Origin of the sequence: Providencia sp. PROV130, from assembly GCF_028482225.1 — a bacterium.
Taxonomy (GTDB): Bacteria; Pseudomonadota; Gammaproteobacteria; order Enterobacterales; family Enterobacteriaceae; genus Providencia; species Providencia rettgeri.
Genome location: NZ_JAMPQC010000003.1, coordinates 288,356 through 403,698 on the forward strand (window position 1 = coordinate 288,356; position 115,343 = coordinate 403,698).

The 115,343-nt window shown below is 38.9% G+C and carries 103 protein-coding genes, 4 tRNA genes and 1 riboswitch (2 of these 108 running past the window's edge); of the genes, 65 read left to right on the plus strand and 42 right to left on the minus strand.

What is annotated here, in order from left to right; genetic code table 11:
• On the plus strand, nt 1-474 hold the final stretch of the coding sequence (gene betA, locus PSF28_RS02500; RefSeq protein WP_272684582.1) for a choline dehydrogenase. It extends 1,206 nt beyond the left edge of the window; the window shows 474 of its 1,680 coding nt (coding positions 1,207-1,680); the start codon falls outside the window, past its left edge; the stop codon is at nt 472-474.
• Nucleotides 475-843: 369 nt separating this feature from the next.
• The gene (locus PSF28_RS02505) at nt 844-3,099 is read left to right on the plus strand and encodes a TonB-dependent receptor domain-containing protein (RefSeq protein ID WP_210837380.1); all 2,256 of its coding nucleotides are present in this window, start codon (nt 844-846) and stop codon (nt 3,097-3,099) included.
• 351 nt (nt 3,100-3,450) lie between these two features.
• Here the strand turns inward: PSF28_RS02505 and cutA are convergent, their stop codons facing one another.
• The gene (cutA, locus tag PSF28_RS02510; RefSeq protein WP_210837381.1) at nt 3,451-3,798 is read right to left on the minus strand and encodes a divalent-cation tolerance protein CutA; all 348 of its coding nucleotides are present in this window, start codon (nt 3,796-3,798) and stop codon (nt 3,451-3,453) included.
• A 639-nt stretch (nt 3,799-4,437) separates the two neighbouring features.
• On the opposite strand from cutA, the gene PSF28_RS02515 reads away from it, so the two are divergent.
• Nucleotides 4,438-5,910 carry an anion permease gene (locus PSF28_RS02515; protein ID WP_004910038.1) on the plus strand — a complete coding sequence of 491 codons (1,473 nt, stop codon included), beginning with the start codon at nt 4,438-4,440 and terminating at the stop codon, nt 5,908-5,910.
• 76 nt (nt 5,911-5,986) lie between these two features.
• Here the strand turns inward: PSF28_RS02515 and PSF28_RS02520 are convergent, their stop codons facing one another.
• Nucleotides 5,987-6,193, minus strand: a complete 207-nt coding sequence (locus PSF28_RS02520) for a 3-oxoacyl-ACP synthase (protein ID WP_272684583.1) — start codon at nt 6,191-6,193, stop codon at nt 5,987-5,989.
• 357 nt (nt 6,194-6,550) lie between these two features.
• On the opposite strand from PSF28_RS02520, the gene PSF28_RS02525 reads away from it, so the two are divergent.
• On the plus strand, nt 6,551-7,423 hold the full coding sequence (locus tag PSF28_RS02525) for a DMT family transporter (RefSeq protein ID WP_210837384.1): 873 nt from the start codon (nt 6,551-6,553) through the stop codon (nt 7,421-7,423).
• A gap of 231 nt (nt 7,424-7,654) precedes the next feature.
• Complete coding sequence (locus PSF28_RS02530; RefSeq protein ID WP_004910043.1) at nt 7,655-7,975, plus strand: hypothetical protein; 321 nt, start codon at nt 7,655-7,657, stop codon at nt 7,973-7,975.
• Nucleotides 7,976-8,033: 58 nt separating this feature from the next.
• Here the strand turns inward: PSF28_RS02530 and PSF28_RS02535 are convergent, their stop codons facing one another.
• Entirely contained in the window at nt 8,034-9,125 is a 1,092-nt protein-coding gene (locus PSF28_RS02535) for an NADH:flavin oxidoreductase/NADH oxidase (RefSeq protein WP_210837385.1), read from the minus strand.
• Between the two features lie 541 nt (nt 9,126-9,666).
• On the opposite strand from PSF28_RS02535, the gene PSF28_RS02540 reads away from it, so the two are divergent.
• The 4 genes from PSF28_RS02540 (at nt 9,667) to PSF28_RS02555 (ending at nt 14,190) form a co-directional block, all read left to right on the plus strand.
• The gene (locus PSF28_RS02540; RefSeq protein WP_210839156.1) at nt 9,667-10,983 is read left to right on the plus strand and encodes a CitMHS family transporter; all 1,317 of its coding nucleotides are present in this window, start codon (nt 9,667-9,669) and stop codon (nt 10,981-10,983) included.
• Between the two features lie 314 nt (nt 10,984-11,297).
• Nucleotides 11,298-12,116, plus strand: a complete 819-nt coding sequence (locus PSF28_RS02545; RefSeq protein WP_210839159.1) for a VanW family protein — start codon at nt 11,298-11,300, stop codon at nt 12,114-12,116.
• Between the two features lie 227 nt (nt 12,117-12,343).
• Nucleotides 12,344-13,054, plus strand: coding sequence for an RNA ligase family protein (locus tag PSF28_RS02550; protein WP_272683416.1), 711 nt, complete (start codon nt 12,344-12,346; stop codon nt 13,052-13,054).
• Nucleotides 13,051-14,190 carry an AAA family ATPase gene (locus PSF28_RS02555; RefSeq protein WP_272684584.1) on the plus strand — a complete coding sequence of 380 codons (1,140 nt, stop codon included), beginning with the start codon at nt 13,051-13,053 and terminating at the stop codon, nt 14,188-14,190. Before PSF28_RS02550 ends, PSF28_RS02555 begins: the two co-directional genes overlap by 4 nt.
• Before the next feature lie 46 nt (nt 14,191-14,236).
• On the opposite strand, the gene PSF28_RS02560 is transcribed toward PSF28_RS02555, so the two are convergent.
• From PSF28_RS02560 to citC, 8 genes are all read right to left on the minus strand, one after another.
• Nucleotides 14,237-15,289 carry a 4-oxalomesaconate tautomerase gene (locus tag PSF28_RS02560; RefSeq protein ID WP_210839163.1) on the minus strand — a complete coding sequence of 351 codons (1,053 nt, stop codon included), beginning with the start codon at nt 15,287-15,289 and terminating at the stop codon, nt 14,237-14,239.
• A gap of 334 nt (nt 15,290-15,623) precedes the next feature.
• Nucleotides 15,624-17,057 carry an anion permease gene (locus tag PSF28_RS02565; protein WP_210839165.1) on the minus strand — a complete coding sequence of 478 codons (1,434 nt, stop codon included), beginning with the start codon at nt 17,055-17,057 and terminating at the stop codon, nt 15,624-15,626.
• 254 nt (nt 17,058-17,311) lie between these two features.
• On the minus strand, nt 17,312-18,193 hold the full coding sequence (gene citG, locus PSF28_RS02570) for a triphosphoribosyl-dephospho-CoA synthase CitG (RefSeq protein WP_272684585.1): 882 nt from the start codon (nt 18,191-18,193) through the stop codon (nt 17,312-17,314).
• Nucleotides 18,180-18,719: a citrate lyase holo-[acyl-carrier protein] synthase gene (gene citX / locus PSF28_RS02575; protein ID WP_210839169.1), complete on the minus strand. Its 540-nt coding sequence runs from the start codon at nt 18,717-18,719 to the stop codon at nt 18,180-18,182. Before citX ends, citG begins: the two co-directional genes overlap by 14 nt.
• 2 nt (nt 18,720-18,721) lie before the next feature.
• Nucleotides 18,722-20,248, minus strand: coding sequence for a citrate lyase subunit alpha (gene citF, locus PSF28_RS02580; protein ID WP_198641247.1), 1,527 nt, complete (start codon nt 20,246-20,248; stop codon nt 18,722-18,724).
• A gap of 10 nt (nt 20,249-20,258) precedes the next feature.
• Nucleotides 20,259-21,155 (minus strand): citrate (pro-3S)-lyase subunit beta, encoded by an 897-nt coding sequence (gene citE, locus PSF28_RS02585; protein ID WP_004910068.1) that lies wholly within the window; start codon nt 21,153-21,155, stop codon nt 20,259-20,261.
• Nucleotides 21,155-21,451 carry a citrate lyase acyl carrier protein gene (gene citD / locus PSF28_RS02590; protein ID WP_272665155.1) on the minus strand — a complete coding sequence of 99 codons (297 nt, stop codon included), beginning with the start codon at nt 21,449-21,451 and terminating at the stop codon, nt 21,155-21,157. Before citD ends, citE begins: the two co-directional genes overlap by 1 nt.
• Nucleotides 21,448-22,524 carry a [citrate (pro-3S)-lyase] ligase gene (gene citC, locus PSF28_RS02595; RefSeq protein WP_247605424.1) on the minus strand — a complete coding sequence of 359 codons (1,077 nt, stop codon included), beginning with the start codon at nt 22,522-22,524 and terminating at the stop codon, nt 21,448-21,450. Before citC ends, citD begins: the two co-directional genes overlap by 4 nt.
• Before the next feature lie 367 nt (nt 22,525-22,891).
• Here citC and dpiB point away from each other — a divergent pair, with 367 nt between their 5' ends.
• The gene (dpiB, locus tag PSF28_RS02600) at nt 22,892-24,520 is read left to right on the plus strand and encodes a sensor histidine kinase DpiB (RefSeq protein WP_109911200.1); all 1,629 of its coding nucleotides are present in this window, start codon (nt 22,892-22,894) and stop codon (nt 24,518-24,520) included.
• Between the two features lies 1 nt (nt 24,521).
• Nucleotides 24,522-25,202, plus strand: a complete 681-nt coding sequence (gene dpiA, locus PSF28_RS02605) for a two-component response regulator DpiA (RefSeq protein ID WP_210839175.1) — start codon at nt 24,522-24,524, stop codon at nt 25,200-25,202.
• Nucleotides 25,203-25,315: 113 nt separating this feature from the next.
• Here dpiA and PSF28_RS02610 read toward each other — a convergent pair whose 3' ends face one another.
• Entirely contained in the window at nt 25,316-26,344 is a 1,029-nt protein-coding gene (locus PSF28_RS02610) for an SEL1-like repeat protein (protein ID WP_272684586.1), read from the minus strand.
• A gap of 946 nt (nt 26,345-27,290) precedes the next feature.
• Here PSF28_RS02610 and dtpA point away from each other — a divergent pair.
• Entirely contained in the window at nt 27,291-28,757 is a 1,467-nt protein-coding gene (gene dtpA / locus PSF28_RS02615; protein WP_109911202.1) for a dipeptide/tripeptide permease DtpA, read from the plus strand.
• 74 nt (nt 28,758-28,831) lie between these two features.
• On the opposite strand, the gene glpX is transcribed toward dtpA, so the two are convergent.
• Nucleotides 28,832-29,809 (minus strand): class II fructose-bisphosphatase, encoded by a 978-nt coding sequence (gene glpX, locus PSF28_RS02620; RefSeq protein ID WP_210840409.1) that lies wholly within the window; start codon nt 29,807-29,809, stop codon nt 28,832-28,834.
• A 162-nt stretch (nt 29,810-29,971) separates the two neighbouring features.
• Entirely contained in the window at nt 29,972-30,895 is a 924-nt protein-coding gene (locus tag PSF28_RS02625) for an AEC family transporter (RefSeq protein WP_210840408.1), read from the minus strand.
• 585 nt (nt 30,896-31,480) lie between these two features.
• Between PSF28_RS02625 and PSF28_RS02630 the strand changes: the two genes are divergently transcribed.
• The 18 genes from PSF28_RS02630 (at nt 31,481) to fabV (ending at nt 47,525) form a co-directional block, all read left to right on the plus strand.
• Entirely contained in the window at nt 31,481-34,345 is a 2,865-nt protein-coding gene (locus PSF28_RS02630) for a DUF2339 domain-containing protein (protein WP_272684587.1), read from the plus strand.
• Nucleotides 34,342-35,829 carry a DUF3999 family protein gene (locus PSF28_RS02635; protein WP_272684588.1) on the plus strand — a complete coding sequence of 496 codons (1,488 nt, stop codon included), beginning with the start codon at nt 34,342-34,344 and terminating at the stop codon, nt 35,827-35,829. The genes PSF28_RS02630 and PSF28_RS02635 overlap by 4 nt, the downstream gene beginning before the upstream one ends.
• 165 nt (nt 35,830-35,994) lie before the next feature.
• On the plus strand, nt 35,995-36,264 hold the full coding sequence (locus PSF28_RS02640) for a hypothetical protein (RefSeq protein ID WP_210840122.1): 270 nt from the start codon (nt 35,995-35,997) through the stop codon (nt 36,262-36,264).
• Between the two features lie 74 nt (nt 36,265-36,338).
• Entirely contained in the window at nt 36,339-36,752 is a 414-nt protein-coding gene (locus PSF28_RS02645; protein WP_210840123.1) for a GFA family protein, read from the plus strand.
• Between the two features lie 183 nt (nt 36,753-36,935).
• Nucleotides 36,936-37,343, plus strand: coding sequence for a phosphate-starvation-inducible protein PsiE (gene psiE, locus PSF28_RS02650; protein WP_371021253.1), 408 nt, complete (start codon nt 36,936-36,938; stop codon nt 37,341-37,343).
• Nucleotides 37,344-37,637: 294 nt separating this feature from the next.
• Nucleotides 37,638-39,191 (plus strand): AbgT family transporter, encoded by a 1,554-nt coding sequence (locus tag PSF28_RS02655; RefSeq protein ID WP_210840125.1) that lies wholly within the window; start codon nt 37,638-37,640, stop codon nt 39,189-39,191.
• Nucleotides 39,192-39,258: 67 nt separating this feature from the next.
• The gene (gene pepT, locus PSF28_RS02660) at nt 39,259-40,491 is read left to right on the plus strand and encodes a peptidase T (RefSeq protein WP_210840126.1); all 1,233 of its coding nucleotides are present in this window, start codon (nt 39,259-39,261) and stop codon (nt 40,489-40,491) included.
• Nucleotides 40,492-40,687: 196 nt separating this feature from the next.
• Nucleotides 40,688-41,374, plus strand: coding sequence for a LuxR C-terminal-related transcriptional regulator (locus PSF28_RS02665; protein ID WP_272684589.1), 687 nt, complete (start codon nt 40,688-40,690; stop codon nt 41,372-41,374).
• Nucleotides 41,341-43,173 carry an excinuclease ABC subunit UvrC gene (uvrC, locus tag PSF28_RS02670; RefSeq protein WP_109911211.1) on the plus strand — a complete coding sequence of 611 codons (1,833 nt, stop codon included), beginning with the start codon at nt 41,341-41,343 and terminating at the stop codon, nt 43,171-43,173. Before PSF28_RS02665 ends, uvrC begins: the two co-directional genes overlap by 34 nt.
• Before the next feature lie 57 nt (nt 43,174-43,230).
• Nucleotides 43,231-43,779, plus strand: a complete 549-nt coding sequence (gene pgsA, locus PSF28_RS02675) for a CDP-diacylglycerol--glycerol-3-phosphate 3-phosphatidyltransferase (protein ID WP_004263394.1) — start codon at nt 43,231-43,233, stop codon at nt 43,777-43,779.
• 166 nt (nt 43,780-43,945) lie between these two features.
• Nucleotides 43,946-44,021, plus strand: a tRNA-Gly gene (locus PSF28_RS02680).
• Nucleotides 44,022-44,044: 23 nt separating this feature from the next.
• A tRNA-Cys gene (locus tag PSF28_RS02685) sits at nt 44,045-44,118 on the plus strand.
• Between the two features lie 7 nt (nt 44,119-44,125).
• A tRNA-Leu gene (locus PSF28_RS02690) sits at nt 44,126-44,212 on the plus strand.
• 127 nt (nt 44,213-44,339) lie between these two features.
• Nucleotides 44,340-44,426 (plus strand) — tRNA-Leu (locus PSF28_RS02695).
• Nucleotides 44,427-44,698: 272 nt separating this feature from the next.
• Nucleotides 44,699-44,851, plus strand: coding sequence for an MbeCy (locus tag PSF28_RS02700; RefSeq protein WP_210839618.1), 153 nt, complete (start codon nt 44,699-44,701; stop codon nt 44,849-44,851).
• A 121-nt stretch (nt 44,852-44,972) separates the two neighbouring features.
• Nucleotides 44,973-45,536 (plus strand): hypothetical protein, encoded by a 564-nt coding sequence (locus PSF28_RS02705; RefSeq protein ID WP_210839616.1) that lies wholly within the window; start codon nt 44,973-44,975, stop codon nt 45,534-45,536.
• 349 nt (nt 45,537-45,885) lie between these two features.
• Nucleotides 45,886-46,197: a DUF1090 family protein gene (locus PSF28_RS02710; RefSeq protein WP_272684590.1), complete on the plus strand. Its 312-nt coding sequence runs from the start codon at nt 45,886-45,888 to the stop codon at nt 46,195-46,197.
• Nucleotides 46,198-46,325: 128 nt separating this feature from the next.
• A complete protein-coding gene (fabV, locus tag PSF28_RS02715; protein WP_272684591.1) occupies nt 46,326-47,525 on the plus strand; it encodes an enoyl-ACP reductase FabV in 1,200 nt (399 codons plus the stop codon).
• Between the two features lie 106 nt (nt 47,526-47,631).
• Here the strand turns inward: fabV and PSF28_RS02720 are convergent, their stop codons facing one another.
• Entirely contained in the window at nt 47,632-48,189 is a 558-nt protein-coding gene (locus PSF28_RS02720) for a toxin-antitoxin system YwqK family antitoxin (protein ID WP_210839613.1), read from the minus strand.
• A gap of 222 nt (nt 48,190-48,411) precedes the next feature.
• On the opposite strand from PSF28_RS02720, the gene PSF28_RS02725 reads away from it, so the two are divergent.
• Together PSF28_RS02725 and PSF28_RS02730 are read left to right on the plus strand one after the other, a co-directional pair.
• Entirely contained in the window at nt 48,412-49,617 is a 1,206-nt protein-coding gene (locus PSF28_RS02725; RefSeq protein WP_272665140.1) for a nicotinamide mononucleotide deamidase-related protein YfaY, read from the plus strand.
• A gap of 6 nt (nt 49,618-49,623) precedes the next feature.
• Nucleotides 49,624-50,397, plus strand: a complete 774-nt coding sequence (locus PSF28_RS02730; RefSeq protein WP_210839609.1) for a nucleotidyltransferase domain-containing protein — start codon at nt 49,624-49,626, stop codon at nt 50,395-50,397.
• Nucleotides 50,398-50,402: 5 nt separating this feature from the next.
• Here PSF28_RS02730 and PSF28_RS02735 read toward each other — a convergent pair whose 3' ends face one another.
• On the minus strand, nt 50,403-50,834 hold the full coding sequence (locus PSF28_RS02735) for a DUF5339 family protein (RefSeq protein ID WP_210839602.1): 432 nt from the start codon (nt 50,832-50,834) through the stop codon (nt 50,403-50,405).
• A gap of 132 nt (nt 50,835-50,966) precedes the next feature.
• The gene (locus PSF28_RS02740; RefSeq protein WP_210839600.1) at nt 50,967-51,392 is read right to left on the minus strand and encodes a universal stress protein; all 426 of its coding nucleotides are present in this window, start codon (nt 51,390-51,392) and stop codon (nt 50,967-50,969) included.
• Nucleotides 51,393-51,717: 325 nt separating this feature from the next.
• Here PSF28_RS02740 and PSF28_RS02745 point away from each other — a divergent pair, with 325 nt between their 5' ends.
• Nucleotides 51,718-51,924, plus strand: a complete 207-nt coding sequence (locus PSF28_RS02745; RefSeq protein ID WP_004910200.1) for a ParD-like family protein — start codon at nt 51,718-51,720, stop codon at nt 51,922-51,924.
• Nucleotides 51,917-52,687, plus strand: coding sequence for a type I methionyl aminopeptidase (gene map / locus PSF28_RS02750; protein WP_004263445.1), 771 nt, complete (start codon nt 51,917-51,919; stop codon nt 52,685-52,687). The genes PSF28_RS02745 and map overlap by 8 nt, the downstream gene beginning before the upstream one ends.
• A 66-nt stretch (nt 52,688-52,753) precedes the next feature.
• Here map and PSF28_RS02755 read toward each other — a convergent pair whose 3' ends face one another.
• Nucleotides 52,754-53,185, minus strand: a complete 432-nt coding sequence (locus PSF28_RS02755) for a carboxymuconolactone decarboxylase family protein (RefSeq protein WP_210839598.1) — start codon at nt 53,183-53,185, stop codon at nt 52,754-52,756.
• A 163-nt stretch (nt 53,186-53,348) separates the two neighbouring features.
• Between PSF28_RS02755 and pdxR the strand changes: the two genes are divergently transcribed.
• Both pdxR and PSF28_RS02765 read left to right on the plus strand, forming a co-directional pair.
• Nucleotides 53,349-54,836, plus strand: coding sequence for a MocR-like pyridoxine biosynthesis transcription factor PdxR (pdxR, locus tag PSF28_RS02760; RefSeq protein WP_272684592.1), 1,488 nt, complete (start codon nt 53,349-53,351; stop codon nt 54,834-54,836).
• Nucleotides 54,837-55,160: 324 nt separating this feature from the next.
• The gene (locus PSF28_RS02765; protein ID WP_210840455.1) at nt 55,161-56,447 is read left to right on the plus strand and encodes a dicarboxylate/amino acid:cation symporter; all 1,287 of its coding nucleotides are present in this window, start codon (nt 55,161-55,163) and stop codon (nt 56,445-56,447) included.
• Between the two features lie 77 nt (nt 56,448-56,524).
• Here PSF28_RS02765 and PSF28_RS02770 read toward each other — a convergent pair whose 3' ends face one another.
• Nucleotides 56,525-57,409, minus strand: coding sequence for a LysR family transcriptional regulator (locus tag PSF28_RS02770; protein ID WP_210840454.1), 885 nt, complete (start codon nt 57,407-57,409; stop codon nt 56,525-56,527).
• 120 nt (nt 57,410-57,529) lie between these two features.
• Here PSF28_RS02770 and PSF28_RS02775 point away from each other — a divergent pair, with 120 nt between their 5' ends.
• Nucleotides 57,530-58,258, plus strand: coding sequence for an aspartate/glutamate racemase family protein (locus PSF28_RS02775; protein WP_272684593.1), 729 nt, complete (start codon nt 57,530-57,532; stop codon nt 58,256-58,258).
• 254 nt (nt 58,259-58,512) lie between these two features.
• Nucleotides 58,513-59,457: an SPFH domain-containing protein gene (locus tag PSF28_RS02780; RefSeq protein ID WP_004910213.1), complete on the plus strand. Its 945-nt coding sequence runs from the start codon at nt 58,513-58,515 to the stop codon at nt 59,455-59,457.
• 234 nt (nt 59,458-59,691) lie between these two features.
• Here PSF28_RS02780 and PSF28_RS02785 read toward each other — a convergent pair whose 3' ends face one another.
• The 3 genes from PSF28_RS02785 to PSF28_RS02795 form a co-directional block, all read right to left on the minus strand.
• Complete coding sequence (locus PSF28_RS02785; protein ID WP_272684594.1) at nt 59,692-60,312, minus strand: ankyrin repeat domain-containing protein; 621 nt, start codon at nt 60,310-60,312, stop codon at nt 59,692-59,694.
• 261 nt (nt 60,313-60,573) lie between these two features.
• Nucleotides 60,574-61,782, minus strand: a complete 1,209-nt coding sequence (locus PSF28_RS02790; RefSeq protein WP_272684595.1) for an NAD(P)/FAD-dependent oxidoreductase — start codon at nt 61,780-61,782, stop codon at nt 60,574-60,576.
• Nucleotides 61,783-61,914: 132 nt separating this feature from the next.
• Nucleotides 61,915-62,457 (minus strand): RrF2 family transcriptional regulator, encoded by a 543-nt coding sequence (locus PSF28_RS02795; protein ID WP_004910219.1) that lies wholly within the window; start codon nt 62,455-62,457, stop codon nt 61,915-61,917.
• A 248-nt stretch (nt 62,458-62,705) separates the two neighbouring features.
• On the opposite strand from PSF28_RS02795, the gene PSF28_RS02800 reads away from it, so the two are divergent.
• Both PSF28_RS02800 and PSF28_RS02805 read left to right on the plus strand, forming a co-directional pair.
• Complete coding sequence (locus PSF28_RS02800) at nt 62,706-63,188, plus strand: DUF523 domain-containing protein (RefSeq protein ID WP_210840033.1); 483 nt, start codon at nt 62,706-62,708, stop codon at nt 63,186-63,188.
• A gap of 213 nt (nt 63,189-63,401) precedes the next feature.
• A complete protein-coding gene (locus PSF28_RS02805) occupies nt 63,402-64,208 on the plus strand; it encodes a bestrophin-like domain (RefSeq protein ID WP_210840032.1) in 807 nt (268 codons plus the stop codon).
• A 52-nt stretch (nt 64,209-64,260) separates the two neighbouring features.
• Here PSF28_RS02805 and PSF28_RS02810 read toward each other — a convergent pair whose 3' ends face one another.
• From PSF28_RS02810 to PSF28_RS02820, 3 genes are read right to left on the minus strand one after another with little or no spacing between them, the layout of a single operon-like run.
• Nucleotides 64,261-65,517, minus strand: coding sequence for a PTS ascorbate transporter subunit IIC (locus PSF28_RS02810; protein ID WP_036958647.1), 1,257 nt, complete (start codon nt 65,515-65,517; stop codon nt 64,261-64,263).
• Nucleotides 65,518-65,528: 11 nt separating this feature from the next.
• Complete coding sequence (locus tag PSF28_RS02815) at nt 65,529-65,816, minus strand: PTS sugar transporter subunit IIB (protein ID WP_004910231.1); 288 nt, start codon at nt 65,814-65,816, stop codon at nt 65,529-65,531.
• A gap of 21 nt (nt 65,817-65,837) precedes the next feature.
• Nucleotides 65,838-66,284 (minus strand): PTS sugar transporter subunit IIA, encoded by a 447-nt coding sequence (locus tag PSF28_RS02820; RefSeq protein ID WP_210840031.1) that lies wholly within the window; start codon nt 66,282-66,284, stop codon nt 65,838-65,840.
• A gap of 370 nt (nt 66,285-66,654) precedes the next feature.
• On the opposite strand from PSF28_RS02820, the gene PSF28_RS02825 reads away from it, so the two are divergent.
• Nucleotides 66,655-67,689, plus strand: a complete 1,035-nt coding sequence (locus PSF28_RS02825; protein WP_210840030.1) for a LacI family DNA-binding transcriptional regulator — start codon at nt 66,655-66,657, stop codon at nt 67,687-67,689.
• 253 nt (nt 67,690-67,942) lie between these two features.
• A complete protein-coding gene (locus tag PSF28_RS02830; protein WP_210840029.1) occupies nt 67,943-68,836 on the plus strand; it encodes an endonuclease/exonuclease/phosphatase family protein in 894 nt (297 codons plus the stop codon).
• 71 nt (nt 68,837-68,907) lie between these two features.
• Here the strand turns inward: PSF28_RS02830 and PSF28_RS02835 are convergent, their stop codons facing one another.
• Nucleotides 68,908-69,195: a hypothetical protein gene (locus tag PSF28_RS02835; protein WP_210840028.1), complete on the minus strand. Its 288-nt coding sequence runs from the start codon at nt 69,193-69,195 to the stop codon at nt 68,908-68,910.
• A 1,056-nt stretch (nt 69,196-70,251) separates the two neighbouring features.
• On the opposite strand from PSF28_RS02835, the gene PSF28_RS02840 reads away from it, so the two are divergent.
• Nucleotides 70,252-70,641 (plus strand): hypothetical protein, encoded by a 390-nt coding sequence (locus PSF28_RS02840; protein WP_210840294.1) that lies wholly within the window; start codon nt 70,252-70,254, stop codon nt 70,639-70,641.
• 114 nt (nt 70,642-70,755) lie between these two features.
• On the opposite strand, the gene PSF28_RS02845 is transcribed toward PSF28_RS02840, so the two are convergent.
• Complete coding sequence (locus PSF28_RS02845) at nt 70,756-72,384, minus strand: FGGY-family carbohydrate kinase (protein WP_210840295.1); 1,629 nt, start codon at nt 72,382-72,384, stop codon at nt 70,756-70,758.
• A 44-nt stretch (nt 72,385-72,428) separates the two neighbouring features.
• The gene (locus PSF28_RS02850) at nt 72,429-73,157 is read right to left on the minus strand and encodes an SDR family oxidoreductase (protein WP_004910250.1); all 729 of its coding nucleotides are present in this window, start codon (nt 73,155-73,157) and stop codon (nt 72,429-72,431) included.
• Between the two features lie 234 nt (nt 73,158-73,391).
• Between PSF28_RS02850 and PSF28_RS02855 the strand changes: the two genes are divergently transcribed.
• Nucleotides 73,392-74,426 (plus strand): LacI family DNA-binding transcriptional regulator, encoded by a 1,035-nt coding sequence (locus PSF28_RS02855; RefSeq protein ID WP_272684596.1) that lies wholly within the window; start codon nt 73,392-73,394, stop codon nt 74,424-74,426.
• Between the two features lie 51 nt (nt 74,427-74,477).
• Here the strand turns inward: PSF28_RS02855 and fetB are convergent, their stop codons facing one another.
• Complete coding sequence (gene fetB, locus PSF28_RS02860) at nt 74,478-75,254, minus strand: iron efflux ABC transporter permease subunit FetB (protein ID WP_004910254.1); 777 nt, start codon at nt 75,252-75,254, stop codon at nt 74,478-74,480.
• A gap of 9 nt (nt 75,255-75,263) precedes the next feature.
• Nucleotides 75,264-75,917 (minus strand): iron efflux ABC transporter ATP-binding subunit FetA, encoded by a 654-nt coding sequence (fetA, locus tag PSF28_RS02865; protein ID WP_210840297.1) that lies wholly within the window; start codon nt 75,915-75,917, stop codon nt 75,264-75,266.
• 467 nt (nt 75,918-76,384) lie between these two features.
• Between fetA and PSF28_RS02870 the strand changes: the two genes are divergently transcribed.
• Complete coding sequence (locus tag PSF28_RS02870) at nt 76,385-77,146, plus strand: SDR family oxidoreductase (RefSeq protein WP_272665125.1); 762 nt, start codon at nt 76,385-76,387, stop codon at nt 77,144-77,146.
• A 167-nt stretch (nt 77,147-77,313) separates the two neighbouring features.
• Here PSF28_RS02870 and tkt read toward each other — a convergent pair whose 3' ends face one another.
• Together tkt and rpiB are read right to left on the minus strand one after the other, a co-directional pair.
• Nucleotides 77,314-79,323 carry a transketolase gene (gene tkt, locus PSF28_RS02875; protein ID WP_272684597.1) on the minus strand — a complete coding sequence of 670 codons (2,010 nt, stop codon included), beginning with the start codon at nt 79,321-79,323 and terminating at the stop codon, nt 77,314-77,316.
• 36 nt (nt 79,324-79,359) lie between these two features.
• Nucleotides 79,360-79,812: a ribose 5-phosphate isomerase B gene (gene rpiB, locus PSF28_RS02880; protein ID WP_109911228.1), complete on the minus strand. Its 453-nt coding sequence runs from the start codon at nt 79,810-79,812 to the stop codon at nt 79,360-79,362.
• A 323-nt stretch (nt 79,813-80,135) separates the two neighbouring features.
• Between rpiB and PSF28_RS02885 the strand changes: the two genes are divergently transcribed.
• The 6 genes from PSF28_RS02885 (at nt 80,136) to crcB (ending at nt 86,268) form a co-directional block, all read left to right on the plus strand.
• Nucleotides 80,136-81,248, plus strand: a complete 1,113-nt coding sequence (locus PSF28_RS02885) for an MDR/zinc-dependent alcohol dehydrogenase-like family protein (RefSeq protein ID WP_004910265.1) — start codon at nt 80,136-80,138, stop codon at nt 81,246-81,248.
• A 129-nt stretch (nt 81,249-81,377) separates the two neighbouring features.
• Complete coding sequence (locus tag PSF28_RS02890; RefSeq protein ID WP_210839428.1) at nt 81,378-82,649, plus strand: MFS transporter; 1,272 nt, start codon at nt 81,378-81,380, stop codon at nt 82,647-82,649.
• A gap of 11 nt (nt 82,650-82,660) precedes the next feature.
• On the plus strand, nt 82,661-83,662 hold the full coding sequence (locus tag PSF28_RS02895; RefSeq protein WP_004910269.1) for a dihydroxyacetone kinase subunit DhaK: 1,002 nt from the start codon (nt 82,661-82,663) through the stop codon (nt 83,660-83,662).
• A gap of 10 nt (nt 83,663-83,672) precedes the next feature.
• Nucleotides 83,673-84,326 (plus strand): dihydroxyacetone kinase subunit DhaL, encoded by a 654-nt coding sequence (gene dhaL / locus PSF28_RS02900; RefSeq protein ID WP_210839427.1) that lies wholly within the window; start codon nt 83,673-83,675, stop codon nt 84,324-84,326.
• A 159-nt stretch (nt 84,327-84,485) separates the two neighbouring features.
• Entirely contained in the window at nt 84,486-85,448 is a 963-nt protein-coding gene (locus tag PSF28_RS02905; RefSeq protein WP_210839424.1) for a sugar-binding transcriptional regulator, read from the plus strand.
• Between the two features lie 257 nt (nt 85,449-85,705).
• Nucleotides 85,706-85,776, plus strand: a riboswitch (Fluoride riboswitch).
• 111 nt (nt 85,777-85,887) lie between these two features.
• Nucleotides 85,888-86,268 (plus strand): fluoride efflux transporter CrcB, encoded by a 381-nt coding sequence (crcB, locus tag PSF28_RS02910; protein WP_210839422.1) that lies wholly within the window; start codon nt 85,888-85,890, stop codon nt 86,266-86,268.
• A gap of 1 nt (nt 86,269) precedes the next feature.
• On the opposite strand, the gene PSF28_RS02915 is transcribed toward crcB, so the two are convergent.
• Nucleotides 86,270-87,220 (minus strand): sugar-binding transcriptional regulator, encoded by a 951-nt coding sequence (locus PSF28_RS02915; RefSeq protein WP_272665122.1) that lies wholly within the window; start codon nt 87,218-87,220, stop codon nt 86,270-86,272.
• 177 nt (nt 87,221-87,397) lie between these two features.
• On the opposite strand from PSF28_RS02915, the gene dalD reads away from it, so the two are divergent.
• From dalD to PSF28_RS02945, 6 genes are all read left to right on the plus strand, one after another.
• Nucleotides 87,398-88,786, plus strand: coding sequence for a D-arabinitol 4-dehydrogenase (dalD, locus tag PSF28_RS02920; RefSeq protein WP_272684598.1), 1,389 nt, complete (start codon nt 87,398-87,400; stop codon nt 88,784-88,786).
• A gap of 11 nt (nt 88,787-88,797) precedes the next feature.
• Nucleotides 88,798-90,267, plus strand: a complete 1,470-nt coding sequence (gene xylB / locus PSF28_RS02925) for a xylulokinase (RefSeq protein ID WP_210839416.1) — start codon at nt 88,798-88,800, stop codon at nt 90,265-90,267.
• A 90-nt stretch (nt 90,268-90,357) separates the two neighbouring features.
• Complete coding sequence (locus PSF28_RS02930) at nt 90,358-91,647, plus strand: MFS transporter (protein ID WP_210839414.1); 1,290 nt, start codon at nt 90,358-90,360, stop codon at nt 91,645-91,647.
• Nucleotides 91,648-92,286: 639 nt separating this feature from the next.
• The gene (locus PSF28_RS02935) at nt 92,287-93,510 is read left to right on the plus strand and encodes a hypothetical protein (protein WP_210837748.1); all 1,224 of its coding nucleotides are present in this window, start codon (nt 92,287-92,289) and stop codon (nt 93,508-93,510) included.
• Nucleotides 93,511-93,515: 5 nt separating this feature from the next.
• Nucleotides 93,516-94,751, plus strand: coding sequence for a Zn-dependent hydrolase (locus tag PSF28_RS02940; RefSeq protein WP_210837746.1), 1,236 nt, complete (start codon nt 93,516-93,518; stop codon nt 94,749-94,751).
• Between the two features lie 57 nt (nt 94,752-94,808).
• Nucleotides 94,809-95,993 carry an amidohydrolase gene (locus PSF28_RS02945; RefSeq protein WP_210837744.1) on the plus strand — a complete coding sequence of 395 codons (1,185 nt, stop codon included), beginning with the start codon at nt 94,809-94,811 and terminating at the stop codon, nt 95,991-95,993.
• A 126-nt stretch (nt 95,994-96,119) separates the two neighbouring features.
• Here the strand turns inward: PSF28_RS02945 and PSF28_RS02950 are convergent, their stop codons facing one another.
• Complete coding sequence (locus PSF28_RS02950) at nt 96,120-96,296, minus strand: DUF2526 family protein (protein WP_210837742.1); 177 nt, start codon at nt 96,294-96,296, stop codon at nt 96,120-96,122.
• 67 nt (nt 96,297-96,363) lie between these two features.
• Nucleotides 96,364-96,924 carry a helix-turn-helix domain-containing protein gene (locus PSF28_RS02955; RefSeq protein WP_210837740.1) on the minus strand — a complete coding sequence of 187 codons (561 nt, stop codon included), beginning with the start codon at nt 96,922-96,924 and terminating at the stop codon, nt 96,364-96,366.
• Nucleotides 96,925-97,006: 82 nt separating this feature from the next.
• On the opposite strand from PSF28_RS02955, the gene PSF28_RS02960 reads away from it, so the two are divergent.
• Together PSF28_RS02960 and PSF28_RS02965 are read left to right on the plus strand one after the other, a co-directional pair.
• Entirely contained in the window at nt 97,007-97,672 is a 666-nt protein-coding gene (locus PSF28_RS02960) for an AzlC family ABC transporter permease (protein ID WP_210837738.1), read from the plus strand.
• A 2-nt stretch (nt 97,673-97,674) separates the two neighbouring features.
• Entirely contained in the window at nt 97,675-97,992 is a 318-nt protein-coding gene (locus PSF28_RS02965; protein ID WP_210837736.1) for an AzlD domain-containing protein, read from the plus strand.
• 113 nt (nt 97,993-98,105) lie between these two features.
• Here the strand turns inward: PSF28_RS02965 and PSF28_RS02970 are convergent, their stop codons facing one another.
• Nucleotides 98,106-98,294, minus strand: coding sequence for a YegP family protein (locus PSF28_RS02970; protein WP_004263611.1), 189 nt, complete (start codon nt 98,292-98,294; stop codon nt 98,106-98,108).
• Between the two features lie 301 nt (nt 98,295-98,595).
• Nucleotides 98,596-98,991 carry a hypothetical protein gene (locus PSF28_RS02975; RefSeq protein ID WP_272684599.1) on the minus strand — a complete coding sequence of 132 codons (396 nt, stop codon included), beginning with the start codon at nt 98,989-98,991 and terminating at the stop codon, nt 98,596-98,598.
• Nucleotides 98,992-99,170: 179 nt separating this feature from the next.
• Here PSF28_RS02975 and PSF28_RS02980 point away from each other — a divergent pair, with 179 nt between their 5' ends.
• Complete coding sequence (locus PSF28_RS02980) at nt 99,171-100,175, plus strand: luciferase-like monooxygenase (protein ID WP_210837732.1); 1,005 nt, start codon at nt 99,171-99,173, stop codon at nt 100,173-100,175.
• A gap of 95 nt (nt 100,176-100,270) precedes the next feature.
• Here the strand turns inward: PSF28_RS02980 and PSF28_RS02985 are convergent, their stop codons facing one another.
• The 4 genes from PSF28_RS02985 to hxpB all read right to left on the minus strand — a co-directional run bounded on the left by PSF28_RS02985 (nt 100,271) and on the right by hxpB (nt 104,075).
• A complete protein-coding gene (locus PSF28_RS02985; protein WP_272684600.1) occupies nt 100,271-100,660 on the minus strand; it encodes a YkgJ family cysteine cluster protein in 390 nt (129 codons plus the stop codon).
• A gap of 408 nt (nt 100,661-101,068) precedes the next feature.
• Nucleotides 101,069-102,460: an L-cystine transporter gene (locus tag PSF28_RS02990; protein ID WP_210837730.1), complete on the minus strand. Its 1,392-nt coding sequence runs from the start codon at nt 102,458-102,460 to the stop codon at nt 101,069-101,071.
• A gap of 181 nt (nt 102,461-102,641) precedes the next feature.
• Nucleotides 102,642-103,217: a metal-dependent hydrolase gene (locus PSF28_RS02995; RefSeq protein ID WP_210837729.1), complete on the minus strand. Its 576-nt coding sequence runs from the start codon at nt 103,215-103,217 to the stop codon at nt 102,642-102,644.
• Nucleotides 103,218-103,409: 192 nt separating this feature from the next.
• Entirely contained in the window at nt 103,410-104,075 is a 666-nt protein-coding gene (hxpB, locus tag PSF28_RS03000) for a hexitol phosphatase HxpB (RefSeq protein WP_109911239.1), read from the minus strand.
• Between the two features lie 295 nt (nt 104,076-104,370).
• On the opposite strand from hxpB, the gene PSF28_RS03005 reads away from it, so the two are divergent.
• Complete coding sequence (locus tag PSF28_RS03005) at nt 104,371-104,910, plus strand: YniB family protein (RefSeq protein ID WP_272665110.1); 540 nt, start codon at nt 104,371-104,373, stop codon at nt 104,908-104,910.
• 161 nt (nt 104,911-105,071) lie between these two features.
• Here the strand turns inward: PSF28_RS03005 and PSF28_RS03010 are convergent, their stop codons facing one another.
• Complete coding sequence (locus PSF28_RS03010) at nt 105,072-105,941, minus strand: fructosamine kinase family protein (protein WP_210837725.1); 870 nt, start codon at nt 105,939-105,941, stop codon at nt 105,072-105,074.
• 272 nt (nt 105,942-106,213) lie between these two features.
• On the opposite strand from PSF28_RS03010, the gene PSF28_RS03015 reads away from it, so the two are divergent.
• The 4 genes in view from PSF28_RS03015 to PSF28_RS03030 are tightly spaced (at most 16 nt apart) and all read left to right on the plus strand, a layout consistent with a single transcriptional unit that may run on beyond the window.
• Nucleotides 106,214-108,052, plus strand: coding sequence for an AAA family ATPase (locus tag PSF28_RS03015; protein ID WP_210837723.1), 1,839 nt, complete (start codon nt 106,214-106,216; stop codon nt 108,050-108,052).
• Nucleotide 108,053: 1 nt separating this feature from the next.
• The gene (locus PSF28_RS03020) at nt 108,054-108,686 is read left to right on the plus strand and encodes a 4Fe-4S single cluster domain-containing protein (RefSeq protein ID WP_210837721.1); all 633 of its coding nucleotides are present in this window, start codon (nt 108,054-108,056) and stop codon (nt 108,684-108,686) included.
• Between the two features lie 16 nt (nt 108,687-108,702).
• Nucleotides 108,703-115,011 (plus strand): protein kinase domain-containing protein, encoded by a 6,309-nt coding sequence (locus tag PSF28_RS03025; protein WP_272684601.1) that lies wholly within the window; start codon nt 108,703-108,705, stop codon nt 115,009-115,011.
• Nucleotides 115,008-115,343 carry the 5' portion of a hypothetical protein gene (locus PSF28_RS03030; protein ID WP_272684602.1) on the plus strand. The gene runs 1,017 nt beyond the window's last position, so 336 of the gene's 1,353 nt are visible here — the first part of the coding sequence; the start codon lies at nt 115,008-115,010; its stop codon lies beyond the right edge, outside the window. The genes PSF28_RS03025 and PSF28_RS03030 overlap by 4 nt, the downstream gene beginning before the upstream one ends.

The window sequence follows — 115,343 nt, forward strand, 5'->3', positions numbered from 1 at the left end:
GACCCAAGGCAACATCCGAGTATTTTGTTTAATTACATGTCATCGGAACAGGATTGGGAAGAGTTCCGTGCTGCTATTCGTATTACCCGTGAAATTATGGCTCAGCCTGCACTTGACCCATATCGCGGAGAGGAAATAAGCCCTGGAAAACAGGTTAGTACAGATGAAGAGCTAGACGCATTTGTCCGCGAAAGAGCAGAAACCGCTTTTCACCCATGCGGAACCTGTAAAATGGGTCATGATGATATGGCGGTAGTTGATGGTGCAGGACGAGTTCACGGTATTGAAAATTTACGTGTTATCGATGCATCTATTATGCCGTTGATTATTACCGGAAATTTAAATGCAACGACCATCATGATCGCGGAGAAAATTGCCGATAAAATTCGAAACCGTCCTCCATTACCGACTAGTGATGCAGACTATTATGTCGCAGGTGATAGGTCGGTGAGAACCCCGCCATTACACGATTAGCCTATTCACGCAATTTTTATGTATAAAGCGATTGATATTTATATCAGTCGCTTTTTTTTATGCGATTAAAGAATAAAGGTAAGTCAATTAACACTAATAATCTTAATGATAATGCAAATGATATTCATTATGATCTTGATCATTATTATCATTGGTGTATATTCCAAGGCTTATTAATATTCACAAGGGAAATGAGTACGTAACCATTCAATAAATAAGGTTTTTCGGACTAGTTACATCTATGGCATAGCACTTAAATTTACTTTAAATGCATAAATGGAAAAGTATAAAAAATGTATCCTCACATCTTTTATACGCTATTTCTTCACGTCTATCTAATCATCATTAATTAATGAAGGCATTACTTAAATGATATTTCAAAATAAAAACATAATTAGCTTAATTATTATATGTTCTTCAAGCACAGCATTAGCGAATCAAACCAATACCACAACTCAAAAAGATAAACTTCTCGTCACAGCCAGCAAAATAAAGTCAAATAGCAAGCAAATAGACGCCAATGATATTTCTACAGTAAGAGGAACGACCAATTCAGATATATTTGCCAATGAAACTTCATTGCAAGTTAATAATGCACGAAATGAAGCCGGTGCACTGGATATCGGTATTCGAGGATTACAAGGAAACGGGCGAGTCCCTATTATCATTGATGGCAGTTTGCAATCAACCAACACTTGGCGTGGTTACCAAGGAAGTACAGATAGAACTTATGTGGATATGGATTTAATCGATACAATTGAGATCGAAAAAGGGGCTTCGATGAGTAAATTCTCAGGAGGAGCCATCGGAGGTACGGTTAAATTAAAAACATTATCAGCAAATAGTATTATTCCTCAAGGTGACCAATTTGGTTTCTTATTTAAGGGGAATATTTACAATAATAACCGACGCCCGACCATTGCTTCAGATGAAAAAGGTGAGTCTGGGTATCGTGTTTCAAACGGTGTTAAGAATTCGCATTTTAATAATGGCTCAGTAACCGCGGGCGTTGCTTATCGTAATGACAAGTTTGATGTGTTAATTGCCCATAGCGATAGAAAGCAAGGGAATTACTTTGCTGGGAAAAATGGTTATCACAAATATTCCAATGCAGATGCCCCGATAAAACCTGGGCAAGAAGTGGTTAATACCAGCTATGAAAGTCAGTCAACATTATTAAAAACTAATATTTATCTTAACCCATACTCAAGTATTGAATTAAATTACCGCCATCATGAACAAAAAGCAGGCGAGGTTTTAGCGGCGTATTGGTACCAATTCGATGGAAAAATGCCGCAGTGGTCATTAGGTAGTGCAGATATTGATACTGCCTCTTTAAACTATTCTTATAAACCCGATTCATTATGGGTAGACATGAATTTAGGTCTTTGGTGGACAAAAGGTAAATTTAAACAACGTAATGGCACAACGGATGATGTTACCGCGCACTACGGTAATCAATATCAGCATCGCTATACCGATGAACGAATGGGTTTTAACTTAGAAAATACCTCTGAGTTTGCAGATTATCCTATCGATATCACTTATGGTTTGGAATATATGCAACAAAAATCAAAGCCATTGACTAAAACCTATCAACCGATTTGGACGCCAGAAGGAACCATACCCGGTGAGGAGTTAGATCCTGTAACGCGTAATGCTAAAGGAACGAATAAATCGGCCTTTACCAATATGGCATACAAAGGGGAATGGGTGAGTACTTTAGTTGGGTGGCGTATTCACGCTTTCGATGTTGATGACCATGTTTTAGGTAAAAGTATTAGCTATGGTCCGAAAAATGATTTAATGGGTGAGTTACGTTTTCATGTGACTAATGAATTTGATATTTATACCAAATATTCTGATAGCTATAGAGAACCGAGCTTATTCGAGACCACAGCATCAGGGCAAACCTACTCTTATTCTCCAGATGTTCCATTAAAACCAGAACATGCTAAATCATTTGAAGTTGGAATGAATGTAGAAAAAGAAAACCTTATATTTGATGAAGATAATACTAAATTACGTGTGGCTTATTTTAATAATGATATAAAGGGTTATCTCTCTCAAGGAGTGAATCCAACGGGCGTATATCACCCTTATATCGTGATGAAAAACTACGATAGTTTCAAGCTCTCAGGTTATGAAATTGAACTGAAATACGATTCTAATTATGCATTTGGTTCCTTCGATGCAACTTTTTATAACAATTCTGAGTTATGTTCACGAGACGAAATGGAGTTAGGTCGCCTTCCTACTGCATGTAATTCAGTTGGATTTGCTTGGGGGTTATCACCTTCACGTATTCCACCGAAAAAGGTTGTGACCGGAGTTGTTGGGGTGAAAATGTTTGACCAAAAATTACAAACAGGTTTGCGAGTTCGTTATAACTCAGGCAAAGACTACCCTCATGAGTGGTTAGTGGGAACCGCTGCGGCCCCAGTAACTAAGCTGTACTCAACTACGACATTTGATTTGTTAGGCAAATATCATGTTTCGAAAAATATTCATGTGAATTTTAATATTGATAACCTAACTAATCGCTATGCATTTGACCCAGGAACTGTGATTTATATGCCTATCCCTGGGAGAACGTTTAGGCTTGGTTTGGAAGCAACGTTTTAGTTAATTTCGTGATTATTACCTTAGGTTTATATTAGCCTAAGGTAATATAGAATTCTTTATATGGCTTTAATAGATTAATTTTTATGGTAATTTAAATAAAATAGAGTGCGATGTTGTTTATTAGTTGCGCTTCTTATGATTTTTTCTTCGGGGTTAAGGAATATACGCTAGTCAATTTTAGACAAAAAAAACCTCCAAATATTTAAGGAGGGAAAATAAATATAAAGCGAGCCTATTTATATAGCATTAATTTACGATAAACCATAGCCGACCAGTTGAATTAATTTATACAAAAACGACATTAACTCACAATTTATAGCGTTTTAGTTATTCAATTTAGATGAACATCTATTATTTAACAGAGTTAATCAGCCATTGTAGATAATTATCTTCAATTTGGCTTGGGTCTAAGCGAATGAGCTCTGGGGTATCATATGGGTGTATTTTTTTTATCTCATTAAACAAATTGAGTTGATTTCCTTGAGTCGTTTTGATCAATAGTAAGATCTCCTTATCTTGTGTGATATTGCCATGCCATAGATAAACGGATGTTATTTCTGGGAGTAGAGAAACACATGCAGCTAAACGATTAGCTAACAAATGTTGGGTTATTTTAATTGCACTTTCATGGCTATTGGTCGTACATAACACAATACATGGACGTTGAGCATTTGTGGTGTAAATGTTATCAGTGGGCATTTTATTTCCTTATTAGTCATATTTGGATGTGTTTTGTTACTCATATAAGATTAGAGATAAAAAGTGTATGAGAACAAAGGATAATCACTATAAGTGTTTTTTAGCATTATCAGATTAGATAATAACTAATATTAATTAAGCAGAGAGTATTGGTTCAATAGTAAAGCGTGCATTTTTTAATCAATCATTATCATTATTATGATTTTTTATATATTCAACATAATTTAGAATATTTCTTGATTTTATTTTATTAATTCGATTCAGCAATCATAAATTGAGGGTTCGCTATAAAAATAATTGAAATTTTAGTATATTAAGAAACAAATTTGATTATACGAAAAATGCGAGTGTATGTGTTGCTAGCCTAGTAACAAAGCAAATAATAAGCCCAGTTTTATTCTTACTCTTATTAATGTAAGAATAAGCTTATTTTTGTGTGCAAGATATATCAGAAGATTAATTGCTGAAATAATATATTACGTATTGTTACAAATTAGTTTGAGTTTTTATCATAAAAGAATCTACGTACTGATAAATATCAAGGTTTTTGAGCTATATATTGTTAACCTAAAGATAAAATTAGAATATATAACTGAAATTACTCTGTATTTCCATCTTTAAACGTGTATGGATAACCTTATGAATAAACTGACACCTTTAAAACCTGTTCCAACTCTAATCGCAGTTGCTATAACATTAATTATTTGGTTTTTAATTCCTGTTCCTGAAGGCGTTAATCCAAATGCGTGGCATCTTTTGGCATTATTTGTCGGCACAATCGCTGCCATTATTGGTAAAGCTTTACCGATAGGGGGTGTTTCTATTGTCGCAATTTCATTAGTTGCAGCTACAGGAGTCACTAATCCTGAATCAACCAAAGGGGCAATTGCGGATGCTTTAAGTGGTTTTTCTAATGACCTAATCTGGTTAATTGGTATTTCTATTATGGTTTCCATGAGCTTGAATAAAACAGGCTTAGGGGCAAGGATAGGTTATTATGTCATTTCTTTATTTGGTAAAAAAACATTGGGTATTGCTTATTCATTGGCAATAGCAGAAACAATTTTGGCTCCTGTGACACCAAGTAATACTGCACGAGGTGGGGGAATTATTCACCCAATCATGCGCTCGATTTCAGATAGTTTTGGGTCAAAGGCCGAAGATGGAACTGCAGGTAAAATAGGGCGCTACTTATCACTCGTTAACTACAATATTAACCCAATCACTTCTGCAATGTTTATTACGGCGACAGCTCCCAATCCATTAATTGTTAGCTTGATAATTAGCGAAACTAGCCAAGAAAATGAATTAACTTGGGGAATGTGGGCTATTGCAGCATTTGTTCCAGCCATCGTGTCATTAATATTAATGCCTTTGGTTATCTATTTTATGTATAAACCGGAAATTACCTCAACACCGGATGCACCAAATTTTGCCAAAGAACGTTTGCAGCAGTTAGGCCCAGTTTCATTGCCTGAAAAAATAACGCTCGGTGTTTTTGGGTTATTACTTTTGATGTGGGCTGGTGTACCTGCGATGATTTTTGGGCCTGCATATAGTGTTAATGCTACCACAGCCGCCTTTATTGGGTTGAGTATTCTATTAGCGACAGGGGTCATTAATTGGGATGACGTGCTAAAAAACAAAGGGGCTTGGGATACGGTTGTCTGGTTCTCCGCTTTAGTGATGATGGCGAGTTTCTTAGGAAAACTCGGTCTCATTAAATGGATGTCATTAACAGTTGGTGCAACCATTGATGGAATGGGCATTAGCTGGGTATGGGGAATGTTAATTCTTGTTTTAATTTATGTGTATTCCCATTATTTCTTCGCGAGTACAACGGCGCATATTACGGCAATGTATGCGGCATTTTTCTCCGCGGGTTTAGCACTTGGCGCTCCACCAATGTTATTGGCCTTAACGTTAGCATTCTCATCATCACTAATGATGTCATTAACACATTATGGTACAGGAACAGCCCCGATTATCTTTGGGTCAGGTTATGCCACTCTTGCTGAATGGTGGAAAACCGGTTTTGTCATGAGTGTGGTTAACTTAGCCATTTGGTTCTTCATTGGTAGCGTTTGGTGGAAATTCTTAGGTTATTGGTAATTAGCTGAATTAGTTATTAAAAACAACCAATAGAAATCGGGCTATCGGCTCGATTTCTTCTTTTTAATATCCCTTGCTACAAAGAAGTGGCTATTGTGACAACAAGGTCACTTATTATAGAAATCAACATCACTTTCCCCCAACTAAAGACTGACGATGTTTTTAATGCGTGTTGCCATAACAGACTTATTTCATCGGCATGTGCATACTTTCTTTTATTGATCGCCATCTTTATTTTTTTGATTGTATCGTTATCTATTGGTAATGTTTTTTGAATAACCATGCTATGACCTTCCATTAAGTTGAAGATGAAACTTCAATCGGTAAGATTGACACTGTTCGCCTGTATTAATTATCTCAGGTCATACAAGAAGAAAAATTGATGAGCTTTTATGCAAACTTCCTCTTTTATCCTATTTGAAATGAGACTTAATCTATTTAATAAGGAAAAAGGTAGCTTAGGAGAAAAATCCTCTTTATTAAGAGGAAATGGCTCTTGATTTAAGGTTACATTTATTATTTTTTGGCGAGATATTTTTTATTTAGAGAAGTCGGAGATAAAGGCCATAAATGTGATTGGTTTACATGCAAAAGCCAGTATGATGTAGCTGCGAGTCAGTTAATTTATTCAGAGGAACACATGTATTCACAAAGAAAGGCAGAATTTTTCTTGGTGCTTACCACGATAATTGCAGCTTGGGGATGGGTGTTTTCCCGAGAAGCTGTGCAGGGAATGCCAATATTTGCCTTTCTTGGTAGCCGTTTTTTACTCGCTGCTATCATTTTAGCCCCTTTTTGCCGAGGGAAAAAAAATAGAATAACGGTGAAGCAATTACCAAAAATATTAATGACAGGCGGTTGGATGTCACTAAATATGGCGCTCTGGATCCACGCGGTGGCAATAACAGACTCAATTGGCGAAGGGGCTTTTATCATGAGCCTCGCTATGTTATTTGTTCCGTTAGTCGCATGGGCCATTTTAAAAAATAAACCTGTCCGTTATTTCTGGGAAGCACTCCCTGTTGCGGTATTAGGACTGGCATGCTTAACCTTATTTAAGGCTCAACTTGAATTTAAAGCAAGTCAACTGTGGTTTCTTGGCGCGGCAATTGTCCAAGCTATCTATTTTTGTTATACCAGTTTATATACTCGAACAATTCCTCTTTTACCGTTAACGGCCATTCAACTTGCTTGTACAGGAATGACAGGGCTTGTCTTGTCATTCTTTTTAGAAGAGTGGCCGAGCAGCATGACAATGCCTACCATGATGTGGTTTATTGCTAGTGTGGTGATAGCAACGAGTTTACGCTTTGTGTTACAGCTTATTGGCCAAAAAAATACCACAGCAGGAAATGCGGCAATTATTATGATCCTTGAACCCGTGATGACCGTTTTTGTCGCGGCTATTTGGTACCATGAAAGAATGCCTTTTATCCAAATTGTGGGGTGTGTGCTAATTTTATCGTCATTATTCTACTATCGATGGCGCTGTTCTAATTCATTACCAAGGTAAAATACACATAATAAAAAAATGGGTTAATACAGCTTTTTTACCAGAAAACAGCTATGATTGTTATGAATAGTCAGTGATAGGGATATTAATCTTAATAAGAACGTCTTATTTTGCGTATTAAGATTAATGGTATTGAAAATATAAACGATATATCCAAAATAGCGTGAACTAGGAATAATAGCGGTTTATTATTATCACCTTAGTTAAAGCTGAATAGGAAATGGGCATAAAATGAAAAAATTAGCATTAATATTAGGTATGGCGGGAGCGATGGTTGTGTTGTCTGCATGTTCTGATGAAAAATCAGAAATTGCGGAGTACAAAGAGAATTTTGTGAATACCTGTGTTGTTGCATCAGGAAACCCGCAAGGTGAAACGGCAAATGCGGTCAGTGCAATTTGTGGTTGTGCCTACGATAAAACAATTGAAAAGTATGGTTTAGCTGAGTTTAAACGTATGGATGCGGAATTAGAAAAATCAGGTACTGCAGAACCTGAATTCCAAAAAACCATGATTGAATTTGTTCAACAGTGTTCGACTAACGCGCGTTAATTGTTTATTACTCGCAGCTATTTATTATCAATCAACAATAGCTGCGAGTTTATTATTTTTATTTAAATAAATGTTTAAATTGATGTGGAGCACTGCGCAAGTATTGTGGCGCAACATCTATCTGTTCATTCAATTCGCTCGCTGCTCTCCAAGGCCAACGTGGCTCAAATAGGATCCCTCTGCCAATAGCCACCAAATCTGCTTGATGGGTTGCAATAATGGCTTCAGCTTGTAAAGGTTCAGTGATAAGACCTACAGCAATAACAGGCATCATGGTATTTTCATGAATAGCTTGGGCTAAAGGGACTTGGTAATTTGGGCTCAATGGTATTTGTTGCGCTGGTGATAACCCACCTGACGAAACGTGAATGTAATCGCAACCCAAATCCTCTAGTAATTCAGTAAGTTCAATAGATTCAGGTGTATTCCAACCAGATTCAAGCCAATCTGTTGCAGAGATCCGCACGCCAATTGCAATATTAGGGTTAATTGTTTCTCTCATTTCATGGAAAATGTTAATAAGTAATCGAGTACGCCCCTTAAAGCATCCACCATATTCATCTTGTCGTAAGTTGGATACTGGTGATAAGAACTCATGCAGTAAATATCCATGAGCAGCATGGATCTCAATAACGTCAAAACCTGCTTTTTCAGCACGAATTGCTGCATCAATAAATTGCTGCTTTAGCTGTAAAATTTCTTCAACAGTTAATGCATGTGGTACCGTATTATCACCAAAAGCAAGCGCGGATGGTGCAACAGTTTGCCAACCATTAGGTTGTGTGGGTTGGATACTTTTCCCTCCCAACCAAGGTAAATCAGTTGATGCTTTCCTGCCTGCGTGAGCGATTTGCACCCCTATTCGAGCATCTGAAAACTGCCTGATATCGCTGAGCATTTGTTGCATTTCAGCCATTTGTTCATCATTCCATAAACCAAGATCTTTATAGGTAATACGCCCTTCAGGAACAATAGCGCTAGCTTCTACAATAACTAAAGAGGCACCAGATAACGCAAGGTTCATATAGTGGGCTTTATGCCATGCTGTTGGCATGCCATTTTCTGCAGAGTATTGGCACATAGGAGGAACAATTATTCGATTTTTCAGAGAAACTTGGCCTATTGATGCAGGTGAAAAAAGGCGGCTCATTGGAACATTCCTTATTAGCAAGCTTAAATTATTTTAATATTATACTCCGTTAGCCAAATTTTTTTTGTGAGATGGTGTGGTATTACGGGGTAAATTTTGTTTTTAAGCGGATCGTTGATAGAAAATCAAGTGAAATTTTGCATATTTGATCAAAACCATAAAAAGTATATTTCTCTAGCAACATAATGCAAAAAGAGGGGGAGAATATAAAAAAACGAGGTAAAAAATAAAATATAATAATAACTATTATTTTTTGATTGTTATAATTCTGTAACTTATAAATAAAATTAATTACCACCAACTTAGAATGGCGTTAATATCTGCTTATGGTTTTAATGGTTCTAATAGAGAATAAAGCTATTTTTTTATTTTAAATGATAATTTAAATAAGAATTAATGCATTGTTTGTGAAGCAAAAATATAAAATATTCCTTGCGGTTATATTCAATGGTTTATATAAGAAACAAGCTTGTTAAGTTAATGCAAACCAAGCTAAATGTTGTGTTTACCTGAAAAATATAATTCTAAGAAGGAAGTAGATGTGCTGACAATTATTGGTATTTTAATCATTTTATCGATAGTAACATTATTGATGATGGGGAAAGTTAGCCCAATTATCGCAATGTCTTGTATCCCCTTTATTGGTGCTTTATTTGCTGGTTACTCTGTTGCCGAAATTTCAGTATTCTTTGAAAGTGGTATTAATAAAGTGTCAAAAGTCGCAGCGATGTTTTTATTTGCGATTTTATTCTTTAGCTTAATGAAAGACCTGCACATTTTTGATCCGTTGATTCGTTTTATGGTTAAAATGACACGTGGAAATATTATTGTTGTTTGTATTATGACAACGTTAATTGCGGGGGTTGTCCATTTAGATGGGTCAGGTGCTGCGACATTCTTAATTATTATTCCTGCCTTATTACCTTTATACCGTCAACTAGGGATGAGTCCTTATTTAATGTTGCTGTTGATGTGTGCCAGTATGGGGGTCATGAATATGGTACCTTGGGGTGGGCCATTAGGCCGAGCCTCAGCTGTCACTGGAATTGATGCCTCGACCCTATGGCAACATTTGATCCCAGTACAATTAATTGGCATGGCTGGCGCAGTGGTATTTGCTATTCTGATGGGATTACGTGAGAAAAGACGTATTGCAGCGGCAAGTTTGAAAGGCACTACGCCATATGAAATGGATTCTTTACTACCTGTCAGTGACGACTCTGCAGATATAAGCGAAACGGTTCAGAAACCCAAAAAGCCACTTATTAATGGTGGGCTAATCATCGCATCCGTTATCTGTTTAGCATTTGGTTTATTATCTGCCCCTTATGTTTTTATGATCGCACTTTCCATTGCTTTAATGGTTAACTTCCCTAACCCTAGAGACCAAATGAAAATTTTGGCAGCCCATGCACCGCAAGCGTTGGGAATGGTGGCTATAATATTAGCAGCGGGAGCATTCTTAGGTATTTTATCTGAAGGTGGCATGCTTGAGTCAATAGCAACAGACTTAACGGCTATTTTACCAACAGAATGGGTTTCTAAAGTCCATATTTTTGTCGGTATTTTAGGTGTGCCGATGGATATTTTTACTAGTACAGATGCTTATTATTTTGCTTTATTACCTATAATTCAACAAATTGCAGCCACTGTTGGTGTTGACCCATCTTCCGTTGTTTACGCCATGGCGATAGGTAACAACGCAGGCACCTTCGTGAGTCCGTTTTCACCAGCAGCATGGCTAGCAATGGGATTAGCTGGAATTGATATGGGCCGTCACTTACGCTATTCGTTTGGTTGGATTTGGTTGTTTAGTTTCTTTTTGTTAGCGGTAGGGGCGCTACTCGGCCTTTATTAATTAGCTCGTCGGCTTCAAAAGTAAACCCTAGGTGCATACTTGTCTATGCTCCTAGGGATTTACTTTTTTGCCGCCTAGCTGTGACATGAAATTCTTAGAGCAAATTATCTCTTCTTAAATCCTTATATCAAACTATCTTCATCTTGCTCGCCACCGCGTTGTTGGCTTCAAAAGTAAATTCCAGTGATAGGTAACTAGGTTTGATTATTTTTTAGCTATTCAACTATCACGTATTAACTATCAGATAGTTACTATGTCGTAAAACGAATGGCTATGACATGATTTATTGGTTAATTATATCAATAAGGTTTGTTATGCGTAGGCCACTTTCTTCCTATCATCCTATTCTATATTGGCTGCGCGTAACTCAAAAGCGCTTAGCTCGAAAATTGCATTGGGCATGTTCTGCCAAGCATTATGCGAAATCAAAATCCAGTGAACGCCTTGAATATCGCTACAACAAGCATACATCTAAGCTGATCCGTAAATTAGGTGAATCAGACCTACGCTTGCAATACAACAAAGTGACGAATTTACGTATTGCTGCTGAAGCGATGAATGGAGTTATTATCTACCCGGGCGAATATTTTTCATTTTGTCGGCTCGTAGGAAAACCGACTTCGCGCAGAGGTTTTCTTGAAGGTATGGAACTTTCGTTTGGTGAAGCTCGTTCAGGGATCGGCGGGGGAATTTGCCAACTAAGTAATTTAATTCATTGGATGGTATTGCATTCTCCATTGCAAGTGGTTGAGCGTGCTAATCATAGTTTTGACCCATTTCCAGATGAAGGTCGTGTATTGCCTTTTGGTTCAGGGGCGGCAATCTTTTATAATTATATCGATTTGGTTTTCTATAATCCGACACAAAGTGCTTTTCAATTGGTATTTAATATCGCTGAGCATCAACTCGAAGGGGAGTTATTGAGTTGTACCTCACGTGAACATAAATACCATATTTATGAGAAAAACCATAAGTTTACCCGAGAAAATGGAGTTATATACCGGCATAACGAAATTTGGCAAAAAGTGACAACTAAAGGACAAGAACCTAGTACTTTGCAAGATAATTGTTTGTATCGTAATAAAGTGATAGTGAAATATTCCTTAGATGAAAGCCAGATAGCGGTTGAATAATATCGCTAGCAATGAGATTAGGAATAAATTGATAGCCTTTTTCTTGACAATTAGACTAAAATTCAACTGTTTTCCTTCAATTTCGCTAATTTTGACCCTTAGCTAAGTAAAAATGAGGCCGTTACTCGGAATAAATATGTAATACCTACACTTGATTTCTCAACAATTAAAGACGCAAATCTAGCAAAAAGATTTGTGGTTATTTCTATTTCTTTAGAGAAAGCATGATGAATATGCAATCAAGAAAGTATGGTAGAACGTATCACTATCCGTTCTCCCCTGGTACGACTAGTGATGATCGCATTAATAGCGATTGGTGGTCGCACATCCAAAATATAGACAAACTGGTTCACACAGAAAAATTGGATGGTGAAAATAATTGCTTAAACCGTTATGGGGTTTTTGCGCGCTCTCATGGGGCTCCAACTCAATCGGCATGGAGCCAGCAAATTCGCCAACGTTGGCAGTTGATTAAAGATGATTTAGGGGATATTGAACTATTCGGTGAAAACCTTTACGCAATACATTCCATTGAATATCAACATATTGAAGATTATTTCTATGTGTTTGCTGTTAGGCAAGGGGAGTATTGGCTTAGTTGGGAAGAGGTGCAATTTTATGCGGCTTTATTTGATTTTCCAACTGTCCCTCAATTAGATTTATCACTCAGTAAACATATGGACAAGCAAGAATATGCAAGTTCATTAATTACTGCGGCATCATTAGATAGCCAATTTATTGCGCGTGATACCCACACAGGGAAAGCCTGTAGCATGGAAGGGATTGTGAGCCGTGATAGTCAAGGGTTTCATGTGGATGATTTTATGGCACATGTTTTTAAATATGTGCGTAAAAACCATGTCAAAACTGATATCCACTGGAAGCGGCATTGGCAGCGAGCCAAGCTGGCCTTTGAATTGCAAGGAGAACAGCCATGAGTTGGCAATTAACCCAATATCGTGATTGGACACAGCTTGAAAAACAGTTCGATTTTGTGCGTGATATGCAATATGTACCGCAAGACCGTTTGCACCATGCGGAAGGCAATGTGGCTATTCACACTCAAATGGTGTTAGTGGCTTTGGAGGGTTTACCTGAATATCAACAGCTTCCAGAACTTAAACAACAAATCGTTTGGGCGGCAGCGTTGCTACATGACGTCGAAAAACGCAGTACAACAAAAGAAGATGAAGAAGGGCGAATTCATTCGCCTGGACATGCCAAAAAAGGCGAGTTATCTGTACGCAATATATTATTTCGGCAAATAGAAACTCCTTTTGCTATTCGTGAACAAATTGCAGCTTTAGTTCGATTTCATGGTTTACCGCTTTGGTTAATGGAAAAGCCAGATCCTGAACGCACGTTATTTGCTGCTTCGTTGCGTGTTGAAATGTCTTTATTGTGCATGCTTGCGAAAGCTGATGCGATAGGGCGTACGTGTGAAGATAAAGCGGAATTGTTGGCCAGAATCGAGCTATTTGAGTTGTTCTGCCGTGAGCAGGGTTGTTGGGATCAACCTAAATCATTTGCTTCGCAGGCTGGGCGTTTCCATTATTTTCATCATCAAAAGGGCACTACGGATTATCAACCTTTCGAAGAAACTGGTAGTGAAGTGGTTATGCTATGTGGTTTGCCGGGGATGGGAAAAGACCATTTTATCAAACAGTTTTACCCACAAACTGCGGTGGTATGTTTAGATGATATTCGCCGAGAACATAAAATCAACCCAGCAGACAAAAATGCCCAAGGTTGGGTAGCTCAGCAAGCCAAAGAGCAAGCTAAACGCTTATTACGCACTAAAACACACTTTATTTGGAATGCGACGTCATTAAGTGCCTCTTTGCGAGGAACAATGATCAGCTTATTTGAACGCTACCAAGCAAAAGTTCATTTAGTTTATTTGGAAGTGCCATTTAAACAGTGGCGACAACAAAATCAACAGCGTAAATATGCGGTTCCAGAGCAGGTTATGGAAAAAATGGCAGGGAAGTTAGAATTGCCAACGCCAGATGAAGCCCATCAAGTATCCTATTATATTGATGGTAATTTTGAATCGTTACTTGCAGAAAAATAAAATTAATCGCCTGCCTCTTAGTTAGAGGCAGGACGTGATATTAGTTTTAAGGAACGTACACATCGCCCTCGAAGAGTTTTCTTGCTGTACGAATAATTGACGCCTGAATCCCTTCCGGTGAATTGCCTTGTTGGTTTAACGACACGTCAAATTTTCCACTTAAATGTTCAATGGAAATGTTATTCATATCAACAGAGTGAATATATTGCTGAGTAATACTATTAGGAACAATAGTACTTGTCGCAATGGCGATAGCACCAGTCACGGCAAGTGCGCCATGGCATTTATGTGGCATAAAATAACGGACATTAATTGTTCCACCGTGAATGGCAGGTGAAATCAATATAGGCTTAGGGATAACTTTTTTTCTCACATCACCAAGCCCCATCACTGCGCCTGCTTGTATACGAATAGCTTCGAGCTTTTGCATAAATTCGGCATCAGTTTCGAGCTGTTCTGCGGTTTCATAACCGGTTTTATTAAGCTGAGGCGCATCAATCAACACCACAGGCATCGCCATATCAATACAACTAACATCAATACCTTCAATGGTGTCAATAGCGTGGCCAGTCGGGAGCAATTTTCCTGTTTTAGTTCCACAAGCATTTAAAAATGTCAGTGCAACAGGCGCGGCATGACCGGGTACACTTGCAATTTCAGTGTCACCATCATAATCGACATGGCCATCAGGCGTTTGTACAGTAGAGTTGACGAAGGTGTTTGTATTGACATTACGGATCCTCACAGTCGTTGTTTCACCTGTGATAGGGACCAAGCCTTTTTCGATAGCAAAAGACCCCACGGCACAAAGAATATTGCCACAATTTGGTGCGGTATCAACAATGCGCTCAGTAATAGAAACCTGAGCGAATAAATAATCAACATCAGCATCACGGTGGGTTGAAGGGCTAATAATTGCGACTTTACTGGTTTGTGGGCTGCCACCACCAATGCCATCAATTTGCAAAGCATGGCCAGAACCCATAATCGCTAGAATCAGCTCATCCCGTTGTTGTATGTCTTTAGGAAGGGAGTCCGCTAAAAGGAATACGCCTTTCGAGGTACCGCCACGCATTAAGGTACAAGGAATTTTTTTCATCTGTTTACCCGTTATATTTCACGCTGTGCCTGTGTTGGCTACGCTCAGTCACCCAAGTCACATACTTTTGTATGCTCCATGGGATGCCTTCACTTGCCGCCTTGCCACAACGTGAACTATTTAGGGTAAACCCGTTAAGTATTACGCTGTGGCGGTGTTGGCATCTTTCAGTTACCCAAGTCACATACTTGTATATGCTCCTTGGGATGTGTATCAGCAATTTTCTCTTAACAAAATTATTCAGAGGTCAGATTGCAAATAGGTAGGTAGCCTGAGGAAATCAACGAAGCCATAAATAAAGAGGGCACAAACTAAGTTGTGCCCTGAATAGTGTTTAAATTAATCCCATATTGATTAATAGTTCCCACCAACCTAAGCCGATAGTCATGTGAACGAATAAGCTAATGAAGGCCACTAACCCGCCGATGATCCACCAAGAACGGATATCGTTATAACCTGCACCGAATACGATAGGTGCTGCGGCGCCGCCATAGTGAGTCACGCTTCCGCCGTAAGCATTCGAGAACAGCAAACCTAGAGCGAGTAGCATCGGAGGAGCCCCTGCAACCATACCGACAGTGGCAAATACCGGAACCATGGCTGCAACGTATGCACCACCAGAGGCAAATAAGTAGCGAATGGCAACACTGATGAACATGATGACAAAGAAAGCTAGCATCGCTTGGTCACCGAAGGAGAGATATTGGCTCATGGTATCCGCGAGCCACTTGAAGAAGCCTGCTTTTGTGAGAACACCAGACATACTGATGATACCACCGTACCAAATCAGGGTATTCCAGCCGCCTTTATTCTTCAGTACGTCATCCCAAGTTACAACACCGAGGATCAGGGTTAATGCCATGACCGCAATCGCGACGCTAGAAGCGCTGACGCCGATAAGGTCAGAGAAAATCCAGCCACACAGCGCGATAATAAAGACAATACCCAGCAATTTTTCACGCATAGTCATTGGGCCTAAATCTTCCAGGCCTTTGGCCGCGATCTCTTTGTTATTCACCTTTTTCAACTCAGGCGGATACAATTTGTAGATCATTAACGGCGTCAAAATCAGCATGATTAAACCTGGTACAGAGGCTGCAAGTGCCCATCCACCCCAACTTAAATGGATGCCCATAATGTCACTCATCATGGCAAGGGCGAGTGCGTTTGGTGCCATTGCGGTCAAGAACATATAGCTGGTGGTTTTAGTCACCATATAAACGTTGACGAGGAGATAGTGGCCTGCTTTACGTGGACTTTTTTCTGGATCAGACCCTAAAGCAACGGCGACACTATTGATGATTGGGAAAACAATCCCTCCTGCACGTGCGGTATTAGAAGGCGTCGCTGGCGCGATAATTAAATCAAGGATTGCGGTCACATAACCGAGCCCTAATGTTGTACCACCTAACTTACCAATCAAGATATAAGAAAGACGTTTACCTAAACCAGTAATAACAAAGGCGGCACTCAGAGTAAATGCAGCAAATACAAGCCATGTCGTACCGGATGCATATCCACTTAAAACTTCACTTGCTTTGACATCTTTAGTACCCGTTACTCCAATAATTACCGCACTTGCAGCAATAGTGGCTAATAAAATAACAGGCTCTGAATATGGTTTAAGTACCAAACCGACAATAGCGGCAAGATAAAGACCGAATAACAACCACGCAATATGTGGTAGCCCCGTTGGTGTAGGTATTAACGCAATAATAATTGGAATGGCTATTAACACGAATAGCTTCCATATTTTTTCTTTTTGCATAAGCCAATTTCCTTGATTAAATCAATATTAAATTTATTTAATATTAAATTGAATGAACTTTAATATTAGGAATTTGTTAAAATGATAATTTTTAATATGGCTGTATCTTGAATGAAATATGATGATTTTAATTTTCATTAATAATTCACTCTAAGGTATATAATTTAGTTAAATAATTAATTGGTTTTTATTTAGTTAAATTGTTTTATTTTTAAATTATTCCTGTTCTATTAATGTTAAAAAAATACGTAATGTTAAATAAAGGATTGGTTGGGTAATCGAGCAAAAAACCAAGTTAGAATTAATAAATCCGCACTTCCCCCTGGGCTCACATTTAGTTGAATACATTCATTATCGAAATGTTTAACTTTAACTAAGTCATCATGGGTATTTATACCTGCAGTTAATAGCTGTTCTGCACGCTGCTTGATCCACGTTAAGCTCTTGATACCACCACGATTGACAATATTCGTATCATCATTCAGGCTCATGAGTAAAATTAAGGTATCAAGTAGAGCGATATCGGCGAGTTTGCCTTTAGCAAGTTGCTGCAAATAATAAGGAAGTGAATGTTTGATTACTAACGAATAACCGCCTTCAGCTTCACCTCTTGCACCTGTTAGCCCATGTCTCTGATATAAGTGATGGCCTGCAGTGGGGTTTTCAGTTTTTTGTTTAAGTTCATTGGTAATTCCCTTACACATACTAGCAACCAATAAGCTGACATTTTCAGGTGAGACACATTGTTGCTGTGCAATCAAACGGCCTATTGCGGTTAAGACTAAACCCAAGGAAAAAATACTGCCTTTATGGGTATTAACCCCTTTTGTTGCACGGAACATCGACTTTTCACAATCCATTCCGATAGGGCGAATATGGGGTAATAGTTGCTCTATAGGACAATTTTTGTATTGAGCGCCTGCTTGCAAAAATTGAGGAAAATGTGTCGCGATGGCATTGGCACTTAAATGAAAGTCAGTCAGTGCCATATCTTTATGGGCACCGGTGTTGTGTTTATCCACTAACCCAGGTTTAGGGGTTAAATTCACTTCAGCTAACATCGCTTTCCATGCTAATTGGCTGTAATATTGGGTTAATTTATCATTTATATGGCTGAGTTGTTTAATAGGTTGCATGCGCTAACTCCTCGATACGATTAAGTATCTCAACCAATGAATGTGTCCGCTGACGAGCACAAATTTTCGCTTCATTTTCACAAATTAAGCATTGTCTTGGTGGCAGATTTAATTGTGAGCGTGAATATTGTTGTCCATTCGCATCAAACACATCAAAATCCCATAATCGACCAACAGCAGACGATTCTTCCATGCGAATTAACGCTTTTTTAATCTCGATAGCATTTCCGTCAACGGCAGCCAAGCATTCCGGCCCCGTTTTTAATGCCCAAGATTGTTGTGATAAAAACACCCACTGCCCGCATGAAGCAATCTGTTTAAGCGCATTTAGGCCCTGATTAAACACATGTCTAACAAGAGAGTTGTCTTTGACTGCTCCAGGAAAAACGACAGTAAATGAAATCAAGGTTACCTGATGGAGACCAATCCACGCTTGTTGGCGAGCCTGACGGGCATCTCGGCTATCCAACAGTTCAGGTAAAGAAATTTCAAATTGCTCTTGAGTATCAGGCAGTGGGTAAAACATATTTACTCCTTCACTTGATGAACAACATCAATGACTGAGCCATCACGATAACGAACAACCGCAACAGCTTTATCTGTAAATTCAATTGGATTAGGAGTACCAGTTAATAATTGTGCTCGTTCTCGTAACCAGCTCATTGAAACGGTTTTAATACCTTGGCTTTCAAGTTGCTGTTTTAATTCAGGACGAGCAGGGTTAACGGTAATACCATGGTCAGTGACAAGAATATCGACACTGGAACCAGGTGTAACACACGTGAGAACTTCATCCACGAGTGTTGGAATACGGCCACGTACCAGTGGTGCAACAATGATAGATAATTTTGATGCAACGGCTGTGTCACTATGGCCACCAGATGCACCACGAATAATGCCATCAGAACCCGTTAACACATTAACATTAAAGCGAGTATCGATTTCTAATGCGCTGAGCACAACGACATCAAGCATATCAACGGAAGCACCTTTTGAATCAAAACACGCATATTGGTTAGCACTGATTTCAATATGATTCGGATTGCGAGCGAGTGATTCAGCTGCCGCTTTATCAAAACTTTGGACATCCAATAATTTACGAATTAACCCTTTTTCATGCAGGTCAACGATAGTTGAGGTAATGCCGCCAAGTGCGAAGCCTGCCTGAATATTATGGCGTCTCATTTTGTCTTCAAGAAAGCGAGTGACGGCAAGAGAAGCACCGCCCGTACCCGTTTGTAATGAAAAACCATCTTTGAAGTAACCTGATTTTTCAATAACATCAGCCGCAGTACGAGCAATCAGCAGTTCACGAGGGTTCGATGTCATACGTGTCGCATCAGCCCCAATTTTATCGGCATCACCCACGCGTTTAACTTTGACGATGTAATCGACTTCATCTTGCTTAATACTGGATGGGTTATGGGGGTAATCTAATATCTCTTCAGTGAGCATCACCACTTTTTTCGCGGTTTCAGCATCAATTTTGGCGTAACCTAAAGAACCACAACTTGCGCTTCCGGTGTAGCCATTGGCATTGCCGTATTCATCACAAGAAGGAACCCCAATGAACGCCACATCAATAACTAGCTCACCACTATGAATTAAATTAGCTCTTCCACCATGCGAATGAATTTGTACAGGTTCTTCTAATTCACCGCGTGAAATAGCTTCAGCGAGTGGGCCTCGGATACCAGAGGTATAAATTTTACGGATAACGCCATGACGAATATGTTCAACAAGTGGTGAATGGCAAGCACTTAATGAACTAGATGCAAGTGTTAAGTTGCGAAAACCCATTTCAGCAATGACTTGCATCACCATATTGACCGTAAGATCTCCACCGCGGAAGGCGTGATGGAAAGAAATAGTCATACCGTCTTTAAGGCCAGAACGGCGGATCGCGACTTGTAAGTCATCACATAATTTGCGATTTCTCGGCTTTTGTACCTGTTGTTGTACTTTGCCGATATCTTTAAATTCACGTAGAACATCGTCAGTATTTGGTTGTAAGTAGGCTGATACGCGAGCCTGGCGCTGAGTATTATTTGTCATTTTTATTGCCTCACTCTTCCCGAATTCCTGATAATGCTGCTCGTGATAACACGAGGCGAGCTCTGTCAATAACTGGGCCATCGACCATTTTTCCGTTCAATGAAACCACACCTTTACCTTCAAGGGCTGCGGCATCAGCGGCTTCAACAACACGCTGTGCATGGTCGACTTCTTTTTGAGTTGGTGCATATAAATTATGAAGTAACTCAATTTGTCTTGGGTTAATTAGTGATTTGCCATCAAAGCCGAGCTGTTTAATGTGAGCGGCTTCGCGTAGGAAACCTTCTTCATTATTTGCATCAGAATATACGGTATCAAACGCTTGAATACCGGCTGAACGAGCGGCTTGTAAAATGGCGCACCGAGCATAGAGGAGTTCTACGCCGTCTGGAGACCGCTCGGTGCGCAAATTGCGGACATAGTCCTCGGCACCTAATGCGATGCCTATAAGTCTTGGTGATGAATGAGCAATATTGACTGCTTGAGTGATGCCCATTGGTGATTCGATAGCGGCGAGCAAGCCCGTGCTACCTTCTTCGCGGCCACAACTTTTTTCTATACGTAAGATTTCACTTTCAATATCAATAACATCTTGCGCAGTATCAGTTTTAGGAAGGCGGACAATATTCGCACCACCACGAACAACGGCTTCAAGGTCAGCAACACCAAAGGCGGAATCTAACGCATTGACCCGTACAATGGTTTCAATATCTTGATAAAGCGGGTGCTGCAATGCATGGTAAACCAAGCGACGAGCCGTATCTTTTTCGCGTAAAGTCACAGAGTCCTCAAGGTCGAACATTAAAGCATCCGCTTTATAAATAAAGGAATTGCTTAACATGGCTGCATTGGAACCGGGCACAAATAACATACTTCTGCGTGTACGTGATTTTTGTTCTGGAGTCATTATTTATCCTCCCAAGGCAGATAGTCGATATCACAGGCGCGAGCCAATAAGGCTTCTAAACGCGCTTTAAGTACACATTCCAGTGCACCTTTATCATCTACAATGATTTGTGCTCCTTGAATATCATTCTGCTGAATCATTTCTTGTACGATTTTTGCGATAGCATCCCCAAACTGCTTTTCAACACTACTGGTAATTTGTATTGAGACCTCTTGAGTGTCTTCTAGCGGTTCGATACGAACCATGACATCACTTGATTCAAGTGTGCCAGCTACTGCTGCGTGTTTTATCTTCATATTTCACCTATGGCTAATTCAGAACTTTCGGTGTGGCTTTGAGCGGATGCGACTTGATTGGCGACCATCTCTTGTAAATATTGATAGGTTGCCTCAGGTACAATCGGCTTAATCGCCGCAAGATCTTTTTTAGCGAGCAATCGTCTAACTTGTGAGGCAGAAACTGCCGTTCCATTGATGATTGTTCGCGGAAATTCAACGAGTTCTATAGGTGGAAAATTCATAGCATCGGTTTTTAACCAAAAGCGCATGTCTTGGTTATATTGGTTGGTGACTTGGCAAAATGGTTCCGAGCCTACGAATCGATGGGTTATCCCCAAAGCAGGGGCGATATATTGACGAAATATCTTAATGTCTATTTCGGTATAACAGTTATTGGCAACCGTTTTGTCTTTAATAAAGTAGCAAGGAAATGTCGCTCGAGAAATAATATACTCGGAGCCTTTGTGAATAGTGAGATTTTCTATTCCTTTAGTCCCAGCTTCTATTAAATTTAATCTAACTTTATAAGGAAAACGCGATGTATCTTCTTTGACAACAAATAGGTGTAGCCAGTCACAGGCCTTCGCGGCTTGTTCTATTAAATAGCGATGGCCAAGGGTGAAGGGATTGGCATTCATGACGATTGCGCCAATTTTTTTCCCTTCCTTACGCTGTGCTTTTAAACTTTCGATATAACGTTTTAGATAACAGCAACTGTTTTCCATCAACACCATAATATTAGGTACGGTGGCAATAGTATGGAATCCACATTGTTGGAATAAGCTTTCATTTTGAAATTTGGTATAAATAAACAAATGAGTTGTATTATTTTCGTAAGCAAGATTAACCAGTTCTGTTGCTAATTTTAATGCAAGGCCTTCACCTCTAGCATCATCACTAATAGCAACACATTTAATAACATTTTTTGCTAAGCCTCCGCACGCAATTAATTTTTCATTGCGTGAGATTGTAATAAAAACGTCAATGCTTGAATCAAGCTCTAAATCGTTTTCCTTTAAAAACTGAGTTATTTCAGCAAGTTTCCTGTTCTCATGACGTTTTACTTGGTTAAACGTTATGTTTTCGAACATAATAGTATCCTGCATCTCATTTAGAGATGTTTTTAAAATGTTGCTAATGTTAAAGTTAATTAAATAAATATTTTTGGTTGTTCTTATAAAAATAAATATAAATTCTTATTTAATTATCCTTTCTGATATTTATATTAAAGGTACTGTATTTAATATATTTGACCTATTTCATGTTTCTTAAATGAGATTGTATTTGTTTAATGGTTTTAAAGTTTTTAATTATTGGATATGTTTTTTATTGCTTGGTTTTAATGTGTTTAATTATTAATATGTGTATTATACTTTTGGCTTGAATCCGATTTATCGGTTATCCTACCATTTTTGAATTAACAAAATTTTTACTTTTCAGCCAGTAACGAGATATAACATGAAAAAAGAATATGCATTCTCTTCATTGAAAAAAGTAAATTCAGTTTCATTTTCAGTACGAGTTTTTTTTCTGTTATTGATTGTTTCTGTTTTTTTGACGTTCGGGTTGGGCAAATATTTCACGGATACGGCTGAAAATCGATTGATTGCAAACATTCAATCATTAGCGATGAGCCAAGCAAAGCTGATTGCTTCTATTGATGGTGTGGTGCAATCAGTAAAGAATAGAGATATTCCGAGACTGAAGGTTATTGCTGACAAACTAAACCAAGATTCCAACTATGATTATGTGGTTATCGGTGATGAAAAATCAATTCGGTTATATCACCCAAATAGCCAAAAAATTGGTTTTGAAATGCAGTGGAACAAACCAGGTGCCTTAGAGAAAGGAGAAAGCTATTTCATTAATGGTGAAGGTTCGATGGGAAATGCTGTTAGAGCCAAGACCCCTATTTTTGATGAACAAGGTAAAGTGATTGGCGTAGTTTCTATTGGTTATTTGTCCAACAAAATTGATACGTCACGCAGTGAATTGTTTGTACAAACAGGTGCTACCTTTTTAGGAATATTGATTATTTTGCTGTTTTTATCTTGGGGTTTTTCACGTTTAATTCAAAAACAAATGTTGGGAATGGAACCTGAAGAGATTACTCAACTGGTGTTAGTACAAAAAGGAATATTTGAAGCCGTTTTTGAAGGTGTAATTGCGGTAAATACACAAGGACAAATAATCAATATCAACTCAAATGCGAGAAAAATGTTATCTCTGAGTAAGCCATTGGGCCAGTTAACAGGAACATTTGTATCAGAACATATATCGCCAGCTGATTTTTTTATTACCGATCTTGAAACAACTAAGCATGATGTGATTGGCGAGTTTAATGGTTTAAATGTGATTGCAAATCGGGTTGCGATTCGTGATGGTGAGCATCTGGTGGGGGCGGTTATTAGCTTTCGTAGTCAAAACGATATTGAATCGTTAAACTCTCAGTTGACCCAAGTTCGTCAATATATTGAAAATTTACGCACTTTACGGCACGAACACCTTAATTGGATGTCAACATTAAGTGGGTTATTGCAAATGAAAGAATACGACCAAGCGTTGGCTTTGATTAAAGGGGAATCAGAATCTCAGCAGCAATTAATTGATACACTCCGTGGGCAGTTTTTTGATAAGCAGGTTGCAGGTTTATTATTTGGTAAGCACCATCGAGCTAAAGAGTTAGGGTTACAATTAAAATTTACTGCCGGTAGTCAGTTGCATGAATTACCTGATTCGTTAAATAGTACGGAATTTTGTGCCATATTGGGAAATTTACTTGATAATGCGTTTGAAGCAAGTTTGAAAAATAATCAGGGTAATAAACAAGTGGAATTATACCTTTCTGATGAAGGGAAGGAGATTGTCATTGAAGTCGCGGATCAGGGGTGTGGTTTCCCATCAGAAATGCAAGATAAATGGTTCGAGCGCGGTGTGACAACGAAAACCGATGTGACAGATGGCCATGGTATCGGGTTATATCTTGTTGCATCTTATGTTAAACGCTGTAATGGTGCGGTTATTATTGAAGAAAATCAACCGCATGGTACAGTATTTTCAATTTTTATTCCGAAAGTGAAGATATAAAATGATTAAGATAAAAATCCTCATTGTGGAAGATGAGTTACTACTTGCTGAAATGCACAGTGAGTATATAAAAGCCTATCCTGCATGTGAGAAAGTGTGGCTTGCAGGTAATCTCGCTGAAGCGAGAAAAATGATTGAATACATGAAACCAGACCTGATTTTATTAGACAACTATTTACCTGATGGTAAAGGGATTGATCTGGTCCATGAGTTAATACAAGAAAGAAATAATGCAGATATTGTATTCACTACGGCTGCAAGCGATATGGATACGGTTTCTGAAGCTATTCGTTTAGGCGTTTTTGACTACTTAGTAAAGCCAATTGCCTATGAGCGTTTAGGTCAAACATTGGATAGGTATATTCAACGTAAATCTGTTGTACAGGACAGTAGTAAAACCAACCAAAGTAAAATTGATGATATGTTCAATACCTATGCGCGAGGTGAATCAAAGGAAGAACTTCCAACAGGCATTGATATCATTACACTTGAAAAAATACTCGCTTTGTTCACTGAACCTGATGTGCAATATACGGCAGAAAGTATTGCTGAAACCATCAAACTCAGTCGTACCACTGCAAGGCGTTATTTGGAGTATTGTTTAGCGAAGGATAAAATTGAAGCCGAAATTGAGTATGGCAAAGTTGGCCGACCGCAGCGGATTTACCGCACCAAATTGTGAGTGTCTGAATTAAGAGTATATGTTTATAGAAGCTCTGCATTGGCTATAAGCAATGCAGAGCTTCTATATCTTACTTATATTAGTGGTGCAACAGTAAGTTGGAAAAATAGAGTTTATTGTTGCTGGTTTTCTAAAATTAACACTTTCTTTTCAGCCCGCTCATGGCCTTTAGCGGCTGCGAGTTGATACCAGCGTAGAGCTTTTTTGTCATCGGCTTCAACACCCATACCATATTGGTAGCAAGCTCCTGCTGCATATTGCGCATCGACACTATTTTGCTGAGCGGCTTTTATAAACCAGTGACACGCCTTTGCTTGGTCAGCCTTGATACCATCACCGCGCGCATAGATAAGTGCGACGTTAAATTGAGCCGAAACTTCACCTTGTTCAGCGGCTTGGGTTAGCCACTTTATGGCGGATTGGATATCTTTTTTGGTACCTTGCCCTGTTAAGTACAGCATACCTAAGCTATTTTGGGCGGGGGAAAAGCCCAGTTCTGCGGCACGGGTAAAATACTGAAAGGCGAGAGGGTAGTTCACCTTATCATACATGCCTACAGCAGCCTGATAACCCAATAAATAGAGTGCTTGAGGATGGTTTTTTTCAGCAAGGGCAAGATATATTTTTTGGGCTTTTTGCGGGTCTTTTGTAACGGCTTTTCCCTCTTCATACCAATAGGCGAGGGTGAGCATAGCTGGTTGGAAATGTTGTTCAGCCGCTTTTTTTAGCCACTGCTCTGCTTTTTCTGGGTTTTTCTCTAATAAATTATCAAGGCCGTATAAGGTATATTCGGCCATATTCATTTGGCCAATAGGATCACCATTTTCGGCTGCTATTTTCATCCAGCGCAGCATTTGTTTCTCATCTAATTTAACCCCAGTGCCTTGTTGGTACATTAAACCAAGGTTAATTTGTGCTTTTGTAAAACCCTGATTAGCAGAGAGAAGATACCAATGTAAAGCTTGGTCAAATTGATGATGGGACTGATAAAACATACCTAAGTTAAACTGAGCTTCGGCTTGGCCCTGTTCCGCAAGTGCAATTAGTGTTTTTTCATTGATTAGTGGCGTCGTTTCTTCTGCAAAAGCAGGAGAGAAAAATACGTTAATAAAGATAAAAAACAGTAAAAATATTTTTTTCACATGACATCCTTTGTACTAAGCGCTCAATGACTAAGTTATCTTGTTAGGTAAGTTCCTGCAATGACTGACAGGTATTGTATATTAATACTACTAAATCAAATGGTTAATTGTTGCTATTAGCGCATTGAGCAAAAAATACATAAATATTTTAAAAAAAGATGAACTTTTTTCCTCTTTAACCAGTCTTAATAGTATCTATATACTGTTTACTTGCGTAAACATTCATATATTTACCCTCATCATTCATTTCTTTACACGAAGTAATGTAATAATGCACCTACGTAGTGATAGTTTGAATTTAGCAAAAAGATCCTTGAGTAGAATGCATTATGCCCAGTTTATAACTGGGCTTTTTTTTATCCAAAATTCCAGTTTGAATGTCTATTCAGCTGCTATTCTCTAAATCCTTTCTTATCATAAAAGAAAAAAGTGTTCATTTGTTATGGATATTTTTAGTTTCCCATAATGCTTACAGCAATAAATCATAGGGTTATAAATAGGGAGTTATAGTTTCACTATAGAATAATATTCTTAACATTTAATAAACAAATGACTAATTAGTAATCGATAAAAATTTGGCAATTTTGTAAAAAATTGAAGTAAATCACGATTAAATTCAATTCATGTAGTAATTAATACTAGCTAATTCTTTAATTTTGGTGCATAAATAACGTATATGGCTTAATTGATTATTGGGTTCTGGGCGGGTTATCTGCCAATTAATGTTGAATAAATAATCAAATGTGCTTTAACTCATTGAATTTATGTTTGAGATCCATAAACAAGTCTACACACAGTTTTGTTTGTTTTGAGGTCAGGGAATGATACTCCTCCTACCAAAAGTGAATCTTTTCAACTTTGAATTCTTGAGATCATAACAATGCGAGAGCGCATAGAGCGTTCCGTGGTTTTTTTGCATATGTACAGGTTGTACTAGAGGTAACTTGTGTCCACAACAAATAACAAAGAGGAAGTCAGTCTTAACGCGTTTAAGCAACCTCGCTCATTCTATCTTATTTTTTCTATCGAACTCTGGGAACGTTTTGGTTACTACGGTCTTCAAGGGATCCTTCCAATATACCTAAGCCAAGTGCTGGGTATGTCAGAAACAGAATCAATTACACTTTTCTCGGCGTTTGCAGCATTAGTTTATGGTTTTGTTGCGGTAGGTGGTTGGTTAGGGGATAAAGTTCTCGGAACAAAACGTGTTATTGTTCTTGGAACGATAACACTGATTGCGGGGTACGCATTTGTTGCTTTCTCAGGGCATGACGTGTCGATGGTGTATGTTGGCTTAGCAACTATTGCAGTTGGTAATGGTTTGTTTAAAGCAAACCCATCATCACTGTTATCAACCTGCTATGAAAAAGACGATCCTCGTTTGGACGGTGCATTCACCATGTACTATATGTCCGTGAATATCGGTTCATTCTTCTCAATGATTGCAACACCATGGTTAGCAAAACATTATGGCTGGGATGTTGCGTTCTCTCTTAGTGTTGTAGGCCTGATTATCACATTGATTAACTTCTATATGTGTAAAAAATGGGTTTCTCAACATGGCTCAAAGCCTGACTTCGCTCCTGTCGTGATCTCAAGATTGGTCGCAACTGTCGCTGGTGTTGTGGCACTTATTGCGATTTCAACATGGCTATTGCATAACCTCGGTATTGCTCGTACAGCACTAGCGATTATTTCTTTGGGTATTTTAGTTATCTTTATCAAAGAAACATTAGCACTGAAAGGTACAGCGCGTCGCCGCATGATTGTTGCATTGATTCTAATGCTTGAAGCGATCGTATTCTTTGTTCTTTATAGCCAAATGCCTACATCGCTAAACTTCTTTGCATTACATAACGTAGAGCATGAAGTTTTTGGTTTTTCTATTGAACCTGCACAATACCAAGCTCTGAACCCATTATGGATCATGATTGGAAGCCCAATTTTAGCTGCAATTTATAATAAAATGGGCGACAACTTACCGATGCCACATAAATTTGCCATTGGTATGTTGCTATGTTCCGCGGCATTCTTAGTTTTGCCATTAGGTGCGAAATTTGCAAATGAAGCAGGGATTGTTTCTGTTCAATGGCTAGTTATCTGCTATGGCTTCCAAAGTATTGGTGAGCTGATGATCTCAGGTCTTGGCCTTGCGATGGTAGCTCAGTTAGTTCCACAGCGTTTAATGGGCTTTATTATGGGCGCGTGGTTCCTGACTAACTCAGCAGCAGCATTTATCGCAGGGTATGTTGCCTCAATGGCAGCGGCACCAGAAGGTGAACTTACTAGTAAAGTTGAATCTTTAGCTGTGTATAGCGACGTATTCCTGAAGATTGGTTTAGTGACTGGTGTGATGGCAATTTTGATGGTTTTAACTGCTCCGATGTTAAATCGTATGACTCTTGAGCGTTAATTTTCATCTTAAATAGTTGTAATCAAAAGGGCTGAAAAGCCCTTTTGATATATACGACATACTGTATTATTGCATTAATTAAAATAGCGATTATTAATCAGTTTTAGCGAACGGTCACGGCCATTAACCAAAATGGTATTTGAAATACGGCTGTAAGCATCTATTGATACACCATCCATCAAGATTGTTGGTGTGATAGCTGTGGCGGCAAATATGACATCAGAAGTACTCACCATCTGGTCTAGAGATAACACTTCACCAATTTCTAACCCCATTTGCTGACAGCGCAAAATTTCTTGTGCCGCGAGCTGTTTGTTTTCTTCGCTATCCCCTTTGGCTTTATCTCGAGAAATTAGCCTTGCTTGCATATCACCGCCTAAAGCGCGAGCGATGGCTGCACTGATAATGCCTTCAGGAGCACCACCAGTCCCATACATCATATCAATGGGATGCTCTGGAAGGATGGTAAGTAATGAGGCGAGCACATCGCCATCAGGGATGGTAATCACATTCGCACCAAAATTACGGATAGTGTTAATAATGTGTTGATGGCGAGGTTTATCAAGCACTGCGATTGAAAGATTTGAAATTGGTTTATTCAGTGCGGAGGAGAGAAATTCTAAATTTTTTTCTAGGGGATTTGCCAGGTGAACAGCTCCTTTCGCTGCGGCACCAACAACAAGTTTTTCCATATACATATCAGGTGCTTGAAGCAGTGTTCCCGTTGGTGCAGCAGCAAGTACGGCAATGGCATTTTTTTCATTACAAGCTACCATACGAGTTCCATCGATAGGATCTACTGCAATATCTAACCCTACAGAACTCGATTGTTTGCCAACTTGTTCGCCAATATATAGCATCGGAGCATCGTCGATTTCACCTTCACCAATAACAATTTTGCCATGAAAATCAATTTCATTTAGGCGATTTCTCATTGCTTCAACAGCGGCTTTATCTGCGGCATTTTTATCTTGTTTACCTACCCAATCGAAGGCAGCTACAGCAGCGACTTCGGTAACGGAAGCGATAGCGGAAGCTAACTCATCACTAATTTTCATTTTTTGTTCGTATCCCAGGTGTATAAAAGAAAAGTACTTATCTCTATGATACGTTTTTTGTGATCTGTCTGGCAAATTATAGCTGATAAAAGCAACAGAGAATTTAGTGCCGCAATGAAATGGCAGCCTATGTTTAGGCTACCATTAATTTAAAAGCTAAAGCATTTCGACGATAGTGATACCGCCAATAATTGAAATTAAGGCAGCAAGTGTACTTAATAACACGGTTCCAGCAGAGGTTTCCGTATAGGCCTGATTGCTAATTGCTAATGCAGGAACGGCGGTCGCGGTGGGTAATACACCAATGATAAATGCGGCTTTAAGTAAATCATCTTGTAATCCTAAAGCGAGCCCAGTCCCTAAAATAAGAGCGGCTTGAACAAAGTTTTTTATAAAGACATTAAATATAATTTCCTTACTTATTGTCAGTTTGATCCCTGAAAGGAGCAATCCAAGGAAGAATAAAGCAACTCCGCCTGCTGTTTTACCTAATTCATTAACTGAGTTTTGTAATATTTCAGGTAATTTAACACCAAAAATAGCCAATAATGCCCCTAGAATAGGAAGAAAAACTAAGGGTTGGGCAATGGCTTTCCCAACAGATTTAAAGACACTATGCCCTTGTTGTGAGCCACTGATCATTAAGAGAGTAAATGGGATAATAATGACCGTATAAATAAGGTTGCCTAATACCATAGCGATTAAGCCTGATGACCCGACAGTTGCGAGCAATACAGGCGGCCCACAGTAGGCCATATCAGGAAAAGACACCGACAATGCTTGCATTGCAGCATCTTTTTTGTTGTGGAGAAAAATAAACTTACCAAAAATAAAACCAATCACGTATGTTGCAATTAGTCCTACGGCTAATGCTAATAAGTAGTCAATATTGAGCAATACCGAGGGGGGAGCCTGTGCAGCAGCAAGAAATAATGCAAATGGTAATGCTATTTTAACTACAAAGTCAGCAAAGGCTTGGGAATACTCTCTTTTGATAAACCCATATTTACCCGATAGCCAACCGACGGCTAATCCAAGAACAATGGGTCCTAAAGCAGCAAGTATAATGTGAGTTAGCATTAAAAATTCTCCCGATATTATGCGATAGGCTTTGTTGTATAAAAAGTCTGTGAAATGACAGTTAACATTTTCCCGAGTGTTAACGTTATTTAAATTAAAACATTTATGCTTTTATCAATGTGTTATAAAAAATAATTAATATAGTTTTACATGATTTTAGTCATTTAAGGATAGTAAATATTAGAGTAATACGTTGAAGATAAAGATATTATATAGATAACATAATAAAAATAATTCTACTAATAAAATTTTCATTGCTAATTTTATTGGTATCTAAAAAGGAATGCTAAAAATAGATACTTAATAAATTACTTATTCTTTATGAATAAAATTATCATTAAATGATGATTAAGGGTTTTCTTAGTTACTAAAATAACTAATGAGGGTATTAATAAATCATAAAAAAAGTGCCGTATCGCTTCTTTTTTGTTTAAGGTATACCTAAAAGCAGAATGTAACGAATTATTTTGTAACAGTTTATTACATTTGGTTGGCAAGGGGATCAATGCTATCTACACTAGCAGTAATCGTGGTCATTATTTTCCAGATTCTAAATTGTGAATTTTATTATGAGGAAACCTATTTGTGGATACTTGGATACTAGTAGGACTCGTATTAGTTTTTCTGCTAGTGCTAGCTCCGATTCTTGCTATCATTGCCATCAATCGAACAGGTCGGTTGCAGTACCAAATTTCGCTGTTAAATCAGAAGGTTTCCTCGTTAGAAACTTTACTTTCAAAAGCAAAATACACGCAAAGTACATCCGTTGATGGTGTGGCATCTCCCCAACCAGTCTTAGATGAAATACAGGATGCACCTGTAGAGCAAGAGGGAAATGAATTTTCTTCTAGTGCGGACGTTAAATTAGACAATGAAATGGGAGCAGCTCAAGAGCTTGCCTCGATGAGCCATGTTGCTTACCAGCAAGCTGAAAAAGAACGTGGTTTATCTGATAATGTGAACTCGGTTTCTATGAGGGAACAATCTACTCATGAAAATACCAACCTAAATAGGTTTGATAACACGGTAGTACAGCAAATTGACCCAAATCGATTTAATCATAATAAACCTAATACAAATCAAAATAATCAGCATTCGGTTAGTCATGATAAATCAATATTCAGCCATTTCTTTAGTTGGTTATTTAAAGGAAACCCAGTTGCGAAAATAGGTATCCTGCTGTTATTCCTAGGGGTGGCATATTTACTGAATTACAGCGTGCAAAATGAAATTATTTCACCACAAATGCGGTTGATTTTCAGTGCGGTAGGGTGCTTAGCCTTACTAGGGGTTGGTTGGTGGTTACGAAACAAAAAGGCATTATTTGGGTTGATTTTACAAGGAGGGGCGATAGGCTGCTTGTATATCACTATTTTTGCTGCCTTCAAATTATATACGATGGTGCCATATGGAATGGCATTTGCGTTTATGTTACTTATTTGTGCCGCAAGTATTGCTTTGGCATTATTGCAGCGAACTATTAGTTTAGCCGTTTTAGCATCAATAGGTGGGTATTTAGCACCTGTATTGCTTTCTACTGGCGGTGGAAGCCATGTTGTCTTGTTTTCTTATTACCTGATGCTGTCTATTGGTATTTTGGTTATTAGTGTGTGGCAAGCTTGGCGTCCTTTAAATTTAGTTGGTATGGTGATGACTTATGGTGTTGCCATTTTATGGGGATTAGAAAATTACCAGCCAGACTATTATTTATCCTGCCAACTCTTTATCATCGCTAATTTAGTTGTATTTAATGCCTTAACTCAACTGTTTTCACTGCGTTTTGAACATAGCAAGCAACTGATTGTTGATAATACACTGCTGTTTGTTCCACCTTTTATTAGTATTGCCCTTCAATTCTTTATTTCACAAGGGGAAGGTTTACTGCCAGCCTTTATTTCACTGGTGGTAGGTTTGTTATATCTGATAACTGGATTACAAGTACATAAGCGCTATAAATCTGCTGGCAAAAATATGGCATTAGCGAATATTATTATTGGCGCTGGTTTTATTACTTTAGCTATTCCACTAGCGTTAACATTTGAGTGGACCTCCATTATTTGGTCATTAGAAGGGTTGCTAATTCTTTGGTTTGGCTTACAGCAAAACCAGAAAAAAATGGCGGCTATTGGTTCTTTATTGATTGTTATTAGCGCAATAACCTTATTAAGTGATTATCCTTATTTATATTGGAGTCGCAGTAGTACTTATATGGTGCCAGTGCTATTAATCGCATGTTTTATGGCTGGTGGGCTTTTCCATACTCGTCGTCATGAAGACAGCAACTTTACTTTATTTAGCTACGGTTTCTTAATTATTGGCTTGGTGACTTGGTTTTGCTGGCTCCCCTTATTTACCGATATCTTATCATGGAGTCGTGAATCTGAAGGCTTTATTATTTTAGTATTGGTCGTTATTTCTGTTTGGTTTTGGCGTTTATATGCTATCCATATAAATTGGGTGCCATTACTACTTTGCCAATCCATCCTATGGATTGCGGGTTATTATTATCTTGGTTTAGATTTCTTAAATGACCAAAACCCGATGGGGCGTGGCGAGGGTTCTCTTATATGGCCAGTTGTATTGGGTAGCTCTGTTTTATTTGTTATTCATGCGTATAAACTTCGTGATCGCTGGATGCAAAGAGTACTTCATAGCGCTAATTTATGGCTAATTCTTGCATTTATTGCTACTCAAGTGAATTGGTTCGTCTCCATTTTACCGTGGGGAATGCATGAAGTGGGGTATTTTATTTATGTCATGGCGATAACACTAACCGTGATTGTTCTTTATTGGCTGCAACAAAATAGAACGCCACCAATGAAACGTAATGGGTTAATTTATTGGTATGCAATGCTCCCTGTGACAGTGGGGTTAATTGTATTATCTTGCTATGCGAATTTAGAAGATGGCAAATTGACCTTTTGGAGTTATGTGCCGTTAATCAACCCATTAGATGAAGCTGGGTTATTTAGTATTGCGACTCTAATTTTAATACGTAAAGGCTTCACTCAAAAAATACGTAACGTGACAGCGGCTAATTTTTGGGTTCTACGTAGTTTATTAGTGGCTATAATTGCACTTTCTGCTTATTGGTTTAACGGTATTTTAATTCGTGCAATAGCAGATTTCGCTGAGCTAAATTGGAACTATGATACTCTTTATGATTCACGCTTAGTGCAAACTGTGCTTTCTATCAGTTGGGCATTGGCTGCACTAGCCTGTATCACTATTGCCGCTATTAAGAAAAATCGTATTTGGTGGTTTATGGGAGCCGGTATTTTTGCTTGTGTTATTGCCAAGTTATTCTTAATTGATATTTATGGGCAGGGTGGTATTTCTCGCGCAATTTCCTTTATTGGCGTTGCATTATTAATTTTAATTGTTGGGTATTTTTCACCATTACCACCAAAAGAAACAAAAGGGAAAGTCGAACAGGAGAAACAATCATGAGTTTAATAAAAAATACCGGGCTAAGAAGGTTTTTTGCAGTCTTCTCTTTGTCATTATTGTTTTCAAGTTACTTAAATGCGCAGACAGTAGAAGAGGCTACACCTTATAGCTTTTATCAAGGCTCAGAAATAAATGTACTCGATACATCGACTCCTTTTTATTGGTTAGAGCTCCCTGTAAATGCATACATTAATTCAGCGTACCCCAAGACCTTGCAAGATGTTCGCGTCTTTAACGGTACGGGTAATGAAATTCCTTCAGTCTTATTTTCTGATACGGAAAAGTCCATTTCTAATGAGAAAGTGATTTTTACGCCACAACGTTTAGTGACGCAGGTTGATAGTGTTAATTCTCATGATGATGTGCGCAGAGAAAGGCAACATCTATTAGTTGAATCTATTCCAGGCAAGGTAAATAGAATTGAGTTGCCTAGTATGCAGGTAAAAGACAATGTTGCTTATCAGGCTTATTTATTAACGAGAAATCAAAGTCAAACTAAAGATACGCCAATTAAAAACCTGACATTAGACTGGGCCAAAAGTGAGAATGAATGGCAGGCAAAGGTATTTGTTTTTTCCAGTGATGACAAAGAAAACTGGCTAAATATCGCAACAAACCAGCCAATTATGAATTTGAAGTTAAATTCTGAAACTATTGCAAGTAATAATATTGAATTATTAAATGGTAATTCAGAGGCATTGAATGCACCTTATCTTATGGCTGTGATTGTAAGTGGCCCTGATATTGTTATCCCTGACTTATTAAAAGTAAATGCTACTTCTAGTATACTTAATTCAACTTATCGTCAGGAATTATTCCATTTTGAAATGACCAATGATGGAGTTTCAAAAGACCATGTTATATATCAATTGCCAAGAGCTCAGCCATTAAGTGAGTTACAAATACAATTGCAGCAATCAAATCGCGTGATCCCACTAAAAATTGAGTATTCATCTGATAGAGGTGAAAGTTGGAAATTACTCACTAATATTGTTGCATATAATCAAATAATAGAGGGTGAATTAGTTAGTAATCCGAGCACTACACTTTATGGCGAAATGGTAGGTAAAGTAAGAATTTCTGCACTCAAAGGCAGTTGGGAGGACCAACCACCAAGGCTAACGGGGAAACGAGATGCTTATAACCTTATTTTTAATTTACAAGGTCCCGCTCCGTATTTGCTTGTTTGGGGAAATAAACAAGCAAGCTTCGATAAATTGACCACAAGCCAGCTGATAGGGAAACCAGATAGCATTGATGAACTAATGATGAATTACCCTCAGCTCTTTCTTGATAATACAGTCATTGAATTGGGGGGTGTAGATAGGTTAACTGCAACAGAAGAAGTTGATGATAATTTTAGCTGGCTGATAATTACCTTATGGGTATTATTATTTATTGGAATATTAGTATTAGGGTATTTTTGCTGGTATTTATTAAGAGAAGTTAATTCTTCAGATAAAACGAACAATGAAGAGCTATAACTAGATTTTTATTAACCAAATAGGGGATCGCACCCTATTTGGTCTTAATTTACGTCGTTGACGGTTTTGACATCTCTTTACTTAATCATGATAACTCTTACTTGTAGCCTGTTTTTTCTGACAGAGATTTGCGCTAAAACAGTTCTAGTGGAATAGGAGATAATGATGAAAAAAATATTACTGGCTCGTATATTTATTATGGTTGTTATTTTGACTGGTTTTTCAATAGCTGCCCAAGCTACGAGTAATACGGTATTAACAGAGATTGCTGTACATAACAAAGTGACGTATGAATATGTGCTACAAAATACAGACGGAAATGACGCAGATATTGAGTTTGAACGGGAAACGAAAGAACTTGATAGTTCACAACTGCGCAGTATTGTTAACGATAAACGTTTTAGTGGGCGACAATTCAGAATAGATGAAAGGTAAATCATCACTTAAATTTTACTGCGGACACGCTCATATTAAGATTACAAATCTACGATCTAAATAAAGGGGATTCTATGCATCAAGGCCAATGTTTGTGCGGTTCTGTAAAAATCACAACGCCAAAAGATATTAGTCATGTCAGTGTATGCCATTGCGGAATGTGCCAAAAGTGGAATGGTGGTCCAGGTTTTAGTGTTGATTGTGGTAACGATTTAATCATTGAGGGGCAAGAAGCTGTGACAATTTTCGCGTCATCTCAATGGGGAGAACGTGCATTTTGTAAAAATTGTGGTTCACACCTTTTTTATCATTTACTTTCGCCTTCAACATATTATGCATCAGCAGCTTTATTTAAAGAGAGCCAAGATGCGCAAATGAGTATGCAAATTTACATCGATAGCAAGCCTAAGTATTATAACTTTGTGGAAAGGACACCTATGTTGACAGAGAAAGATATTATGGAAATGATGTCCCCATCATCTGACTAAAGTTTCTAGTTATAGTATTAATAGCAAGAAATAGGCAATTCGGTAGTAGCTATTCAGACTGTATTTTTTGATTTTATTGGTTAAATTAAGTTCTTATTTGTCATGCGAACGACTTAAATTTGTTTTACAATTAAGGTAATAACTAGACTTAGAAGTTGTTCTGAGGGATAACAAATGAACGGTATGAAAGGAATGCGTCATGCGAGTAATATCGCGTGGGTACTGCAATGGATATTAAATATAGGCTTGATAGCACTCGCTGCTGTACTTGTATTCTTCTTAGCTAAAGAAACAGTGACAATGGCGTCATTAATGTTTGGTAGCTCAAAAGGAGCAACGGCCTATGAGTTACTAGAAGGTATTGTCATTTATTTTTTGTATTTTGAATTTATTGCTTTGATAATAAAGTATTTTATGTCGGGCTATCACTTCCCACTAAGGTATTTTATCTATATAGGTATTACGGCAATTATTCGCTTAATTATTGTTGACCATAGTGACCCAATGACAACGCTGTTACATGCAGGGGCGATTTTGGTACTTGTTGTAGCACTTTATATTGCAAATACTGAAAAATTAAAGCGTGAATAACATACATTAGTGTAATTTACGTGCATACAAAAAAAGTGTAATTATTATTCCTTTTTTTGTATGCGTAACCACGAAGCCAAACACTTAAGTAATATATTCTACATCTAAATCTATAAGTTAATAAAATTTAAGATATAGTATATTTGAAATATAAAATTAATATAAATAATTCTAATGTTTTAATTTGCAACTGGTTTATCCTGTTAGAACTAATCACAAAAGTATTTTACTTTTATATATAGGTTATTTACTGTTATAAAGTTTCTATTCTAATAACATAAGTAGCTTGTAAATATGACAACTAAAACACTTCCCAAGAAAAAAGGGTTCTTAAACCGTGTTGAGCGCATTGGTAATGTTATGCCTGATGTGACTATGCTGTTTGTTTATGCCCTGATTATATGTTGGTTTTTATCTTATCTGCTTTCTTTCGTAGATTTTAGTTATTACCATCCTCTTTCAAAAGAAAAAATCGCTATAGTTAATATGTTCCAGTATGAGGAAATAATATTATTTATTACTGCGGCAGTTAAAAATTTCATTAATTTTCCTCCTCTCGGTATAACGATAGTGGCAACGTTAGGTATTGGTATCGCTGAAAGCAGCGGTTTTATTAATACTGCATTGAAAAAAATGTTGTCGTTTATTTCACCTCGAATGTTAACGCCTACTGTGGTGTTTGTCGGGATCGTTTCTCATATTGCTTCAGACTCTGCCTATGTTATTTTAATGCCAGTTGCAGCAATGATGTTTTATGCGAGTGGCCGTCATCCATTAGCTGGGATTGCTGCAGCATTTGCAGGTTTAGCGGGTGGATTTACTGCAAGCTATACACCGTCAATTATTGACCCAATAATGCAGAGCTTTACACAAGATGCTGCGCAAATGCTAGCACCAGGTTATAGCGTAAATGTTTTATGTAACTATTTCTTTAGTTTGGGTGGTACATTTGGGGTTATTTTCACGTGCTGGTTTATCACTGAAAAGATTGTTGAACCATGGTTAAATAAAAATTGTCCGATCAGTACAAACGAAGTGGATACTGATTCTGAAAAAGATTTAGGTAAAATTACGAATGTTGAGAATCGTGCTTTTCGTATTTCAGGTTTAGTGCTAATTGCTTTAGGTATCGGATTATTTGCATTGTTATGGCCAGAGAACTCCCCATTACGTGGGCCTGATGGCAGCTTAACTAGCCCAAAAGCACCTATTATGCAAATCGTTGTGCCTTTACTGTTTATTTTCTTTGCTTTGCCAGGCATTGTTTATGGTTATATGACGAAATCTTTTACGTCAACAAAAGATGTTGTTAAGGCAATGGAAAATATTACTAAGTCACTTATCCCATTTATTGTTTTTGCTTTTTTTGCTGCCCAATTTTTATATTCATTTCAACATTCTAATTTAGGTACATTATTAGCACTTTCAGGAGCTGAGTTATTACGTACACTTGATATGCCATCTGGAATGACTGTCTTTGGCGTCATTCTATTAACCGCTATTTTAAATATCATGATTACTTCAGCGACATCAAAATGGGCAATTATGGCGCCAGTATTGGTACCGATGCTAATGGCAGTGGGAATTTCACCTGAGTTAACACAAGCTGCATTTCGTGTTAGTGACTCAGCAATGAACGTGAGCACACCGATGTTTCCGTTTTATCCGTTAATCCTGATGTATTGTCAAAAATACTATAAAAATGCAGGAATAGGAACATTGTGCTCAATGATGATCCCATTTACTGTTGGGTTATTAATTATTTTGACTTCAACATTATATTTGTTCTGGGCTTTTGATATCCCAATTGGTTTCGACAGCGGTTACACATGGCATCCTGCACAGTAAGTAGGGCCAATACCCTATCTATTAAGTAAATAGATAGGGTAAATATAGTCAATGCAAGGAATATGAAATGAACGAATTAGGTAAACAATTAGAGCAGCGTTTTTACCGCTATCTCGCTATTGAAAGCCAAAGTGACGCAGCAAGCACAGTTGTTCCAAGCACAGAAGGGCAACGTGAGCTGGCAAAATTATTAGCGCAAGAACTTGAAAGCTATGGTCTGAAAGATATTTATATTGATGACCATGCCATCTTATATGCAATGCGCCCAGGAAATAAGCCTTCAGCACCAAAAATAGGTTTTGTGACTCATTTAGATACTGTCGATGTTGGGTTATCTCCCATCATTAAGCCTCAAACTTTGAGGTACGAAGGGCAGGATTTATGTTTAAATGAAAAAGAAAACATTTGGTTTAAGACTGCCGAGCACCCTGAAGCCGCGCCTTATATGGGTGAAGATATTATTTTTAGCGATGGAACCAGTGTACTGGGCGCTGATAATAAAGCCGCTGTAACGGTTGTTATGGAATTAATGCATAAGCTGCAATATGCTGATTTTGATTGTGGGGATATCTACGTTGCGTTTGTACCTGATGAAGAAATTGGTCTACGCGGTTCTAAAATTATGGATTTAACCCGCTTTAATGTTGACTTTGCTTATACTATTGACTGCTGTGCACTTGGTGAGGTTGTGTATGAAACGTTTAATGCAGCTTCTATCGAAGTTTCAATTAAAGGTATTACTGCACATCCCATGTCAGCTAAGAATGTATTATTGAATCCTATTCGGGTTGCGCATGATTTTATTGGCTGTTTTGACCGTTTTGATACCCCTGAGCACACAGAGCATCGCGAAGGCTATTTTTATATCACAGATTTAATCGCAAACCCTGATAATGCTAAAATTAAAATGGCGATCCGTGATTTTGACCGCCATAGTTTCGCAGCTCGAAAACATTTTATAGAACAAGCGGTTGAGTTAATAAAAGCGCGTCATCCACGAGCAAAAATTGAATGCAATATTGTAGATGTGTATAGTAATATTAGTGACTCGTTAGGTGATGATCGTACAGCAATTGATTTAATTTTCGATGCATTGAAAATTCAAGAGGTTGAACCTAAAGTGATCCCGATGCGTGGTGGTACGGATGGTTCTGCTTTATCAGCAAGAGGCGTCTTAACTCCAAATTATTTTACTGGGGCACTTAATTTCCATTCATGCTTTGAGTTTCTACCAATCAGCTCTTTTGAGAAAAGCTACTTAGTATCAGAAACTATTTGTCGTTTAGTTGGAAAAAAATAACACTTCAGTTAATTCTTAATATTAAGACCACTCGATAAGGTGGTCTTTAATTATTAATCCACATGAGTTATTCACCTAAATTATAATTTAATATTATTTTTAATAAAACAAAAATAAATAAAAAAGTGTATGTGACTTTTTTATTTATTCATTTATTATTTTTACAATTAATTTTAAAATCCAACAGGGGAATTAATTGATTAATATTATAATAATTGACGATAATAATATTGCAATTCGTGGTTTTGAGGCGGTTTTTTCACGTCATATACGCTATAAGGTTGTTGCTTCTTTTCCAACTGTGGAACATGCGATTACATGGAATAGATGCCAAAAAGCAAATATGATTTTAATCAGTAGTGATCGCTTCCGTTATGATTCACTAAAAACAATTCAGACACTGCGCCGAACTCAGCCGGACGTTGGGATCATTATTTACAATGTCAGAAATAATCCGTCATTTTTTTTAAAGGCGCTAGATATCGGTATTTTTGGTTTATTAAGTATCAATGTGACAGAAGAAGACCTCATTGAAGCTATCCAGATTGTGAGTGTTAAACGGCGAATTATCTCTCCGGATATTGCGCAAGACCTTGCTCTCCAGCGGTTAATTTATAGCAATCAACAAGATATATATGATTTATTATCAGGGCGTGAGTTGGAAATCATGTTAATGATTACTCAGGGGATACCTATCAAACGAGTGGCTGAGTCGCTTTCCTTGAGCCCTAAAACAGTAAATACCTATCGATATCGAATGTTTAGTAAACTTAATATCTGTAGTGATGTAGAATTAACTCATATAGCCATCAGTTATGGTTTAATTACAGCAAAACAGGGTTTATCCGAGTGTCAGAACAGTTCGAGCCGAAAGCTTTCTTAAAAACAGTCACTAATCAACCTGGTGTGTACCGTATGTATGACGCTGGGGAAACGGTCATATATGTAGGGAAAGCAAAGGATCTTAAAAAACGCTTATCCAGTTACTTTCGTGAAAATGTGGGTAGCCGTAAAACAGAGCAGTTGGTTAAGCAAATCGCCTCTATTGATGTGACGGTGACTCATACCGAAACAGAAGCACTATTACTTGAACACAACTATATTAAGTTGTATCAACCACGTTATAACGTATTGTTGCGTGATGATAAATCTTATCCTTATCTATTTTTGAGCAGTGAAACACACCCTCGAATTTCGATGCATCGAGGGGCGAAACATGCGAAAGGTGAGTACTTTGGCCCTTTCCCAAGTTCTTATGCGGTGAGAGAAACATTGGCGTTAATGCAGAAGTTGTTTCCGATACGTCAATGTGAAGATAGCATGTATCGAAATCGCTCAAGGCCTTGTCTGCAATATCAAATTGGCCGTTGCTTAGGTCCTTGTGTTAAAGGCTTAGTTTCCGATGAAGACTATAATCAACAAGTAGAATATGTTCGTTTATTTTTAACCGGAAAAGATAAACAAGTTTTGGCGGGTCTCGTTGAGCGTATGGAAAAGGCAAGTTTAGAACTACGCTTTGAAGATGCCGCACGTTTTAGGGATCAAATTCAAGCGGTAAGGGCTGTTACGGAAGAGCAGTATGTATCTGGGGACAGTGATGACCTAGACGTTATTGGTGTTTCTTTTGAGTCTGGCCTTGCTTGCGTGCATGTACTTTTTATTCGTCAAGGGAAAGTCCTTGGAAGCCGTAGCTATTTTCCTAAAATTCCCGCAGATACTCAGCTTGAGGAAGTGGTTCAAACCTTCTTAGGTCAGTTTTATTTACAAGGCAGCGAAAATAGAACGCTACCGGGTGAAATATTATTAGATTTTGCATTAACAGAAAAAGAATTATTAGCGGAGTCTCTTTCTGAGATAGCCGGTCGTAAAATTAATATTCAAAGCCAGCCGCGTGGTGTGAGGGCTCGTTACTTAAAATTAGCGAGAACGAATGCATCAATTGCGCTTTCTACAAAATTAGCGCAACACTCTACGGTGCAACAACGCATGGCAGCACTAGCAAAAGTCGTTAATTTAGAAAATATTAACCGCATGGAGTGCTTTGATATTTCACATACGATGGGTGAGCAAACCGTCGCCTCTTGTGTTGTATTTGATAAATCTGGGCCAGTTAAATCAGAGTATCGGCGCTATAATATTACAGGGATCACTCCAGGGGATGATTATGCGGCGATGCATCAAGTCTTAACACGTCGTTATGGTAAACATATTGATGAAAGCAAAGTGCCTGACATCATCTTTATTGATGGTGGTAAAGGCCAACTAGGGCAGGCAAGGGATGTATTTAATTCACTTGAGGTCGATTGGGATAAAAAACACCCATTGCTAATTGGTGTGGCTAAGGGAAGCGATCGTAAAGCGGGGCTTGAAACGTTATTTTTAAAACCTGAAGGCGAAGGTTTTTCATTACCACCAGATTCTCCCGCGTTGCATGTGATCCAGCATATCCGAGATGAGTCGCATAATCATGCGATTACGGGGCATCGACAACGACGAGCAAAGGTCAAAAGTACTAGCGCATTAGAGTCAATTGAAGGGGTTGGGCCAAAACGTCGGCAGATGCTGCTAAAATATATGGGGGGGTTACAGCCTTTACGCAATGCAAGCATAGAAGAAATCGCAAAAGTGCCCTCGATCTCATACGCCCTTGCAGAAAAGATTTATAATGCATTGAAACAGTGAGTGTCTTAGGGCAACATATTCATAATATCCAACTTGGTCAAAAAGTTAGTGAGCGTGATGAAATTAAACATACCAACGTGGTTGACATTATTTCGCGTCATCCTAATACCGTTTTTTGTATTAGCCTTTTATCTCCCTGTTACTTGGGGGCCGTTTGCATGTGCGCTTATTTTTGTTATCGCAGCGGTAACTGATTGGTTTGATGGTTTTTTAGCAAGGTTGTGGAAGCAAACCACAAAATTTGGTGCTTTTTTAGATCCGGTTGCTGATAAAGTCATGGTTGCAACGGCGTTAGTGTTAGTCACAGAAAGTTATGATGTTTGGTATGTGACTTTGCCGGCGGCAACTATGATTGCACGTGAAATCATTATTTCATCTTTACGTGAATGGATGGCAGAGATAGGTAAACGTAGTAGTGTGGCTGTTTCTTGGATTGGGAAATTTAAAACAACAGCTCAGATGATGTCATTAGTCGGTTTATTGTGGCGTCCAACGCCATTAATTGAAAACCTTTCAATTGCACTTATGTATGTGGCGGCTATCTTAACGTTTTGGTCAATGTTCCAATATTTAAAGGCTGCATGGGGCGATTTGAGCGAAGCGTGATCGAAATGATTGAAAAAACAGCGAACGATCCAATTATTTCAATAATTGTATTGACTCGATAGGTGAAATCAGTAGAATGCAACGCATCGAACGGCAACATGGTTTACGAAAATAAATAAGTAAATCAGCCAGTTTGAAAAGCATAAGCTGAAAAGTGAAGCTTTACGCGGGAATAGCTCAGTTGGTAGAGCACGACCTTGCCAAGGTCGGGGTCGCGAGTTCGAGTCTCGTTTCCCGCTCCAAATTTCGAAAGAAATTCGGATAAGGCGCGTTAGCAAAGCGGTTATGCACCGGATTGCAAATCCGTGTAGCTCGGTTCGACTCCGGGACGCGCCTCCAAAATTTAGCCCAGGTGGTGAAATCGGTAGACACAAGGGATTTAAAATCCCTCGGCCTTTAGGCTGTGCGGGTTCAAGTCCCGCCCTGGGCACCATCTTAAAATAATTAAACACCATTAAGTGTTTTATTTTAAGTTAGCTAACCACTATGCATCGTTATTGAATATATGGTTAGTCGGGATAAATTAATGATTTATCCAAGTTTGTGAGAAAGACAATTTGGCCCAGGTGGTGAAATCGGTAGACACAAGGGATTTAAAATCCCTCGGCCTTTAGGCTGTGCGGGTTCAAGTCCCGCCCTGGGCACCATCTCAATTTCAATCAGTCATGATTTGAAGTTAACAATTAACCACCAATAGGTGGTTTTTTTGTATCTAATCTTCTTTAAATTCGTTGTATCTACTCAACTAATATCGGTTTATTAGTGATATTTCTTATTTATATTCAATGCATTACTTTTATAAGAGCGCAAAAGTTGCTTTATTGTGTCAATCAACGCGTAATTCGTGTAAAAAACCGTAAGTCAGACCGTTCTGTTGATGTTTTGTGTCACTATTTTGATTCTTGAAGAGGATCGAGCTATGTCTAACATGAAAACTGAAGTTGTCGTCGTACGATTAACGAAACACGAACGAGCACTACTAGATACAGTAAAAACAAAGCCTTTGTTGGCAGATTGGTTGAAAGAAATTGCTATGGCAGAGGCTAAACAGCAGGAGAGTAAAGAAGAATAAGACGGCCTTAACTATACAGAAATCAATCGAGTCATTTAATGTGATGATAGAAAAGTTAATTTTTGATTAATTATTCGTTTTTGATAGTATCAAATTAGATGACTTAATTGGAATTTGAGACGTGATGATTAAAGGGATTTTGTTTACGTTAATACTGGTATTTGCTTCTGGTTGTACAACGAAAAAATTGGATGCCCCCTATGGGTTCAAATGGGGGCAAACCCCCGTTGATATAAAAAAATTGCATTTAAAAGGATTACAATGCACTGAATTTGAAGAGGGAGGTGCGTTATGTTCATCAAAAAATTCTCCTCAAATAGCAAATAAGCTGTTTTTATTGATGTTTTCTCGGGAAAAAAATACATTAATGTTAGTTTCTTCCCAAGGAAAAGATAGCCGCGACCAATCAGGCATTTTGGCCGAGTACGATGCGATTAATCAGAAAATGTTTGAAGTATATGGTTTGCCAAAGCAAACAATCGAGCGTTATAAACGGGATATTTATTTCTTAGATAAAATATCTGATGACGAAACAACGCCATTTAAGCGGGTTTATGAAAAAAATGGCATGCAGATTATGGTTGGTATTGTTAGTAATGCCCATTTTCGCAAAATTCACGATAAAAAAGACATTGTTTACTCAGTTATGGTTATCCATAATTTAATACCAACTAAGCCGCAATAGGCGGCTATCAAGTTATTTGATACACGCTAATGCTGTGTTTTTATTTCGTTTAGCGATGAGTTTGCACATATCTTTCTGCCGCATAAGTGTCGATAAAGTCGCATTCGAGAGTTGTGGCTTCACCATCGAAAACTTCAACAAAAGTCCCATCCTGTTTTACGCCTCAATAATGGTTACCGTCAGCAATGATTTTTAATAGTGGCAAAATATCGGTTAGCTCATAAAGTTCATTTCAAGATTTTATGCATAAGTGCGATGATTATTTAACTAAGATAAATCTCGTAGATGAAAATACTCATAAATGTTGGACTAGTAGAAATTATTTTATGAGTTATATCAGGAAATTATCATGAGAAAAACGTTATTAGTCGCTCTCTTGGCGCTATTTATCCCATTTTCTTCGCAAGCAGGCTCAAAATACTATGATTGCGGAAAAACGCTCATGAGTTTAGAGCAGCAACTGCGTCACGCTTCATACCATGGTAATAAAAACAAAGTGTCCAAAATCAGGAAGAAAATCCATAAAATTAGTAATAAGTGTTATGACAGCCACTCTGGCGCGACTAGAGTATATGACCATTATTCTAGAGGAAAAGAAACTAGCCTTGAGCGGGAATTAGATTCATTACGTCGTGTTATTGAAGCGCTTAACGATTTATAATAGATAATTAATGAGAAAATAAGCCATAAACTGGTCTGTTCTCCCTATTTATTTTCACTCTGTCTTAAGTAAATGGATAATATCAGGTATATTAGACCCTGATTGTTAGCTACCAAGAAAAAATGACTATGATTATCAAACCTAAAATTCGTGGTTTTATCTGCACTACAGCTCATCCGGCAGGCTGTGAAGCCAATGTGCGTGAGCAAATTGCCTACGTGAAATCACGTGGTGAACTGAAAAACGGCCCTAAGAAAGTTTTAGTTATTGGTGCATCTACCGGTTACGGCCTGGCCTCTCGTATCAATGCTGCATTTGGCAGCGGTGCGGCTACCATCGGTGTATTTTTTGAAAAGCCAGGCAGTGAAGGTAAAACAGGCTCTGCGGGCTGGTACAATTCTGCAGGTTTTGACAAAGCAGCGAAAGAAGAAGGCTTGTATGCGAAAAGCATTAATGGTGATGCTTTTTCTGATGAATGCCGTCAAACCGTTATTGATTTAATTAAACAAGATTTAGGCCAAATTGATTTAGTGGTTTATTCACTGGCCTCACCTGTGCGTAAAATGCCTGAAACAGGTGAAATCGTACGTTCGGCCTTGAAACCTATTGGCGAACCGTACAAATCTGTTGCGCTGGATACCAACAAAGATGTGCTAATTGAAGCCGTTGTTGAGCCCGCAAATGAACAAGAAATCGCAGATACAGTAAAAGTCATGGGCGGCCAAGATTGGGAACTGTGGATGAATGCATTAGATGAAGCAGGTGTTTTAGCTGATAATGCACAATCTGTGGCTTATTCTTATATTGGTACGGATTTAACATGGCCAATTTATTGGCATGGTACACTAGGTAAAGCAAAAGAAGATTTAGACCGTGCGGCTCATGCAATTAACCAAAAATTGCAAGCTAAGGGTGGGGCAGCGTATGTTGCTGTATTAAAATCTGTTGTAACACAAGCCTCTTCTGCAATTCCTGTAATGCCTTTATATATCTCTATTGTCTTTAAAATCATGAAAGAGAAAGGGATCCATGAAGGTTGTATTGAACAAATTCAACGCTTATTTGCCACTAAATTATTCAATGATGCAGTGCCAGATACTGATGAAAAACATCGTCTACGTTTAGATGATTGGGAATTGCGTGATGATGTTCAAAATACATGTCGTGAAATTTGGCAGCAGTTGAATGATAATAACATCAATGAGCTAACGGATTACCAAGGCTATAAAGCTGAATTTCTCCGCTTATTTGGTTTCGGCCTAAATAGTGTTGATTATGATGCTGACCTTAGCGGTGAAGTGAATTTTGAAGTGAAAGAGCTGATTTAGTTGCTTTGGTCATGATTGTTAATATCTTAGAAACCCGCTAATTTGCGGGTTTCTTTTTTAGCTATCTTTATAAATCATATGCTTCTGCTTTATTTTGTTCATTGAATTATTCTACTACGATGACCTCACCATCACGGATCAGTGCTTTAGAAATAATCACTCCATTTTCATCAAATTCAGTTACTGTGCCAACAAGTTCTCCATTTTTAAAAGTACCAGTAATGTTTGGTTTATTACTTGGAGTGTTATGGTAGATTTTAAATGGTCCTGATAACTTGCCTTGTAGCACGGTTAATTCGATATCGATACGGCCATTTTCATGGTAGTTACGGACAGTTCCATTTATCTTACAGTTTTTAAGTTGAATTAGGGATTCAGGCTTACCATTTTCATAGTAGGTTTTGATGTACTTATCCAAACATCCTTTAGATACCCAAGTTTTGAATTTTGGCTGGCCATTATCGTACTCAGTTTCAAATGCGCCTTCAGCAAGACCTTTAGGTGCTTCTGTGGAAGGAAACTCTATCGTTTTTAACTCATTTAATTCCCCAAATTTTGAATCTGAGTTTGAATTGGAATTTGTAGAGCCCCCAAGTTGACATCCGGAAATAAATAAAAATAAAGAAAGTAGTGCGATAGATTTAATTGGTTTTAGCTTGAACATGTATCCTCTATTATTACGGTAAAAAATAATGGATTCAATTGCATATAAAACTATAGCCTTTTTATGACTATATATTCTGAGAATTATCTTAAACTATTTATTTTTAATGGGTTGTAGAGGATTTTTACAGGATTATTAAGCTGAATAAATATTGATGTTAGTCAGCTTAATAATAAGGTAATTTAGCAAGTTAGTGTAATTTGTATAATAAGGGAGTCATGGATGTTAGTTGTTGAAATGCTGAGTACTGGCGATGAGGTTTTACACGGACAAATAATTGATACAAATGCAGCTTGGTTGGCAGACTGTTTTTTTCAACAAGGTCTCCCTTTGAGTAGCCGAACAACTGTTGGTGATGATTTAGATAGTTTAGTCGCTACTTTCCTTGAACGTAGTTTATCTGCAGATGTTCTGATTGTTAATGGCGGGCTTGGGCCAACAAGTGATGACTTAAGTGCTCTGGCAGCGGCTAAAGCTGCGGGAGTTCCATTAGTTGAGCATTCACAGTGGATTGAGGTTATGGAGCGCTATTTTATTGCTAGAGGGCGAATTATGCCTGAGACAAATCGTAAGCAAGCGCTACTTCCTGCCAATGCGGAATTAATTGATAACCCAGTAGGAACAGCTTGTGGGTTTTCATTAGTTTTGAATGATTGTCTAATTTTTTTTACACCGGGGGTTCCTTCAGAGTTTAAAGTTATGGTGAATGAGCAAATTTTGCCGAGGTTACGTGAACGGTTTACATTGCCAGAGCCGCCAATTTGTTTACGTCTAACCAGTTTCGGTCGTAGTGAAAGTAGTCTTGCGAAGCAATTTGATAGTTTACCTTTACCTGAAAATTGTGTTTTAGGCTACCGCTCCTCAATGCCTATTATTGAATTAAAACTGACGGGGCCTGCATCACAAAAAGAATTGATGGAGAGAGATTGGCAACTCGTGAAGCAAGGAGTAGGGGATAATCTGATATTTGAAGGTACTGAAGGTTTAGCACAAAAAATTGGTAACTTATTAAAAGAAAAGAAATTAAACGTAATAGCTAGTGAACAATTTAGTGCAGGGTTATTAAATTGGACATTGGATTCAGCAGGAATCGTTATTTCTGATAGTCAAATTTTACCACTTGATGTGGAGCAAACATTAGAAACTCTAGCACAAAGAGCTCAAAATATAACGATTAACCACCCTTTATCTATTGGTTTAGTGATTGGTGAATATCATGAGCAGTATCTAAACGTTGCATTATCAACTCCAGGTAAGTGTTATGTGCAAAGAATTCACTATTTGCCAAATAATCATTCGCAGAAAGAAAAGCAAGAAGTCAGTGTAATGTTAGTACTAGATATGTTGTCTCGCTGGTTAAATGGTCGTGAGGTTATTGGCTATTATGAATGGTTAGTACAAACAGAAACACTTATCTTAGAGAGTTAGCGGGTTATGAAGTTAAAAGATTATGCGTGTATCCCTGTTCTTGAGGAAAGGCCTTTTCAATCGGAATTTCAGTCAGTAATAACAGAATCTATTTACTGGCTGAGTCACATATTAAAAGAAAAGCTCCATAGCCTATATGTTTATGGCAGTGTTGCAAAGGGCTGTGCAAAACCTCAACAATCAGATTTAGATCTGTGCATCATATTATGTGACGATCTTACCCAATTAGAAACAACCAGACTTAATGAAATACAAGTTCAATTGACGGTTAATCACACAGAAGTCAGCAAAATTGATTTTGATGTAGGTATGCTTGCGGATGTGATGAGTGAGGCTAATTTATATAGTTGGGGATATTGGATTAAGCATCACTGCCGTTGCATTTATGGGAATGATTTAGCTACACATTTTAGCCAATTTATCCCTTCGCGTGAAATAGCAGAAGCAGTTAATGGTGATTTTGTTAATGTACTCAATAATTATATTGACCAAATTAATCATTGTAATGATGACGCTGAACTAAAGCTATTATATCGGGCGGCATCGAGAAAGCTTATTCGTTCGACCAGCATTTTACGTTGGAAAAATGACAATGACTGGCCTGAAACATTATCAGAATACACACAGAAATTTGTCCAACGTTATCCTGAACGGCAATTTGAGATAAATTATTTTTTATATCAAGGTACAGCTCCGTTTGCTGATGAGCAATTCGTGGGAAAATTAATCCAGTTTATCAATTGGTTGGATTATGAGCGTTCTAATAGTATTAATAAATAAACCCGTTATAGTTCATCAGGCTGTAGTGCATTAACGATATAATTAATACTTGAAACACCCTTTTTGCAGGCCTTGTCTTTTAATATAGTCGGAGTTTTATCAATAGCCATTTTTACTGAAGACAGTTGATCAGTGTAGGTTTGTGCCCCAATAATCTCTGGATTATTATTTAAGTATTCAATAACTTCATCGACTTTTTGATAAAATTGGCCACACGAGTCACCATCAATTTCTAAGGTTTTTAATTCATTTAGCGTATTTGGAATCAGTTGCTTGGTTTGCTGTTGTACCTGCTCGATATACTTTCCTGTTTTTACTTGCTCAACGATAGTCATCACCTGATTTTTCAGGTTAAAAAACAAAGTAATAGCTGTAATTAAAGCGATGGCAAGAATAATATTGATGCTTATACTGATCCAGAGAAAGTATCTTTTCATTGCATTCCTTGAGTGAAAAATAAACCTGTAATATATAGCCTAGTAGAGTGAATAATGTCGATATGTAAGCTTAACACGAAAAAACAAGGTAACCCAATAATAGGTTACCTAGGTTATTATAATTGATAGTGGTTATCGAACCGTTAAAACAGAAATTTTTGAATTTTGAATAACCATTGATGCTGTCGAACCTAAAAAATATGTGGACATGCCGGGACGCTTTGAGCCAATTACAATTAAATCAGCAGAAATTTCTTCAGCAACGCGTAAAATCTCATCTCTTGGTGTTCCCATTAAAACTTGCGCGCTGTACTTATCACTTGAAAGATTAAATTCTTTAATAATCTCAGTGAGTTGTCTTGTAACATTATCTTGTTCACTATCCGCTTTTTCAGCAAAACCAAATCCCATCGTGGTATAGAAAGGGACAGTAGGAATAATCGCTAAAAAATGAATATGTGCTTTTTCATATTCAGCAAGGTATTGAATATGTGCCATAACTAAATGTGCTAAGCTTTTTTCTGTTATATCAATCGGAACTAAAATTTTATTATACATATTTTTCTCCAGCTTTTATTTATTGAGTTCATGCAGTAATCGGGTCGTTAGTTTATAAAGAGTAGAGCTGTTAAACAGTAAATGGCCGAGTCAATCAAAATAATGTTAATTTACACATAGGAATTACATACCTCGGGCTCCATCATAGCGGATCAACACCATAAATACTTTGACAGCGCATTTAACTTAAGAAACTTAATCGTGATATTTACAGGCTGTTTTTCATGCGCTTTGTGCTATACAAAACGTGAGTACTTTGAATCATCACCTTCCTGTTATATGATCTATACATGGTTTGTATACATATCATATTGTTGAGGTTATTTTGGGTATCGTAAAAATTTCAGATGAATTGCATGATTATCTACGCCATGCGAGCCAAGTTATGTCCCGGTCGATTAATTCACAGGCAGAATTTTGGATTAAAATTGGAATGCAAGCTGAATTAAACCCGAATAAGACATTTACTATGTTAATCAATGAAATGTTAGAGAAAGAGTCAATTGAATTAAAAGGAAAGGTTCATGAATAATATTACAATTAAAACAGCAGAAGAAATTGAACTGATGCGTGAGTCTGGACGACTTTTGGCTAGTGTTTTTAAGATGTTGGATTCATTTATCGTACCTGGTATTTCTACGATGGAAATTAATGATAAGGTTGAAAGCTATATTGTTAATGAGTTACAAGCAAGGCCTGCCAGTAAAGGGCAATATGGCTACCAATATGTTTTGAACACGTCTCTAAATGAAGTCGTTTGCCATGGCGTTCCAAAAACAGATGAAATTTTAAAAGCAAAAGACATTATTAATGTTGATATTACGCTAGAGAAAAACGGTTTCATTGCAGATTCAAGTAAAATGTATGTGATGCCGGAAGCTTCACCATTGGCACGTAAATTAGTTAAAGATACCTATGCCGCTATGTGGGAAGGCATAAAGCAAGTTAAACCAGGTGCAACGTTAGGTGATATTGGTTCCGCTATTCAACATTATGCAGAATCTAAAGGTTATAGTGTTGTACGCGAATATTGTGGGCATGGTATTGGCCGTGAAATGCATGAAGATCCGCAAGTTCTTCATTATGGTGTTCGAGGGAAAGGGGTAGAATTAAAAGAAGGAATGACATTTACGATAGAGCCAATGATCAACCAAGGTGGAATGAAAATTAAAACAAAAAAAGATGGTTGGACAGTTGTAACGAGAGATAAAAAATTATCTGCACAATCGGAACATACGGTATTAGTCACTAAAGATGGCTATGAAGTTTTAACACTACGCGATGAAGAAAAATAGCGTCAAAAATAGACTTTATAAGCTTGTTACCATTATGGTAACAAGCTTTTTTTATGCAAATTTTTATTATTGTCTCAGTGCTATTGCTATACGATTAAATGCACTCATTAAACCAATAGCGATAGTTAGGTCAGAAATTTGAGCATCAGAAAAATGGTGTTTTAATTCATTAAAGAGAGCATCTGATGTACCACTGGTAGCTATGTTAACAACAGCTTCTGTCCAAGCTAATGCAGCGCGTTCTAATGAGTTAAAATGATGACTGACCTGCCAGCCAGCGAGAGTATCAATTTTTTTGTTACTAACGCCATTTGAACGCAATGAGCTTGCATGCATATCTAGGCAAAATGCACAGCCATTGATTTGTGAAACTCTTAAATAGATGAGTTCTATCAGTTCCTTAGCTAGCCCGCTTTTATCCAATGCATTTTTGCAATCAATAAGCCCTTTATAAGCTTCAGGTGATAAATTGTTATAGGCTAATCTCAGTTCACTCATGAGTGATTCCTTACATATTTTGTTGTCAGATAAAATGCAATATTTTGTAATGATTATTTGTAATAGATGTAATATAAGGCTAGCTTGACCTAGGATAAAGAGACAAGATTAATCAAACTAGCTATGACAAGATAGCTGGAATGGTATTCTAGTTGGAGGGAGTATGTTAATAAAAGTTGATGCTCAAATAAGTACACCGCTATATTTACAAGTTTATCAGCGTATACATGAAGGTATTAAAAGCGGTCAATTACAAGCTCAACAACGCTTGCCTTCAATACGGGTATTGGCTAGTGAGCTAAATGTTGCTCGAGGAACCATCGAATTAGCCTATCAAATGTTACTGAGTGAAGGAATTATTGAGTCAAAAGGAGCAAAAGGGACATTTGTTGCGGATACAGTAAAAAAATTACGGACAGTACACTCATTATTGGAAAATAAAGGTCAATATCTAGATTTTGAAGTAGAGAACCGAAAGTTAATAGGGAATGAACAAACTACGGATAAAACAAAGAGTGAACAGAATGCCAAAGTTATCACAAATAAATTTCATGAATTGCAGCCATTCCAATTAGGCACTCCAGCCCTTGATGCATTTCCAACAAAGCTATGGGCAAGAATATCTGCGAAAATATTACGTGAAAGTCGTTTTGACTTATTAAGTTACCCTGATTCACAAGGTGTTATTGAATTACGGCAAGGGCTTGCGCGTTATTTGATGGTGTCACGGGGGATTTCTTGTTCTGCAGAACAAATATTTATTAGTTTTGGTCATAGAGCGAGTTTGCACCTGATTACTCAATGCCTATTTAATCATGGAGACGTAGGGTGGTTTGAAGAACCCGGTTATCATATTGCTCGCCATTTTTTACAGCAAATTGGTTTAAAGTTAGTTCCTGTTTCTGTTGATAATAATGGACTCGATGTTGAAGAAGGTAAGTTATTAGCACCTAGTGCAAATTTTGTGCTGGTTACACCGGCTCATCAAAGCCCAACAAATGTTGTTTTATCATTAGAAAGAAGATTGGCATTACTCGAATGGGCAAATAAACGAGGTAGTTGGATTATTGAAGATGATTATGATGGTGAATTTCATTACCAAGGAAGGCCTTTACCTGCATTAAAAAGTTTAGATAGCCAAGAACGGGTTATTTATTGTGGCACATTTAGCAAAACGTTATTCCCTGCTTTACGCCTCTCTTATATTGTGGTCCCACCATCTGTTATCGCGCATTTTCATTCCATTGCGGAGGTCTTAGGTAATCAGTGTCCAATATGGCAGCAACAGGTAACTAGTCAATTTATTAATGATGGACATTTTTTGCGACATTTACGAAAGATGCGCAACTTATATCGTCAAAGAAAACACTTTCTAATAGAGGCTATTTCAGAGGTACTGCCTAATATATTTGAAATTCAACCTCAAAGTGGAGGAATGCATATTTTAGTTAAGTTGGTCAATGGTAAATCTACTGGAGGCTATGTGAAGTTGGCAAACGAATACGGGCTAAAAATAGAGTCTTTGAATGAATGGTCGATAAAGAATATGGTTTCACTATTTTTATTATTGGGATTCACCAATATTAAAAGTAAATTAGAGGCCGTAAGCCTTTGTGAGCAGTTAAAGATAATTGATAGTAAACTTGTCTAATTTAATTATAGTGCTAAGTTTTTTCTATCAGTTGAGTTTTATCATTATTAATGATTTGTAATTAAATAAATTAGAAACTTAAAAAATATTGTAATTTATAAAAAATACAGATGGACTAAAATAAGCTGTATTTAAGATAAATGATGATATCTTATTGTTTTTAAATAAAATTAATAGCTATGCATTTTTTGCATGGCTTTTCGCCCATTTGCATTTCTCTTTAAGTTAAAAAAATGTAACTATCGGCTTCAGGCTCAAGAGTCGCATCCAATAAAGAGTTATAGTTTATTTCTATAACGATAAATAAATAAAATAGGGGTACGAATGAACAGACATAAACTTATGAAACAAATAATGATAGCGATTGTTTTAGGTATCATATTAGGTTGGGGGTGTCATAATTATGCTGCATCGGTAGAAGAAGCAAAAGATATTGCTTCTTATCTAAATATTATTACTGATGTTTTTTTACGTCTAATTAAAATGATAATAGCACCATTAGTATTTGCGACAATTGTTTCTGGAATTGTCTCTATGGGTGGTTCTTCATCTGTGGGTAGTATTACAATTAAAGCCATGGTTTGGTTTATTTCTGCAGCAGTAATTTCATTATTAATAGGCATGATCTTTGTTAATGTATTCCAACTAGGTGTTGGATTAAATTTAACAGCCCCGGCAGTTGCTGTAGATAGTGGTTTAAATACTTCTGGTTTTACCTTAAAGGCATTTATTACCCATATTTTCCCGAAAAGTTTTGCGGAAGCGATGGCAAATAATGAGATCCTACAAATATTAGTTTTCTCCATTTTCTTTGGTTCAGCTCTCGCATATATTTGCAAAGATAAAAAAAGCCCAATAGTTACATTAATCGAAGATTTATCACGTATTATGTTCCGTATTACTGACTATGTGATGAGTTTTGCTCCAATTGCAGTATTTGCCGCGATTGCTTCAGCAGTGACCGTCGAAGGTTTAGGGCTGCTTTATGATTATGGCAAACTTATAGGGCTTTTCTATGTCGCATTAGCAGTATTATGGGCGGTATTATTCTTCGCAGGTTATATCTTCTTAGGAAAATCTGTGTTCAATTTAGGAAAGCTTATTCGAGAACCTGTTGCTCTTGCATTTGCGACTGCAAGTAGTGAGTCTGCGTATCCAAAAACAATGGAAGCGTTGAATCAGTATGGTGTACCTAAAAAAGTGACCAGTTTTGTACTACCACTGGGATATTCATTTAACCTTGATGGCTCAATGATGTATCAGTCTTTTGCAGTGTTATTTATTGCGAATGCTTATGGAATTGACCTTAGTATTACAGAACAAATTCTTATTTTATTAACCTTAATGGTGACGAGTAAAGGGATGGCTGGTGTGGCTCGTGCTTCGATTGTTGTTGTTGCAGCAACGCTACCGATGTTCAGTTTACCTGAAGCGGGTATATTATTATTACTGGCGATTGATCAATTCTTAGATATGGGAAGAACGGCAACAAATGTCGTTGGAAATAGTATTTCTACCGCCGTAATATCACGTTTAGAAGAAAGAAAAGGGCGTATTAATGCAGAGCCAGAAGTTACACTGAATGATAAAGTAACACCTACACTAGAATAATTCACACCATAGTCATTAATGCTCAGTATACCCCTTCTTATAGCAATAGAAGGGGTTTTTATACAAAATGAAACATACTAAGTTGTTTGATTACGCATAAATTGCCAAAAACGCTCCGATGAAATATTTAATCTAGCTTCAGTACGATAGATATAAACTCCCATATTTATCGATAAGCTGGGATCGAGAATAGCCAGTTCATTTTGCTTAATTTCACTTTTAATTGAGTAATCAGGTAACCAGCCAACACCACTACCATTTAATACCATACGTTTTAATACATCACTCATCGATGAAACAAATGAGAGTTCAAAGGGCAGATCGGCTGATTTATTCATTAATTGATTAACCTGTCTTCCCATATAACTTTCATCAGTATATTTCATTAAGGGAAGTATTGAACCATCAAGAGTGTAAATAGGTTTTTTTTCTTTATCACATAGAGAGACTAAGTGTAATTGACTGTCTAATATTTTTGCATGTAAGAAAGGTGATGACATCAATTCTTCATTATAAAATGATAAAATAAAATCACTTTGTCCTTCTTTTAGCTTATGAACAGCTTCATCAACATTTATTGATTCAACAAAGAATATTTTATCAATATTTTTAGAAAATTGAGATATAAAATCAGGAAGTAAAAAAACAGAAAGTGAATGAGCAGCAGAAATATTTACTCGCTGCTTGTCATTATCAACCCCTTTAATTCTATTTATTTGAAAATAAATATCATCAAGTAAGTTTCTTGCATAAACAATAAAGCTTTTTCCCTGAGGGGTGAGTTGTAGTGGGTTAGTGTTTCTATCGAATATTTCAAAACCAACAGAGGATTCAATGGATTGAATTCTTCGACTAAACGATGATTGAGAGATATTTCTTTTTTCTGCCGCTAATGTAAAACTGCGACACTCTTCTAGTACAACAATATCGTGCAACCATTTAATTTCAAGATTACTGATCATTGTGTCCTCTAATATTATAATTATTAATTTTGCTATGCAAATTTAGCATAACTTATAGAAACTCTGCAATTACGAAAAGAAAACATTATGTCATGATATCATCAATTTGAAGGAGGTATTATGAAAAAAATATTAGGTATGTTAGGGGGAATGGGTCCCGGTGCAACCGCAGATGCTTTTTCAAAACTCATTAATAATACAGGTGCCAAAAAAGACCAAGAACATATTCCTGTTATTATTGTGTCGATACCTGATATCCCTGATAGAACGGAAAATATTATTTATAGCGGCCCATCACCATTACCAGCAATGATTGAATACCTAAAAATACTAGAAAATGCAGGTGTATCTTGTATTATAATGCCATGTAATACGGCTCATTTCTGGTATGAGGATTTAATCAAAGAAACAGGGATTCATTTTATTAGTATTATAAATGCGGCATGTAATAAAATTTTAAAAGATAATGTAAAAAAAGTCGCTTTGTTAGCAACAACAGCGACTATTCAAACAAAATTATATCAGAATAAATTAAGTTTACATGGCGTTGAGTGTATTGAACCTGATGAGATGAATCAATATAAAATAATGCAGAGTATTATTTCATATAAATCAGGAGATTTTAGAAAGGCAAAAGAGCTTATTTATCCTTATATAAATAAATTAAAATCAATAGGGGTTGATAAGTTTGTTATGGGATGTACGGAAATTCCTTTAATATTAGAGGATATATCAAAGGATAGCCCAGGACAATTTATTGATGCGACGGAAGCGTTAATAAATGAAGCAATTGATTGGTATAGTTATAGTAATGGCTTTAAAGAAATAGGGAATAATCAGTTAATTTAATTAGATAGTTCAATAAGACCAGCACTAGGGAATTTAATTATTTTATAGCGATGAGTCATTATATAATGAAAATATAAGCACACATGAAAGTCATATGTGTGCTTTTACGTTTGCATTAGATAAATTAAGATTGATGGTAATTTGAACGATTTTACCATTGAATAGCTAAAATTTAGGAATATTAGACTTGTAGTTAGAAAACAAGTAGTGACAATAGGCGCTTTATTATAATTATTATTTGATAGGGATTAACCATGCAATTTAAATCAATGATTAAATTGGTTGTCGGCGCTGCATTACTGCTAGTTATCGGCCTCGTAGGTATTAACTCATATACCATTGTACAAGATGGTTCGGTTAAGGTTGGAACATTTTTAGGAAAAGTCGACCCAGTGGCTTATGATGCAGGTTTACATTTTCCAATTAACCCGTTTACAACGTTTGATACGTACTCAACAAAAGATATTCGTGTATCTCTAAAAGAGCTAAGAGTACCTTCACAAGATAAATTAAAATCTATTGTTGATATTACGGTAATGCTTCAGTTTGATGGCTCTAAAGCACCGGTATTACGTATTAATGGTGGTACAGAAAGTGAAGCTTTAGATAAATATGTACGCCAAAAATTGATTTCAACGATTTTGGAATTTGGTAAAGATGTTGCTAATGCGCAAGATCTTTATACAGCAGATACACAAAGAAAATTACAAGAATCTATTCGTGATGCTATTCAAGGGTATGCATCCCCTTATGGCTACACAATAAAAGAAATCATGATCCAAGATATTACTTTGCCTGAAGTTGTACAAGAGCAAGTCGTTAATACGAAAATGCGCCAAGAGCAAATTAACCAAGCAAAAGCAGAGGCAGAAAAAGAGCGTGAATTAGCTCAGAAAAAGGTTGTTATTGCAGAAGCAGAGAGAGAGTCTGCTGAACAACAAGCCATCGCTAGGGAACGTAATGCACAAGCAAGTTCATTTGCGATGCGTCAAGAAGCGGATGCAAAATTGTATGCTGCACAGAAAGAAGCTGAAGCTAATGCGATATTACAACGTACTATTACCCGTGAAATGATCAATTGGAAACAGTTAGAGATTGAACAAATTAAAGCTCACAAATATAAAGGTGAGGTGCCTAATATTGTTGTTGGTGCAGACTATGATGGCAAAATGATTATGGATATGCGTAATAGCCAGTAATTTTCATTAAAAGAATGACTACATTTACAACCTGTTCTATTAAGCTTGAAGTAACCACATAAAGTTGGACACTTTTAGTCAATTGATTGTATAGCCTGATTTCGATATCTAATCGGAATCAGGCTATTTAATATATAGAAGGGTATGTCCAATACTTTCCTTTTGTTATGCTAAAAATAATTTATTTGCATGATTGGTGAAAATAATTCTGTTATTACCCAATATTCCTATAAATCAATTACAAGATGGTTTACCGGTACGATGATTTAGTGCGCCATTATCAATAAGGAATTTTTGCATTTCTGGAAGATTATTTTTACATGCATAAGTTAATGCACTTTGGTCATAAGAAAACATGGTTACATCATCAGTCGTTGTACTTCGGTTAATATCTGCACCTTGCGATAATAAATATTTAACCGTTTCCATTCTATTATTACTTGCAGCTATCATGATTAATGTTTCACCATCACTTTCAATCTGCTGATTATTCAAGTCTACTTCATTTTTCATTAGCTGATGGACTTTTTTTACAACATTGACATTATTACCGAGTACCGCGGATTTTAGTACGTTATATACGTCACCTGTATCGGTTGCCCAAAGATTAGCATTTTGCGATATAAGATAATCAACCATTGCTTCATCACCAATAAAGGCCGCCCATCCCAGAGCCGTTTGGTCTAAGCTACCGGTGTCTTTGGCTTCTATATCTTGCCCCTCAGTAACCATTTGTTTTACTTTGTCTAAATCTCCCTGCTTTACGGCATCAAACCATTCGGCATTGGCGCCTTCACTAGGACTTTCATAGAAGACTCTCCAAGGTAAACGTTCTTTATTCGCGAGTTCGACCATCGTAGCGTAATCTGTTTTAAAATGCCTATATTTTAAAGGGTTATTATTATTAACAACTTGGGCTTGTGATACTGACCCAAAAGTAAGTAATGAAAAAGCAAATATAATTTTTTTAATATACATATTTAAACCTTATTAATATTTAGTTATTTATCAGTATTGAAAAATAAACGACACAAAGCAATACAAATCATACTTATTTTATTTTTATGCGGTTATTCCGATTTATTTTACTTGAATATATTAAATCTAAATTTTACCTCAAGTAACGATGACATAATTTGGAGCGGCGATAGCAAATAGCTCATTTTTTTCTAATTCAGGCGGGTATATCCACTTAGTATTTATTTCTTGTTTTATTTTTTTCCCTTCCTTTTTAATATAATGTATTTCTCTCTGCCAACCTTCGGTATAAAGAGCCCCCCAAGCCCCTAAATCAAGGCAGGTTACATATTTAGGTTGACTGTAAGGATGAAGTGGAAGCCCTAACAGTTCAGCTGCTGCATTATACCCTGCAACACGGCCTAAACTTAGGGAATGTTGGCAAGTCATTAAATTATGATTTCCTTGTTCATCTGTGGGTGCTTTGACAGTATCTCCTGCGACGAAAACATTTGAGACAGCTTGTGCGTGTAAATAATTGTCCGAGATAATCCTACCATTAGCATCGTATTCACCACGAATTTGTTTTGTTAGATAACTGGCTTTTACACCTGTCGCTAATACGACGGTATTTGAATCTATGTGTTCACCGTTTGACAGAGTAACACCATCTGGGCTTAGTGCTTCGACTCGCAACCCTGCACGTAATTCAACGCCACATTCAGTTAAAGCTTGCTGAATTACAGGTGAAATGTCGGTTCCCATTCCAGCTCCCACAGTGACTTCTGAATCAATTATGAATACTCGACTCTCTGTTGTATCACCAAGGATTGTTTTCAGGCGAGCTGGCATTTCCGCCGCGCTTTCTATGCCTGTTAACCCTCCACCGACTACCACAACGGTGTTTCTCGCTAAAGTTTCTGGTTTGTTCTTTAGTGCTTGTAAATGTGTTTCAAGACGATGTGCAGCTTCTAATGAATCAACATCAAAGCCATACTCATCAAATCCAAGAACGGGAGGGACATTTAATTGGCTACCGGTTGCAAGAACAAAGCGCTCATAAACTAACGTAGTTTGGTTGCCATTAGCTAGATTAACGGTTAATAACTTTGCATCTGTATCGATATTCTGGATTTCACCTGCGATATATTCAACGCCGACGGCAGCTAACTGCTTTGAAATATCTGGGGACATATTATCCAGCTTTGCTTCATATAAACGCGGCCGTATAGTGAGGTTAGGCCTTGGTGAAATTAAAATAACTTTGATGCTATTTTCTTTATTAGCTTGTGAAATTACCCGCATTGCTGAAATAGCAGCCCAAAAACCAGCAAAACCAGACCCTGCAATAACAATTTTAGCTGTCATTATTGAATTCCTTTGAAGATTAACTTTAAGTGCTCATTTGCAAATTTTAAATAATAAAAACCCACACCAGTGAAGATGTTATTAATTAAATACAAACGATGTGAATTTAAGGTAAGGCTATAGGATTATATGTTATGTTTTCCCACGACCTCCTTTGTTTGAACGAACTGTTCTAGCCTCAATTTTTTGATCCATCCAGGAGTTTACATCTCTATAAAAGCTATTAGGCGCGATTTGACATAGACGCTGCGCCACATCAGCGAGGGTTTGGTTAGCTAATACATCTCTCATTGCATTTTCAGCTTGAAGAATGACTTTATGTACGGAACAGGTGCCAGAAATGGCCCATTGCGGTAAACCATTTTCTTCGAAAACAGCACAGCGGCGGCGTATTTCCTGGCACTCGAAAAGAGGTTTATAGCCTTCTATTGCATCAATTATAGATAGAAATGTAATTTTTTCAGGAGGTAATGCTAACCGATATCCACCTCTAATTCCCTCATTTGAACTCACGATCCCAGCTTTTTCTAACCGAGGCAAAATTTTTGCTAGAAAACTTGGAGAGATACCTTGTAACTCTGCAAGTTCTCTACTGCTAAGAGAGCGTTCGGGATTATCAACAAACCAAAGTAGGCAATGGATACCGTATTCAACACTGACAGTGATGTGTGCCATTTATTTAAATTTCCTAAGCATCTATTTATAAACAAGGACAATACAGGTCTCCGTTTTAAGTGTCAATAAAACTAAGATAAGTTTAGTCCGCGTTAGTTACTTCCTAGTCTGAGGCGATTCATCTTGATGATTGGACGAGTTTTTATTTATTTTGCGAGCACTATTAGCGCGAAGTATTTCGTGAACTTGTTGTCTAATATAATCATGCAAAATACCTTAAAGAGTTAGATCTATTAATAGGATTAGTTATGATTGCGGTAAGCGCTTGTTTATTAGGGTATTGTGTAAGGTATGATGGGAAACATCAATTATATACTCCTTTGAAAAAACTCTATGAGGATGGTCTAGTCATCAGTATTTGCCCTGAAGTTTTTGGTGGGCTACCAACACCAAGAGCATCTGCAGAAATAATAGGGGGAAATGGTGATGATGTATTCGCTGGGCGAGCTAGTGTGGTCGGTAGCGATAATATCGATGTCACGCAAGAGTTTATTCGTGGTGCGTATATTGCATTGGAAAAAATCCAATTAATGAATGTGCGACTAGTTGTACTTAAAAGTAATAGCCCTTCGTGTGGTAGCCAGCATATCTATAGTGGCCAGTTTGATGGTAATTTAAAAGTTGGTATGGGGGTTTGTGCTGCACTATTTAAACGGCATAATATTGATATATTGGATGAAACCTCACCTGATTTAGTCATGAAAATTAACGGCTATTTCGAAGCATTGTAATGGAAAGATAAATAGATAATTTACTTAGGGTAAATTTAGTGGAGGGGAGTACTACATTAGTGAGTTTGTGCTTTATTGTTAGCTAATCGGGTGTCGTATTATGATGCCAGATTGCTGTTATTATCTGAAATTTAGTAAAAAAATAGTACTGTCTAGATAATTGTATTGCACTTGTGTTATATCATCAGGAAATAAATTTCATGAGTTGATACGATGTTTAATATTTCTGAGCTGATCAATGATTCTCCAATCGATTCCATTCTTTTGTTTGTTATCACATTTATCTTGTTAGTTATTTCAGCCTACGTCGGTAAATATATCTTTAAGCGTAAATCTGCTCACGAAGAAGCAACGGATGATGAAGCTAAAATTATTTTAGGGGCGATTTTATCGTTATTAGGATTGTTAATAGGATTTGTATTATCAATTTCGATTAATGGCTATAACAACCGCCAACAAACAGAAGAAAATGAAGCTATTGCTATTGGGACGGCATATCAACGAGCACAACTATTAAGTACTGATGATAGAGGAAAAGCCTCTCAGCTTATTCAACAATATTTGGAAGCTCGAATTGAGTTTTTTAAGTCAGGAATAAGTGACGAAAATAATCAATGGCGGATGACCTCTTTGGTGAAGCAAAGCCAGTTGTGGGAAATCGCAGTAAAAGAAGCAAGTCAAACACCAAACCCTATTGTGGCTTCTGTACTAAGTGCATTCAGTGACCTTTACCTTTCTCAACAAAAAACGATGGCAAGTTGGCGGCACCAAATTCCTAATGCGACATGGTTTTTACTGATCTTTTTTGCTATCTGTTCAAATATTCTTATTGGCTACAATATACGCGGAACAAAAGGGAAAAATTGGTTGATACTCATATTGCCATCATTAACCACGTTAGCGCTATTTATGATTGCTGAAATTGATGTTCCCGGAGAAGGTATGATCCACGTAACACCGGATGATTTAATTATGTTACAGGAATTTTTATTCAGAGATGGGGCTTGGCTGGGGAAGTAGGGTAACCGCAAAAAGACTCCCCAATCGCAAATTTGCGATGGGGAGTCTTGCCTTAGCGAACTATAATACCTAATAAAATTCCGATTGCGCCAAAGTCAGCGTCACTGAATGTAGTATTAGCAATACCAATATCCCCAAGGACAGGTAATAGGAATACAGGTAGGAAGGTAATCAGCAATCCTTGAGCAAATGCACCCAAGATAGCCCCACGACGACCCCCTGTTGCATTACCAAAAACACCTGCAGCAGCACCCACGAAGAAATGCGGTACAACGCCTGGAATAATAACCGTCATATTTAATGCGTACAGAACGAACATTCCCAAAACACCAGCAGCGAAACTACTTAAAAAACCGACTAACACCGCGTTTGGTGCATATGGGAAGACAACCGGGCAGTCTAGAGCAGGTTTTGCGTTAGGGACTAATTTGTCAGAGATACCTTTAAACGCAGGGACGATTTCTGCAATAACCATGCGCACACCTTGCAGAATAATATAGACACCGGCAGCAAATGTAATGGACTGCATCAATGAGAACATGAACCAATTCTTACCACCACTGACTTCACGAACGAAATCACCGCCTGCAAATAAGCATGTAATGATAAAAATAATGAACATGGTGAAAGAGATGGCTACAGGAGTATCTCTTAAAAACAGCAAGCTTTTCGGGACATTCATATCTTCTGTTGAATGTTCTTTGTTACCGAACTTGCTACCAATGAACCCAGCTAGAACATAAGAAATCGTTGAGAAATGGCCAATCGCAACGTCATCTGAACCCGTTACTTTTTTCATGTAAGGGTGGGCAATTGCAGGGAAAAATACCATACAAAAACCAACAATTAATGAACCAACAGTCACTAATAGGGTTCCTTCCATTCCTGCGGTAGCTAAGATAACCGCAATCATCATGGACATGAATAAAGTATGGTGCCCTGTAAGGAAAATAAATTTCCAGGGTGTTAAGCGAGCAATCAAGATATTGATTAGCATCGCAAAGAACATAATCATTGCCATTTCACGGCCGAAGCTTTTTTGTGCGATAGACACAATAGCTTCGTTATTTGGAACAACGCCGTTAATACCAAAGGCATGTTGGAAAATGGCTGAGAAATCGCCTAGCGAGCTGACGACTAAGCCTGCACCAGCACCTAAGATCACAAAACCCATGATGGTTTTGATGGTGCCTTTAATACATTCAGTTACTGGTTTTTTCTGTGCGATCAAACCAATAAGTGCGATTAAACCCACAAGAATGGCTGGCTCAGATAAAACATCCTGCATCAGAAAACGAAAAAATGACATAGTGCCTCCGCTTACATTGCCCCAAGTTTTTGTAAAGCAACAGTCAGGCGCTCTTTCATTGCAACTTTATCAATCATATTTTCCAGAGCAACGATTTCACCACCAACTTGTTGAGCAACTAATTGTTCTGCAATGTCGCTTGTACCAACAAAGATATCGCTTACGGTGCCTTTTGCGGAACCTAAATCCACATGGTCAACATCTGCACTGACTTGCAGATCTTTTAAAATATTCTTAATGCTCATTTCCATCATTAAGCTTGTGCCCAAGCCATTTCCACAAACAACAGTGATTTTCATAATATTTACCTTAATATCTAATTATTCATATTTAGCGATGATTTTAAGAATGTCATCTACGTTTTCTGATTGCATGATGCTGTCAATATCTTCTTGATTATCAAAAAGTTCAGCTAATTTTGCGATGGCGCCGATATGGCTATTGCTATCGGTTGCTGCGAGTACAATTAATAATTTGATTGGGTCATTGCCTTCAGAACCAAATTCAACGCCTTGTTTAAGAACGGTTAAACCAAGAGATAATTGGTTTACGCCGTCTTCAGGGCGTGCGTGAGGCATGGCAATTCCTGGCCCTAATACATAATAAGGACCGATTTTTTCATGTGATTGAATTATTGCATCGACATATCTCGATTCAATAAAATTATTATTAATTAATGGGTTGCATGCGATTTTTATCGCTTCTCGCCAATTACTGGCTTTGTCGACGACCTGAATGACGTTAGGGGTCAGTAATGTCGTTAGCATCGGGTTGCTCCTGGTAGAGTGAAATTATTATCTTTGTAATGGTTGAATGAATAGTAGTGTTCTATGGTAGCGCTATCTAGTTGAATCTTTCATTTTCGTGATAGCGCTATCATTTTAAGAAAATATAGCGAACAAAAACGAAATGAGTACACTTGTCGGCTGATTAACAAATTCAACCTGTGGTAAGTTAATCTGGTCTGGTGATTTTTAGTGTTTCTTTAGATTTAAGAGAGGCATATTGGCTATTTTTAGCGCATTTAATCTAGAGCACGAAAAAAGCAAAAAGCACGCTTGATTCGAATGAAAATTGTCCATTGAAGATTAACAACCTTAGGGTTAATAATGAGTTTAGGCTAAGTAAAAGTATTACATGCAAAAAATACGAAAAAGAAAAAATACAGGGCGAGTCACGTTGCAGGATGTCGCAAAATTTGCAGGCGTTGGGTCCATGACGGTCTCTCGAGCTTTGCGTACACCTGAATTAGTATCCGACAAATTACGTGAAAAAATTAATGCTGCGGTTGAAGAACTTGGCTATATACCTAATTCCGCGGCAGGTATTTTGGCTTCTGGTCAAAGCCGCACTGTTGCTGTTTTAATTCCGTCTCTGCGTGATAATGCCAGTTCAGTTTTTCTGCAATCTTTACAAGAAGCGCTGAACAAAAATAGTTATCAAGTCGTTATTGGTAGCCATGATTACCAGCAAAAAAAAGAGTCTGAAGTTTTATCGACACTATTACAGAGTAACCCTGCGGCATTGATTATTTTTGGGGCAGTAAATTCAGAAAGTGTGTCTCATTATCTAAAGAATTTAGATATTCCAGTTGTCAGTGTTGCAGGGGAGTCGAATCATCCAGTCACGTTGAATATCAAGAGTAACGTTGGTGATGCGGTTAATTTTTTAACTAACTATATGTTACAAAAAGGGTATAAGAAAATAGGTTACATTGGCGCTCAAATGGACAGCAAAATGCAGAGCCAACAATTAAGTGGCTGGAACCGAGCGATGCTGACGTATAACCAAAGTGCAGATCAAAGTATTACAACTCCGTATGTTGCAACGATGGATTTTGGTCGTCAGGCAATTAGTGAGATGTTGACCCGCCAACCTGAGCTTGAAGCTGTGATTTGCAGCCATGAAATGATTGCGCTTGGCGTCATTTTTGAGTGCCAGAGACGTTTAATTCAGATACCTAAAATGTTAGCGATTGCTTGTGTTGAAGGTTCTTCAAATTGTGATCACATTCATCCATCACTGACTTCCGTGCGGATTGATTACAGTAAAATGGCTCGAGAAACAGCGAAAAGACTACAAAAATGGCTTGCAGATGTCGATTGTGATTTTGTTGAACGTAAAGAAGGGGTTGTTTTCCCCTATAAATTTGAAGCAAGACAAAGTGCGTAAAATTTAATTTATGACTATTCATCACATTTTATTGAATATCTTGCCTATTTTTAGTAAAGAATAGTGCGGTAACTCACTATTTTGTATAAATAACGGTGGTTTTTTTTTCTCTCGAAATAAGACTGTCGACTTGGTCACTACATCTTTTTTATTCTCTGTTAATGTATGAAAACTGCAAGTTAACGAATTCTAGCTAAGCTGAATTCGTTAACCTGCACTATTTTGTCATATTAGATATTCACAGGGGAAAACAATGAAATTACTAAAAACAATTATTTCCACCACAATTTTAGTTTCTTGCGGTGCGATGGCATCGATGACGGGCTCTGAAGTTTTAAAAGTACAGGATGGAGGAACGCCGAATAAAGTTTACACTTCAAACAAACCGACAATTAAAGTTGCAACGTATAACATTGGTAAAAATGAGTTGGCATCAGATGTCAGTAATCTTGATGAGTTAAATAAGGCGATTGCGAAAATAGATGCGGATGTGATTGTTTTAACAGAAATTGATAATAAAACAGCCCGCAGTAAAAAAGTTCACCAGCTAGAAGAAATCGCTAAAGCCAATAAGATGGATTTTGCTTTTGGTAAGGCACTGGATTTTGATGGTGGAGAGTACGGTGTAGGAATTTTATCAAAATATAAAATCGATAAATCTAAAGTAATTAATTTGCCTTCGGGTGATGCTGAACAACGTGTTGTATTAATATCCCAAATATCAAAACCAGGTTTTGATGCACCAATTATAGTGATGGGAACGCACCTTGATTGGCAGAAAGATCCAACCATTCGCATTGGACAAATTCGCCATATTTTAGATGCAAGTATTGGGGATACGGATACGGGATTTGATAATATTGCGGCATCAATAAAAATATTAGCAGGGGATTTTAATTCAACAGCGAATGAACAGCCTATTCAAGAAATTCGTTATATGTGGAACCCAGTTGAATTTAAAGGTATTGATTACCGTAGCTGGCCAGCGGTAAACCCAGCCATAGATATTGACCATATTTTTACATTTAAAGGCCAGGTTTGGGATGTGAAAAATATGGAAATTCCAACAGATAGCAAAGAGTTTCAATGGTCAAGTGTTAGCGACCACCTACCTATAATTGCTGAATTAGAGCTACAAGAGCAATAGAAGCTTAACAGAAAAATTATCGATAAAAGGCCTCATTTAGTTTGTAGGCCTTTTCAGCTGTAAATGCTAACTTAATTGGTTAGCAATTTTTTCCTTTCAACATACCGTTTTTCGGCTACTTCCAAATAAGACTCAACTGTTGAGTATATTTGCTGACTCTGTTCGGCTAATTGCTGCGATGCATCCAATGTTGCGCTTGTCTGCTGCTTAAATACGGTAAGAAAATCTTGAATGCTATCGAAATGACCTGCGACGTTAGCATAGTAAAATTGGTATACATAAGACTCCTGAGAGTGGCTTAGCTCTGTGTTGTTTTTAATGTTATTAGTTGCAAGTAATAGTAATTGAATATTTGTCATGGTTTACCCTTTTCTTTGGAAAACAATGCTACATGAGATAAAAAAAATATTTTGTCAAATTTGGCCGGATAATTTTATGTATTGGCTAAAAGAAGTAATTTTTACTAGGAATATTCTGTAATTTAGATTGGTGGGTTATATCAAAAATTGGATAAAAGAAGATATATAGAGAAGTTTAATAGTAAATTACTATATGGATATTGTTAAATATTCTTATGCATTTTGAGATTGATTATTGATGTTAACTGTTTAATATCATAATTTTAACATTTTATTAATTAACTTTTTGTTTGTTTTTGTTTTATTAATCAATTGGTTGTGTGGTATTGCGCTTAAAGTGGAAGCGATAACTCGGCTAATTTAGTCTGAAAAGAGAGATTAATCAACAATAGGTTAAAAATTAAGATGGCAAATGGCATAAATTAATGTGTTTTTTATATCAATTTGAATTTTAAGTATTTTTTATTTTTTAATGGTGAGATCTAGCAAGGATGGCTTATTTGAAAATAACGAATATATTCTAATTTAATTTTAATTTACGCTTATATTGAGTTTAAGTACTCACCAGGTGAGTTAATTAACATTTAGACATGACTATTATTAAATTGAATTGTTTTATTACATATTTGGGTTTATTTTTGTTAAGCTATGATGAACAATTAAGGCTTATTATTGTTTCTGTGTTTTGGTAAATGAAACTTCTCTAGTTAAAAAAATACAAATTGAAACAGTTAATGTTTCAAGTACTATTTATATTCTTAGTTTAATACTGGTATACTTACTCATATGATGTGTAAAATAAAGTATAAATACGAGCAGCCTTTATAAATTTAATTGTGTTTGTTTGCTCTGTTGGTGGTGGTTATCGGAGACAGTAATTAGAAAAAACAAGCTATCTAATAAGGTATTCTTATATAGATAAGGCTGGATATTATTAAAATAATTATTATTTACTTACAATTGGCTAATGATAACTACTTAAGTGTATTTTTGGGCGGGGCTATTAGGTCATCCTGGTCAATTGGCTTGTTATTGAATAAATGAGAGCTTAAGAATATGAATATTATAAAGTTGCTCACAATTTTATTGTTAACTGGGGGCTCTTTTATTTTAGGGGTGACATTGAACTATTCCCCTACACCAGATCTTGTGAAAATGGCAAAAAGTAGCGTTGAAGACTATTTATCTTTCCCTGAATCCGCTTCATTTAAAAATGTGAAATATAATTTTATTCGCCAAACTGCGGATAAGGGTGATTTAGGCTACGTTTGTGGTGAAGTGTTTCGAGTTAAGAATGCAAGATTAGAAGGGTATAAAAAATTCATTGTGAAAGCCTATAGTGATAAACAAGGGAAGGTATCCATGTCTATTCCAATGGTTGAGGGAGATTACGATTTAATGCCAAAAGAAATGGTTGATTCGTTATGGGCAAGATATTGTTTTTAAAACTGAGTGATAACGTATGCCTTTTATTAAATCAAACGCAATAGGTAATACGCATCCTAAATAAAGAAAGCCGTAAGCCGGCTTTCTTTAGTATAAATATGACTCAGCGTCATATTAACCTTTTAATTTTCTAGCACATTGTTGTAAATGCAAGAAAGAGGTAAATCTTGTATCGTGCCGAGTTTTATAAGCTTCATTGGCTTGGTAGGTGAGGTCAATTGCACTAAATTGGTCCATGGCTTGTGCAACATCGTCACAGACTTTTCCTGCAACTGCACCGAGGATAGCTGAACCGAGTAAGACAGGCTCACTGGCTTGTGTTGAAATCACAGGGACACCGCACGCATCCGCAAGTAATTGACGGATCAACGGGTGTTGGCCAGCACCTCCACTGACGACAATATTTTCAATAGCAGCACCGGATTTTGCTTGTGCTTCAATAATTTGTCGTAACCCATAGCCAATGCCACACACACCAGCAACATAGAAAGAAAGTAAATTTTCCATGCTGTTATCCATGGTTAGGCCTGCAATGACGGCTCTAGCATGAGGATCAGCAAAAGGAGCTCGATTTCCTAAAAACTCAGGGACAACATGTATTTTTTCAGCTAGCTCAACAGACTGCGATGGTGACGATGCTTTTTCTAATACTAAATCCGCTAACATAACAGGCAAGGGTTTACCTTGTTCTTTTGCAGTGAGTTTTGCTTGTGCTGAAGCGGGGTGCAAGGAAAGTAACTGGTCAATTGCAGCACCTGCCGCACTTTGGCCACCTTCATTTAGCCACATACCCGGCACCATTGCACTGAAATAAGGCCCCCACACACCGGGTATAAATACGGGTTCTTTGGTGGTCGTCATCGTACATGAAGATGTACCAAATACGTAGGCCATATTAGCGGTTGCATCGCCATTAACACCAACGGTACCAATGCCGCCAGCATGCGCATCTATCATACCTGCGGCGACAGGAGTTCCTGCTAGTAAGCCCATTTGCTGAGCTGCGGTTTCCGTCAAGCCGTCACCACAAGGCGTTCCTGGTTCGACAATAAGTTGCCCTATACGCGCGAAATTTTCATCTGCGAGTTCAGATAAACCAATTTGTTGAAAGTAATCTGCATCCCAGCGCTTTTCATGGGCTAGATATGTCCACTTACAGGTTACCGTACAGGTTGAACGAGCCAAAGAATTAGTCGATTTCCAAGTTAAAAAATCGGCTAAATCAAAAAATTGCCATGCATTATCATAGGATTGACGTAAATTTTCTTTTAGCCATAAAATCTTAGGTGTTTCCATTTCAGGCGAAATTTTACCACCAACATAGTTTAAAACTGGATGTTTTAATTGATTAATACGTTCAGCTTGCTCTGTTGCGCGGTGATCCATCCACACAATAATATTACGCTCAGGGTCATTCGATGGGCTAACTGTAATTGATTGTGTATCTGTTCCGATGACAACCAGTGAACAGGTTGCATCAAAGCCAATACCAGTCACTTGTTGTGGTTTTGCTTTTGATGATGCCATTGCGTGTTTGACACAATAACAAACTGCTTCCCAAATTTCGTTACTTGATTGCTCCGCGAAATTGGCGTTGTCACGAAATAGTGTAATATCATGTTTGGCAGACGCTAACATATTGCCAGACATATCAAAGATACCTGCGCGTGCACTGCCTGTGCCAACATCGATACCAATAACGACTTTATCGTTATCTTTTAATGGTGCATGTGAATTATTCATTTTCCCTCCAAGGTGCTAACTGCAATGAATTGCGAGATGACAAGTTAGAGATCAACACTATTAGGCACAATAACAAGGTCACGAATAGTGACATTACGTGGGCGAGTTAACATAAATAATACCGCTTCAGCCACTTCAATCGGTTGCATTAAGCTACCATTTGCTAAGGCTTCTTCCATTTTTTCTTTTGGCCAATCATCAAGTAAGGCAGTAACCACAGGGCCGGGTAATACCGCACCAACACGCACACCATGCTCAGAGACTTGACGGCGCGTTGAATGGACGAAGGCTTGAACAGCAAATTTTGATGCGGTGTAAATCGGTTCCCAAATTACAGGAACAACACCTGCAATTGAACTGGTGAATAACACATCGCCTGATTTTTGAGCAATAAAATGAGGTAATACCGCGCGAACACAACGGAAGGCTGCATTAATATTTAAATTTAACACTTTATCCCATACATCAGGGTCACCTTCAGCAACGGGGCCGCCAATATAGGCACCAGCGTTAGCATGGAAAATGTCTAAACCGCCTGCTTTTTGTAAAATGGCATCTAACATTCCATCAACTTGTTCCGGTTTCATTAAATCGATAACTAATGGAATTGCATTTTCACCTAATTCTTCAACAAGTTGGTTTAATCGCTCTTCTGCGCGGTCAATTAGAACGACTTTTGCACCTGCTTTGATCAGTGTGCGTGCACATTCAAGCCCAATACCAGAAGCAGCTCCGGTAATTGCTGCGACTTTGTTCTCAATAGAAATGGCCATAATTTACTCCAATCGGATATTTTAGCGAAATGTAAGAATGAAAAGCGCCTGAAATTAATGAAACAGCAATGAGTCACGGGGATGGATAGGTGGCTACATGCGATGGATTGATAGTATTTATTTTGCAGTATATCAACTCATGCATCATCAATTTCAATATTGCTCAATCGATGTAGCAGTATTGCGACTTTTCGACTTTGGTGTCAAGCTAGTAAAAAATGGAGATGAGAATCTGTGACAAAGATCAGACAAAATAAGAAAACAACGATCTATGACCTTGCCGACTTAGCAGGGGTTTCAGCGAGTGCAGTGAGTGCAATACTCAATGGTAATTGGCAAAAAAGGCGAATTAGCGCACAACTTGCTGAAAAAGTGATCCGCATCGCCGAAGAACAAAATTATGCAGTCAATAAGCAAGCCAGTTTATTGCGTAGTAATAAATCCAAAATAATCGGTATGTTAGTTCCGAAGTATGACAACCGCTATTTTGGTTCTATTGTCGAACATTTTGAGGAAATGGCGCGTGAAAGAGGGTTATTTCCTATTATTACCTGTACGCGGCGTGACCCTGAATTAGAAATAGAAGCCGCACGCGCAATGATTTCTTATCAGGTTGATTGGTTGGTTTCAACAGGGGCAACCAATCCGGATAAAATCACTGAAATTTGCCAAGCTTCCGGTGTCTCAACCTTGAATTTAGACTTACCAGGCTTGTTGGCGCCTTCTGTTATTTCAGACAACTATCTTGGTGCAAAAAATTTAACACAACGTATTTTAAGCAAAAATAAATCTCAGACATCAACACATGAAGCTTTAATTTTTATTGGTGGTCGTGAACATGACCACAATACACGAGAACGTATTCGTGGGTTTATTGATGCACATAATGAAAAAGGTATCACAGTTCCACAAGAAAATATTTTGGCCTGTGGTTATGCACCGGAAAAAGCAGAAAAAGCACTTTCACGATTTTTCGAACAGAATAATGAGGAACCACAGAAAATAGTGAAATGTGGTTTATTTATTAATTCAACCATTTCATTAGAAGGGGTTATTGATTGGTTAGGTAAAAAAGGCTATATCGGTTCGCGTCAACCCCATTTAGGCTGTTTTGACTGGGACCCTTTTGTTGCACTATTAGGTAATGACATCGAAATGGTTAAACAGGACGTGCCAACGATGCTAAATCATATTTTTAAATTGATAGATAATGAAAATAGCAAAGCACAGTTAATTGAAGTATTACCTGTGGGGGTGGTTAAAGAGTGATATTAAGTAAGTGCCGCTTATCGTTGATGATAAATAAGCGGCAGAAGGTTATTATTTATTCAGTGTGGTAACCAATAATTGATGGCGTTGGTTATAGAATTTTGTATAAGTCATATACCCAGCCAGTATGGTTGAAAGGCTTGCGGTACCTAACAGCATAAAAGTCACCATAATCTGGTATTTAACCGCTTGTAACGGGTCAACTCCAGCAAAAATCAGACCAGACATCATACCCGGTAAGCTGACAATTCCTACTGTTTTGGCTGAATCCACCGTTGGGATCAATGATGCTCGGATACTGTCGCGAATAATAGCAGCAGAAGCAATTTTTGGGGTTGCCCCTAAACTTAACATTTCTTGAATTTGTTGTTGTTGGCTTGAAAACCGTTGGCCGAGGTTATTAAAGCATAATCCTACTGCAATCATGGCATTACCTGCAATCATTCCAGTGATAGGAATTACCTGCATAGGTGTAAATGCGATGGCGTTGGTTAATATTAAGATTAACAATGTAAGAAATGTACCGGAGGTAATGGCAATTAATGCAGTAACATAAATTTTATCAATATATTTGCTTCTTTTCTTAGCGTTCCACGCGGCATTGACGCAAATAAACATCACCAAGGCAATCGTGAGCAATTCGTGATCAACATTAAAAATATATTTTAGAATGTAGCCAGCGATCAATAGTTGAATAATCGCTCGGCAAGTACTCCAGATAATATCTTTTTCAAGGGATAGTTTTTCTTTATGACTAATAAAAATAGCCACAAGGACTAACAGAATAGAAAAGGTTAATGATTCATTGGAAATAGTTGGTTGATGCACAGTGATATCCTATGATTCGTTGTGATGAACAGGAAGGGTAATAACTTCATTGGTATGAGCGATTTCATCTTGATCATGGGTTACCCATAACACGCCTATTTTTTTGTCACTCGTTAAGTGATGGATAAATTCATTCACTATAATTTTGTTTTCTTCATCTAGGGCACTGGTGATTTCATCTAACAGTAAGACTTGTGGGAGAAATTGTAAGTTTCTAATAAGAGAAATACGCTGTTTTTCTCCACCAGAGAGTTCGTTGATCCCTTTGTCTAAAATAGATTCATGCAGAGAAAATTGGTGCAAATCACTGATGACTTTCTCTTTATTAAGCGGCAATTTCCGAATCTGATAGGGGAAAGCGAGGTTGTCATACACAGTTTGTCCAAACAAGGTGGGCGTTTGAGTGCAGTATGAAACTTGCTGGCGATAAGTTTCTGGTGAGATAGTATTGATATCTTTCCCTTGAAACTTAATCGTTCCTTGGGTTGGTGAAATTAACGAGGCGATTATTTTTAATAAAGTACTTTTACCGCAGCCGGAAGGGCCTGTAATCAGTTTGAAGTCACCTGCCTGTAAGTTAATCTGCACATTATCAAGAATTGTTTTTTCCTCAATGCTATACCCAATATTATTAAGTTGTAGTAGTAAGTTACTTTCTTCCATATTATCAATAACCTATAAATTTTATATGCAGTATTTAGTGTAAATGATATTCATTTCAATATCTTACTCAATAACCCAGTGCTGGTATTGTTTAATATCAATTTAGATATAACTAATATTATGCGCCAGTTAACCGGAAATTTATAGGGAAATGAAAAATGTATTTTTGACGGAGCTGTTACAACATAGAGGGGTTTTTAGATGGTTTTTACAGTTAAAGATAAAGTACAAATATTCATTTAGATTATTATTTTGAACATATGTCCATTCGGAATTTAGTGAGGTATTTAATTTGAGAAATATCTCTTTTTTTTACATGAATAATATAGAACTTAATTGGCAATAATATTATATTAATAATACCAAGTAATTTAATCTTCGTTTAATATTTTGCTGTCTCTCTAAGACGGCACTATATTTATTTCATCTATATATTCAATATCACATCATGATGTTAAGGAATTAAAATGAAAAAATTTAGTGGCTATAACACCAACTTTTCACTTGATGACAAGGTCGCTTTAATTACCGGGGGAGCAGCAGGTATTGGGTTGGCGATTGCTCAACTGTATGTTGAAAAAGGAGCTAAAGTTGCCCTAATCGATAAGTCAGATAACGTGGTAACGACTGCGGAGAAATTAGGAAATTCAATTGGTATTCAATGCGATATCACAAATTCTACGGCGGTTTCTCAGATGGTAGAACATGTCATTGAACATTATGGCCGGCTAGATATTGTCGTTAATAGTGCAGGAATTGTAGCGCTTGCTCCCGCTGAAAATTTACGTGAATCCGATTGGGACTTAACCATGAATGTGAATTTAAAAGGGACTTTTTTAGTTTGCCAAGCTGCGGGTAATGTAATGATTAATAATGGAAAAGGAAAAATTATTAATATGGCATCTCAAGCGGGGGTGATTGCCTTAGACCAGCATGCGGCCTATTGTGCGAGTAAAGCGGCAATTATTGGTTTAACCCAAGTATTAGCACTGGAGTGGAGCCCGAAAGGCATACAAACTAACGCCATTTCACCAACTATTGTCATGACAGAATTAGGTAAAAAGGCGTGGGAAGGTGAAAAAGGTGATGAAATGAAAGAAAAAATCCCTGCAAGGCGCTTCGCCGAACCTTCTGAAATTGCGGCATGCGCACTATTTTTGGCCAGCGATGCATCCGATATGATTACAGGTCATAATTTAGTGATTGATGGTGGCTACAGCATCCAATAATGATATTAAATCAATAATAAAAAAAGCGAGTATAATTAGATATTCGCTTTTTTATTGTTTCATGATTATTATTTAAATAAAAAATAAGCCAAATAACATAGGTATTATTTGGCTTGTAATAGGAAATTACAAAGTAGGATAACAGATATTAATTATTGCTATATCAATTAATCATTAGGTTTTAATAATGAAAGCGACATAGTAATAAGCTTTTCTACGGTGAAACCGAAATGTTTAAATAATTGGTCCGCAGGAGCCGACTCACCAAAGCTATTCATGCCCATAACTAATCCATCAATTCCTACGTATTTACGCCAGTAATCACTAATACTGGCTTCTATCGCAATGCGATAGCGAACGTGATTGGGTAAAACACGCTGCTGGTATTCTAAGGGTTGTTGGTCGAAGGTATCTGTTGATGGCATCGAAATGACATTCACATTAAAACCTTGTTCAGTCAGTTGTTTCCATGCTTCAACCGCTAACGTGACTTCAGAGCCTGTCGCAATTAATAGTAATTCAGGGGCTTCACTATTACCGCGTAAAATATATCCTCCTCGAGCAATATTGGTGAGCTGTTCGGGGGTGCGCGAATACTGTATTAAGTTTTGACGGGATAACACAAGTGCAGTTGGGTTTTGTTGATGAATGATAGCCTGCTGCCAAGCTACGGTAGTTTCTACTTGGCAGCAAGGGCGCCATACTGACAAATTAGGTGTTGCACGTAGTGAAACAAGTTGCTCAACAGGTTGGTGCGTTGGGCCATCTTCACCTAAGCCAATTGAATCATGGGTATAGATAAGCACTTGCGGTAATTTCATTAATGCGGCCATTCTCACGGCATTTTGTGCATATTCCGAGAACATCAAAAAGGTTGCAGTGTAAGGGCGGAAACCGCCATGTAATGCAATTCCATTTGCAATGGCGGTCATACCGAACTCTCTGACACCATAATGAATGTAGTTGCCAGCAGGTTGTTCATTAATCGGCAGTGAACCAGACCAATAGGTAAGGTTGCTTGGGGCTAAGTCTGCGGAACCCCCGATTAACTCAGGTAAAGCAGGGCCAATTATATTTAACGTATTTTGTGATGCTTTACGTGTAGCTATCGTTGCAGGGTTATCATTTAATTTTTGAATAAAGTTATCAATGATATCCGTAAATTTATCAGGGAGTTGATTAGATAATCGCTGAGTTAGCTGCTCAGCGAGTTCTGGGTATTGTTTTGTGTATTCTCGTAATGCTTGTTCCCAACGTAATTGTTGCTCAGCACCACGTTCTAGGGCATTCCAAGGTTCATATATGTCATCGGGGATCACAAAAGGAGGGTACTCCCAACCCAGTTGTTGGCGAGTCAGAGCTATTTCATCTTGTCCGAGTGGCGCACCATGAGAATCCGCTGTACCTGCTTTATTAGGAGAACCATAACCAATTGTGGTTCTACAGATAATGAGTGTTGGTTTCGTCGTTTGTTGGTGAGCTTGTTCAATGGCCGCTTTGATTGCGGGCCTAGAATGACCATCGACTTGATGAATAACATGCCAGCCATAGGCTTCAAAACGCTTGGCTGTATTATCAGTAAACCAACCTTGCGTGTTACCATCAATAGAAATGCGGTTATCATCATAAAATGCAATGAGCTTATTGAGTTTTAACGTTCCCGCTAATGAGCACACTTCATGAGAAATTCCTTCCATTAAACAGCCATCGCCTAAAAATGTGTAGGTATAGTGGTCGACAACAGGGAAACCAGAGCGATTAAATGTAGCAGCTAGGGTTTTTTCTGCTATTGCCATACCAACTGCATTGGCGATGCCTTGCCCCAGTGGGCCTGTCGTGGTTTCAACGCCGGGGGTATAGCCTAATTCGGGATGGCCTGGTGTTTTGGAATGGAGCTGTCGGAACTGTTTTAAATCATCAATCGATAACTCATAGCCTGTTAAATGAAGCAAGCTATAGAGCAGCATTGAGGCATGGCCGTTTGACAATACAAAGCGGTCACGGTTAGGCCAATGTGGGTCTGCGGGGTTGTGCTGTAAATAATCTCGCCAAAGAACTTCAGCAATATCAGCCATTCCCATTGGGGCTCCGGGGTGGCCTGAATTGGCTTGTTGTACGGCATCTATTGAAAGAAATCGAATGGCATTGGCTAGTTTATTTTGTGGTTGAGTGGACATTACAAAGCTCCCAAAGTAAAAGCGCCTAAAGTAAAACTAACGTTCCCCATTTTCATACTCACTGATTCGAGCCACTTTTGGCGCCGAACGTCCTCCTTCATAATGGGAAGCCAACCATGTATCGATAATGCTTTTTGCTAATTCAGGGCCAATCACTCGTGCGCCGAAGGTAATAATTTGTGCGTCATTGCTTTTTTGAGCTCGCTCAGCGGAGTATGTGTCATGGCACAGTGCTGCACGAATTCCCGTGACCTTATTGGCAACAATCGACATACCAATTCCGGTACCACAAATTAAAATACCGCGCTGGTGTTTGCCTTGTACGATCGCAGTTGCAACCGCATGGGCAACATCAGGGTACATTTCGTCTGCAACCCCAGTGTTTAAGCAGTAATCAGTCACTTCAATGTTTAGTTCTGCTAAGTGAGCTTTAATCAAATCTTTCATTTCAAATGCAGCGTCATCCGCGCCAATAGCAATAGATAGCATGATAGAGATCCTTATTGTTGAACAAAAGTTCATAAACCAATCAAATGTACTATTTAGAAAATAGGATCTTATGAACAAATAATCAATAGCTGAACATATGTTTTTATTTTTATGATGATGAATTCTGTGATCTACGGCTTTAAATTTAATTATTTTTGCAAAAAAGGTGGAAAATAGTCGTTTTAAGGCGATTTTATGAGAATTTTTGCACTGAATCACACTTTGACACTCTCACTATGGGCAAGGATGAAGAAAAGGAGGTATGGTTAATTTGTATCTTCATTGAACTTATGTTCATTTTACAAACCGCCGAGGATAGAACTATGTGTGAACACTGTGATTCAAAAGCAACGATGAGCGCAGGCATTCCAGAAAAAATGAAAGCCGTGGTTGCTTATGCTCCAAAAGACTACCGTTTAGAAACTGTCGATGTCCCTAAAATTAGTGAAGAAGAAATTTTGGTTCGCGTAGAAGCTTGTGGCATCTGCGCGGGTGATGTGAAGGCTTTTGAAGGTGCCCCTAGTTTTTGGGGAGATGCAGAACAGCCCGCTTATATCAAAGCGCCAATGATCCCAGGGCACGAATTTATTGGCCATGTCGTAGGCTTTGGGTCAAAAGTGGAAGGTTTTGCATTAGGTGATCGTGTTATTTCTGAACAAATCGTACCTTGTTGGGAATGCCGTTTCTGTAAACGCGGCGAATACTGGATGTGTGAAAAACATGACCTGTATGGCTTCCAAAATAATGTGAATGGCGGTATGGCGCAATATATGAAGTTCACCAAAGAAGCCATTAACTACCATGTGCCGGTCGAGATGCCAATCGAAGACGCTATTTTGATTGAACCTTACGCCTGTTCTTTACATGCCGTACAGCGTGCCAATGTCAAATTGGGTGATGTCGTCGTGCTTTCTGGCGCGGGAACATTAGGCCTGGGCATGATTGGGGCAATTAAAAAATCCGGTGCTGGTAAGTTGGTCGTTCTGGATTTATTTGATAAGCGCCTTGAGTTAGCGAAAGAATTTGGTGCTGATATCGTATTAAACCCGAAACGTGATGATGTTGACAAAATTGTCAAAGAGATGACTGAAGGTTATGGCTGTGACATTTACATTGAAGCAACAGGGGCGCCTAAATCGGTTGAGCAAGGCCTGAAGATGATCCGTAAATTGGGTACATTTGTGGAGTTTTCTGTATTTAAAGACCCAGTGACTGTGGACTGGAGCATTATCAGTGACCGTAAAGAACTGGATTTATTAGGCTCTCACCTTGGCCCATATTGCTATCCACTCGTGATAGAAGGTATTGGTAACGGTGATTTCCCAACCAAAGGCGTGGTGACGGATATTTTACCTTTAGATAAGTTTGCGGAAGGTTTTTCAATGATGGCGAAAGGCGACCCGCACATTAAAGTGGTTCTCGACCCGAACCTGTAGAGCTGTCGTGGGTTGAAAAAAAGACGAAATTAAAAATATAACGATAAAAATTGGACCTGAATAAATGTCACCCTACCAAGGCTTGTTATTCAGGTCCTAACCCAGCGAACAAGCACTGAGGTCAATAATATGATAATCAATAAACTGTCTAAAGTAACGGGGTTTTCACCAAAGTTACTACTTGGCTATTTTGGCGTCCTGATCTTTATGATGGGGGAAGGCCTAGAACAAGGCTGGCTGTCACCTTTTATAATTAGCCGTGGAATGAGTATTGAAGAATCTTCATTACTATTTAGTGTGTATGGTTTTTTTGCTGCTGTGGCCGCGTGGTTATCCGGCGTATTAGCTGAAATTTATACCGCTCGTCGTGTGATGATTTTTGGTTTTGTGATGTTTGTGATTGGTTCGATTATTTTCTTATCTGTTGGCTTACCGAGTAACAGCCTGTCTATCATGATCCCAACCTATGCACTGCGTGGTTTTGGTTATCCCATGTTTGCCTACGGCTTCTTAGTTTGGGTGGCCTATGAGGCACCAATTAAAAAACTGGGCTCTGCTGTCGGGATCTTCTGGTTCGTTTATAGCGGCGGACTGGGTGTTTTAGGGGTGATGTATTCGAGTTATGCGCTGCCAGTTTTAGGTGAAATGGCAACGTTATGGAGTGGACTGATTTTTGTCACTATCGGTGCATTTATTGCTATTGCACTTAACCGCAACAAAGCGGGAGATACACCAGAGGCACCGAAAGAAAAAGTATCGCTCAGCTATGTGTTTAAAGGGATCACCATTGCGTTTGAAAATCCAAAAATTGGTTTGGGTGGCATTGTTCGTACCATTAATACCTCGGCAGCATATGGTTTTGTGATCTTCATGCCAATGTTTCTTGCTGACTTTGGTTTTTCCCGCACAGAGTGGTTACATATCTACGCAGCACTTTGGACAGTGAACATCGCTTTTAATCTGATCTTTGGTGTTGTCAGTGACCGTATCGGTTGGCGCAATATTGTAATTTGGTTTGGTTGTGTCGGCTGTATGGTTTGTACCTTAATGTTTTACTACGTGCCTTATTATTTTGGGCACAGTTATACCCTGATGATGATCGCCGCTGGCTTATTTGGTGCGTGCCTTGCAGGATACGTACCACTGTCAGCCATCATGCCGAGTTTAGCACCTGAAAATAAAGGCGCTGCCATGTCAGTCCTTAATTTAGGTGCGGGTTTAAGTACGTTTGTTGGTCCTGCACTTGTTGGGCTCTTTATTAGTAGCGTAGGTGCGTTTGGCGTGATTTGGATTTTCTCGGGGCTCTATTTATTTAGTGCGATATTGATGAAATTTATTACTGTGCCGGAAGAATTACTTGAACAGTCGGCAAAGATGCAGCTAACACCAGAAAATAAGTAAAAGAGGGAATTATGAATAGAATCATTAATGAACCTGATCTTGTTGTTGAAGATGCGATTCAAGGTTATTTGAAAGCGCACCCTGAATATTTTGCGCAAACAGATAATGCGCGCGTTCTAAAATACCCAAAAGCACCAATACAAGGGAAAGTGGGTATTGTCACTGGTGGTGGTTCAGGTCATGAACCTGCGTTTTTAGGCTACGTGGGCGAAAACATGTTAGATGCGGTGGCGATTGGTGAAATTTTCTCCTCACCAACGGCTGGGGCATTTTTAGATGCGTTTAAAGCAGCCGATAGTGGTGCGGGGGTTGCCTGTTTATATGGTAATTACGCGGGCGATAACATGAACGTTAAGATGGCGATGAAAAAAGCCGAAAAAGCGGGTATGCAAGTCAAAACCGTGGTCGCTACCGATGATGTCGCTTCAGCACCTGCCAGTGAAAAAGAAAAGCGTCGCGGTGTTGCGGGTGAAATACTTATGTGGAAAGTGGGTTCTGCTGCAGCAAGTAAAGGCTATGATTTAGATGGCGTGATTAATGCAGCACAAAAAGCGATTAATAACTGCCATTCTATTGGTGTTGGGCTAACGTCTTGTACCATTCCAGCGGTAGGTCATCCAAATTTTCATATTGAAGATGGGATGATGGAGCTAGGTATTGGTCATCATGGTGAGCCAGGCATTGAAATTATGCCAATTCAATCCGCAGCGCAAATGGCAAAAACCATGTTAACGCCAATTTTAGATGATATGCAGGCAAAACAAGGCGATGAAGTTGTCGTATTAGTTTCAGGTTTAGGCGCGACTCCCGTGATGGAGCTGTACATCTACTATGCAGAGGTTGAAAAACAACTCAGTGAGAAAGGTGTGCGTATTGTTCGTAACTATGTTGGTAACTATTTTACTTCATTAGAAATGATGGGGGTAACACTGACATTAATGAAAGTGGATGATGAATTGAAAACGTTGATGGATGTTCCTGCGTATTCATTGGGTTTAACACAGGTCAAATAAGGAGACAACTATGCAAGTTATTTCAACGGGCAACGGCAAGGAAATTACCCTTGATTTAGTGAACATTATTGTTTCTAACCGTGAATACCTCAGCGAAATTGATGGTGCAATAGGGGATGGAGACCATGGCATCAATATGGCGAAAGGTTTCAATTTATGCGCTAAAGCAATTGCAGACCGTGAATTATCACTCAGTGAAGGGTTTGAAGAAATTTCTGACGCATTGATGGAAGGCATTGGTGGTTCAATGGGGCCACTTTACGGCAGCTTCTTTATGGGGATGTCAGACAGCATTTCAGGGAAAAATGCGTTATCGCAACAAGATTTCCTCGCTATGCTAAAAAATGGGTTATCTGAACTGCAAGACATCAGTAGCGCGACAGTGGGGGACAAGTGCTTAATGGATACATTGATCCCCGCAGTTAATGCCTTTGAAGAGGTAACAAAATCAGGAAAAAACTTTAAACAAGCGCTTGATGCGATGCAGGCCGCCGCCGTTGCAGGCCGTGATTCCACGGTAGATTTAGTGGCGAAGATTGGCCGTGCAAGCCGCCTTGGTGAGCGTTCAAGGGGCGTGTTAGATGCAGGCGCGACTTCTTGTTGTTTATTATTGTGCCAATTAGCACAAAGCATTGAAAAACAGAGTGCATTAACCAATGCATAATTGTTTTATATAACTCTTTTCGTGGATATATAGACAAAAACCATTGCTATATATCCACTCTCTTTTATAACTCACTTATTAATTGCCACTAGAAACGCTATACTAAAACCTTATCATCCTTGTTGCGATTAACACCAATAAAGAGGAAACCACTATCTTATGGATAGATCACAAACATCTTCCGACATCGAGCTACTGACTGAAATTGCGATAGCTTATTATCGTGATGAAATTACCCAGGAAGAGATCGCCAATAAGTTTGGTATATCGCGAATTAAGGTAGGGCGCTTACTTAAGCGAGCAAAAGAGGAAGGTATTGTTGAGATCAATGTTCGCTATCATCCTATTTTTAGCACTCAGCTAGAGCAACAGCTACTTTCTCGCTTCCCAATTTCCCGTGCGTTGATTGCCCTCGACCATCCCGATGAAGAAGAACAACGCTACCAAGTTGGCACTCTAGTCGCTAATTATTTATCAACAACATTACGAGACAACATGATAGTCACGGTCGGCCAAGGTCGCAATGTTGCGGTAGTGGCTGATAGCGGTGGGGCCGTCCCTGAAAAAGATTGCCGTTTTATTTGCGGAATTGGTGGAACGCACCGGCCAGGAGATTCCATCAATGCGGACCATATCAGCCGCCGCTTAGCGAAGAAATTTGGTGGAACCAGTGAAACGCTATACGCGCCTGCCTATGTTGAAAATAACGAATTAAAGCAATCTTTTATGAAAAACGGTACCATCAAGGAAACGCTCGATCGCGCCCGCAAAGCGGATATTGCCCTAATTGGTATTGGCGATATGAATGAAGACAGCTATATGGTCAAACTAGGTTGGTTTACACCGCGTGAAATTGTTGATGCGAGTTTAAATCAAGGGGTAATTGGTGATATCGCAGGTTATGATTTTTTTAATGCGCAAGGGCAACATGTTGATACAGTGATGAATGATAGAGTGATAGGCCTAAGCATAGACGAACTCAAGAAAATCCCTTGCGTAATAGCCATTGCTTCTGAATCCTCTAAGGCTATGGCCATTATGGGGGCACTGCGGACGGGAGCGATTGATATTATCGCAACGAGTGCGAGTAATGTGCGGACGATTTTGAAGATGTCCCAATAGCTTGTCATACTTCAAGCTGTCGCGTTGTTGACTACGTTCATTCGCATTAGTCACATACTTGTGTATGCTCCTAACGACTTATTCACTTGTCGCCTAGCGACAACTTGAATTATTTAGAGCTATTATTTGCCATACATCAAGCTGTAGTGTTGTTGACTAGATTCATTTGTTTGTTACCTAGCTGTAATTAGAATCATTCATGCCATCTATTATAAAATGGGTTTACATAGCCTAATTAGTTGCCTTATTATTTTAAAATGTATTTGGGAGATGGCATTCCTCCTTTTTATAAAACCGCCCGCAGAGGGCTGATGATGCCTACGTTAACCTTTTCATTGAATAGGGTACGTAGGTATTATGTGCCCTGGATTTTGGGCATAAATGCGGCAATAGGAAACTTTCCTTTCATTTATCCCGCCAAACATTAAAGGAAGTTTCTATGTATGCCTCATTATTTGCAATTGCGATTGGTTCAGTGCTTGGCGGATGGCTAAGATGGTTTGTTAGCCTAAGACTCAATCACCTTTACCCAAACATTCCACTAGGCACTGTCGCGGTCAATTTGATTGGTGGCTTTGTCATTGGCTTTGCCATCTCTTACTTTGCCAATGCAAATATTAGCTCTGCCTATAAATTATTCATTGTGACGGGTTTCTGTGGTGCATTTACCACCTTTTCGACCTTTTCACTCGAAGTGTTGGTGCTAATCCAAGAAGGTAAATTGGGCTTCGCCATTAGTACCATTGCCATCCACGTAATTGGGGCCTTAATATTTACCTTGCTTGGAATGTTATGCCATCATTGGTTAACACAGGCATAATTTATTTATTAGCTAACAAATGATGTGCAGTGGCTTCATCGGTCACTAAGCCTGTTACCCAACCGCCATTCATAACCGCTTGAATTGCTTGTGTTTTGTGTGCTCCACCCGCAAATGCGATTACAGGCCTATTTGGGGAAGGGAACAGCGGAACACTGGTGTGTGTGTCATCCAAAGCTGTAGAAAGTCGCTCGCCGTTAGCTTGGATAAAATGCCCCAATAGCTCTGCGGTTACACCTTTTTCTAATAACATTTCCATTTGTTCATCGGTGACGAAACCTTCCGAATTGAGTGGGCAGCCTTTGCCTACTTCACCAATACCAATAAAGGTAATATCTGCATTCAGAGCCTTTTCTGTGACTTCCTTATACACGCGATGTTGGCACCACATTGCTTTATCTTCTGGGCTGTCGGCGTACAGTGGCGCAGGTAGAATATAGTGTCGGCATTGTAATTTTTCTGCAAAACGTAATGGAATATCATAGCGTGTTGCTGAGCTATCGCGGGCAATAGCGCCTATTAGTGAAACACATTGGTGCTGGGAGGTTTCTAGGTAAGGAAGGGCATCAATAATACAGCGTAATGTTCTACCTGAACCAATACCAATAATTTGAGGCTTATCGGGTTCGATTAATTGTTCCATGAGCTCTGCACCGGCCACTGAAATCATATCGAGTGTAGCTTCTGTATCCAGTTGCCCTGACGGGACAACAAAGCAATGTGTTAGGTGATACTTTTGCTGGATTTCATTAGCGAGCTTTAAACATTCAGTAATCGGGTGCGTGATTTGCACCTGAACCATACCTTGTTCTTTTGCTAGAGAAATAAGGCGTTGAGCGACTTGTCTCGATAACCCAAGTTCATGCGCAATTTCCTGTTGTGTTTTGCCTGCCACAAAATATAGCCATGCCGCACGTGCAGCTTGTTCCATTTTTTTTAATTCTTTCTGCATGGACATTCTCCTGCTGGTTTCGCTTATTGTAATTCTGGGCAATTGTTTATTAAAAGGGCAAAAGTCAATACTGTGAGCATTATCGCAGTAATTGTGATCAGATTGAAACTAAAATATAACAAACGGGCATATGCCCAAAAAAATAGCAATTATTTAATTTTAGGTTAAGGAGTCACAATGCTAAAGCAGAAATCAGTGTGGATGCACATCGGTGCTGGGTCATTTCATCGTGCTCACCAAGCGTGGTATTTGCACCGCTTGATTCAACAAGGGGATGATAGTTGGTCAATTGCCTTAGGGAATATTCGCAATGATGCGAATGCATTGCTTGATAACTTAACCAAGCAAAATGGGGAATATACCCTTGAAACAGTCTCACCTGAAGGTGAGCGTCATTATGAAAAAATTACTTCAGTGCGCAAAGTATTGCATTGGGATGATAATTTAAGCCAATTAGTGGAACAAGGCTGTGATAAAGCAACTCGTGTTATTGCTTTCACGGTCACAGAAGCAGGCTATTATTTAACCCCGCAGCATGAATTAGATGCAGAACAGCCAGACATTAAAGCCGATTTAACGGGCAAAATGAGCACGATCTACGGTGCGTTAACTCAAATTTTACGCGCACGTTTAGCGGCTCATGGTGAACCTGTCACTTTGTTAAACTGTGATAATTTGCGCCACAATGGCGAACGGTTTAGACACGGCTTTTTATCGTTTCTGCAATTAAAAGGTGAAACTGAGCTATACCAATGGGTGAAAGAAAATACGCGTTCGCCGAACACCATGGTTGATAGGATCACGCCTCGCCCAACGCCAGATGTTGCTGAACGTGTTAAACAGCAAACGGGTTGGGATGATAAAGTATCTATCATGGGAGAGGCATTCATTCAGTGGGTGATTGAAGATGACTTTATTAATGGACGTCCTGCATTAGAAAATGTCGATGTAGAAATGGTTGAGTCCGTTTTACCGTGGGAAGAAGCGAAAATTCGTATTCTGAATGCCAGCCACAGTTGCATTGCTTGGGCAGGAACCTTAATCGGTTTGAGCTTTATTGATGAAAGCACCCGCCAACCTGCTATCAAACAAATGGCATGGAATTATGTGACGCAGGATGTGATCCCGTCATTGTCACCAAGCCCCCTTGATTTAGAACAATACCGTGATGTAGTACTCGCGCGCTTTAGTAATCCGTATATTCAGGATACTAATCAACGTGTTGCTGCTGATGGTTTATCAAAAATTCCTGGTTTTATTACACCAACACTACAAGAATGCTATCAGCGTCAGCAGACTCCGGCAGCGACAGCTGTGCTGCCCGCTTTATTTTTCGTATTTCTACAGCGCTGGGCTCGTGGTGAATTACCTTATGAGTATCAGGATGGAGTGCTGGATGTCGCGCTATATCAAAAAATGATGAATAGCAGTGACGCATTGTCGCAATTTGTCTCCAGTGAAATGCTATTCGGTTCACTTGCTCATGCTACCGAATTCCATGAATTGATGAACAACACCGTTGAAAAAGTTGAAAATTGGCTCAAGTCACCTCAACAACCTCTGTAAGGAGAAAGGCGATGTACCTCGGAATTGACTTAGGCACTTCAGAACTTAAGGCTGTATTAATTAATGCTCAGGGTGAAATTGTTGCCTCAAGCCATATGGCATTAACAGTACAAAGGCCACATTCTCAGTGGGCTGAGCAATCGCCAGATAGTTGGTGGGAAGCCACCAATGCGGTTGCCGCTACCTTGCGCCAAAAATCCCCAGAAGCATGGGCGGCGGTAAAAGCGATTGGCTTATCGGGCCAAATGCACGGTGCGGTATTATTAGACAGCCAGCACCAAGTACTTCGCGACTGTATTTTATGGAATGACACCCGCAGTGCGAAGGAATGTGAATGGTTAATGGAAAATCACCCTGAGTTTCTAACTATTGGCGCTAATTTAGTGATGCCAGGTTTCACAGCACCCAAATTATTGTGGGTTGCACGCCATGAGCCTGAAATATTCAAACAAGTTGCCAAGGTGTTGCTTCCTAAAGATTATTTACGTTGGAAAATGACTGGCCAATTTACCAGTGATATGTCTGACGCTTCAGGTACATTGTGGTTGGATGTGGCTAAGCGTGATTGGTCAGATGAATTATTAGCGGCAACCAATCTAACTCGTGAACAGATGCCAGCTTTAGTTGAAGGTGCTGAAAAAAGTGGTGTGTTACGGGCCGATTTAGCTTCGCAGTGGGGGTTAAGTGCCGATGTGATTATTGCTGGTGGAGGGGGTGACAATGCGGCCTCTGCGGTAGGCGTTGGCGCAATTAATGATGGCGATGCTCTGATTTCTTTGGGGACATCTGGCGTTATTTTTGTGGTTAATAATCAACTACAAGCAGCACCACATCAGGGGGTCCATGCTTTTGCCCATGCATTACCAAACCGCTGGCACCAAATGAGTGTGATGTTAAGTGCTGCCAATTGTTTGCGTTGGCTTTGCCAACTTCTTTCCACAACTGAAAACCAGCTAATGGATGAAGTGGGGCAATTGACCGATGACCAGAAAAAGTTAGCGCCAGTATTTTTGCCTTACCTTTCAGGGGAAAGAACGCCTCATAATGACCCTTACGCAATGGGTTCATTTTTTGCGTTAAAAAATGAAACAACGCGTGCTCAGCTTGGTTATGCGGTGATTGAAGGGGTGACCTTCGCTCTGGCGGATGGCATGCAGGTTTTAACGCAAACGGGAACGCAAATTAGTCGGTGTAGCTTAACGGGGGGAGGAGCACGTAGTCCTGTTTGGGCACAACTGATTGCTGATGTTATCGATATACCGATTGTGACCCACCCAGCGAGTTCATCGGGGGCTTTAGGTGCGGCTCGTTTAGCATGGCTGGCGGACGGCGGTAATACCGAAACCGTGTGCCAAAAACCAGAAGTGTTAAGTACCTATTTACCGCAGAAACAGTACCAAACTTGGTTAAATCAACGGCTTGATGTTTTCCGTTTATTATACCAACAGCAAAAACAAGCAAGGGAATTATTGCCACAGTAGGCGAGTGTGGCGGTGTTTCCCTACACATCACCGCCACAGCTATATCTTCGCGATTGATTAAAATAACAAAATTAAAATGAGGAAACTGCAATGGAACAGAAGCAGTATTGGCTTGGTCTACCTAAGCATTTGTTCTGGGGTTTTATTGCTATCGCTATTTTTATGAGTGGTGATGGCTTTGAAATGGCTTTTTTATCAAAACATATTACTGATTTAGGGTTTACACCGGCACAATCAGCAATGGTATTTACTGTCTATGGCTTAATGGCCGCTGTTGCGGCGTGGGCATCTGGTGTTGTGGCTGAAATTATCACCCCCCTAAAAGCCATGATGATCGGGTTCATTCTCTGGATTGTCATGCATGCATTGTTCATGGCGTTCGGTCTGGGCATGAAAAGCTATACCTTGATGCTGCTATTTTACGGCATTCGTGGATTAGCTTATCCACTGTTTATTTATTCATTTATGATGATGTTGGTGCAAGTCATTCCTCGAGCGCATCTTGCTGCCGCTACCGGTTGGTTCTGGGCGATGTATTCAGTCGGAATTGGTGTCATTGGTAGTTATTTACCTAGCTTTTCAATCCCAATGATGGGGGAGACGGGCACATTATGGATGGCAATTGGTTGGGTTGCACTTGGTGGTGCGATTGCATACTTTAGCCTACGTAATGTTCCAGTTGATCGCTCTAAAGTCAATTTACCGATGAAAGATAAAATGGCCGAGTTATCCCGAGCTGCGACTATTTTATTCACCAACAAAGATATCTTTATGGCGAGCCTGATCCGGATTATCAACACCATTTCATTGTTTGGTTTTGCGATTATCATGCCATTATTATTTGTTGATCGCTTAGGCTTTACTATTTCTGAATGGCTACAAATTTGGGCGGTATTCTTCTTTGTGACTATCTTCACCAATATTTTTTGGGGAATTGTTGGCGAGCATATTGGTTGGGTTCGTCAAGTTAGGTGGTTTGGTTGTTTAGGAATGGCAATATCCAGCTTAATGTTTTACTACTTACCCGTTTATTTCGGTCATAATTTTGCCATCGCATTAATACCTGCCATTTTATTGGGTATCTTTGTGGCTGCTTTTGTTCCAATGACCGCGGTATTCCCGAGTATTGAGCCGCACCATAAAGGAGCAGCAGTCTCAATTTATAACCTTTCAGCGGGGTTAAGTAATTTTGCCGCACCTGCAATTGCCAGTTTAGTATTGCCTTTCTTTGATATTGTGGGCGTTGTGTGGGCCTATACAGGTTTGTATATCTTTGCAGGAATACTGACATTCTTTATTAAAGTGCCACAACCCGGTTTTGAAAATAATCGCAAAATAAAACCAGCGAAGGTGGTGACTGAACAACAAACCAGTCATTAATTTACTTTATCTAATATCATTAAACCCTGTAGATAGTGAATTATCTATGGGGTTTTTCTTTATTTAACCAAACTCTGTTATTGAGACAAACTAAATTGAAGATGAAGGGATATCGTCCTTTGCAACGGCAATATAAAGAGAAACGGTTTAAAAATAAAATAAAGTAGAATATTTCCTATAAATAGAAATCTGAGTCATATTTATAAGGTGATTTTTCATCTTATTGCGATAATTATTGAAAATACAGCACTGGACAATAGAATATAATTTCATAGATTAAAAAATCAGCTACAGTCGATTTGTTTATAAATAATTACTTAAATGACATAAAATATTAACTTCCAAACCTGCATTTAGAGAATATTAAGGTGCTTGCCCCCTTTCAATGTTATATCTGACTATTTAACTCACAGCTTACCTTTATTCCAAGCTGTTTAAATCCGGTTTTACTCTCTATACATCTGAATTTTCGGTGTTATGATGAATTTTGTTGCAAATTCGTATATTTGCAGCGAAATACTCTCTATATTGGTGTTTTATTGCGCCAAATAAAATTTATAATCCAATCTTAATTAAAATTAATAGTTTGTAATACTAAAAAATAATCTAATAAAAAAAGATAATTGCGGGGAAAAAGTTATGTCACAGATGTTAGCTCTGTTTCTGATAGTAGGGATATTATATATAGGGGATGCTATAGCCGTTAGAACTAAGGCTTGGATCCCATCTGTATTTGTATGCGCAGTGCTCTTCCTTTTAGGTTATTGGACTATTTTCCCGAAAGATATTGTGAGTATTGCCGGTATTCCTCAAGTGGTTGCGGTTACCTTGATGTATTTGTTAATTACAAATATGGGGACCTTATTATCGCTAAAAGAATTATTACTCCAATGGAAAACCATTCTTATCTCTTTAGCTGGGATTTTAGGCATCATTTTCTTAACCTTTATTGTTGGTATAACCTTATTTGATTTAAATACGGTATTAGTTGCGGTTCCTCCGTTGGTTGGTGGTATTGTTTCTTCATTAATTATGTCAAAAGGTGCTGCGGAGGCTGGTCTTGTTGATCTTTCGGTTTTCGCAATTTTAATTTACGTCATGCAGGGGTTTGCCGGTTATCCATTAACTGCGGTGATGCTAAAAAAAGAAGGGCGCCGAGTTTTAGAAAAATATCGTAATGGCCAATGGCAAGAAACCTTACCGGTAGACGGGGCGAAAGAGGTCGAAGTTAAAACGGTGGTGTCTGAAGATGAAATGCCACGTATGTTTAAAAAAATCCCTAATCACTATAACACGAGCTATTTTAAATTCTTACGCTTAGCTGCGGTAGGCTATTTGGCTTATTTGGCCTCATCTTATGCAGCCCCTTATGTCAGCATTAGCCCATTTGTATTGTGCTTATTATTTGGTGTTATTGCTTCTTCATTGGGTTTCTTAGAAAGACAGCCGTTACAAAAAGCTAATGGCTTTGGGTTCGCAATTATGGCTTTAATGTTGTTTATTTTCGATACATTAAACCACGCGACCCCCGATATGTTATTACGCCTAGTTTATCCGATGGTGGTGTTAATTAGTGCAGCGGTTATTGGGATGTACCTTGCATCTTGGGTGGTTGGTAAAATATTAGGCGTTACCAAAGAAATGGCATTTGCTGTTGCGCTAACAGCGTTATATGGCTTTCCTGCTGACTACATTATTACTAATGAAGCAATCAACGCGTTAACGAAAGACGAAAAAGAACGCCAAGTATTAACTAGCCATATGTTAGGACCAATGTTAGTGGGTGGCTTTATTTCTGTGACCATGGTTTCTGTCGTATTAGCAGGTATTATGGTGGCTTATATTGTTCCGATTGCAGGGTAAAAATAATGGAAACAAGTACTTCAAGAATTCAGCGCCATTTAGAACAGTTGGCAGAATACACCGCAACGCCGGGTCAGGGTACTACGCGGATGAGCTACAGCGAACAAGATAAACAAGCGCGCGATTACCTAAAACAAGAAATGCGTACCTTAGGATTACAGGTTCGTGAGGATGCTATTGGCAATATTTATGGGCGCTTAGAAGGCCAGCAACCGGATTTGCCTACGGTCATTGTCGGTTCACATTTTGATTCGGTTCCTCACGGTGGGGCATTTGATGGTCCAGCAGGTATTGTCACCGGTTTGGATGTTGTGGCGCGTATTCGCGAACAAAATTTAACACCAAAATATCCCTTAGAAGTGATAGCGTTGGTTGAAGAAGAAGGTACCAGTTTTGGTCGTGGTTTGATGGCTTCGAGTGTAATAACAGGGCTAATTGGTACCAAAGAATTATATCAGTTAAAGGATAAGCAAGGCGTGAGTGCTGCTGCACGCATGGCCGCGGCTGGGTTCAATGCAGACAACGCAGCGCAAGCGGTTCTTAATCCTAAAAATGTCAAAGCATTCCTAGAGCTACATATCGAACAAGGCCCAGTGTTAGAACAGGCCAATGAAGATGTAGGGATCGTAGAAACTATCGTAGGCATCAGTCAGTTAGAAATTAAATTGACAGGCAAAGCAGGCCATGCAGGTACCACGCCGATGAATATGCGAGCCGATGCATTAGTGTGTGCTAGCCAAATTATTAGCCAAATCCCTGCGCTAGCAACGGCCGCGGGGGATAATACGGTGGCGACCGTAGGGCGGTTAGCGGTATTGCCGAATGGGGCTAATGTCATCCCAAGCGAAGTCACTTTTAGCGTTGATATTCGTTCCAAAAATGATATTGCGTTACGTAAGGTGATTGAGCAAGTTATTGAGCTAACTGAGCAAGTTAGCAATTCATTAGCTATTTCAAGCGATATTGTTCAGCCGTTATATGTTCAGCCAACGGAGCTCAATAGTGATATTCATCAACTGATGCAACAACATGCTAGCGATCAAAACTTACGTTTTCGTTCAATGGTTAGTGGTGCAGGGCATGACACTATGATTTTTGCAGGTATTACTCAAACAGGGCTGATATTTGTGCCAAGTCGTAATGGATTAAGCCATCATCCAGATGAATGGACGGATTATGCACAAATTGCAAGAGGTGCAGATGTGATGTTTGCTACTGTTAAGTCATTAATAGAATGCTAATTAATAAATAAACCAGGTAAATTATCTGGTTGTGTAATAGGGTAAAAAGGTAGAAAAATGATCAACAAAACAATTACAGCCGCAATCAAAAAACACACACCTGAAATGATTGCTTTTCGTCGTGATCTACACGCTCACCCTGAACTACCGTTTGAAGAAATTCGTACCACAAAACGTATTGCCGAAGAATTAGACAAAATTGGAATAGCGTATCGATTAACCGAACCTACAGGTGTTATTGCTGAAATTAAAGGTGGTAAGCCAGGTAAAACGGTTGCTCTGCGTGCAGATATAGACGCATTACCCGTTTTGGAATTGAATGATTCATTAGAATATAAATCGACTATTGAAGGTAAAATGCATGCTTGTGGCCATGATGCGCATACGGCAATGCTATTAACCGCAGCTAAAGCGTTGAATGAGGTGCGTGAAGAATTAGCCGGTAATGTGCGTTTGATTTTCCAACCTGCAGAAGAAATTGCTCAAGGCGCATTAGCCATGATCAAACAAGGCGCAATCGAAAATGTGGATAACGTTTTTGGTATGCATATTTGGACAACCACACCATCAGGAAAAGTGTCTTGTAATGTGGGAGGATCTTTTGCTTCCGCTGATTTACTGAAGATCACCTTTAAAGGCCGTGGTGGTCATGGTTCTATGCCAGAGGCAACCATTGACGCTGCGGTTGTTGCTTCTGCATTTGTCATGAATTTACAAGCGATTGTTTCCCGTGAAACGTCTTCTTTAGACTCAGCAGTGGTCACGATAGGTAAAATGGATGTCGGGACACGTTTCAATGTTATCGCTGAAAATGCAGTATTGGACGGCACGGTACGTTGTTTTGATATCGAAACTCGTAACCGTATCGAAGCTGCGATCCGTCGTTATGCAGAGCATACAGCGGCTATTTATGGTGCGACTGCGCATGTTGATTATATCTATGGGACACTACCTGTTATTAATGAGGAGCGCAGTGCGTTATTGGCTCAGTCAGTGATTTCTCAAGCTTTTGGTGAGCAAACCCTGATTAATGAAAGACCAACACCGGGCGGTGAAGACTTCAGCTTCTACATTGAAAATATCCCAGGGTGCTTTGCTTTATTAGGCACAGGAAATGCTGAAAAGGATACTCAGTGGGCACATCATCATGGCTGTTTTAATATTGATGAAGACACGATGGCCACAGGAGCTGAACTTCATGCGCAATATGCGTGGAGTTATTTACAGCAACAGGAATTTTAAGTGAGTATGTTAATGCTATTAGGGCTAGTTATTTTGCCAATACCGGGGTTACCACTAGCCCTACTGCCTATTTATTTTGTCTATTAAGATTGGTTAAACTGCGAATAGCGGCCTGTTGTACGGCTGCTATTTGTCGTGATGAATAAAAATAGCTTCTCTTAAACGCTGTTGTTGTTCAAAACGTTGTTCTTGGTTGATTTGCTGATCATGAGATAGCTGCATTAGCATTTCATTCATATTATGAACTGAGCTTTCATCAATCAGTTGATTTATTTTTTCAACAATTTCATCATAGTAGGACATAAAGCAGGCTCCAATTAATATTCACTAAAGTTATCATAACGCTAAATCTAATGGGTCAGATAGGTGATTAATTCTGTTTATCGATCACCATAACTGCCATCGTATTGGGTTCTAAGGCTCGCATTATATGCGGCTCATCACCGGGGTAGTGAATATAGTCCCCAACCTGTAACTCAACAGGATTATCCAATGGGCCGACTAACGCTCTGCCAGACATAATAATGATGTGCTCGCTGACACCATGCATATGAGGCTCTGAAATACGATCACGACCGGGCTGGGCAACCACAGTATAAATATCACGTCGCGAATCTGCAGGCGCTGATGAGAGCAAAAAGGCCAAATAATTCGCGTGTTCAGCACTGACTGGTATCGCTTCCTCATGACGGATCACAGTGACAGCCTCTTGTTTTTCTTCAATTAATCGCGCAAAAGGAATGTCTAAAGCTACACAAAGTGCCCATAAGGTTTCAATACTTGGGTTACCGCTACCAGATTCCAATTGAGAAAGTGTAGATTTAGCGATGCCCGCTTTGCGAGATAGCTCTGATAGGGATAGCCCGCATTTTTGTCTTTCACGACTAAGGGCTTTCGAAATCAACTCAATGGGCGGGGAAGGTAGATTCAATTTTAATTTTCCTATTTAGATTGCACTTTATACTATCTATCGACATAATGAACGAATGTATTATATATCGAACGGTTTAGGGATGCTAACTTCAATAAGCTCAACATTAAATCATAGCACAGTGAAAAATATAGCTCTTGTCTGTTTTGCTGACTTAATTGTCGGCATTTCTTATGGCGCATTGGCGCTTTCGCAAGGGTTTGATTGGTGGGTACCACTTACTTTATCTATTTTAGTGCTCGCAGGGGCGTCTGAGTTTTTGTTTATTGGTGTTATTTTTGCAGGGGGGAGCCCACTTTCTGCTGCACTTGCGGGGTTGTTAGTCAATTCACGACATATCCCTTTTAGTTTTGCGACTAACGAATTAACGGGTAAAGGAGCGAAGTCATTACTGGGCTACCATATTATGAATGATGAGAGTGTTGTATTTGGTTTAGCACAAGAAACTGAATCAGAAAAACGCGCAGCTTTTTGGTTGTGTGGGATGGGTATTTTATTGTGTTGGCCAATAGGGGTCGTGATAGGTGAGGTATTGGGCAGCTTTATTAGTGATACGCATATATATGGGATGGATGCGATGTTTCCTGCGATCATTTTAGCACTTTCATTGCCTGCGTTATCGGATAAACGCCTGAGGTTAACTGCCATTATTGGTGCAGTCATTGCGGTTGCAACCACACCAGTCTTACCCGCAGGGATCCCTGTATTACTGGCACTATTGAGTTTGGTTATTTATATAAGGAAATAATAATGACAAATAACCCATGGTTAATTATTAGCGGCATTTTGTTGTTGGCAGTTGGCACTTATTTAATGCGAGCGTCAGGTGCTTTGCTGCGCGGCCGAGTGGTACTTTCTGAAAATAATAAAATGTTATTTTCAGCAGCAGCCATTGTTATTTTATTCTCAGTGGCAGTGACATCGACATTATTTTCCGGTGATGAGATTTCTGATTGGCCTAAGATTGTAGGTGTGCTGGTGGCAGGGGTACTGACGTGGTTTAAAAAGCCTTTTATTATCATTGTGTTGTCAGCTGCGATTGTGACTGCGTTGCTTAGGTTATTCTAAATAAGGTTATTCTAATTAGAGTTAATCTGAATAGCGCTTATTTATATAGCTTATATAAGCCAGAGCAGATAAAAAAGTGACCCCGACTTGAAGAGAGTTGGGGTCACTGAAATTTACTCAGTGAGATCTTTTATTGTTTCAGAAGAGCCATTTTTTTGGACAGAGGCAATCCCTTTTAGCGCAGATTGCTTGGAAGCATACATTTCACTTTTAGCAATCACTTCATGATTTGCTGCTTTTAAAACGAAATAGTAAGGCTGAGCAACGTCTTTAGTGGATTTTTTTAATTCAAAATACCCCATGTTAAGCTCCTGATTTTCTATTGAAAGGATGTCAAACAAAGTGTTAATAGGTAGCTGATATTAACAATCTGCTTGAATTAAGATTAGTCGCTATTAGGTGTTATTACTAGGGCGGAGGATTCAATTCGGATAAACTTTTTTTAAAAAAAAGCCTCTGGGAAGCAGAGGCAATCGTAGGATATATAGAACTCTTTATTATCTGACTAAAATATCGGCTTTTTCTTGTAACAGCTATCTGGTTGTACTTATCGATATAAAAGGTTTTGCCGATAACTTCATTAATCCTCATTGATACTAACTGTTATTTTGCAGTTGGGGCACTAATTGGTTCTGGTGTTGGTATGGTATTCATTGGTTTAAATTCAGGAACTTCCATCACTGTAACTTTGACAATATAGCGTTTGCCATCTTCAATTTTAGGGGCACTATTGGCCAGTTTTTTTACAGTTTCATTCGGTGTCGTCGTTTGTTCTGCAACACTGTATACCATATTGTGATGGTTACCCATGTGCTGACGAGGCATTTTATGATTTACACCATTTGCTGCCGCGGTAAAACCGACGGTTAATAATGCTAGAGCTAATAAGCCTGTATTTAATTTTTTCATTTCAATTTCCTCTGTATTGGTAATGAGCAAATCATTCACCAATTCATTTCGTCTCGCAATCGCTTTTACCTCCCCTGACGGAAGCTCCATAATTACTGCACTTTTTATTCAAGCTTGTTCCATAATTTTTATAAAACAGTGGGTTAGTAGACGATAATTTACATTTTTAGACCACTTGTGCTAATGCAAATTTCAGTGCTGGAGACATCAAAGGGGATAGTCTAGGATGGTAAGTTAGGTTCAATAAAACTCTAACAAAGTGAGTGTGTATGTCAGATAAAAAAATTCCCCTTTCGTTGCTTGACCTTGCGCCAATCATTCAGGGTTCGACAGCGAAAGAGGCCTTTGCTCATTCTCTTGATATTGCCCAACTAGCCGAAAAACTCGGTTACCATCGTTATTGGCTTGCGGAACACCATAATATGACAGGGATTGCAAGTGCGGCCACCTCGGTATTAATCGGTTATCTTGCTGCTAATACGCGCACTTTGCGTTTAGGTTCTGGTGGCGTTATGTTACCGAATCATTCACCGTTGGTGATTGCAGAGCAATTTGGCACGCTAAATACACTTTACCCTGAACGTATCGATTTAGGTATAGGGCGTGCACCAGGAAGTGACCAACGGACGATGCAAGCTTTACGTCGCCATATGAATACGGATATCGATAATTTCCCGCAAGATGTAGCGCAAATTATTAATTGGTTTGATGCCATAAACCCAGATCCAGCCGTGCGTCCAGTGCCCGGCTTTGGTGAAAAAATTCCGGTTTGGTTGCTAGGGTCGAGTTTATACAGTGCAAGGTTAGCTGCGCAGATGGGGCTTCCTTTTGCTTTTGCCTCTCATTTTGCTCCTGATTTGCTATTACAAGCGTTGGAAGTTTATCGTGCTAATTTCCAGCCATCGCAGAGACTCTCTAAGCCGTATGCAATGGTTTGCATTAATATCATTGCCGCAGAGACTCAACGTGAAGCGGAATTTTTATTTACATCGATGCAGCAAGCCTTTGTCATGCTACGTCGTGGCCAACCCTCTCAACTTCCTGCACCCGTCGAAAGCATGGAAAATATCTGGTCACCTGCCGAGGAATTTGGTGTTCAACAAGCATTAGGAATGTCACTGGTAGGGGATAAAACCAAGGTACGTCATGGGTTGGAAACGATATTGAGGCAAACTCAAGCGGACGAAATTATGGTTAATGGCCAAATTTTTGATCATCAAGCTCGTTTGCACTCTTTTGAGTTAGCGATGCAGGTAATGAATGAAATTATGTAATGTATATAGCTGAGCGGTTAACACCAGTGCAAGGACGCATTTTTCAGACTTGATGCAAAAAAGAGATAACCCAGAAAAATCTGGGTCATTGACGGCTAGCAAGCTATTTGTGGTTGATGAGGCTCTAAGGGGGGTAAACCGTGAGCAGCACGCGCTCTATCGCAGGCTTCGTTGTAAACACCATCCTGCCAAGATTGTTCGAACTCACGACACGGTGTGGGTCTTTGTGCATAAATCGAACAAGACACACACTCACCAATAGTGTCCTCTAAAGCCGTACAGCGGGTATTTTGTTTTTGATTGGTGCCATGCATACAACTCATAAATGGGGTAATTTGCTCAGTTAAATGTTGTGGTACAACACCACCGCCACTTTCTGCCTCAGCCCAATAAAAAGAGACACGAAAATAGGCACAACATGCACCGCAGCTTACACAAGGGTTTTCTGAAGAAGCAGTTTTTAGGATATGGACATTATTAGTCATATTAAAAAACCATAAATGATGTTGATAAAATACCCATAGGAAATGGGTTGACGCAACACAAGCAGGAAGCTCAAGAAAACGTTGCTCAGACTTTATTATCTTACGTAATTCCAGTTTATTGCAATATTATTCAGCACAAAAAACTGATTTTTTTAATGTTCACCAAGGTTAATAAAATTGACGTATTTGTGATAACCATAAAAAAACCTGCCAGTAGGCAGGTTCAGACTGCTGACAAACATATTATGTTTGGCGGCAAGTCTAATAGGATTTGAAAATAAATTAGGAAAATCAATTTATTGATTTTCGGCTGATAACACAAAGCGGGAAAAACCACGCTTTTATCCCGCTTTGTCAACAACCTCAACCTGCCAGAAGGCAGGTCTTTGTTTGAATTATGATGATAAATTAAACGTGCTTTAAATCTGCGTCATCATTTTGGTTGAATATCGCTTTATCGGTTTCACCCATCAATTGGCTAGTCACAGTACCTGCTGTCATTGAACCACTGACATTCAGTGCTGTACGGCCCATATCAATTAATGGCTCAACTGAGATTAACAGGGCAACTAATGTGACAGGTAAGCCCATTGCGGGTAATACGATTAACGCTGCGAAAGTTGCACCGCCACCAACACCAGCAACCCCCGCTGAACTGATAGTAACAATACCGACTAATGTCGCAATCCACAGTGGATCGAACGGGTTGATACCCATTGTCGGTGCGACCATTACCGCTAACATTGCAGGGTAGATACCGGCACAACCATTTTGCCCAATCGTTGCACCAAAAGATGCAGAGAAGCTAGCAATGGACTCAGGGATACCGAAACGACGTGTTTGTGTTTCAATATTCAGTGGAATACTTGCTGCACTCGAACGACTAGTGAATGCGAAGGTCAATACTGGCCCAGCTTTTTTAAAGAACTTAATTGGGTTTAAGCCTGTTGTCGCAACTAAAATACCGTGTATGACAAACATAATGCCTAACGCAACATAAGACGCAATAACAAAAGTTCCTAAGTTGATGATGTCATGTAAGTTTGAACTTGCTACAACTTTAATCATCAGCGCCATCACACCATACGGCGTTAAACGCATAACTAAGCGAACTAACTTCATTGCCCAAGCTTGCATAACATCAATCGCCGCTAAGGCTTTTTCACCGCGCTCTTTATCATCTTTAAACAATTGCAGTGCGGCAACGCCGAGGAAGGCAGCAAAAATAACGACACTAATAATCGATGTTGGATTTGCTCCAGTTAAATCCGCAAATGGATTTTTTGGAATAAATGATAAAATTAATTGAGGTACGGTTAAGTCAGAAACTTTCCCAATATAATTGCTTTCTATTGCAGATAAACGTGCAGTTTCGGATTGACCTTGAACTAAACCTTCAGCGGTCAGGCCGAATACATTGGCAATTAAAATACCAACTAACGCAGCAATAGCTGTGGTAAATAACAAAGTGCCAATTGTTAAAAAGCTAATTTTACCCAGTGAAGAGGCTTTATGTAATCTTGCCACCGCACTTAGAATTGAAGCAAATACCAATGGCATAATCACCATTTGTAATAGCTGCACATACCCATTTCCGACAATATTAAACCACAGAATGGAGTCTTTTACCGTTTGGTGGCCACTACCGTACACGAGGTGCAGTACTACCCCGTAGGCAACACCGAAAACCAGACCGACTAAAACTTTTTTAGATAGGCTCCAGCCTTTAGCCCCTAGTTTTGCCAACAGTATTAGTAGTGCTACAAAGCCGAGCACATTAATAATTAGAGGAATATTCATTCCGAACTCCAAATCATATTTTTATAAGGTGTGTTACTTGCCCTTTAATCCTTATTGGTTATAAGGATTTAGTTGCTTCAAACAACTGGTTATATGTTATCAGCTGATAAAATACATTTCTTATACCAAAAAGTAATAAGATAGTGCTATTCATACTTACATTATATGACAAAACTATAATTTATGTAGAGAAGTATATATCTATTTGATTATGAATATATTTTATAACCACATCAACGTGATGATAAAAATCGAATTGGTAACCTGCGGGTAATAAGCAGGCACAAACGGTCAAAATAATGGCAACAAAGCGTTCTCCACGTTGGCTATTTTTACCGCGGATCATGGGAAAACAAAAACGCTGGGGGAGTGGCCATAGTAACGGTACTCCCGAAGGCGTGAGCATATCGGCGACTAGATGGCTGATATAACCCAATAAAAAGGCTTGGATAATATCATTTGGGATTGCCCATTCTGTAGGTACCCATTGATAACAAGAAATCATCAATAGAAACCATGCAACTAGGCTATGGGTAAATCCTCGGTGCCCACAAAGCTTGGAAATGGGTAATGAAAAAATCCGCAGTAATCGACCAGGAATTGAGGAGGGGTGGTCAATATCGGGTAACAATGCGCCTAATAAGGCTCCTGGAACCATGTGCAACCAATCACCATGAGCAATCTCTGGGGTGATTTGAAGTTTATGAGCCATTATTAAAGAGGCGACGGAAAAAAGCAGATGCCCTTCAGCTGTCATGGTGGATAAAATACCATCTGTTTATCTATACAGTTGATTGGCAGTATAAAGTGTTTAAAAAGAATATGATAGTGCTAGAAAGGTAAAAAAACTCTTATTTATTAGCAAATAAGGAAAGGATTTTATAAATTTACATAATTCCCCTACCTAAGTTAGATAGGGGATAACACTTCTTAGACACACAAAGTATTCTTAACGTAAATGTTCAGCCTTTAAGTCATTCAGTGAGGCTAGCTTGATATCGGCTAAACCAAAGCGCGGATCATTAAAATGCTTGCTGTCAGGTACGACAATTGAACGCATTCTGGCCGCTTTTGCAGAAATCATACCGTTAAATGAATCTTCTAATGATGCACAATTGACCGGTTTAGTCGATAACTCAGCTGCTGCTTTAAGATAAACTTCAGGATGCGGTTTACTCAAGGGTAAATCAGCCGCAGAAATAACCGCAGAGAAATAATCACGGATATCCAGAAGGTTTAGTACTTTTTCCAACATGTATAAAGGAGAGGCGGAAGCCAGTGCAATTTTTAAATCCATTGAACGGCAAAGTTCCATGGCATGTTGCACTCCTGGTAGAATAGGGCGAGTTTCTTCAACTAAGCCAACAACACGGTCAATGATGCGTTGTGTGGCTTCTTCTTGGCTGCATCCTTGCCAAGGGGAGGCGTGGTACCAAAGCTCCACCACATGGTCAATACGTAAACCTAAGGTATCAGGCAGGGTATCAGCAATTGAAACGTCGACACCCAATTGTGAAAAAATCTCAAGTTCAGCCTGTGCCCAAAAAGGTTCCGAGTCGATCAATAAACCATCCATATCAAAAATGACCGATTGGATGGGAAGATTATGGTACATGTCAAAACTCCATTCATGTCGTATCTATTAACGAAGGAGCAATGATACCAGTAAACTGGTGTCAAGCGTATTACTTGAAGTCAGCATTAAGCTAATATTGAGAAATTATCGGACAGTATGAAGTAAAAGCGTAATGGTAATTAACGACTACACTTTTTTGATTAGTCTGAAAGTCTAAATATAATTATCAATTATGAATTGAAATTTGGAGACGATGAATTTTTTCAGCTATGATTAGCGTTGAAAAATCATTGTAAAAATTTATCAAAAATAATAACGCTGAGGAAAAGCAGTAATGAATTACCATAATGCCAATTATGTCGCAATCGGCAAACGTATTCTGGGTTGGGTTGTTTTTCTGTTAGCATTAATTTCGACATTGGCGTCTTTAATTAAACTGGCTGGCATGAAGGGGCTTGCAGGTGAGGGGATCAATGCGGTCGCTAATGATTTTATTAAATTAATGGCGGAAATGGCCCGCCAAACTACGCCTTTCCTAAATTTCTTTTGGAATAACTCACCAGTACCTCAAGTTGCTAATGGGTTTTCTGGCAGCAATATCAGCTTTATCATCATTTTTATTTTTATTTTTGTTGGGCTCGCATTAAGTGCATCAGGTTTGCGCATGTACCGACAAATTAAGTTTATCCGTGAAAGTTTAGAAGACCACGTGATCATAGAAAAAGCAAAAGGCATCGATATCTCGAAAGAAGAACTAGAAGCTAAGGTGACTATTCCACGTCACACTATTTTCACTCAATTTTTTCTTCTTTATTTTTGGCCAATTGTCTTGGGGGTGGCACTGTATTTTCTTCTACGCTTCCTTAACTGGTAATTTTCGTCATACTTCGAACCGTAGCGGTGTTGGCTTCTTTCGGCTATTTGGGTCACATACTTGTGTATGCTCCCCGAGATATCTGCACTTGCCGCCTACTCATAACGCGAATTATTTAGAAAATTAAATAGTGTTGATACTTTATGTTCAAAAACAGGAGCTTATTTTTCGCTGAGTAGGTTATCAATAATTGTCTGTGCTTGGTGGTAACATTGTTCGTTACCAAAGATATGGGCTTGATTGAGTAAATAATATAACTGATAGATTGGTTGCCTATCTAAAAATCCATTTGGCAATGGCCAAACACTTTGGTAGCCATCGATAATTTGGATCGGAAGTTCTTGATATAATGGCAACATCGCAATATCACATTCCCTATCACCCCAATAACAGGCAGGGTCATACAGTACCCCTTCAATATTTTGAGTGATAGCACAGTTTGCTGGCCATAAATCACCATGTAATAAAGAAGGCTGAGGTTGATGCCCAGCAAGTTTGTCTTTAACAATATCAACAATCTGCTGAATATCCGCAAAAACCATCCCCTTTTCTGAGGCCAGTTGTAATTGCAAGCCAATACGCTTTTCTGCAAAGAATGAATTCCAGCGCTTTTCCCAACCATTGGGTTGAATAATTGTGCTGAGCATAGTATCAAAATCGAACCCATAACTGGGCTGCTCTTCCCATTGGTGTAAACGCGCTAGTTGTTGACCAAAATGCCATGCGTTGGTGCTATCGAAAGGTTTTAGAGGAAAATATTCGAGGAGTAGGAAACTATGGTGCTTATTACTGCCAACACCGTAAACCTTAGGAACGGTTATAGTTTGGCTTTTGGCGAGCATTTCAAGTTGTTCAGCTTCTTGTTTGAACAAAGGTAAAAACTCACGCCGATTTTGCTTAATGAACACGGTATGCTCACCATAGTCAATTCTTAACGTATGGTGAATATCACCACCAGAGAGAATGACTTTGTTGCGTAGCTCTGCTTCACCTAAGTGTTCACTTAATAAACGACACATTGCTTGCCACATGACTCACCTCGCTCTGCTTTGGTCTTCATTAATATAATACTATAGCGACAGTTTAGGAATTAACAGTGATAATTGTTTAAAAAGAAGAGGCTATCACGAAATTGTGGAACGATTATCAGGCAAGTAAACATAAATACCGTTTGTTTTAAAATTAACCTATCTCTATCTAAATGAGAATGTTCAGATATTTTAGATTGAGCTTAAGATCTAGACGCCATTTGTGAACGATTTCAGGTAAACTGCAAAAAATACTTTCATATTTAAGGGGTGCTATGAACACGGATTTTCAAAAACCGCGCTGGTTAAGAGATTTATTGCGATTTATCCCACTGAAAAGCCAGTTTGTTCTATTTGGTAATGTGCGAGATCTGCAAGCTAGTGAAATAGCCCCCACTGTAGTGACCCCCTTGCCATTTAACCAAGCACTCTTTAATCACTTATTTCAGGCTGGGTATGCCTATGTGATTACCTATACGCCACTCCTTGGTTTCCAGTGTGTCGCTAATCCAACAGAAAATCCGCAAGGTAGCACGACTTTAATGCAAAACTTAGGTTTGCATATGGCTGATGATAAAGCCGCTGGTGGTATTGATATGCTGAATCATTTGTTGGAGAAATTTATTAACTACAAGCAGCTGCCGATTGCATTATGTATTGATTTCGCCTCTTGCTTGATTTCTCATCGCGATAACCTGACCCCAGCTGAGCACAGCTTATTTACTCGGGCTCTGGTGGTTTCTCATCAAGCTAAAGCGCGGCCTGCAGGGGAAAATAACCAACCGTTCTACAATTCTATTTTTTGGATTGTGGAGAAAGAAACCGATTTACCCGATTGGTTTTTAGTCAATAACCCTCGAGTGAGAGCCATTCCTGTGGCGAAGCCTGATAATCAAGTCCGTCGTGTGCTCACGCCGATGTTGCTGGCTTCACTGGTCGATTTTAATAGTATTGAACAGGCTGATAAAGATAGCTTAGTTAATGATTTTATTGATGAAACCGAAGGGTTATTGTTGCTGGATTTAACGGCAATAGTACAACTTGCACGGATTGAAAATGTGCCTGTGAAACGGATCAGTGATGCAGTTCGACGCTATAAAGTGGGTATAACAGAAGATCCATGGAAAAAAATCGATAAACAGAAAATACATAATGCACCACAGATAATTTCACGCCGAGTTAAAGGCCAGCAACACGCAGTGACTCATTTATTGGACATTATTAAACGTGCAATGACGGGAGTGGGAGGGCATAAAGGTGGCCGACCACGAGGCGTTTTATTTCTAGCGGGGCCAACGGGGGTCGGGAAAACAGAACTGGCGAAAACAGTCACTCAATTGCTATTTGGTGACGAAAGTGCTTACATCCGCTTTGATATGTCTGAATTTAGTGCAGAACATGCAGATCAACGCTTAATTGGTGCTCCCCCTGGCTATGTGGGGTATGACTCTGGCGGCGAGCTGACGAATGCCATTCGTGAAAAGCCGTTTAGTGTAGTGCTGTTTGATGAGATAGAAAAAGCACACCCCCATTTAATGGATAAGTTTCTACAAATTATTGATGATGGAGTATTGACCTCAGGCCGTGGAGATCGCGTTTATTTTTCGGAATCTTTGATCATTTTCACGTCAAATCTCGGTATTTATCGCTTGGATGCAAATGGTGAGCGAGTGGCGAACGTGCAACCCAGTGAGCCTTTTGAAACCGTGACACGTAATGTGAAAAGTGAAATTGAACGTCATTTTAAATTAGTGCTAAATAGACCTGAGCTGCTCAATCGAATTGGGGAAAACATTATTGTTTTTGACTTCATTCGTCCTGATGTGGCACAGCAAATATTTGAGCAAATGGTGGACAATATTCTTGCTGGTTTGGAAAAACAATCGCTAACTATTACCATTTCCCCACAAGCCAAAGAATCGCTAAAACAGTATTGTTTAGCTGATTTGTCTAATGGGGGGCGTGGAATACGTAACCAATTGGAAAGCTACTTAATTAACCCATTATCTCGTGCAATTTTCGACCAAGATTTACAGCCTAATTCGGCCTATCAAATTGTCGAAATTACGACAGGTGAAACCACGCAAATCACTTTAGCGGCGATGAGTAATTGATGTGGTGAATATTAGTATTTCACGAATTCATTTTCCAATTATGGCTCTAGGCCCCGGAAAACGCATTGGCATTTGGTTTCAAGGCTGCTCATTACATTGTAAGGGCTGCCTTTCGCCTGACACATGGCAAGTGAAAGACAATGACATTACGGTGGAACAATTACTGGAGCAGATCACTGAGTGGCTACCGTTGGCGGATGGCATCACGATTTCAGGGGGAGAACCGTTTGAGCAACCAGCAGCCTTATCTGCATTAGTCAGTGGAATTAAACAGCGAACGAATGCGGATATTTTGGTCTATAGCGGTTATCAATGGGATGATATCGAAGAGCATGTTTCACAAATGGCTCCATATATCGATGCTTTGATCAGTGAACCATTCAAGGTGGAGCTCGCGCAAACTCAAATGCTCAAAGGCAGTGATAACCAGAAATTACATATGTTGACGCGATTAGGAAAGGCTCGGTTTATTGCATATCAGCGTGCAACGACACCCGAGGATAAAGTGCTCGATTTAGCGTTTGACGAAACAGGACGACTATTTTTGGCTGGTGTTCCAGAACGTGACGATATGTTGCGCCTGCGTACCCTAATTGAACAGCAAGACCAGTCTTTGCAACAACTAAAAAAATAACAAATTGGATGAATGGATGACCATGATACGTTTTTGCCCGCATTGCCAAACAGAGCGACCATTAACAGAAATTTTCTGTGCGGGGCAAATTAAAACACCACAAGGAAGTAACCAACTTTGTGGCTGGGATTTAACCCTTGAGGGTATCCATGAAGCCGGCTGGCGTCCCACTGATGAACACAATACCTCGATTGATAGTCTACCAATCAGTATTGATGATAATAATCAAAATAATCAAATTATTGAGCAAAGGGTTTGTATGAACGGGCATCCAATGGATGAGGGGGATTTTATCTGCCTCGAATGTGGAGAAGATGCCGCTGTTAAGTCAAGCAATACTGAGGAACACTCTCAACCATTTATAGGAAATTGGCGGCTTGAACGTCGCATTAATCAAGCCGATAGCCCACGGGAACGTTACTTAGCCACACATATAGAAAGTAAAAAAACTGGCGTGCTTACCTTATATCAAAAAGGTGAAGAACCCGATCCGACGATTTATCAAGTGCTTCAGCTGATCCCAACAAACCACGTGCCTGAATTTTATGAAACAGGCCGTTGGGAAAACCGTGCTTGGCATGTAACCGAATTACTAGAAGGTGGCTCACTTAGCCAATTTATTCAACAAGGGGATTTTTGGCAACTTCATGAAATTCCTAAATTAGTTGAGGAAATAGGGCAAGCGATAGCGGCATTTACTGAGCATGGTTTACGCCATCGCAATTTGTGTCCTGCGAATTTATTGATCCGCAGCCGTGACCCTTTAGATATCGTGGTGATTGAATATGGCTCTGCGAGTTTGTCTGAGTTTGATCTTGATATCGTGACTCCTTTGGATATTTCCCGATATAGCGCACCAGAAACCTTAGCCGGCGGTGTGAGTGCAGCATCAGATTGGTGGAGTCTCGGGGTTATTCTATTAGAACAACTAACCCGAGGGGAGTGTTTCTCTCAAGTTCATGATAATGCATTCTTAATCCAAGTCATGACCAATGGTGTTGATTTGCCGGATGATTTAGCTCCTAACTTACAATTATTGCTACGTGGACTACTGTGTCGGGATCGTTTTCTACGTTGGCAATGGCCACAAGTGTCGGCGTGGTTAGAGGGGAAAGCCGTCCAAGCCCCACAAACTGCCGCGGTAGATTCTCAGACTCAATATCATCAAGTCCAGTTTGCGGGACAACAATTTTCTCAACCCGATGCTTTTGCTATGGCCGCTGGAGAACAAGCAAATTGGGATGATGCAGTCAAATTCTTGTTGCGTGGGGAGTTAACGTCATGGCTCGCAAAATTTGACAATAGCCAGGAGCAGCTAAAGCAACTTCAGGGTTTTTTAGACAGCGAAAAATCGTTAGATGGATCTGAGCAGAGTGAAATTAATCAAGATATTAAGCTCACTCTAGCCTTGAAAATCCTAAACCCGAATATGCCATTTATTTATCGCGGTGAAATAATTACACCGGCATGGTTGTTAGAACAACCTGCACTGGCCTATGCACTCATCAGCGAGCCATTAAATCAACACATTCAGTATATTGACCCACAACATTGGCTCGTACAGCTCTACCATCGCCAATGTTTAGTACGTCAACGCGCTGAACAATTGAATATATTACTCAATGAAGAAAGCTTGAAACTGTATTTATTGATCACATCAACAAGCCAGCTAGCTGCACGTTGGGAATTGCTGCATAGTCAATTTCCTGACTCACATAACGAAAGCCTACAAGGCTTACTAGATAGACAAAATCGACAAGAAATTGATTATATTTTATTGTTAAGTGCCGACCTTGGGCAGTTTATTGCATTGGATGTGTTAGTCGAGCAAGCCTTTGAATTAGCGAAACAAAACGATATCCACAATTTTGATAACGAAATAGCTAAAAGTCAGCTTTTATTGCCACGAGGGGAGCTATACCAGCTAATTAACCACCGAGTCAGTGATTTTAAACGTATCGGACTTCCTGAACTCGATGGTTGGGTGGATGACTTTTTATTAACGCGTCGTTTATCATTAGAAAAAATACTGGTGTTGCTGGCTATTCCATTCGAACATTGGCAAGTGCCAGAATCACAAAAATATGTTCTTGAAGTTCTAAGATTTTTTACACAAAAGCTCACGTCAGTGACACAACGTGGAAATTTAGTGCGCATGCGTCTAACGCAAAATACTGGGCGAGTCGATTTAATGGAATGCGATAGCCCCGTACGCCGCGCAAGTGCATTACTTGAACATTTATTGAACCGCAAAAAAAGCACGGTTACCATTGATAGTGATTTGCTATTACAACACCCAGGTGTTAATGGCCGATTACGGATCCTGCAATCAGATACACAATTATATCAACGGGATACCGGTATAGATGGCATGTATCTTGGTTTTCCATTCTTATTGTTGCACACACAGCCGAATCAAATAAAACCGCGAATAGCGCCCTTGTTTTTATGGCCAGTTTCATTGCGTACTTCTTTGGCTCAAAATAGTCCCATTCAGCTCAATTTCGACCATGAACGGGGGGCTATACGTCTGAATCCTGCGCTCGCAAGCTTTGCAGGTATACCTTCAGTGAATGAATGGCAAACAGTATTAGATAATTTATTATCTAAAGCAGGTTTAACCATTGAAGATATGATGGAGACACTTTCGTCTTTATTACCGATACAAGGTACGGAACTGACGCCACTTCCTTCTATCACCGCGCAGATTGCAGAAAATAGCGCACAAATTTGCTGTTCAGCCGTACTTTTCCATACCTCGTTTATTGGTCAGGCGATGAGTGGCGATTTACAGCAAATTGCTGGGCTACCGATTTCTCAAACCGCGTTAGCAACAATGCTAAAAGTCGTGCCGCTCGACAGCAAGAATGAAACACAGTCAGATAATTTACTTAACCAATATGCGTTGTCATTGGCTGATCCATCACAGGAACATGTTGTTCAAGCTGCTCAAGGCAACACGGGACTGTTGATTGAGGGGCCACCAGGGACGGGTAAAAGCCAAACAATCGTGAGCTTAATTGCAGATGCGATAGGGCGTCAGCAAACCGTTTTAGTTGTGTGCCAAAAACCGGCTGCGCTTGAGGTAGTTTATAAGCGATTGAAAGCGAATGGTTTAGGAGATAGAGCACTATATATCAGCCAAAGTCAAAGAGGGCGTGACATCATTTTGGCGGTGAGGGAGCAAATTGAGCAGCTTTGGGAACAAGAAAAAAGCCAGCTCGTTGAGCGGGATTGGGCAGGAGAGAGAATTCATCTTGTTAGCCGTGTTCAGTTATTTGAACAAAAATTAGACAGGTACTTTCACTCTCTCAATAATATCGATGAAAAGTTTCAAGTTTCTTATAAACAAGTATTAAGTCAATTGATTGAACTTGAAAAACTGCCTCATTTTGATATTGATGAGCAGCAAATTAAGCCATTATTAGCGCCACTTGATGGTCATACGATTGAGCAATTAACGGATGACTTTAAGTTACATGCACATACATGGTGGCAATTGGATTATGACAATAATGCACTAAACGCCTTAGCGCGCTTTACGGCAGATGACCCTCAATATTCATTGTTTAATCAATCTATTACGGCATTGGTTGAAACTGAAAACCAACGTGATGAAGCTTACCAAACACAATATCAGCAAATTACGTTGACTCAATTATCGACTCATGAGCAATGGTTAACACAACATGAAGCACAATTTAATCAGTTAACGACCGAACAATGGCAGGAACTTTCCCGTTGGTTACCCCTATTTAGCGGTGAAACGGGAAATTCCATTATTCGCCAACTCGAGCAGTTGTATGAGCGTTTATTATCAATTAGTGAAGAAAATACGGACCCGTTATTATTCTCTGTATTCAGGGGGATTGATAATCACCATCTTGCCCAATTATCACGAGCATTGATGGAGACAATACAAGGTTCATGGGTGCGTTTCTTGAATCCGTATTACTACCGCCGGCAAAATCAATTACAGTCATTTATGGCAAGCAGCGGCTTAGCGCCAACGACTGAGAAATACACTTCAGTGATTAAAACCATTGCCGTTGAGCAGCAATGGCGTTTACTTGCACAGGAATTACAGCCTTTATATCAACAGCTTGCTCTTGAACTCCAGTCGGATCACCAATGGCGTAATACATTACAAGTGCTGATCATGCAGCTAAAACACGTGGCGGATATGGCTGAGCTTCTCATTCAGTACCCTGAGCCTGAGCATTTTATAGACGCAATTATTCATCAGCAAAAAACGGGGTTTACTCATCAATGCCATGAAATTAGGGCGGCAATCGCTAAGTTACACGCAAGAACGGAAAGCTTAAGCCAATTAAGTAAGCTAGACAGTGTCTTTTCGTCAGAAACCGTTGAGCGGTTTAAACTGGCCGTGATAAACGGCGAGTCATATACCGCGGAACTGGTGCAAATAGAGCAGCAAAAAGAAAATGTATTGCGTTACCAATCATTTAGATCGGACACGCAACACTTTTCGCCGCAGCATTGGGGGCTCCTTGCGCTATTAAAACCAGCAATTAAGCAGCTTATTGCCACTGACGGTTTCACAACACAATGGCGAGATCAATTAGTCCAAACCGTTCACTACTATTTCTGTCTGTTCACTAAAATGCAGTTGACGGCAACATTACCTGCACTCAGTACCCATCAAGACCAGCTGATGTCAGACCTTGCCGAACTAGAAAATGCCCAAAGTCGGTTACAGCAATTCAATAAATTGGCACTGACGGCCAATATTGATAGCAAAATGTTAGGAAACCGTCGTGAATGGGAGGAAATCACCCGCTTAGCAGGGCCAAGAGCTCGGCGATTAAGGGAGTTTATTCTCGAAGCCCGTGATATTGGGTTAATGCAACTACGACCCGTTTGGTTGATGACGCCGGATGTGGCGAGCCAAGTCCTTCCACTTGAAGGCGCTATGTTTGATAGCGTAATCTATGATGAAGCCTCACAGATGCCGATTGAATACGCATTATCGACGTTATTCAGAGCTAAACAGGCCATTATCAGTGGTGATGAAAAACAAATGCCTCCATCAAAATTCTTTACAGGCAAGTTAGTTGAAGATGATATTGATGAAGAAGATGATGACCAACAAGAGCTGGCTGGAGAACAATGGGATTACCGGCAAATCAGTGATTGCCCTGATTTATTACATTTAGCACGAACGGTATTACCTATCCATACACTGGATATTCATTACCGTTCTGCCTACCGAGAACTAATCAATTTCTCCAATTTTGCTTTTTATGAAAATAGGCTAAATATCCCAGCACAATTTTCAGCCAAAATGGTCAACGAAATTAAGCCATTACAGCTTATTCAAGTGAATGGTGTTTATGTTAACCAAAGTAATGAAGCTGAAGCTATCGCCATCGTAGAACATTTAGCCTCAATGTGGCAGCGGCCTTTCGAACAACGACCTTCAGTGGGCGTAGTCACATTTAACCAAAAGCAGGCCACATTGATTAATCAAATAATCCAATTGCGTGCAGCACAGGATGAAGACTTTCTTCAGGCATATACGCAAGAAAACCAACGTACTCACGATGATGAAGATATGTCATTTTTTGTGAAAAATGTGGAAAATGTGCAAGGTGATGAGCGCGATGTGATTTTGTTTTCTACCACATTCGGTCGCAATGCACAGGGAACATTCAGGCGTAACTTTGGTGTACTTGGCCAAACCGGTGGAGAACGGCGTTTAAATGTCGCTATCACTCGTGCTCGCCAGCAAGTTGTGATTATGTCATCAATGCCAATAGATGAAATTTCTGATTTATTAGCGACTTACCGTAAGCCTGAAATTCCACGGGATTATTTACAAGGCTATCTGGCCTATGCGCTAAATGCATGTAACCCATTAATGCAAAAAGAAAATGAAAAATTGCTCCATCGCATGTGTCATACGCAGTCAGCGGTTGGTCGTGAAACGCTCTCGCAAAATGCGTTTGTCGATTCAGTTATGGATTTTATTCGACAAAGTGGCTGGCAGGTGACCACCACAAGCCAAAATGGGGTATTCCATTTTGATGGCATTGTTGAAGATCAAAGCAACGGCCGTTTACTCATTGGTATAGAATGCGACATACCATCACACCCATTATTGAAAACTGCGCGTTCTAGGGAACTGTGGCGTAGCGCTGTTCTGACGCGTGTGGTACCCGCATACTATCGAGTGTCTATTATCGAATGGGTTCAAAATCGAGATTTGGCACAGCAACAACTGCATGACGCTATTTCTCAAGCGTTATTAACCTCATCCTCCTCTCAAATTGAGAGCCCAGAATCGCAAGAAGGTGCATTATGAGTTCATCAGTTCATCGTATAACTGTTAGGGAAATGAATGAAATTCAATGCCAGCGTCAGCTTGCGGTAGTTAAACGTCGATTTAAACAGTGGCAAGCACTGGCAAATAGTAGCCAATATCATCAGCCGCGTATTGCACAAATCACGCAAGCTTATGAGCAACTAATACAAAATTCGGCTCAGCTTGCCACATTGTCATCACGCAATTTAAGCTTGTTGAATAGCCAATTGGTTGAGTTTATTGGGACACTGAATAACGAGGTAAAGGAAGTTCGTGAACAACAACTCGAAAAACAAGCGTTATTAGCCCGAACAAAAAAACACAGAGAGCAT

What these genes read in the sequence shown, in the direction of transcription:
- PSF28_RS02505 (WP_210837380.1), top strand. Translation starts at nt 844, where the DNA reads ATGATATTTCAAAATAAAAACATAATTAGCTTAATTATTATATGTTCT.
- cutA (WP_210837381.1), bottom strand. Translation starts at nt 3,798, where the DNA reads ATGCCCACTGATAACATTTACACCACAAATGCTCAACGTCCATGTATT.
- PSF28_RS02515 (WP_004910038.1), top strand. Translation starts at nt 4,438, where the DNA reads ATGAATAAACTGACACCTTTAAAACCTGTTCCAACTCTAATCGCAGTT.
- PSF28_RS02520 (WP_272684583.1), bottom strand. Translation starts at nt 6,193, where the DNA reads ATGGTTATTCAAAAAACATTACCAATAGATAACGATACAATCAAAAAA.
- PSF28_RS02525 (WP_210837384.1), top strand. Translation starts at nt 6,551, where the DNA reads ATGTATTCACAAAGAAAGGCAGAATTTTTCTTGGTGCTTACCACGATA.
- PSF28_RS02530 (WP_004910043.1), top strand. Translation starts at nt 7,655, where the DNA reads ATGAAAAAATTAGCATTAATATTAGGTATGGCGGGAGCGATGGTTGTG.
- PSF28_RS02535 (WP_210837385.1), bottom strand. Translation starts at nt 9,125, where the DNA reads ATGAGCCGCCTTTTTTCACCTGCATCAATAGGCCAAGTTTCTCTGAAA.
- PSF28_RS02545 (WP_210839159.1), top strand. Translation starts at nt 11,298, where the DNA reads ATGCGTAGGCCACTTTCTTCCTATCATCCTATTCTATATTGGCTGCGC.
- PSF28_RS02550 (WP_272683416.1), top strand. Translation starts at nt 12,344, where the DNA reads ATGAATATGCAATCAAGAAAGTATGGTAGAACGTATCACTATCCGTTC.
- PSF28_RS02555 (WP_272684584.1), top strand. Translation starts at nt 13,051, where the DNA reads ATGAGTTGGCAATTAACCCAATATCGTGATTGGACACAGCTTGAAAAA.
- PSF28_RS02560 (WP_210839163.1), bottom strand. Translation starts at nt 15,289, where the DNA reads ATGAAAAAAATTCCTTGTACCTTAATGCGTGGCGGTACCTCGAAAGGC.
- PSF28_RS02565 (WP_210839165.1), bottom strand. Translation starts at nt 17,057, where the DNA reads ATGCAAAAAGAAAAAATATGGAAGCTATTCGTGTTAATAGCCATTCCA.
- citG (WP_272684585.1), bottom strand. Translation starts at nt 18,193, where the DNA reads ATGCAACCTATTAAACAACTCAGCCATATAAATGATAAATTAACCCAA.
- citX (WP_210839169.1), bottom strand. Translation starts at nt 18,719, where the DNA reads ATGTTTTACCCACTGCCTGATACTCAAGAGCAATTTGAAATTTCTTTA.
- citF (WP_198641247.1), bottom strand. Translation starts at nt 20,248, where the DNA reads ATGACAAATAATACTCAGCGCCAGGCTCGCGTATCAGCCTACTTACAA.
- citE (WP_004910068.1), bottom strand. Translation starts at nt 21,155, where the DNA reads ATGACTCCAGAACAAAAATCACGTACACGCAGAAGTATGTTATTTGTG.
- citD (WP_272665155.1), bottom strand. Translation starts at nt 21,451, where the DNA reads ATGAAGATAAAACACGCAGCAGTAGCTGGCACACTTGAATCAAGTGAT.
- citC (WP_247605424.1), bottom strand. Translation starts at nt 22,524, where the DNA reads ATGTTCGAAAACATAACGTTTAACCAAGTAAAACGTCATGAGAACAGG.
- dpiB (WP_109911200.1), top strand. Translation starts at nt 22,892, where the DNA reads ATGAAAAAAGAATATGCATTCTCTTCATTGAAAAAAGTAAATTCAGTT.
- dpiA (WP_210839175.1), top strand. Translation starts at nt 24,522, where the DNA reads ATGATTAAGATAAAAATCCTCATTGTGGAAGATGAGTTACTACTTGCT.
- PSF28_RS02625 (WP_210840408.1), bottom strand. Translation starts at nt 30,895, where the DNA reads ATGCTAACTCACATTATACTTGCTGCTTTAGGACCCATTGTTCTTGGA.
- PSF28_RS02635 (WP_272684588.1), top strand. Translation starts at nt 34,342, where the DNA reads ATGAGTTTAATAAAAAATACCGGGCTAAGAAGGTTTTTTGCAGTCTTC.
- PSF28_RS02640 (WP_210840122.1), top strand. Translation starts at nt 35,995, where the DNA reads ATGAAAAAAATATTACTGGCTCGTATATTTATTATGGTTGTTATTTTG.
- PSF28_RS02645 (WP_210840123.1), top strand. Translation starts at nt 36,339, where the DNA reads ATGCATCAAGGCCAATGTTTGTGCGGTTCTGTAAAAATCACAACGCCA.
- psiE (WP_371021253.1), top strand. Translation starts at nt 36,936, where the DNA reads ATGAAAGGAATGCGTCATGCGAGTAATATCGCGTGGGTACTGCAATGG.
- PSF28_RS02655 (WP_210840125.1), top strand. Translation starts at nt 37,638, where the DNA reads ATGACAACTAAAACACTTCCCAAGAAAAAAGGGTTCTTAAACCGTGTT.
- pepT (WP_210840126.1), top strand. Translation starts at nt 39,259, where the DNA reads ATGAACGAATTAGGTAAACAATTAGAGCAGCGTTTTTACCGCTATCTC.
- pgsA (WP_004263394.1), top strand. Translation starts at nt 43,231, where the DNA reads ATGAAATTAAACATACCAACGTGGTTGACATTATTTCGCGTCATCCTA.
- PSF28_RS02700 (WP_210839618.1), top strand. Translation starts at nt 44,699, where the DNA reads ATGTCTAACATGAAAACTGAAGTTGTCGTCGTACGATTAACGAAACAC.
- PSF28_RS02710 (WP_272684590.1), top strand. Translation starts at nt 45,886, where the DNA reads ATGAGAAAAACGTTATTAGTCGCTCTCTTGGCGCTATTTATCCCATTT.
- fabV (WP_272684591.1), top strand. Translation starts at nt 46,326, where the DNA reads ATGATTATCAAACCTAAAATTCGTGGTTTTATCTGCACTACAGCTCAT.
- PSF28_RS02720 (WP_210839613.1), bottom strand. Translation starts at nt 48,189, where the DNA reads ATGTTCAAGCTAAAACCAATTAAATCTATCGCACTACTTTCTTTATTT.
- PSF28_RS02725 (WP_272665140.1), top strand. Translation starts at nt 48,412, where the DNA reads ATGTTAGTTGTTGAAATGCTGAGTACTGGCGATGAGGTTTTACACGGA.
- PSF28_RS02730 (WP_210839609.1), top strand. Translation starts at nt 49,624, where the DNA reads ATGAAGTTAAAAGATTATGCGTGTATCCCTGTTCTTGAGGAAAGGCCT.
- PSF28_RS02735 (WP_210839602.1), bottom strand. Translation starts at nt 50,834, where the DNA reads ATGAAAAGATACTTTCTCTGGATCAGTATAAGCATCAATATTATTCTT.
- PSF28_RS02740 (WP_210839600.1), bottom strand. Translation starts at nt 51,392, where the DNA reads ATGTATAATAAAATTTTAGTTCCGATTGATATAACAGAAAAAAGCTTA.
- map (WP_004263445.1), top strand. Translation starts at nt 51,917, where the DNA reads ATGAATAATATTACAATTAAAACAGCAGAAGAAATTGAACTGATGCGT.
- PSF28_RS02755 (WP_210839598.1), bottom strand. Translation starts at nt 53,185, where the DNA reads ATGAGTGAACTGAGATTAGCCTATAACAATTTATCACCTGAAGCTTAT.
- pdxR (WP_272684592.1), top strand. Translation starts at nt 53,349, where the DNA reads ATGTTAATAAAAGTTGATGCTCAAATAAGTACACCGCTATATTTACAA.
- PSF28_RS02765 (WP_210840455.1), top strand. Translation starts at nt 55,161, where the DNA reads ATGAACAGACATAAACTTATGAAACAAATAATGATAGCGATTGTTTTA.
- PSF28_RS02770 (WP_210840454.1), bottom strand. Translation starts at nt 57,409, where the DNA reads ATGATCAGTAATCTTGAAATTAAATGGTTGCACGATATTGTTGTACTA.
- PSF28_RS02775 (WP_272684593.1), top strand. Translation starts at nt 57,530, where the DNA reads ATGAAAAAAATATTAGGTATGTTAGGGGGAATGGGTCCCGGTGCAACC.
- PSF28_RS02780 (WP_004910213.1), top strand. Translation starts at nt 58,513, where the DNA reads ATGCAATTTAAATCAATGATTAAATTGGTTGTCGGCGCTGCATTACTG.
- PSF28_RS02785 (WP_272684594.1), bottom strand. Translation starts at nt 60,312, where the DNA reads ATGGTCGAACTCGCGAATAAAGAACGTTTACCTTGGAGAGTCTTCTAT.
- PSF28_RS02790 (WP_272684595.1), bottom strand. Translation starts at nt 61,782, where the DNA reads ATGACAGCTAAAATTGTTATTGCAGGGTCTGGTTTTGCTGGTTTTTGG.
- PSF28_RS02795 (WP_004910219.1), bottom strand. Translation starts at nt 62,457, where the DNA reads ATGGCACACATCACTGTCAGTGTTGAATACGGTATCCATTGCCTACTT.
- PSF28_RS02800 (WP_210840033.1), top strand. Translation starts at nt 62,706, where the DNA reads ATGATTGCGGTAAGCGCTTGTTTATTAGGGTATTGTGTAAGGTATGAT.
- PSF28_RS02805 (WP_210840032.1), top strand. Translation starts at nt 63,402, where the DNA reads ATGTTTAATATTTCTGAGCTGATCAATGATTCTCCAATCGATTCCATT.
- PSF28_RS02810 (WP_036958647.1), bottom strand. Translation starts at nt 65,517, where the DNA reads ATGTCATTTTTTCGTTTTCTGATGCAGGATGTTTTATCTGAGCCAGCC.
- PSF28_RS02815 (WP_004910231.1), bottom strand. Translation starts at nt 65,816, where the DNA reads ATGAAAATCACTGTTGTTTGTGGAAATGGCTTGGGCACAAGCTTAATG.
- PSF28_RS02820 (WP_210840031.1), bottom strand. Translation starts at nt 66,284, where the DNA reads ATGCTAACGACATTACTGACCCCTAACGTCATTCAGGTCGTCGACAAA.
- PSF28_RS02825 (WP_210840030.1), top strand. Translation starts at nt 66,655, where the DNA reads ATGCAAAAAATACGAAAAAGAAAAAATACAGGGCGAGTCACGTTGCAG.
- PSF28_RS02830 (WP_210840029.1), top strand. Translation starts at nt 67,943, where the DNA reads ATGAAATTACTAAAAACAATTATTTCCACCACAATTTTAGTTTCTTGC.
- PSF28_RS02835 (WP_210840028.1), bottom strand. Translation starts at nt 69,195, where the DNA reads ATGACAAATATTCAATTACTATTACTTGCAACTAATAACATTAAAAAC.
- PSF28_RS02840 (WP_210840294.1), top strand. Translation starts at nt 70,252, where the DNA reads ATGAATATTATAAAGTTGCTCACAATTTTATTGTTAACTGGGGGCTCT.
- PSF28_RS02845 (WP_210840295.1), bottom strand. Translation starts at nt 72,384, where the DNA reads ATGAATAATTCACATGCACCATTAAAAGATAACGATAAAGTCGTTATT.
- PSF28_RS02850 (WP_004910250.1), bottom strand. Translation starts at nt 73,157, where the DNA reads ATGGCCATTTCTATTGAGAACAAAGTCGCAGCAATTACCGGAGCTGCT.
- fetA (WP_210840297.1), bottom strand. Translation starts at nt 75,917, where the DNA reads ATGGAAGAAAGTAACTTACTACTACAACTTAATAATATTGGGTATAGC.
- PSF28_RS02870 (WP_272665125.1), top strand. Translation starts at nt 76,385, where the DNA reads ATGAAAAAATTTAGTGGCTATAACACCAACTTTTCACTTGATGACAAG.
- tkt (WP_272684597.1), bottom strand. Translation starts at nt 79,323, where the DNA reads ATGTCCACTCAACCACAAAATAAACTAGCCAATGCCATTCGATTTCTT.
- rpiB (WP_109911228.1), bottom strand. Translation starts at nt 79,812, where the DNA reads ATGCTATCTATTGCTATTGGCGCGGATGACGCTGCATTTGAAATGAAA.
- PSF28_RS02885 (WP_004910265.1), top strand. Translation starts at nt 80,136, where the DNA reads ATGTGTGAACACTGTGATTCAAAAGCAACGATGAGCGCAGGCATTCCA.
- PSF28_RS02890 (WP_210839428.1), top strand. Translation starts at nt 81,378, where the DNA reads ATGATAATCAATAAACTGTCTAAAGTAACGGGGTTTTCACCAAAGTTA.
- PSF28_RS02895 (WP_004910269.1), top strand. Translation starts at nt 82,661, where the DNA reads ATGAATAGAATCATTAATGAACCTGATCTTGTTGTTGAAGATGCGATT.
- dhaL (WP_210839427.1), top strand. Translation starts at nt 83,673, where the DNA reads ATGCAAGTTATTTCAACGGGCAACGGCAAGGAAATTACCCTTGATTTA.
- PSF28_RS02905 (WP_210839424.1), top strand. Translation starts at nt 84,486, where the DNA reads ATGGATAGATCACAAACATCTTCCGACATCGAGCTACTGACTGAAATT.
- crcB (WP_210839422.1), top strand. Translation starts at nt 85,888, where the DNA reads ATGTATGCCTCATTATTTGCAATTGCGATTGGTTCAGTGCTTGGCGGA.
- PSF28_RS02915 (WP_272665122.1), bottom strand. Translation starts at nt 87,220, where the DNA reads ATGCAGAAAGAATTAAAAAAAATGGAACAAGCTGCACGTGCGGCATGG.
- dalD (WP_272684598.1), top strand. Translation starts at nt 87,398, where the DNA reads ATGCTAAAGCAGAAATCAGTGTGGATGCACATCGGTGCTGGGTCATTT.
- xylB (WP_210839416.1), top strand. Translation starts at nt 88,798, where the DNA reads ATGTACCTCGGAATTGACTTAGGCACTTCAGAACTTAAGGCTGTATTA.
- PSF28_RS02930 (WP_210839414.1), top strand. Translation starts at nt 90,358, where the DNA reads ATGGAACAGAAGCAGTATTGGCTTGGTCTACCTAAGCATTTGTTCTGG.
- PSF28_RS02935 (WP_210837748.1), top strand. Translation starts at nt 92,287, where the DNA reads ATGTCACAGATGTTAGCTCTGTTTCTGATAGTAGGGATATTATATATA.
- PSF28_RS02940 (WP_210837746.1), top strand. Translation starts at nt 93,516, where the DNA reads ATGGAAACAAGTACTTCAAGAATTCAGCGCCATTTAGAACAGTTGGCA.
- PSF28_RS02945 (WP_210837744.1), top strand. Translation starts at nt 94,809, where the DNA reads ATGATCAACAAAACAATTACAGCCGCAATCAAAAAACACACACCTGAA.
- PSF28_RS02950 (WP_210837742.1), bottom strand. Translation starts at nt 96,296, where the DNA reads ATGTCCTACTATGATGAAATTGTTGAAAAAATAAATCAACTGATTGAT.
- PSF28_RS02960 (WP_210837738.1), top strand. Translation starts at nt 97,007, where the DNA reads ATGCTAACTTCAATAAGCTCAACATTAAATCATAGCACAGTGAAAAAT.
- PSF28_RS02965 (WP_210837736.1), top strand. Translation starts at nt 97,675, where the DNA reads ATGACAAATAACCCATGGTTAATTATTAGCGGCATTTTGTTGTTGGCA.
- PSF28_RS02970 (WP_004263611.1), bottom strand. Translation starts at nt 98,294, where the DNA reads ATGGGGTATTTTGAATTAAAAAAATCCACTAAAGACGTTGCTCAGCCT.
- PSF28_RS02975 (WP_272684599.1), bottom strand. Translation starts at nt 98,991, where the DNA reads ATGGAGCTTCCGTCAGGGGAGGTAAAAGCGATTGCGAGACGAAATGAA.
- PSF28_RS02980 (WP_210837732.1), top strand. Translation starts at nt 99,171, where the DNA reads ATGTCAGATAAAAAAATTCCCCTTTCGTTGCTTGACCTTGCGCCAATC.
- PSF28_RS02985 (WP_272684600.1), bottom strand. Translation starts at nt 100,660, where the DNA reads ATGACTAATAATGTCCATATCCTAAAAACTGCTTCTTCAGAAAACCCT.
- PSF28_RS02990 (WP_210837730.1), bottom strand. Translation starts at nt 102,460, where the DNA reads ATGAATATTCCTCTAATTATTAATGTGCTCGGCTTTGTAGCACTACTA.
- PSF28_RS02995 (WP_210837729.1), bottom strand. Translation starts at nt 103,217, where the DNA reads ATGACAGCTGAAGGGCATCTGCTTTTTTCCGTCGCCTCTTTAATAATG.
- hxpB (WP_109911239.1), bottom strand. Translation starts at nt 104,075, where the DNA reads ATGTACCATAATCTTCCCATCCAATCGGTCATTTTTGATATGGATGGT.
- PSF28_RS03005 (WP_272665110.1), top strand. Translation starts at nt 104,371, where the DNA reads ATGAATTACCATAATGCCAATTATGTCGCAATCGGCAAACGTATTCTG.
- PSF28_RS03010 (WP_210837725.1), bottom strand. Translation starts at nt 105,941, where the DNA reads ATGTGGCAAGCAATGTGTCGTTTATTAAGTGAACACTTAGGTGAAGCA.
- PSF28_RS03015 (WP_210837723.1), top strand. Translation starts at nt 106,214, where the DNA reads ATGAACACGGATTTTCAAAAACCGCGCTGGTTAAGAGATTTATTGCGA.
- PSF28_RS03025 (WP_272684601.1), top strand. Translation starts at nt 108,703, where the DNA reads ATGACCATGATACGTTTTTGCCCGCATTGCCAAACAGAGCGACCATTA.